Consider the following 85,141-nt stretch of genomic DNA (forward strand, 5'->3'; position numbering starts at 1 on the left):
CTAGGGTTAACTCCTATAGATTTAGCAATTATTTTTCCACTTTCTGTACCATCTAAATATCGTTTCACCGCTTGGATTTTTTCTTTTGAAGAAAATTTAGCTATAAAAAATGCACCTCCAATTGTTAGACTGTGTCTAACAATTGGGGTGCACTTCATTAAGGAAGGATGGCTTTTTTCTATACTATATAAATGAGTTGTCGGTAAGTCGATATAAATTGCATTTATTAATAACTACATCATGATCAAATAAGTACTACTGTGCCTGAACAGAACCAATCTCGTCTTGCTCTTCTGGTTTCACAAGTGCGTAACGTTCCCACGCCCTGCTTTTCCAGCGGAAGAACATAATAATGGCACGCGTCCATTCGTCGATGGCGATCGCTAGCCAAATACCAACGAGCCCCATATCTAAATGAAAGGCGAAAAAGTAACCTAGTGGTAAACTCATTAACACCATAGAGAATGCACCGATTAAAACAGGATATTTTGCATCACCAGCTGCACGAAGCGAATTAATGATGACGATATTCATCGTACGTCCCGTTTCAAGTAGTACACTTAGTAAAAGAACACTTGCGCCTAACCCGATAATGTGCGGATTATCTGTAAACAGTCCCATTAATTGTGTACGGAATGTAATAACGAGAGCGACCATACATAGAGTTACACCAATCGCCCATTTTACACTTTTCCACAAGCGTTCGTATGCTTCATCCTTTTCGCCACCACCAACAAGGCGGCCAATAATAATGGCTGTTCCCATACCAATCGCAATTGCAAATAAATAAGTGAACATGGAAATGTTAGTAGCGTATTGTCTAGCAGCTAATGATTCCGTTCCTAAGTACGTTGCGTAATAAAGGAAGACGATTTGACAAGCTTGATACATCACTTGTTCAAATGCAGATGGAATACCGATTTTTAAAATTTTCCCAATGTATTCTTTGGATAAAGTGAAGTAATATTGTAATTTCACGCGATATTCCATAACGCGGTATAGTAACCAGAAGAAAACAATAAGTGCGATCAATCGACTGATAGCGGAAGAAATTGCAGCCCCTTGTACACCGAGCTCAGGGAAACCAAATTTCCCGAAAATGAGTACGTAGTTTCCAGCGATATGAATAATATTCATTCCGAGTGAAATAAACATCGCTTGCTTTGTAAAACCGTGTACACGGATAATTGCGGCTAATGAGTTAATGATAGCTTGCAGGAAGATAGCTCCTCCGACGATAGATAAGTAGTTTTGCGCATACGTTAGTACATCGCCTTGTAAGTTCATTGCGAGCATCATATGTTTCGAAAATAAAAGAAAACCAGCGCTTATAACGAGCCCAACTATTAAATTTAATGTGACGGCTAATGCTGATATTTTAGATGCTTCCATAAAGCGTCTGGAACCGAGGTATTGAGATACAACGATAGCAGCGCCGTTCCCGATGACTTCTAATACCAAAATCGCAATATGGAGATATTGATTCGCTGCACCAACCCCAGATACAGCATCGTCTGATAATGCACTTAACATGAAAGTATCAGCGATCCCCATCAACATAAAAAGAAAAACTTCTAGAAAAATAGGCCATGTTAATAAGAATAAACTTAATTTCTCTGTCGGCCCATTTTTTGTCTGAATTGCTGTCATGTCCGTCCCCTCTTTACCGATATCTATTTTTAGCAAAATGTATCGTAACATACTTTCTTATCCTTTGCACTCATTTTAGCCTACATATTTTTAATATGAAGGGACTGCTATTTTATGTTAAAAAGGGTGGGATAATTATACATAAAGTATTATGGAATATAAAATTTATTTTTCTCTGATAATTTAGAAAAATATAAAAATAATTATTTTTTGCACTTTAGTAAAGAGAATCAGCAATATAAAACGTTTACAAAGATATATTTTTTAACAGAAAATTTTAATGAAATAGAAATATAAATATACAAAAAATATATTTGTGTGTATAATATGAATTATTAGAACATATATATATTTCTTTCTGTTTGAAAATGAAAGGGCTAACATTTTTTGGGAGGGTGGAAGTATGAAAAAAAAGATACCAGTTTTTGTAGCATCAACAGTAGCGATGAGCATGATGTTAGGGGCATGTAGCTATCAAAAAGATGAACCGCAAGCGAACGCAAAAGGGGATAGCGGGAAAAGCGGTGCGAAGCAAGTTATTAACTTAATTGAAACACAAGAAATTCCAACGATGGACACAGCATTATCAGCAGATGCAGTTTCCTCAAGAGTAATGAACAATACGATGGAAGGCTTATACAGTTTAGGAAAAGATGATAAGCTAGTTCCAGGTGTAGCGAAGGAATTTAAAAAGTCAGAAGACGGTAAAAAGTATACGTTTAAGTTACGTGAAGACGCGAAATGGTCAAACGGTGAGCCTGTGACAGCGAAAGATTTTGTATACGCATGGCAAAGAGCGATTAATCCAGATACAGCTGCGAAATCAGCTTATATTATGTACGATATAAAAAATGCAGAGAAAATTAATAAAAAAGAGATGAGTCCTGATCAACTAGGTGTAAAAGCAATTGATGATTACACATTAGAAGTTGAATTAGACAATTCCATTCCATATCTTGTGGATTTAATGGTATATCCAATCTTCTATCCTGTGAATGAGAAGTTTGTTAAAGAGCAAGGTGCAAAGTTTGGTTTAGAAGCAAATACTACACTTTATAACGGACCATTTACATTAAGCGATTGGCAGCATGAACGTAGCTTTAAAATGACAAAGAACCCATCATATTGGGACAATAAAGAAGTGAAGATTGAAGAAGTAAACTTTAATATTGTAAAAGATACATCTACGCCAATTAACTTATATGAAACAAATGCAATTGATCGAGCGTCGTTATTAGCGGAGTTTATCGATAAATATAAAGGAAAACCAGATTTCCAAACAGTAGAAGATACATCTGTATTCTTCCTACGTTTAAATCAAAAAGATCCAGCTTTAGCAAATAAAAATATTCGTAAAGCAATTTCACTTGCTTTTGACCGTAAGCCATTCGTGGATACATTATTAAACAACGGTTCTAAACCAGCGACAGGATTAATTCCTGATAACTTCATTAAAGGACCAGATAAAAAAGATTTCCGTGCTGTAAACGGGGATATTGTAAAACCAAACGTGAAAGAAGCGAAGAAATATTGGGAAGCTGGTAAAAAAGAACTTGGTAAAAATGAAATCGAATTAGAATTATTAAATGAAGATGTAGAGTTATCAAAGAAAACTGGTGAATATTTAAAAGGTGAATTAGAAAAGAATTTACCGGGTTTAACAGTAAAAATTAAACAACAACCATTCGCACAAAAACTAAAATTAGAAGATGCGGGCGATTTTGTCATGTCATTCTCTGGATGGAGTGCGGACTTCCCAGATCCAATTACATATCTTGATATGTTTGTAACAGATGGGTCACAAAATAAGATGAAGTACTCTAATCCGAAATACGATGAAATCATTATGAAGGCGAAAAAAGATGGAAGCGATGTAAATGCTCGTTGGAAGAACTTATTAGAAGCAGAAAAAATGTTACTTGATGACGCTGCAATCGTTCCAGTATATCAACGTGGTAGAGCATACTTACAAAGAGAAACAATTAAAGATATGTACAACCATAAATATGGCGGAGATTTAAGCTTTAAGTGGGCATCCGTAGGAAAATAAAAAAAAGCAGGCTAACCACCTGCTTTTTTTTAATACGTGCGTTTCTTATAAATGCCTTTTCCACCAACTTGATTCCAGCCGGATTGTACATCCAAACTTTTGTTAACAAACTTCATTTTTTCTTTTCCACCAAAGAGCTTTTCACCGATGCTATTTGTAATGACACCAATCAATGCTGTTATTCCGATGATGAGGGCAGCAACCGTAATAAAATCAATAAAAAAAGCAATCATTTGCAAACTCCCCCTTTGCCTGTCTGTATGTTTATTGTATGAGATAAAAAATAAAAAAGAAAGAAATGTCAGAAAAATATTTAATTTACTTTAGAAATCGTGTAGACAGGAGGGAGAATGTTTGTTAAAATAAGAACAAACGTTCCTTTCTGTTCTCATTTGTATAGTCTTACATTTCTTAATTGATTTATCAGGAAAAAGTAAGAAAACGTTCTCTTTTTCATAGGGAAGATTATAGATAAATAACTATATATTATATGAAAAATCTAGAGGAAGTGAGTATTAAAAGGGTTGAAAGTTATTGTTCAAGTACAGCTAAATTGAGCGTAATCATGTTACATAGCAGTGGAATACACGGAAGAGTTTTCTCAACTAGCAGGAAATTTACTGTATATTTCTTGCAAAATCTATTGTATAATGATTATAGAAGTTACTTATTAAAAGTAATTGTTGTTTATTATAAGTTGTTGCTTACATGAAATGCGATTTTTGTACTTTTCAATAAGACAAGTTATCGCGAAAAATTGCTGAAGTTAGAAATTAAAACTGTATTTAGTACAGAATTTGTACTCTTTAAGGAGAGTGAGCTTTGTATGGTAACATTATATAGTTCTCCAAGCTGTACGTCTTGTAGAAAGGCGAAATTATGGCTAGAGGAAAATCATATTCCCTATACAGAACGTAATATTTTCTCAGATCCATTAACGATTGAGGAAATTAAAGAGATTTTACGTATGACAGAAAGCGGAACGGATGAGATTATTTCTACTCGTTCGAAAGTTTTCCAAGAATTGAATGTAAACTTAGAATCCTTACCACTTCAAGATTTATATAAGATGATTCGTGACTATCCGGGGATTTTACGTCGTCCAATTATGATTGACGAGAAACGCCTTCAAGTTGGTTACAACGAAGACGAAATTCGCCGTTTCTTACCACGTACAGTAAGAACGTTCCAATTACGTGAAGCACAACGTCTTGTAAATTAATTATAATAATATGAAAACCTTCTACCTATTATATAGTAGAAGGTTTTTTTTAATGTTTCACATTGCGTAATCGAACTTGTTTTACGATAAAGCCGATGCATAAAATAGTGAAAATGAACAAATAAGGAATGCTTGCAGTGAAACTTGGGTTGTTATGAAAAAAGGTTGCAAGTCTGTCTTCATGTGTAACCATTTTCCCTGCAGTATAGGCAAGAATTGCTGCACCGCAATAAATGAGGAATGGAAATCGTTCCATAAGTATTAAAATAAGCTTACTGCCCCAAATAATAATAGGGATAGAAATGAGTAAGCCGATTATGACGAGTAAAAATCTCCCGTGAGCTGCACCTGCAATGGCAATAACATTATCAAACCCCATAACGAGATCCGCGAAAACAATTGTCCGCACAGCTTGAAATAAAGTTGTTTTTCCTTGAATGGCAGAAAGGTCGTTGCTATCATCAGTTAATAAATTGACTGCAATTAATGTAAGTAAAACCCCGCCAATCAATTGTAGAAATGGAATGTCGAGTAAATAGACAGCTAGTATAGTAAGGACAATTCTTAGTACGATTGCTAAAAGAGTACCGATCAAAATAGCTTTATTTCGTTTCGATTCAGGTAAATTTCGGCTAGCTAGTGCGATGACGATTGCATTGTCACCACCTAATACGACATCGATACCGACAATCATTAGTACGGATGTTAAAAACTCTAAGTCCATTCGTCTGCCTCCATTTATGATGTTTTAATAAGCGAACTGTATGTATGTGATGAAGAAAGTTGTTGTTAAATAATCTCTTCTAATAGAAGTTTCACCTTATTACAGTGTACGGGGGAATGTGGAAATGTATGTCCAAATTTTTTGTAAGTAAGAAATCGCTATAATAATATATTTATGTAGTTGATCGAGTAAAGATAGGCATATAACTATTTTTGTAAAATAAATCGATTTTATTTCCATTCTGGAGAATCTTATCATAAAATGAGAGTACAAGAATCTATTGATTTGTCATATGAGTGGGGAATCCCTTCATAACAATTCTAAGCAGGAAGGGAGAGTTGTATTTTGGATATTGAAAGAATTAATGATCATACGATGAAATTTTTTATTACGTACATTGATATAGAGGATAGAGGATTTAATCGTGAAGAAATTTGGTATGATCGCGAACGAAGTGAAGAGCTCTTTTGGGAGATGATGGACGAAGCTCGTGATCATGACGATTTCTTTATTGATGGGCCGTTATGGATCCAAGTGCAAGCAGTCGATAAAGGGATTGAAGTACTTGTCACGAAAGCAGAGCTTTCAAAGGATGGGCAAAAGCTGGAACTACCGATAGGGGTAGACAAAATTATAGATATTCCTCTAGATGAAGGCATTGAATCATTATTCCAACAAGAGTTAGTCGAAGAGGTAGAAGAACAAACAGGAACAAACTTTAATGAAGATGGTACGTTTGGCTTTTTAATTAAATTTAATGATTTTGAAGATGTCATTTCATTAAGTCATCGTCTTATCTTTGAAGATATAAAAGATGAGCTGTATTCATTTGAGGACCGCTATTATGTATATGTGGAATTCGATGAAGTGCTACATGATGAAGAAGAAATCGATCGTATTTTAAGTATTGTTTTAGAATATGGGGAAGAATCAACTTTAACAATTCATCGTGTAAGTGAGTATGGAAAACAAATTGTGAAAGAGCATGCGCTTGAAACGATTCGCAATAATTTTCCTGCTAAAACGTAGGCCGATTTCTGTAGTATGAAATCGGCTTTTTATATGAAGAATAGGAAAGCTTTCTTAGTTAGGAGGTAAGAGATGAAAAATACGTTAAAGCTGATTTTCTTTATCCTGCTATTGTTCGCATTATTTGTTTCGTTACGTATGTTTATTGATGTAGCATTTTATTCAGATGTGATTGGGATAAAAGATGTTTCGATTTTAGGTATTATTAGTATTTTATTTACAGTATCTGCGTTTTTAATTGGTTGCGTTATTTTCTTAGAAAATCGCCATCCATCTAAAACACTTACATGGTTAATTGTGTTAGGGATTTTTCCGGTATTTGGCTTCTTTGCTTATTTATTATTTGGACAAAATTTTCGGAGAAAAAGAATGTTTCAAAAGAAGGCGTTACTTGATGAACAGGCGTTTTTACAATATAAAGGGCATGAAGATTACGAAGAACGAATTTTACGCAATCATAAGCATCAAGAACTGTTATTTCGTTTAGCGGATCGATTAGGTGCTTTAAATATTTCATTTCAAACTGAAACGAGGACATTAACAAATGGAGATGAAACGTTTCAGGCCATTTTAAATGGGTTAAAACGAGCGAAACATCACATTCATATGGAATATTACATTGTGCGTGATGATAAATTAGGAACAGAAATTAAAGATATTTTAATACAAAAATCAAACGAGGGCGTTGTTGTTCGCTTTTTATATGATGCGGTTGGAAGTTTTAAGTTATCGAAATCGTATATTGAAGAATTAAACGATGCAGGTGTAGAAATGATTCCGTTCTTTCCTGTGCGCTTTCCGATTTTAAACGATAAGATTAATTATCGAAATCATAGGAAAATTGTTGTGATTGATGGGAACGAAGGGTTTGTAGGCGGATTAAATATCGGTGATGAGTATTTAGGAAAAAGTAAATATTTTGGCTTTTGGCGAGACACGCATTTGTATTTACGTGGTGAAGCGGTTCAAAGTTTACAGCTTATTTTCCTTCAAGATTGGTTTTATATGACTGGAGAGGCTGTGCTAGCTCCGGAATATTTACAAGCAAAAGCAGTTGAGGGTGATCATTGGGGAGGAGTACAGCTAGTTGCAGGTGGCCCCGATAATAAGTGGGAAACGATTAAGCATTTATATTTCGCAATGATCGCTTCTGCTCGGAAATCTATTTGGATTGCAACGCCGTATTTTATTCCGGATGATGATATTTTATCCGCATTAAAGGTTGCTGCACTTGCTGGTATTGATGTTCGTTTATTAATGCCGAGTAAACCTGATAAGCGTACTGTCTTTTACGCGTCGAGATCGTACTTCCCAGAGCTTTTAGACGCAGGAGTAAAGATATATGAATACGAAAAAGGTTTTCTTCATAGTAAAATTGTCATCGTTGATTCTGATTTAGCTTCAATTGGGACAGCTAATATGGATATGAGAAGTTTTCATTTGAATTTTGAAGTAAATGCCTTTTTATATGATACAGATAGCATTAAAAGACTTGTTCAAGACTTTAAAGACGATTTAGAAGAATCCAGTGAAATTCACGTCGATCGTTTTCATAAAAGGCGTCTGCATAGACGAATTGTTGAATCAACGTACCGGTTATTATCGCCATTATTATAAAAAGAGATGTCCGAAATTGGGACATCTCTTTTTTAAAAGGAATTTGTAATAAATTGTAGAATATAAGGAGCTGAAAGGGTGTGATTCCGATATTTATCGCTAAAAGAGAAAACGGAGAAAAAATTCATTTACTCTATAATTGTAATGAAGAGCTTTTGCGCCGTATGCGCCAACAGGAACAATTCTTTTGTGTAGCTTGTGGAAAGGAAGTGCAAATGAAATTAGGGAAACAAAAAAGTTGGCATTTTGCTCATAAAAAATTGGATTCATGTCTTGCCTTTTATGAAGCGGAATCAACGTATCATATGCACGGTAAAGAATTGTTATATAGATGGTTCAAACGTCAAAACTTTCAGGTGGATATAGAGTACTACCTTCCAGAAATTAAGCAACGACCAGATGTTTTTGTAGAGAGGGCGGGCAGAAAAATTGCAATTGAATACCAATGCGCAAACCTCGCTATAGAGCAGCTGTATAAAAGAACATATTCGTATTGGCAAGCTGGTATACAGGTCATTTGGATCGCTGGTGGAAATCAATTGAAAAAGCAATCTGCATATTGGATGAAATTCTCCTCACTTATGGCTTTCTCCTTACAATCTTATCCTCAACCATTTCTTATTTTCTTCTGTTCGAAAGAAAAATCATTTATGAAATGTGCATTTGTCACTCCATTTTCTACAAACATCTTTTTCGCGCATACTGTATATTTACCAACCGATAAAACTACTTTTGAAATGCTTTTTTCTCCGGTTCCTTTCGAGAAAGAGATACTAAGGGAAGAGTGGAAGAAGAGAAAGAAATACTTTCGCCAAAATGCCCTGCCGATTTGGAATTATAATTATAAGTCATTATTACGCCTCTTATATCAATTTAAATGTACCCCAGCGAGCTTTCCTTCTGAAATTGGTGTTCCACTTCCTTCTGGATTTGCTTTTCAAACAAACCCATTTATATGGCAAGCTTTTCTATATATGAAGTGTATAGGGGAGCTTGCAGTAGGAGAGTGTATTTCTCTTCAATACGTGTGTAGTTATGTAAAAAGGTATACGAAAAGGCGGATACTTCCGTACTTTTCACAGCAAACATGGAAAGTGGCAGTTAATGAATATATGACATTTTTATGCTATATAGGTGTATTGCATAAAGTGGGAACTTATACGTACCGAAAAATAAGGGGTGTAGTGATGTTAAAAACAGAGGAGGAAATTATGAAACATGATGAGATTTGCTTAATACATGCGCTATCTTTATTTGAGGCAAATTTTAACATGAGAGGAGGAAAAGGGGATATAATAAAGAATGATTGTGAAGGAATTACATAAGAAAAAACGAATTGTACTTAAGTAGAGATATTTAAAGGAGGGCTTAAAGAATGTCTGAACAAAACAAAGCGAAAGCATTACCAGATCGCAACGAGATTGAAGAAGCAAGTACGTGGCGATTAGAAGATATTTTCCAAACGGATGCAGAATGGGAAAAAGAATTCCAGGCTATTAAAGAGCTATTACCGAAGTTAACTGAATTTAAAGGGAAACTTGGTGACTCTGCGGACAATTTACTTGAGGCATTGCAATATGAAGATGAAATTTCAATGCGATTAGGTAAGCTATATACATATGCTCATATGCGTTACGATCAAGATACAACAAACTCTGTATATCAAGCATTAAATGATCGCGCAACAAATTTATATTCACAAGTATCTAGTAGCACAGCGTATATTGTGCCTGAAATTTTATCGATTTCAGCAGATACACTGCAAACATTCTTGAAGGAAAATAGAGATTTAAGTGTATATGAACATGCATTAGAAGAAATTACACGTCAACGCCCGCACGTATTATCAGAAGCTGAGGAAGCTTTATTAGCGGAAGCATCTGAAGTAATGAGTTCGTCAAGCAATACATTCGGTATGTTGAATAACGCGGATTTAAAATTCCCATCTATTAAAGGTGAAGACGGAGAAGAAATAGAAATTACACATGGTCGTTACATTCAGTTTTTAGAAAGTGATGATCCTCGTGTTCGCGAAGATGCATTTAAAGCTGTATATGAAACGTATGGAAAATTTAAAAATACATTCGCAAGTACGTTAAGTGGAGCAGTAAAACGTAATAATTTCAATGCGCGTGTTCGTAAATATGATTCTGCTCGCCAAGCTGCACTGAGCAATAATAATATTCCGGAAGCAGTATACGATCAACTCGTTGAAACGGTAAATGACAACTTACATTTATTACACCGTTACATCGATATTCGTAAGCGTGCATTAGGACTTGATGAGCTTCATATGTATGATTTATATACACCACTTGTACCAGAAGTGAAAATGAATGTGAAATACGAAGAAGCACAAGACCTTTTATTAAAATCTTTAAACGTACTTGGTGATGAATATGTTGATATTTTGAAAGAGGCATATGAAAATCGCTGGGTAGATGTGTATGAGAATAAAGGAAAACGAAGCGGGGCATACTCATCTGGTGCATATGGAACAAATCCGTATATTTTAATGAACTGGCATGATAATGTAAATAACTTATTTACACTTGCTCATGAGTTTGGTCATTCGGTGCATAGTTACTATACAAGAAAAACACAACCGCACGTATATGGTGATTATTCCATCTTTGTAGCAGAAGTGGCATCTACTTGTAATGAAGCGCTTCTAAATGATTATTTATTAAAAACGACAGAAGATAAGAAAGAGCGTCTATATTTATTAAATCATTATTTAGAAGGGTTCCGTGGTACTGTATTCCGTCAAACGATGTTTGCAGAGTTTGAACATATTATTCATAAGAAAGTACAAGAAGGACATGCTGTTACGCCAGATATGCTAACGGAAATCTACTATGATTTAAATAAGAAATATTTCGGTGACGCTTTAGTAATCGACGAAGAGATTGGTTTAGAATGGTCTCGTATTCCACACTTCTACTACAACTATTACGTATATCAATACGCAACAGGATTTAGTGCAGCGACAGCTCTATCTAAACAGATTTTAGAAGAAGGACAACCAGCAGTAGAACGTTATATTAACGAGTTCTTAAAAGCAGGAAGCTCTGATTATCCAATTGAAGTGCTGAAAAAAGCAGGAGTAGATATGGCATCTCCTGAACCAGTAAAAGAGGCACTACAAGTATTTGAAGAGAAATTAAATGAATTAGAAGCATTATTATTTGAAGAAAAGTAATGAAAAAAGACGAGGGATTGTATCCTCGTCTTTTTTTGAATAGATTAAATGTCGATATATGTCGAAAAAACAAGGTGAATTTCTTTGTTTTTTCTAACTGAAAGGATAGTTTTACGGCTGATTTTTGAAATTAAAACCCTTTGAATCGTTTTTTATGATTGAAATAAGAGAGAGTGATAACAATGATTCCGAATAAAAGAGGTAAGGCAATAATTTTAGGAAAAGCTTGTAGTAGAGAGAGGATGTACAAGAAAAAAGAAACGATGACAGCTAGAAAGAGAAGAGCAATATAAGATTTTTTCATAAATAAACCCCCTAAATGACCTTTTTTATAGCTTATTCAAAAATGAAAACGTTTAGAATGTGACAAAAGTGTGAAATTCGACAAAAGGGGTTGTCATCTGACGTCGAATCTTGTAATATAATAAGCGTGAACGAATTCACATACAAACATATACCCCTTTGTTTGAACGTGAAAATTTCTCCCATCCCCTTTAATATTTTTATAAGCCGTAAAGAAGAAGACCTGGTGTTTACACCAGGTCTTCTTCTTTTGCTATCCATTTCCAATAACGTTCGCATTTTACTTCTATCATTTGTACTTTTCGTTTCAGTTGTAATTTTTTAAGTTCGCGCTCAATTTCTTGTTGCGAGCAGTCATAAATAAATGCTACTTCTTTTGAAGATATAAATTGTGTTGCTTCTAGTAGCACTTCTAAAGGTGGTAATGGTTCTGGCTCAATTTCACATTTTACAAGTTCTTTCAATAATTGTACGTATACATCGTAGGAATAATTTCCAGCGATTTTAATACCTTCTTCATCTGAGTTCGCATGAAAAAAGACGAGGGAGGGTATTTCTGTAATATGCATTTCATTCGTGAATTTCAAGTCACATTGGAAAGCTTTTTTTGCACTAGCAGAATGTAGATCTTTTTTAAATTCTTCTACATCAATATTGCTATCTTTCGCACATGCAAGTAATAGTTCGCAGTCAGGGTTTGATACATTTTCAAGGAAAATGTATTCTTGGAGTTTTCGCAAAAACTTCGAACCTGCTTTTCGGCCTTGCAACTCCGCTGCCTTAATTGCCATCGAAACTAAATATGGTGTTGACGATGCTTCTTGCATATGTACCTTTCCATCACATGAAAAACCTTGTAAACTTGTTGTCTTTTCCCACACAAATCGAATATTAGCAGGTTTATTCCATTTGTGTGAGGAAGCGTTCGTTCCATCCACTTTTCCTGTTACGATATGACGAATAGAGAAGTATTTCCCGTATTCAAGCCATAGTTTAATAATAAAAGGCTCAATTTCCCAGCAATCTTTACAAAGTGGATCAATAAATAAATATGCTTCTACAGACTTATGCTCACATGCGGAAGGAGATGGCATATTTATATGCTTTGCTTCCTGCTTATCCATTACACTTCACCTGTTTCGTTTGGAGTATTAACCATATGCTGAGCGGTTAATGCTAAACGTTCAAAGACAAACTCTCTTATATGACCATGCACTCCAGTATCATCCATTGCTTGCTCCATGCATGATAGCCAAGCCTCTGCTCGTTTTGGAGTAATCTCAAACGGAAGATGGCGTGCTCTTAACATAGGATGACCATGTTCTTCAGTGTACAAATTAGGACCACCTAAATATTGTGTTAAAAATTGCTTCTGCTTCCTAGCGGTTTCTGTTAAATCTTCCGGGAAGATGGGAGATAAGTCAGGGTGTTTACTGACATAGGAATAAAATGTATCTACTAATATTGCAATGCATTGTTCACCGCCAATTGCTTCAAATGGTGTCATCGGTTGCTTGCTCATCCTTTATAAACTCCTTTTTCCATGAAATGTATATCTATTGTAGCAATGGAATGTTCGAGAGGGCAAATAAACAGCCTTCTCAAAGATTCTTTGCTTATTCTACGGGTGTAAACTTTTTTAGTGAGATGTATCCACTAGTGAAACATATTCACTAGTGGAATTTTCACTTTAGCGTGCTTTGTTTTGTTTGGCAAGGAAAAAGCGTTTTACTTTGTTATTTGTATGGCGAACAGGTATGTTATGTTGCGTTAATAAATGAATAAATGCAGCTTTTCCTGTTTCTTCATCTTGTACTTCAAATTCAATTTCATAATCATCGTGATTGTAATAGAAACTATGATCAAAGACAAGCGTTCCGCCTTTAAATAATGTTTCTGCTCTTTCTGTTGTTAAACTACCCATATATGTTAAAGCAGAAACAGGAATTTGTAATTTGTGTAATTGATCTACTACTGCTCCTTGAATGATTGTGTTTGTTTCCATCATCATTTTTGCTTCGTCTTCTGTTACGACTTGATGCGTTTCTAATAAACCGATTTCTGCAGGTTGTTTCAACGTTAACGTATAAGTTTCTCCTTTATGACGAATACGAAGTGCAGAGCCAGCTTCTTTTAACGAGAAGTCAGGTGTTTCAAAGTAGTGATTCACTTGTTTCGTAAATGCTTCAATAGAAAACGATTTACATAATGTATCGAATTCTTCTTTTGTAACGATATTTTTGAATTCAATTTCAATTTCTTGTGTCATTGTATAATCTCCTTTTGAAAAATAATTCTTTACACATTATCGCTTTTTCATAAATTTGGTTCAATGTTTTATTTGTTTGCGTCCATGTTATGATACAATAATACTGTTAAGTAAGACAGGAAGTTGAGATGGAGGAGTTAGAGCATGCAAAATAAAATCCAAGTTAAGAGCGTAGAAAAGAGAGAGAATGCTCTTATTTTTTGTGCGGAAAATAGTGAAATAGAGGTAAAGGAGTTAAGTGCACGTAATCACGTACTTGTAGACTCAGACAATTTATCATTTTTATATATCTTAGAAAATGAATCATCTTTCATTTATGTAAGTATTCCGCACACATGCTGGGAAGCAATGCATGAAGCGATGAATAACGATGTGGTTATGTTCGTTAGCGTGAATGACATTGAAATGGAATTAGAAGGATTAAAAGAAGAAGTAGAATATTTAGTTGAAAATATTGAAGGTAATGCAAATTACGGAGAAGAATTAGTAACTGCTGTAGAAAAAGTATTTCTATAAGCAAATGGATTGATTTTGGTGGTGGTTGAAATGAATCGAAATTGGGAAGAATTTTTAGCACCTTACCACCAAGCGGTGGCAGAGCTGAAAGTGAAACTAAAAGGAATGCGTACTCAATTTGCAATGTTAACAGAGCATTCTCCAATTGAGTTTGTAACAGGAAGGGTAAAGTCGGTTGCAAGTATTATTGATAAAGCGGAGAAGAGAAATGTACCGCTAGACCGATTGAGAGAAGATATGCAGGATATTGCTGGGCTTAGAATGATGTGTCAATTTGTTGATGAGATTAAGCCTGTTGTAGAATATCTTCGAAAACGAAATGACTTTGAAATCGTGGAAGAACGTGATTATGTCACGCAAAAGAAAGATAGCGGTTATCGTTCTTATCATGTTGTCATTAGTTATCCTGTTCAAACGATTCAGGGTGAACAAAAAGTATTGGTAGAAATCCAAATACGCACGCTAGCAATGAACTTTTGGGCAACAATTGAGCATTCTTTAAATTATAAATATAGTGGACGTTTTCCTGAAGATATTAAAATACGCTTGCAACGTGCAGCTGAAGCGGCGTTTTTATTAGATGAAGAAATGTCTTCTATTCGTCTTGAAATTCAAGAAGCGCAAAAAGCTTTTTCAAGAAAGCAAGAAACGAAAGATTCCGAATCATAAACTAAAGGGTGTTGGGCGATGAAATTTACAATTATGTCAAAGGGAGATCAATCATCAGATACACTGGCAAGCACGATGAAAGAGTACTTGCTAGATTTTGGATTTATAATGGATGAAAAGGAACCCGATATTGTAATTTCTGTTGGGGGAGATGGAACGCTTTTGTATGCGTTTCATCGTTATTATAATCGATTGGATGAAACAGCATTTGTTGGTGTACATACAGGACATTTAGGTTTCTATGCAGATTGGTTACCGACAGAAGTAGAGAAATTAGTAATTGCGATTGCAAAAACACCATTCCAAGTGGTGGAATATCCGCTTTTAGAAGTTATTATTCGCTATGTGAATGGAAGTAAAGAGTCACAGTATTTAGCGATGAATGAGGCGACTGTAAAAAGTGCAGAAGGTACATTAGTAACAGAAGTAGAAATACGCGGAGAATATTTTGAAACATTCCGCGGGGACGGCCTTTGTATTTCTACTCCTTCAGGAAGTACTGCGTATAATAAAGCGCTTGGCGGAGCAATTATTCACCCATCTATTGAAGCGATTCAAATTGCAGAAATGGCGTCCATTAACAATCGTGTGTTTCGTACTGTAGGATCGCCACTCGTATTGCCGAAGCATCATACATGTGTGTTAAAGCCGGCTGCAGGAATGAACTTACAAATTACAGTGGATCATTTAACAATGGTCCATCAAGATGTGAAATCAATCCAGTATCGTGTCGCAAACGAGAAAGTACGATTTGTTCGTTTCCGCCCGTTCCCGTTCTGGAAACGAGTTCGTGACTCGTTTGTTGCAGATAAATAGAAAGGGTTATATATTTGAACAGATTTACATTGAAATGGGATATAGGGCTGGCTGAAGAGGGAACTTTAGTTAGGGAATTTTTGAAAACGAAAGGTATTTCTAAAGCCGCTTTAACGGATATAAAGTTTCACGGCGGGGCAATTGAAGTAAATGGTCAACATGCGAGTGTTCGTCATCAGTTGCGCGCTGGTGAAGAATTACGTGTCTTTTTTCCAGTGGAGGAAAGAAGTGAAGGGATGATGGCAGAAGATATCTCTTTATGCATTGTATATGAAGATGATGCGGTTCTTATCATTGATAAAGAGGCGAACATGTCAACAATTCCGTCTAGAGAACATCCGACAGGGAGTGTTGCCAATGCGATTTTATCTCATTATGATAAGCAGCATCTTGCAAGTACAGTGCACATTGTAACACGGTTAGATCGTGATACTTCAGGGCTTATGCTTATTGCAAAAAATCGTTTTGTGCATCATCTTTTATCTAAGCAGCATCAACAAAAAGCTGTGAAACGAACGTATGAAGCAATTGTTCACGGTGAGATGGTAGAACGAGAAGGAATGATTGATGCACCAATTGGTCGGAAATCTGATAGCATTATTGAGCGAACGGTTTGTGAGGATGGACAAAGGGCAGTTACTCATTTTAAAGTAATTGATAGTACATATGATAAGACACATGTAGCGCTGGAGCTTGAGACAGGAAGAACGCATCAAATTCGTGTGCATATGGCTCATATAGGACATCCATTACTTGGTGATAACTTATATGGAGGAAGAAGGGATGAAATGAAACGGCAAGCACTTCATAGTAAATCTTTGATGTTTTATCATCCTATTTTAGAGAAAGAAATGTCTTTCACTATAAAGATCCCAAGCGATATGCAAGAGCTACTTAGGAATGCTTAAAAAGGGAACAAAATTCTTATATTATAAAGAATTTTGTTCCCTTTTTTCTTAGCGGAATAATATTAAAATTTGGTTTTCACCCGTACGCTTTATAACGAAAAATCCACTTTCGGCTTTTGTAGCAATGCCATTGTCATTTGGATGACAATATCCATGCGTTTCGCAAGTGCCGTCATCACGTACTAACATTTGTCCAATTAATCCGACAGGAAGCCACTCGGTGCGATCTTTTCTTGCTACATATTTGCAAGCTGGATCCCATTCTGTATTTAAAAGAGGTTGTATTTCTTCTGTTTCCGTCCATACATATTGGCGTTTTCCAAAGTTATCTGTTTTATAGCGTTTTTGCCAACTTAAAGCCCCGCTATTTCCTATAAGAGCAGGGGTTGCACTAGATATTCCTAAGATGAATGAATCGTGTGAAGTAGCTATCCGAATTTTTTCTTCGCTACTAAATGTAACGAAATAACCGACATCAATAAGGTTATGATCTTCTGTTTCAAACATTTGTGCAAAATCCGTTCCGCTTGCATTGTAAGACGCGCCCTCAATGTACATTTCTCCATTATGGGCAAGCCATTTAGCACCGATATTATGGTCGGTGTCGTTTACACCATTTGCAATAAACCAAGAATAAGCTTCTTCTGCAGTGCCGAAGCGCCCCATAATATGGCTACCTGCAAAATGAGCTGTTGATGTATGATGACCTTCCGCATGAGAAGAGGATCCGTTAGCGATAGTTGCGGTTCCTTCTGCGTGTGCTGCTTCGCCTAAAGCAATCGTCTGTTTACCCTCCGCATGAGAATAAGCACCGCTTGCTGTCGTTTCACTTCCCTCACTATGCGAACTATGTCCAGTTGCTTTTGAGTTTGATCCTTCGGCATGAGAGAAAGAACCTTTTGCATGTGTTAATAAGCCTTCCGCATGTGCTGCCATGCCCTCCGCATGAGAGTGAAGCCCCTCCGCATATGCATATCGGCCGCCCCTTTTCACTTTTGTATTTTCAAGTGTAGGTGTTTCAATTATGAGTGGTTTTTCAGTTTGTATATCATTTGATGAAGCTAATGCTTCTTTTATTTTTTTTACTTTGTTTATAATAGCAGCTGGAATTTCTGGTTCCACTTTTTTATTTATTGCTACAGAAATAGTTTCTTCCGCTTTTTCTTCTGTTTGGTTAGAATGTAGTACCTGTTCATCTTGATTTGAGAGCTGTTTATTTTTTTGTTGCATCTTTATTTTTTTACGATCGATTATGCGACTCATCACAGCATTTTCTAAAGAGACATATGTTGGTTTTACTTTGCTTTTTTTTGATGACTCTTGTTCTTCCAGTTCCTCTATCGCTGCAGCCCGAATACTACACCAGTTGTTAATTCCGTACATGGGCAGATATAAAGGGGGGAATTTTCTTTTTTGTTTAGAAGATTTTTTCTTCATTCTGTCACCTCCTGCGACATTATATGTAGGGTAATTAAAAAAAGATGCACTTTATTGCATCTTTTTTTAATTACTTTACCTAGTTTTATATGAGATCTGCCTAAATAATGCTAAGTAAGGTAGTTATGAAATTGGACGGAATTTCTCAGCGACAAAAGGTAACGAAGAAGGGACAGAGATAGTCTCCATTTCAGGATAACGTAATCCGGTTAATTTGCCACCAAATACAGCACCAGTATCAATATTGACTGTCTGATTGACGAATCGAGGTTCTGCTACTGGTGTATGTCCATATACAATCCAAGCTTGCCCCTTGTATTCTTGCGCCCAATCACGACGGACAGGTGAGCCATCGGCATGCTTTTCTCCTGTAATATCGCCATATAATACAAAGGTTTGTACTTTTTTATCTCGTCTTCCTATGTAATCTTGCCGAATCCCAGCGTGACATACGATTACTCTTTTTTCATCTAGTATGTGGTAGAGCGGTGATTGTTCATAAAGAGTGGTAAACTTTTCTTTTATAATGTTTTGCTTATGAGAAGGAAGTGCTTCATATTCAGCAACAGTTGTTTCAAGTCCGTGAGCGACTGTTACATTACGTCCAAGGAAAAATCGATATAGTTTATTACAGTGATTTCCAGGAGCGTAATAAGCTTCTTTTTTATGTATGACAAGTTCCCATACAATTTCGATCATACGTAATGAATGAGGACCACGGTCTGTAATATCGCCAACGAATGCAAGTTTACGTTGGTCAGGGTGAATCGGTAGACCGCTACTCCAGTTATATCCTAGCTTCTCTGTTAAATTTTGAAACTCTTGGAAGCATCCATGAATATCTCCTATAATGTCATATTTCATATCTAAACCTCCATCGTATTTTTCATTAGTATATCTAAAAAAGGATAGAGATAAAAATATAGCGTTTTTTTGTTGTTCATTTAAACATAAAGATTTTCGTTCTTGAGCGAACATTTAAAATGAATCCAATCGCAATCATGTATGTAAGTAGTGAACTTCCTCCGTAGCTCATAAGAGGTAATGTTATCCCTGTAATGGGAAGTAATCCGATTGTCATCCCGATATTTTGGAATACTTGGAAAGTAAACATTCCGATTGTACCAGCGCAAATGTAACTACCGAAAGGGTCATTACTTTCTAAAGCGATATGAATCATTCGAAAAATGAGTAAGAAAAAAAGTGAAATAATGACACTTGCGCCTAGAAATCCAAATTGTTCAGCGACATTAGTGAAAATAAAATCTGTATGTGGTTCTGGAAAATATACTTGTCCATTTTCCCACCCTTTTCCTTGCATTTCTCCGGATCCAGTCGCTAAGAATGCTTGTCTTAATTGATAGCCTTGTGCATCATATTTGTAAGGTGCTAACCATCCGTAGAAGCGATTTAGTTGATATTCTTTTAAAATGTGTGCTTTAAAGAAATCTGTGTGAGTAAAAAAAATATATATTAATGTAGATCCAGCAACGAAAGTACCTGAAACTAATCCGAAAATAAAACGCCATCGTATGCCAGAAACTAGTATCATTGCTGCAAGCATCGCTGAAATGACCATTGTGTTTCCTAAATCTGGTTCCTTTGCGATAAGTAGTAGTGGTGGCAAACTTGTTGCAAATATTTTTCCAAGTAATAAAAAATCGTCACGCATTGTTCGGGAAAAATATTTCTCATTATGATTTGCTATAATTCTTCCAATGACGATAATTAAAAACAATTTCATAATTTCAGAAGGCTGAAAATTTCCGATGCCTGGGAGCCTGTACCAAGCGGTAGCGCCTTTAATTGTAACGGCACCTGGTACTTGAAGTTCTAGTCCAATAAGTAGTACCATTGCAAAGCTATACAAATACCAAGCAATTTTTTGATAACGATCGAAATCGATAATCATAATAACACCAATGGCTATAAATCCAATGAAGTACCATTGGATTTGCTTTAGTACAAAGTTGACGTTTTGTAAAAATGGCGGTAAAGAGGCTTGCGCACTTGCAATAGCACAACAACTAACAATCCCAATGGCAAATAAAATAAATAGTAATACGTAGTCTATTTGATATTGAGAATTTGGATCTTTCAATGTAGGTATTCCTTTCTACTGCTCTTTATAGTAATGGATTTTATAGTATGAGAAAGAATGTATGAACTATACGAATGATTCACATATAGTCCATACACTTTTGATTTTGCAGAGTAGTTTAATTGTTTAACTCTTTAATAATTATATCCAAACAATGGGAAAGACGTACATGTGCGTCAGGAAAAATATCTAGTTGATGAAGATAGTATTTTAAGGAACTTTTACACCATTGGTAAGCACTAAGTAGAGCTGCTCTATAGTCCGTAGTATTTTGTAAAAAGCCATATTCTTTTGCTGTTATAACAAGGTGTGTGAAATCTTCACAACCTTGAAGGAGCTTATTGTGTATTTGTTGTCCTGCATGGTAGCGAAATTGACTTAAAGGCTCAGAAATGTATATTGCATTTCCTTTAGAAAGTAAAGAAATCCATGAGGCCATATCAACACTACAAGAATATTGTCGCTCTTTAAGGGTACCAAAAGGCTCAGTGAGCAATTCTTTTCGAAACAAAGTAGTTGTAGGCTCACCGATAATGTTGTGCCCGCCCTTTAACATCCAATTACCTAAAAATATCCCGTTTAATGGGGTGTCTTCACTATATAACCTTTGTGTTGGATGGGCATCACCGATTAGATTTCCATGATCATCAATACGTACTCGATAAGAAGTAACAAGAGCAAGATTTTTATTGGAATCTTGCTCAAAATAGGTCATCATTTTTTGTATTTTATGCTTATAAAACACGTCATCGTCCATTAAAAAATTTATATACTCACCATTTGATTTTTCTATGAGCATAAGGTCATTGTGAAATTGTCCTAGAGTAGGGATATTTCGAATATATGTGATGTTTTTATAATTTGGTAAGTATTGTTCATGTATTAGAGTTTCTGTTTCATCATTTGTACTATCATCTCCGATGATGATTTCAATATTTGAATAAGTTTGTGCCAATACACTTTCTAGAGCGATTTTGAAATAATGGGGCCGATTATAAGTAGGAATAAGGATGGAAACGAGAGGTAGATTTTTTTCACTCGTCATACATAACTTCCTTTCAGAAGCTTTTTTTTGTAAGAACAATATCTTGGTAACTTGTATATTCAGGTCTACCGCACCATAAACCATAATGTGGCTTATTGATTATTTCTAGGCCGTGCTTATTCAATAGATTGCAAATATCTGTCTCCGGATAAGCAACTGCGAAATTGGGAATATCTTTATTTACAACGTAGCAATTTTCAATTCGATGATAAAAACCTAATGTACTTTGTCCTGCATTTAAATAATAGGACGATTCAGGATTTATTAGAAAGAATGTAATGAAACATCTCCCGTCTTTTTTTAATACACGTACAATTTCAGATACGTAATGTTCTAATTCTTTTGGGAGAAGATGTGTAAATACAGAAGTTAAAAAGATAAAATCGAATGTCCCATCTTCATAGGGAAAACGATATTGAGAGGCATCTTCTGTTCCTTCTGGATTATAGAATTGATTGTATATGTCAACATGTTCAAAGTGAAAATTATTACGCATAGTTGAAATGTTATTTTGACACCAAATAATTCCATCTTTAAACAAATCAAATCCATAATACGCTCCATCATCATTTAAGTAATTCAATAATGGTACAGCCATTCGGCCGACGCCGCAGCCTACATCTAATACTTTTTCATTTGATTTTAAAGCGCCAATTTGAATAAAATGCTTTAGGAACTCTTTTCCAACTTTTTTGAAGTCGCCACCTACATATTGGACGAGTTCAGGAGGGGGGAGTAAAGTCATTTCTTTGTTAAGTTTGCTCATGAGTATACCCCTTTCTTGTATGAGAAGATGCAGTAAATCTATTAATAAAATTTTCAATTTGTAGTGAGAGAACACAGGAAAACAATTGTTATATGTAAGGAGATTCCGAAAAAGAATACTTAATTGGATTAGAAGTGAGAGAAGGATGAGTGAAAATAGAATCTCCTATAGATTAAATCTTTTTTTATTCTTTTCTCCAATAAACGCCAAATACATCAATTTTAGTAATAGGGGCTTTTAAATTTCGTTGGTTTCTAAAGTCTGTCACAGCCTCAGCGCATGGCGGTAGCCCGTAGTCATCGATAATTATATAGCCACCTTTAGAAATTTTATCATATAAGTTCACGAGACCATCCATTGTGGATTCGTACATATCACCATCAAGCCGTGCAATTGCTATTTTTTCAATTGGTGCTGTTGGTAAAGTATCTTTAAACCAGCCTTTTAAAAATTTCACTTGATCATTTAGTAAATCATATTTTTTGAAATTCTCTTGTACTTGTTCTAAAGAGACACGTAAGTAATCGAATGTGTGCAAATAATCACCGTAATCTTTTGGATAGTGTTCTAGATTCGGTGCTGGCAAACCTTCAAATGAATCTGCGACCCACACATTACGATTCGTAATGTTGTTTGCTTGTAAAAAACCATTCATAAAAATGCACGATCCTCCGCGCCATACACCTGTTTCAATAAAATCTCCCTCTATATTTTCACGAACAACGGTTTCCATTGCCTCTTGTAATTGGTTCATACGTTCTCGACCGATCATGCTATGTGCTGCTCTTGGCCAATCCATTCCATCATGACGTTCACTTTTTGAAACATTTGGTTTTACAATTTTTAAGTTATGGTTTTCAGCATATTGCTTAATGAATAAAGGGAGGGGGACTGTAACTGGTTCGAATTCTAGTTCTTTCGAAATATGTAGAGATGCGGGTAAGTATGCCTCATATTCCAACCATATTTCAAATAAAATTGTCTTCTTTAGCAATTCGAGATAAAGCTGAACAGCAGATTTACTTTCCATATTTGTGCCTCCTGCAAAATGTCATACAACAATATGATTATGTAGATAGCGAATGTTTCATGATTGAATTTGAAATTGAAAAAGCAGTAAAACTGATATCAGTTTTACTGCTAAGTAAAAAATTAAGCGATTTTTTCAATAATAATAGATGCATTTGTACCAAGAGCTAATGATAGCCCAAGCCCTGTAACGATTACTTCAATTAATGATGGAGTTGTCGTAATTTGCGTAATTGCTTGAACAACGATAGGTGCTCCAACTGAGATTAAAGTGGCCCCAGTACCTGGAACAGATACCCCATTTACTTGGATTGTAAGTCCTCCTAATAGACTTACTGCTGCAGTGTATACGATAACAGTGATTTTATAGAATCCAGTTTGACTAATTACGAAAGTATCAGGATCTAATTGAGAAATTGCTGTACCAAACTGAGATCCAACAGTATTAAATGGTATTGGAGCATTAAGTCCAATATCCAAAGAAATCCCAGCGGAGTTAAATGCATACAATCCTGCTGGAAGCCCTAGTCCAGATGGTCCAGTCGGTCCAGTCGGTCCCGTAGCCCCAGTGTTACCAGTAGGCCCAGTAGGTCCCGTAGCCCCAGTGTCACCAGTAGGCCCCGTAGGTCCCGTAGCTCCAGTGTCACCAGTAGGCCCAGTAGGTCCCGTAGCCCCAGTGTCACCAGTAGGCCCCGTAGGTCCCGTAGCTCCAGTGTCACCAGTAGGCCCCGTAGGTCCCGTAGTCCCAGTGCCACCAGTAGGCCCGGTAGGTCCAGTAGTCCCAGTCTCACCAGTCTCACCAGTAGGTCCAGTAGGTCCAGTAGGCCCGGTTGGCCCAGTCGGAAGGGTAAACGGTGGTATCGGTGGTAATGTAGGTCCTACAAGATTAGGGTCAAATGCACTAGCTGATAAAGATTCATCGGGATTTAATCCATTTGAATAATTATTATTTGACATAAATTCACCTCCATAAAGCGTTCATTATATAGTAGATGCAAAACCGAAAGAAAATGACACGGACATTTGAATTATTGAAAAGAAATCTTAAACTGCTTGAACAATTTAAAAAAATGGAAAGTTTAGTATATGTATAACATATGATTGATTTGGAAGAGGGTGATTATGTTGAACAAGCAAGGAATTACAATTAGTTTATGTATGATTGTTCGAGATGAGGAGGAGACAATAGCCCGTTGTTTAGACACAGTTGAGAAAATTGTGGATGAAATTATAGTAGTTGATACAGGTTCCGCCGATCGAACGAAAGAAATCGTAGAGAAATACACTTCTAACATATATGATTTCCAGTGGATTGATGATTTTGCGGCAGCAAGAAATTTTTCTTTTTCAAAAGCGACGCAAGAGTATATATTGTGGCTAGATGCAGATGACGTATTATTAGAAGATGCTCAAGAAGCATTGAAACTTTTAAAAAGAGAATTAGATCCTAAAATTGATGCTGTTTCAATGCCTTATCACCTTGCGATGGATTCTAACGGGAAACCTTTATATTGTACAAAAAGAAATCGACTTGTAAAGCGTGAAAAACAATTCCAATGGTTTGGAAAGGTTCATGAGTATTTAGCTATTTCTGGTGAGGTTTTTAGTAGTAATGTTGCTATTACACATAAAAAAGAAAAAAAAGTAACAAATCGTAATTTGAAAATTTTTCAAAATACTGTAGCGGCAGGAGAAGAATTGAGTCCGAGAGATTTATTTTATTACGCAAATGAATCTACGGATAACCAAAAATATGATGATGCAGTTCTTCTATATGAAACATTTCTTAATCAAGACGAAGGATGGTATGAAGAAAAAATTTATGCATGTGGTAAGTTAGGAGATTGCTATGCAAAGCTCGGAATGTGGGAGAAGGCAATCGAATCTTGTGTGAAGTCGTTTCGGTATGGCGTCCCTAGAGGAGAGAATTGTACAAGAATAGGATATATATATATGGAACAAGAAAAATATAATGAAGCGATATTTTGGTTTAAACTTGCAACGGAAGTACCAATGGCAACGGAGAGTCCTTTCCATAGTCCAGCTAGCTACACATGGCTACCCTATTTACAAATGTGTATTTGTTATAGCAGGTTAGGGGAGCAGGATAAAGCGTATTATTACAATGAATTAGCAGCTTCTTATGTTCCGAATAATGCTGCAATTGAATATAACCGTAAATATTTTCGGGGAGTTTTTGATAAACCATATAAAGTGTAATAGGTTTCGTTTTTTAGAAATGATTTATCGTTATTCTAACTCTAATAGATTGGTTATATATTAGAGTATCAGTAACGTAACCAATATAAATAAAAGGTTTTATACTACTATTTGTGGGCTAATAATCAGTGGGGGATGAACAAAATCTGCACTTTATAGAATTCATATGAGATTTATATTTCTAATTCAATTTGCATAAGGAGTGTGTGAAATGAGTCGCGAAAAAAGTTCTTTATATGAAGAAAAATCCGAGCATTACTATAATGCAGCGAATCCGAATTTATTAAAGCATATAAAAAAGGAATGGAAAGAAGTTCTTGATATTGGTTGCTCGAGCGGTGCATTGGGAGCAGCTATTAAAGAAAACGGTACACGTGTATCAGGAATTGAGGCATTTCCAGAGGCGGCAGAAAAAGCGAAGGAAAGACTAGATCATGTTATTTTAGGGGATATAGAAAAAATAGATCTTCCTTATGAGGAGGGGCAATTTGATTGCGTCATATTTGGGGATGTATTAGAGCATTTATTTAATCCATGGGCTGTAATAGAAAAAGTAAAGCCATATATAAAGCAAAATGGTGTGATTTTAGCAAGTATACCAAACGTTGCTCATATTTCAGTATTAGCTCCCTTGCTTGCTGGAAATTGGACGTATACAGAATATGGTTTATTAGATAAAACACATATTCGTTTCTTTACATTCAATGAAATGCTAAGAATGTTTTTAAAAGCAGGATATTCAATTAGTAAAGTAGATCGTGTATATGTTGATCATAAAATGTATGAGCCACTTATTGAGGAGTTATATGGAATTTGTAAAAAATATCGTCTTGGAAGTGGCTTCATGGCTGAGACAGTTGTATTTCAGTATATTATTGAAGCTGAAAAATCACAATTATGAGTGCTGCGGACAAAACAATATTATTTGTTACATGTATAAATGATCGGAAATTGTATGCAAACTGCGTGCGACATATATTGCAATTGTTAGTACCGCCAGGATATATTGTCCAATTTATGCCGATTCGAAATGCGAAAAGTATGACGAGTGGATACAATCAAGCCATTTCGCATCCAGCAAAGTATAAAGTGTATATACATCAAGATGTTTTTATTATAAATAGAGCCTTTTTATACGGATTACTTCAATTATTTGAGGAACATGAACATCTTGGTATGATTGGGATGGTTGGAGCGCAATATGTTCCTCCAACTGGTGTATGGAACGAAGGGCGTGGAATTGTAGGAAAGGTCATTGGTTATATGAATGATTTGTTTTATATGGCAAGTTTAGAACAACCGTATCATGAATCAAAAACATTTATTCCTGTAGAATGTATTGATGGTTTATTAATGGCGACACAATATGATGTTCCGTGGCGAGAAGACTTATTTGACGGATTTGATTTTTATGATGTATCTCAATCGTTTGAATTTAAAAAAGCAGGATATACAGTTGGTGTACCTGTACAGCGCGATGCTTGGTGTATCCATTATCATTTTGATGTGAATATGACGAACTATGAAAAGTATCGAAAAATATTTGTGGAACACTATATGTCAGATATAAATAAGGAAGAATAAAAGGGGGGACAAAAATGAAAGATCATACAATATTAGTCGTTGTTTGTGTAAATAATGAGGAGCTTTTCAAACAATGTGAGAGCCAAATAAGAAACATTTTTGTTCCCCCTGGTTATGTCGTACAAATTTTTCCGATACGAGATGCGCAAAGTATGGCGAGTGCATACAACCGAGCCCTTTCATATCCAGCGAAATACAAAGTGTATATACATCAAGATACATATCTTATTAATCGAGACATGTTTTCTACACTTATATCTCTTTTTAAAGAAAATGAAAAGCTTGGTTTAATAGGAGTCGCTGGAGCTCAGTTTTTACCGAATAACGGGATATGGTGGGAAGGAAAAAATTTAGTAGGGAAAGTGATTGAGTATAGAAGACAGAATTATCAATTATTAAATTTAGATCAGGTTTTTTATGGTAATCAACCATTTTTGTCAGTTCAGGCAATTGATGGTTTATTCATGGCAACGCAGTATGATATTCCGTGGCGAGAAGATTTGTTTCAAGGGTTTCACTTTTATGATGTGTCACAGTCTTTAGAGTTTCAAAGGGCTGGTTATTTAATCGGTATCCCAAATCAAGCAAATTTATGGTGTATTCATTACAACGGGGATGAGTTTGATGCAGATACATATGAGAAGTACCGGAAAGTGTTTGTAGAACATTACAAAGATATATTATCTCCATCATAAAGGAGAGATGCAAAGTGAAAGGAATTATTTTAGCAGGTGGTACTGGATCGAGATTATATCCAATAACGAAAGTAACGAATAAACATTTACTTCCTGTTGGTCGGTATCCGATGATTTATCATGCGGTATATAAGCTAAAACAATGCGATATTACAGATATTATGATTATTACAGGTAAAGAGCATATGGGGGATGTTGTTAGCTTTTTAGGGAGTGGTCATGAATTTGGCGTGTCCTTTACGTATCGTGTGCAAGATAAAGCGGGCGGGATCGCACAGGCGTTAGGGCTTTGTGAAGATTTCGTCGGGAATGATCGTATGGTAGTTATATTAGGGGATAATATTTTTTCAGATGATATTCTTCCGTATGTTGAAGAGTTTGCAAATCAAAAAGAAGGTGCGAAAGTGCTATTGCAATCTGTAGAAGATCCCGAAAGATTTGGCGTAGCACATATTCAAAATCGAAAAATAGTTGAAATTGAAGAAAAGCCGAAAGAGCCGAAAAGTTCTTATGCGGTTACGGGAATTTATTTGTATGATTCGAAAGTCTTTTCTTATATTAAAGAATTAAAACCTTCTGCACGGGGAGAACTTGAAATTACAGATATAAATAATTGGTATTTAAAACGAGGGGTACTTACTTATAATGAAATGAGCGGCTGGTGGACTGATGCGGGAACTCATGCTTCGCTTCAAAAGGCGAATACGTTAGCACGGGGTATTAATTTTGGGAAACAGTTTAACGGAGAATAGGTGAGAATATGAAAGTTGTAGAAACAAATTTTACCGATGCAAAATTGTTAGAACCGAGGTTGTTTGGAGACGAGCGTGGCTTTTTTTCAGAGAGCTATAATAAGCAGGTGCTAGAAACATTAGGGATAACGTATTCATTTGTACAGGATAACGTATCTTATTCGGCTAAGGCAGGAACGATTCGAGGACTACACTTTCAAAAAAAACCGAAAGCACAAACGAAACTCATTCAAGTTATGCAAGGGGCAATTTATGATGTTATCGTTGATTTACGAAAAAAATCACCAACATTTAAACAATGGAAAGGATATATTTTAAGTGCAGATAACCATCGGCAGTTACTAGTGCCAAAAGGATTTGCGCATGGATTTTGCACGCTTGTCCCGCATACTATCGTTATGTATAAAGTAGATGAATATTATAGCGCAGAGCATGACTCTGGATTACTTTGGGAAGATAAAGATTTAGCAATTCCTTGGCCAGTAACAGATCCTATATTGTCCGATAAGGATCAGATATTGCCATTACTAGAGGAATATGAAGATAGTTTTTAAGTAGGAGAGTTGTTTATGAATATATTAGTAACAGGTGGGGCTGGATTTATTGGAAGTAATTTCGTTCATTACATGCTACAAAGTTATGAATCATATAAAATTATTAATTACGATGCATTAACATATAGCGGGAATTTAAATAACGTAAAATCTCTTCAGAATCACCCGAATTACTCTTTTGTAAAAGGAGAAATTCAAAATGGAGAGCTATTAGAATACGTTATAAAAGAGCGAGACGTACAAGTGATTGTAAATTTTGCAGCTGAATCACATGTGGACCGTAGTATTGAAAATCCGATTCCTTTTTATGATACAAATGTAATTGGGACGGTCACTTTATTAGAACTAGTTAAAAAATATTCGCATATAAAACTTGTGCAAGTATCAACGGATGAAGTGTATGGCTCTTTAGGGAAAACAGGGAAGTTTACAGAGACAACGCCGTTAGCTCCAAATAGTCCATATTCTTCAAGTAAGGCGAGCGCGGACATGATAGCTTTATCTTACTATAAAACATATCAATTACCGGTTATAGTAACGCGTTGTTCTAACAATTATGGGCCGTACCAGTATCCCGAAAAATTAATTCCGTTAATGGTTACGAATGCACTGGAAGGAAAAAAACTACCGTTATATGGTGATGGTTTAAATGTAAGAGATTGGTTACATGTAGCGGATCATTGCAGTGCAATTGACGTTGTTTTGCATAAGGGACGTGTAGGAGAAGTATATAATATAGGTGGAAATAATGAAAAAACAAATGTAGAAGTTGTGGAACAAATTATTACTCTTTTAGGAAAAACAAAAAAAGACATTGAATATGTTACAGATCGTTTAGGACACGATCGTCGTTATGCGATTGATGCAGAGAAAATGAAGAATGAATTTGATTGGGAACCGAAATATACGTTTGAACAAGGATTACAAGAGACGGTGAAATGGTATGAAAAGAATAAGGAATGGTGGAAACCACTAAAAGACCAGTAAGGGGCATGTTACATGAAAGAGAGGGTTATCATAACAGGAGCAAACGGTCAATTAGGAAAGCAACTATTTGAAGAGTTAAACTCTGAAGAATATGATATATATCCATTTGATAAAAAGTTATTAGATGTGACAAATATATCCCGAATACAACAAGAAGTACAAGAAATAAAACCACATATAATTATTCATTGTGCTGCCTATACGAAAGTAGATCATGCGGAGAAAGAGCAGGATCTTGCATATAGAATAAATGCAATCGGAGCTCGAAATGTAGCGGTTGCTTCACAATTAGTAGGGGCGAAGCTAGTTTATATTAGTACTGATTATGTATTTCAAGGCGCCAGACCAGATGGATACGGCGAATTTCATAGTCCAGCGCCGATAAATATATATGGAGCCTCTAAGTATGCGGGGGAGCAGTTCGTCAAAGAGTTACATAATAAATATTTTATCGTTCGCACATCGTGGCTATATGGTAAATATGGAAACAATTTCGTGAAAACGATGATGCGATTAGGAAAAGAAAGAGATGAAATATCTGTTGTAGCGGATCAAGTTGGCTCTCCTACGTATGTGGCGGATTTAAATATGGTTATTAATAAGCTCATTCATACTTCTTTATACGGTACATACCACGTATCAAACAGAGGTTCATGCTCTTGGTTTGAATTTGCACAAAAGATATTTTCGTACGCCAATATGAAAGTGAATGTATTACCTGTTTCAACGGAAGAATTCGGGGCTGCAGCTGCGAGGCCCAAATATTCTATCTTTCAACATAACATGCTACGATTAAATGGTTTTTCACAAATGCCGTCTTGGGAAGAAGGATTAGAGCGGTTTTTTATAGAAACCAAAAGTCATTAACAAATTTCTGTTAATGACTTTTTTGTTTGCCTTTAAGCGGTTTTATGGTACTATAATTATAGTATCAGGTACTAATAACAAGTATAAGTATTTCTGGGAGGATATATCATGGAACTATTACAAGGGAAAACATTTGTCGTTATGGGCGTTGCGAACCAAAGAAGTATTGCATGGGGAATTGCTCGCTCTTTGCATAATGCAGGTGCAAAATTAATATTCACATATGCAGGAGAACGTTTAGAAAGAAATGTTCGTGAATTAGCGGACACATTAGAAGGACAAGAATCACTTGTATTACCTTGTGATGTAACGAATGATGAGGAACTTACAGCTTGCTTTGAAACAATTAAACAAGAAGTAGGTACTATTCACGGTGTAGCACATTGTATTGCTTTTGCAAATCGCGATGACTTAAAAGGTGAATTTGTAGATACTTCTCGCGATGGATTTTTACTTGCACAAAATATTAGTGCATTCTCTTTAACAGCTGTAGCAAGAGAAGCGAAGAAAGTAATGACAGAAGGCGGAAATATTTTAACGTTAACATACCTTGGCGGCGAGCGCGTTGTGAAAAATTATAACGTTATGGGTGTTGCGAAAGCTTCATTAGAAGCGAGCGTGAAATATTTAGCGAACGATTTAGGTCAACATGGTATTCGCGTCAACGCTATTTCTGCAGGACCAATTCGTACGTTATCTGCAAAAGGTGTAGGCGATTTCAACTCAATCTTAAGAGAAATTGAGGAGCGCGCACCACTTCGTCGTACAACAACTCCAGAAGAAGTTGGCGATACAGCAGTATTCCTATTCAGTGATTTAGCACGTGGTGTAACAGGAGAAAACATTCACGTTGATTCAGGGTATCATATCCTAGGATAAATATAATATTAATTTTTAAAGGACAATCTCTAAATGCTGAGATTGTCCTTTTTATTTGTTCTGAGAAAGAACGATTTTTAACGAAAGTTCTTACCACGTGATGAATATAACTATAATAGTACACGATTTATTCAGCTACGTATGGAAGTGGGAGGGACGAGTGTGAAGAATAAAAATAAAAGTTCAACAGTTGGAAAACCGTTGTTATATATCACGCAAGTAAGTTTAGAACTTGCTGCACCGAAAATAAAAAGGATTATCCTGACAAATTTTGAAAATGAAGATCAAAAAGAGAAAAGTAATAGACAAGAAAATATTGTAAGCAGTGCTGTGGAAGAGGTAATAGAACAAGAAGAGCAGCAAGTGGAAGAAAAAATAGAAGAAGAGGAAAAAGAAGAACATGCAGAGCAAGAAAAGCAAGAAGAGCAAGAAGAGCAAGAGCCAGTAAGAACTGTCCCGTATAATAAATCATTTAAGGATATGAATAATGATGAAAAAATTCATTTTTTACTAAATCGCCCTCATTACATTCCGAAAGTAAGGTGCAGAATAAAAACAGCTACAGTTTCTTATATTGGATCGATCATATCGTATCGTAATGGCATTGTATCTATTATGCCGCAAAATAGTATGAGAGATATTAGGTTGTCTATAGATGATATCCAATCGATTGGTATGGCCGGCTTTTAAATATGTAAAGGTGGTAGAAATCTTCTACCACCCTAATAGTTTTTTAGTTTACTTAACTATAGAAACGTCGCGTAAGCATTGAATCGCACAGAAACAGCTTAAATCAACAGTAATGCAAGTAGTTGTCGATATTAATCTTGCATTTGGTACAGCTAAAAACGTACAAATTGGATCGTCACCAGGTGGTACCGGAGTACCGTCACCTAATACTACAGTTAATACACGTAGCACAGCACAGCTATCATCATCTACGCTTTCCACACGGAAAATTGGAGATCGGCAGCTAGTAAGGCTTGCTGATGGTGCAAATGCTTCAAAAGGTTCTCCAGTTTTTGTGTATAAAATAAAAGGGCGTGTATTTGCTACTGATGCAGTATTATGTGCACCTAAGAATGGGATTTCACAACCAGATCCACATGTTGTTGTAGAACAATCTTGTAATTCATTGATGAATTTTACAACGTCAACTACACAATGAGAAGAGCCATGGTGTTTATTTTCGTTACAACTCATTAATGTCACTCCTTATCTTCTTGTTTGTATTTACATTAATAAGATATTGGAGTCGAGGAGATTTGGTCACAATCTCAAGACCTTTTTTTTTAAATAGGCGAAAGAGGATAAGGGAAGGTGGAATTATGCTGTTTACAAGCTGGCTTTTATTTTTTATTTTCGCGTTAGCTGCTTTTAGGCTCACTCGTTTAATTGTTTATGATAAAATTACAGCCTTTTTGCGAAGAACATTTATTGATGAATTAGAGATTACGGAGCCGGATGGAAGTGTATCAACATTTACAAAAGTAAAAGGTAAAGGATTAAGAAAATGGATAGGTGAATTATTAAGCTGTTATTGGTGTACAGGTGTATGGGTTAGTGCTTTTTTATTAGTTTTATATAATTGGATCCCTATCGTTGCGGAGCCGTTACTTGCATTATTAGCTATTGCAGGTGCAGCAGCAATCATTGAAACGATTACAGGATATTTTATGGGAGAATAATATATTTTCATAATACGAGAAAAAGCGGAGTTTAAAAGAATGAGGGAACGGAAATAAAAAGTTGTTCATATAGTAAATAGACAGAATTGACAGTAGAGGAGATGTTTGCTGTGAGCAATAATCCAAGGCAGTATTCATATGACCTGCAGCAGTGGTATCATATACAGCAACAACACCAAGCACAACAACAGGCATATCAAGAACAATTACAACAACAAGGATTTGTGAAGAAAAAGGGATGCAATTGTGGGAAAAAGAAGAACACAATAAAACAATATGAAGAATGAAACACTCATGCTACTGTGAGTGTTTTTTATTATATATAAAAAGCGGTATTTCTGTATTAGAAATACCGCTTTTTACTAGCTAATTTGTGCAACTGTTAATGCTGCAGCACGAATGTCTACAGTTCCAATTAACTGAACTGGCACAATTTGAATTAAGTCACCAGGATTTAAGTTAATAAGAATAACCCCACTGGATACGTCTACTTCACCAGTACCAATAACGTTAGAACGAACTGCTGTACCTGATCCAGGAATAATGTTAGCTGGTGTATTTAATGATAAGAAGAAACGACCAGCTTCTGGTGCAGTAGGTACGTTATCAAGACTAATTGTTAATGTATAACTGATTTGATAAATACCAGCTCGTAGAATTCGAATGCCATCTCCGACACTTACTGTATCGTTGATTACAGGAACAGTAATATTTGGGTTTGGACTTACGCTAGGTAATAATAGTGGTGTAAATAGTGAAGCAAACTGAGGTGCAGACGCGTTGAAAGCAAAACCAAAGGCAGGTAGTGTACTAGCTGGCTTCGCCTCGCAATCGATTTTAGTAAATTCGCAATCAGAAGAGAACATGTTTTTCACTCCTTTATCTGTTTCTACTTTCAGTTAATGAAAAGGACAGGTTCTATGTTCTAGACAAGTTCCCAATTTTAAGAAATTTACATAAGAATACTCTTTAAGCATGGATTGGGTGGCAGAATTATCTGCCACCCAATCCATGCTTAACTCATTATTTAGTTTTAAATAGAAACATCGCGTAAGCATTGAATAGCGCAGAAGCAACTTAAATCAACAGTAATGCAAGTGGAGGTTGATATTAGTCTTGCATTTGGTACAGCTAAAAACGTACAGATTGGGTCGTCACCAGGTGGTACAGCGGTACCATCACCTAAAACTACAGTTAATACACGCAATACAGCACAGTCATCATCATCTATACTTTCTACGCGGAAAATAGGAGATCGGCAACTAGTAAGGCTTGAAGATGGTGCAAATGCTTCAAAAGGTTCTCCAGTTTTTGTGTATAAAATAAAAGGACGTGTATTAGCTACTGATGCATTGTTATGTGCACCTAAAAATGGAACTTCGCAACCAGATCCACATGTTGTCGTTGCACATTCTTGTAGTTCATGTATAAAACGAACAACATTCGATACACAGTTGAAATCACACTCATGTTGATGATCTTCATTACAATTGCAGCTCATTATGTTCACTCCTTCTCGTGAGTTCTGACATACACTATTACAATATGAGTGGGATATGGTTGATATTACGTTAATTCTTATGATAAAAACAAGGAATTTATATAGGAGGGATGTACATAACGCATTATAAAAAAAGACATCCTTATTTAATGGATGTCTTTTCAGGTAAATCTTTTCGCACAGTATATAAAAAACGAGATATATCTAATTTCTTTCCTCTGAAAAATTGCGGAGAAGAAATGTAAAGTTCTTCTTTCGCACGTGTAATGGCGACATAAAGTAATCGGCGTTCTTCTTCTAATGCTTCAGAAGTTTCCGTAACACGATCATTTGCATCTTTTAAAGAAGAAGTATGCGGCAGGATCCCATCACTCGCTCCAAGTAAAAAGACACATGGAAATTCAAGGCCTTTTGCGTTATGAATTGACATAAGTGAAACTGCATCTTTTTGCGGCATTGTTTTTAATGCTTCCATTTCTTTTTGACCTTGAATCGCTTCGTCAATAAATTGTAAATAAGCTGGAATATCGGTGAAACGAGTTGCAGACTCCATTAATTCTTCCAACATTTCTTCTTGTATGTCTTTATGCATCGTAAAGGAAGAACGATCGTTACTTTGTAAGTACTCTAAATATTTTCCTTTACCATGAATGATTTCTTTTAATGCTTTTTTCGGTTCTAATTCTTTAATAAATTTAATAAAATCAATACGCTCATTTACCTTTTTCACTTGAAAAGGTTTTAAGCCCGGATTTAATAATAAGAAATGAAGAAGAGAAGGAAAACGGCCTTCACCATATTTCCATTGTTCACGCTCAATAAATGAAATACAATCATCACGTCCGATATACATCGTCGGCAATATGTTTGAAAGTGATTCTAGTCGAAACGGCTCAATCACGAGTCTTAAATGATCTAATACAGGCTTAATTAAAGAATGTTCATAAAATGATTGGCTCGCCCCGTGTTTAATAAACGGGATTTTATGAATGGTAAGCTGATCAAGTAACGAACGGCTTACAGAATGTGTGCGATACAGTAAACAAAAATCTTTATAGTTTCGTTCACCGCTATCCACTTTTTCTTGAATGAGCTGTAAAATTTGATTTGCTTCATCAAGAGTCGTAGCAGGTCTTGCATAAAAAGGTTGTACACCTTCCTCACGAACGGAGTATAGCTCTTTATCAAAACGTTCTTGATTTAATTTTATAACTTCATTTCCAAGCCCGACGATAAAGGGATTGGATCGATAATTCGTATTTAGTGCAATGATTGTTGTGTTATCAAATTCTTTTGGAAAAGATAAAATAATTTGGTGACTTGCCCCTCGCCAGCCATAGATAGCTTGATCATCATCACCTGCGATGAACAAATTATTTCTTGGTGTGGCTAACAATTTTACAATTTCATATTGTGCATACGATGTATCTTGAAACTCATCTACTTCAATGTAGTGAAAACGTTGTTGTAATTGAGTTAGTAAAGGAGCATTATTTTCTAACATATAATATGTTTCCAATAAGATGTCATCGAAATCAATATAATTGTATCGTTGTTTTACTTCTTCAAAACGTTCATATACTTCTTTAAATTCTTGTTCCACTGGTGTTTTCGCTTTTACATCTTTCGGACGATTTAATTTGTTTTTCTCAAGTGAAATCATCGCGAGCATCGTTTCCGCATCGTAATCGTCTTTTAAACGCAATTCTTTTAAGATTTTCTTTATCATAATTTGTTTATGTTTTTCATTTGCTAAAATTTGCTGATTATACCCTTGACTACGAAGCAATTTTAAGAAAACAGAGTGGAATGTACCAGCAACAACGTAGCTACTTGCTGCATGATTCATACCTGGTAACTTCGCAACACGACTTCGGATTTCTTCAGCTGCTTTTTGTGTAAATGTAAGTAATAAAATATTTCGTGGATGAACTTGTTTTACATTTACTAAATAACCAACGCGAGTTGTTAAAACAGATGTTTTCCCGCTTCCAGCACCAGCTAGTGTGAGAACAGGACCTTCTGTTGTGCGCACGGCTTCTAATTGTTTTTCGTTTAAAAAAACATTTTGTTGTTCGAGAGCGCGGAAATAAGCCGCATCTACATCTTCTTCCATAATTAAATGGGTAGATGTTTTCGGAATATGATATGTCGCACGCGGAATATCAGCGTGTGTTAACGATTTTTGTGAAAATTTTTCTTGTGTCATATGTTCACCTTCAAAACTATAGCATCAACATTTAACTTTAGCGGAAGAAAAAGAAAATAGCAATGTAAAAAAACAGGAGGGGTCACCTCCTGCTTTCAAATTACAATTCTTTTATCATTACGACGTGCGGAATATTTGCTTCCATAAATACATCAGAACTCGTTACATAGCCAAGTTTTTTATAGAAATCTTCAGCATGTGTTTGAGCATGAAGTTTCAATTTTGGTAGCGAATTTTCTTTTGCATACGCTTCAAGCGCATCCATAATAATTTTTCCGATACCTTTTTTACGATGGGAACCTAGCACGCAAATGCGTTCCATTTTCCCTATACCATCAAGGGTGCGAAAACGTCCAGCACCAACTGGAACATCATTGTCATATATAACAACGTGTGTTGAAGTTTCTTCAAACTCATCGTACTCTTCTTCAGCAGAGACACGTTGTTCATTTACAAACACTTGTTTACGTACAGAGAATGCATCTCTTAGTTGTTCGTCCGTTTGTACAATCTGTGCGTGCAAATTAGTTGTTCCCCTTTCCAAGGTGGAATGTTTCGTGTACAGTCCATGTTCCATTTTCTAATTGATATAGAAGATGGAAACGATCAATTGGTTGCTCATAATAGAAATCTTTCATACGTAATCGACCCAATACATCAGCATGCTCTGCATCTGATAAGCCTTGTCCGATTGTTAAGTGAGGTACGAAAGCATATTCGCGTTCTTGCGTGAATAACCCGCCATGCATTTCTTCATTTAAGAAAGTAAGTTCAGGTGTTTTTTCTACTTTAAAATAAAGGACGTTATTAACAGGTGCGAATGAACCAACTTTCCCAACATGAAGGGTGAAAGGGTTCGTTTTACCTGCGATTGTATGTAGCTCGTTTACAATCGATTCTAATTGTTCATCTTGCGTCTCAAAGGGTGTTTTCAATGTAATATGTGGCGGAACTAATGCGTAGTGCGGGTCATAACGCTTACGCAATCCGTTCGCTTTATCTTGAATCATTTTAGATGGAAAAATTACAATGCCTAATTTCATGTTCCAATTCCTCCCTTTGTAAGTCTAGTTAGATTTTGAGATAAATAAATCTCTTTATCTATTATATCAAATTATTCTGAATACTGCTCTCTATTATTTCATTGATAGAATATGAGAGAAGGCTTTCGGTAAATCAGTTTGCCAATATTTCCAAGTATGATTACCTTCAAACTCCTCGTAATGCGTAATGAAATTTCTATCTGTAAGAAGTGTATTTAACTCACGGTTTGGTTCTACGAAATCAGATACTTGTCCATCAGTACGCTTTACAGCCGTTTCTTCTGTACCAATGACGTGATACAGTTCTAATGCTTGTGGATCTTTGAAGTCTTTTGCTAAGTTCATCACTGTCTCATCCACAAATGGTGATTGCATAACGACTTTACCGAATGTATGCGGATACATAAGTGCAGTCATAAAGGAAACTGTTCCGCCAAGAGAATCACCAATTAAAACACGACCTTTTCCCATTTGGTACGTTGGATAATTTTCATCAATATATGGTGCAAGTTCATGAGCAAGGAAACGAATATATGCAGCATTTTTCACTTCACTTGGGAAATATTTTTCTTTACGATCCTGTACATTTTTATATGGAATACCGACAATAATTGTACGGTCAATTTCTTCAGTTTCACGAAGGCGCTCAATTACACGGTGCGCTTTACCAAGCTGAAAATAATCTCTACCATCTTGTGCAATTACAACTGTATGTTTGTGCAGTGGTGTGTAATTTACTGGCAAATAAACGAGAAGCGTAACGTCTTCTTGAAGTGATGCGCTATAAAATGAAATTTCTTCAATTCTCCCTATTGTTTGACTCATGTAGATCCCCCTAAATAAAAATTTACTGTAACGATTGTAAGAGCGACGCTTGTAGTGAAAAAGGAAATAAATATTCACTAATTGGTGCCTTAATTTCTATTTTACCATAATGGTACGAAGAATCTAAAAAATTAGTATTTAAGTTACGAAAGAAAACGGATATAATGAAGTGGGATTTTTGACAGGTGAGAGGAGAGACAGGATTTGAAACAAGAAAAATCAATCGCACTACCATTGGCTATTTCTATAATTGCTATTTCCTTTGCAGCAGTTTTTGTAAAGATGTCCTCAGCACCATCTTCAATATTAAGTATGTACCGCTTATGGATTATCGTACTTATTATGCTGCCTATCGTATGGAAAAAAAGAGAGGAATTTAATAGGATTCAAATGAAAGATTGGGGCTTTTTAATTGGATCTGGTTTCTTTTTAGCACTTCATTTTCTTTTATGGTTTGAATCTTTAAAGCATACAACAGTTGCTAGTTCAACAATTATTTTGGCACTTCAACCGATCGTATCTTTAGTTGGAGGTTTTTTTCTGTTCAAAGAAAGAACAACATATTCAGCCATTGCAACGATGGGAATCGCTATTTTAGGCGTAATGTGCATTGGTTGGGGAGATTTAGGTTTAAGTAAGCAAGCAATTTATGGAGACATATTATCCTTTCTAAGTGTAATAGCAGTTGTCGGTTATTTATTTATCGGGCAAACGACAGTAAAGAAAGTATCACACTGGATTTATAGCTTTACAGTCTTTGCATTCGCAGGTCTTTTTATGGGGATTTATAATGTCATATTGCAAGTACCCTTTACAGGTTATACGAAGTGGGATTGGACCGTTTTTCTTTTACTTGCGGTTGTGCCGACAGTGTCACATGTAATTAATAACTGGCTATTAAATTATGTAAATGCAACGACAATTTCAATGAGTATTTTAGGAGAACCTGTTGGAGCATCTATACTTGCGTTCTTCTTACTTGGAGAAAAATTAAATGCAATGCAAATTATCGGTAGCATGCTCGTATTGTTTGGTGTATCTGTTTTCTTATTACAGCAACAAAAGCGAACAGCAAAAAATGTCGTAAACGATCCGGTGTACACACAGGAATTATAGTGTTAGGGGAGAAAAGAGAAGTTGTGATACTTCTCTTTTTGTTTTATAGAAATATGGGTGTAGAAGGGGGAGGGAAATGGCAGAGATATTAAAGAAGTATATGAAGAGTCTTACAACATTAAGTGAAGAAGAGCAGCAAATAATCCTCAGTGAATTACAAATTGAAGAATATAAAAAAGGAACAGTACTCCTAAGACAAGGAAATGTTCCGTTAAAATGTTATTTTGTATTAAAAGGATGTGTTAGGCAACATAGTATAGATGAAGCAGGGAAAGAAGTTACATCAAATTTTTATACAGAAGAACAGGCAATTTCGAATTTCAATCATCATAAACAAGATAAATCTTCATCATATACGTTAACGTGTTTAGAAGATTGTACTGTAGTTGTTGGTGATCTACATAGTGAAAAGGACATGTATAATAAGTATTCACAATTAGAAGAAATGACGCGTAAAATGATCGAGTACAATTTCGGTGAAGTACAAGATGAACTTGCTGTATTTATCTCATCGACACCAGAAGAGCGATATAAAACATTGTTACGGAAACGCCCGTATTTAATTAATCGCGTTCCACAATATCAGCTAGCAAGCTATCTTGGCATGACACCAGAATCATTAAGTAGAATTAAGAAACGGCTTAATTAGAGTGTTTACCACCTTTCAATAGTAGCCATATCGCAAGTCCTAATTCACCTGCAATCATAGGTAATTGGAATAGTGATTGTATGATTGAAATCATTGTATCGTATTTTGTAAACATTGTATTCATAACGTGAATTAGCATATAACCGGTAGCAGCAATGAACAGCAGTATGCTAATAAACTTTGGTATCTGTTTAGAGAGAAAAGCTACATAGCCTAAAACGAAAAGATGCAATCCAAAAATGATCAATCCTACAGACCAAATGTATTCGAATGCACTGAGAAACAACATTGTATATGTTTCTGGATTCGCAATTGTATTTTTTGAAAGCAATAATGCCAATATTAGATTGAATATAGCAATCCCAAGTATAGCTGTATACATAAGACGAAGCAAAGCGGCTAGTAATGAGAGGCTAGTATGGATTGGTTTTAGAAAGAAATAAAGAGCCCACGCGGCGACAATATCAGTAATAAAAATGGTAATCCACCCGAAGATTTCTGCTTTGAAAAGTGAATTTGAAGTTTGGATATTATGGAATGTTGTACTCGCATCTCCTTGTACAACGAGATTTCCATGAACAAAACCGTAAGAAAAAAATGCAATGAATGCCATAACAAGAAGAGAGGTGCTAGCAAATAAGGCGTACTTTCGTTCAGTCATAATACGTCCTCCTTTTCTAATATTGTTTTCATTGTAATAGGGAAGAGGAGGAGATTCATTGACTTAAATCAAGAGGGGGAAAGTTTAGTGGAATTTCCATCAAAAAAAGATGTATGGTTATATCCGATTTTTTTGTTGTCATAGGAGCGTGTTTTGCTCCTATATTTGCAGAGAGAGAATATTTTCTTTTATTTTTTACGATTCCGTTAGCCATAGTATTTATTTTTGGGTGGTTTTCAACCAAATATATTGTGGAAGAGGAAATGATTATTATTAGGTCAGGTTTTATTAAAAAACGTATTTTTATACGAGATATAAAACAAATTTCAAATACGAAAAATCCAATAGCAGCCCATGCATTATCATTTGACCGACTTGAAATTGTTTACGATACACATAAAACAGAAATTATTTCTCCAAGAAATAAAGAACAATTCATTAATCTTGTAAAAAGTAAAAAATCAAATATTGAAATCAAGTAAAAGAGTGGCTACAAAGCCACTCTTTTACTTTGGATTTGTCATATAAGGTTGTACATGAATGACACATAGGTCACGGAATTTGCCTTCAGCAGTTGTGACAATTACGATTGCTCTACCTGCATTTTTTCCAGTAATTGTCACGGTGTCGCCTTTTGGATATATGGTGATGATATCAGAATTCATATTTGACCAAATAAGCTCTTTATGCGTTGCTTGCATTGGCAAAATGGAAGCTGATAACACAATGTTTTGTCCCGTTTTTATTTTTAATTTATGTTTTTCCATATGAACACCGATGACTGAAATAACAGAAGGAGCAATTGAAATTTTAGGCGGGTTAGGTTGCATGTTTAAACAAGACGCAGAAGTATTTGTGATAGGTGAAAATTTTCGTGTTTGTTGTTGCTGGAAAGCTGCTAACATGTTGGAGTCCCCTTTCTGTATAAGTGCTGATACTCATACTATAAAGGAGTAGTGTTATGTTAAATTTAACGAAACATAAAGAATTTGTTAAATTTGATAAGAAGATTGTCGAACTGTAAAAAATCTCTGCTGTTACGATAACAGCAGAGATTTTTTTATAAATTATGACGATGTTGTTTTTCGAAATCCTCAAATTGCTCTTCAACTTCTTTTGAAGGTTGTGTTAGTAAACTAACAATTACGATTACTAGTAAACTAATAGTGAAACCAGGAATCATTTCATATAAGAATTCTTTTAAGAATTTGAATTGAGTCCAAATAATTACTGTAGCGGCACCAGAAATCATACCAGCAAGTGCGCCCCACTTCGTCATACGTTTCCAATATAAGCTTAATAAAATAGCAGGTCCGAATGAAGAACCAAATCCAGCCCAAGCGTATCCAACAAGAGCTAAAATCGTATCATTTTGTTTAAACGCTAAAGCGCACCCAACTAATGCAATAACAAGTACAGCCATACGACCGACGAATACAAGTTCTTTATCAGAAGCAGAACGTTTAAAGAATGTACGATATAAATCTTCTGTTATAGCACTAGAAGTAACAAGTAATTGAGATGAAATTGTACTCATAATAGCTGCTAAAATAGCTGCTAATAAAAATCCAGTAATAAGTGGATGGAATAAAATCTTTCCAAGCTCAAGGAAAATTGTTTCTGGGTTAGATAATGTTAACTCTTGTTGTGAGTAGTAAGCAATACCGATAAGGCCAGTAAACATAGCTCCGACAACAGAGAAAATCATCCAGCTCATACCAATTCTTCGTGCGCTTTTAATCTCTTTTACAGAAGAAATTGCCATAAAGCGTACGATAATATGAGGTTGTCCAACATAACCAAGGCCCCATGCAAATAAAGAAATCATTCCTAAAGTAGAGGCTCCTTTAAAAATATCTAAACGTGTTGGATCTACAGATTGAATTGTATCAAATGCAGGTCCAAGTCCGTTCGAATTCATAATTGTTACGATAGGAACAAGAATAAGAGCAACTACCATAATGATTCCTTGCACGAAGTCTGTCCAACTTACTGCTAAGAAACCACCAAATAATGTGTAAGCGACAACAACGCCTGCAACAATGAATAATCCAACGTGGTAGTTCATACCAAATGAATTTTCAAATAATACAGCGCCTGAAACTAATCCTGAAGCTACATAAAAAGTAAAGAAAATCATAATAACAAGTCCGGATACTAAGCGTAGCATGTGAGATTTGTCTTGGAAGCGGTGTTCCAAAAATTCTGGGATAGTAATAGAGTTGTTTGCAATTTCAGAGTAGGTACGTAAGCGAGGAGCGACATAAAGCCAGTTTGCGTATGCGCCTAGTGTTAGGCCGATCGCAATCCAACTACTACTTAATCCAACGCTAAACATTGCACCGGGTAATCCCATTAAAAGCCAACCACTCATATCGGATGCTCCAGCACTTAATGCTGTTACTGCGGGGCCTAGTGTACGCCCGCCAAGCATATAATCTGTTAAGTTGGACGTTCGTTTATAGGCGAAATAGCCAATTACTAACATCCCGAGCATGTAAATAGAGATAGAAGTTAAAGTTAACATCTGCGTACTCATGAAGTTCCCCTTCCTTTTGTCATGTCTTTTGATGCGTTATGCATATTTATAATCTATCATGATTATTCTGAAAAATCCATACGGAAATACGAATTTTCAGAAATGTAAGCGTTTTTTGACATCAATTTACTTTTTTAATATATAATATTCATACAAAAAACCTTATTTTTAATAGAGTATTTATTATATTTACATAAAAAGAGGTTGTTTTGTCAATATAATATTGAAAGGAGAGAAAAATAAAATTCTTTTAAAAGTATTGACTTATGAAAAAAGTTAGGTCTATAATGAGTGCAACTTAAAAAAATGCAAGCGTTGATGAAGAAGAGTACACATGATGAACATGTCAGAGAGCTGATGGTTGGTGCGAATCAGTATGGGATTGATGTGGAATGGGCTTCGGAGCTTCCAAACCGAAACGAAAGAAGTAGGCTTTGGCGACATGATCTCATCGATACAAGAGACACGTATTGTTTTTGATACGGTAAAGTGCGTTACATTTGTAACGAATTAAGGTGGCACCACGGGAGTACCCGTCCTTTCTATAGGATGAGTACTCCCTTTTTGTGTACAAAAAATTAAATAAATGAAATCGTTGAAGTAAGAAGAGTACGTATATTGGAGACGTTACAGAGAGCCGGGGATAGGTGGGAGCCCGGTGCGGTGCCATATACGGAATGGGCTTACGAGAGGTATGCTGAACAATTATTTTCAGTAGGCAACCCGGGTTCCGCCGTTACAAGGATAAGGTATATATTTTGTACCTGAACAAAGCGGGATGATTTTGCATCCAACATGAGGTGGTACCACGGTAAATTTATCGTCCTCTACATATTTTCGATATGTAGAGGACTTTTTTATTTTTCAGGGTGAGGTGAAGGACATGATGACGAAAGAAGAATTTATGAAACGAAAAAGAGAAGAAAAAACATTTTTAGTAATTACCGAAGAAGAAGGAGATAGCATTACGCCAATTTCTTTATATAGACGTATGAAGGGAAAGAAAAAGTTTTTATTAGAAAGCTCCCAGCTTCATCAAGATAAAGGACGCTATTCTTACTTAGGTTGTAATCCATATGGCGAAGTGAAAAGTGTTGGTACGGAAGTAGAACGAACGATTTACGGCAGGGCAGAAAAGCTGCAAGGTAACGTACTACAAGTGTTAGAAGAAATAATCGCACCATCACAAGTAGACAGCCCATTTCCATTTTGCGGAGGAGCAGTTGGTTATATTGGATATGATGTCATTCGGCAGTATGAAAACATTGGAGCGGATTTACGCGACCCATTAAATATTCCGGAAGTACACCTCTTACTATATCGTGAGTTTATCGTTTACGATCATTTACGCCAAAGGTTGTCGTTTGTACATGTATGCAGGGAAGATGATTCAGCAGATTATGAGGAAGTATACGAAAGGCTACGAGTATACAAAGAGGAAGTGCTACAAGGAGAAGAAGCTGAAGTAAATGAAATACAATCCACATTATCATTCACTTCTTCTATAACGGAAAAAGATTTTTGTGAGATGGTAGAAATGGCGAAAGAACATATAAGAGCCGGAGACATATTCCAAGTCGTACTGTCACAGCGTTTACAAAGTGAATGTATTGGTGATCCTTTCGCCTTATACCGAAAACTTCGAATTGCAAATCCGTCACCATATATGTTCTATATCGATTTTCAAGATTATGTTGTACTCGGTTCTTCACCGGAAAGTTTGCTATCAGTAAGGGAGGATAAAGTAATGACGAATCCAATTGCTGGTACAAGACTGAGAGGGAAAACGAAGAGGGAAGATGAGGAAATCGCAAAAGAACTGTTAGACAATGAGAAAGAGCGAGCAGAGCATATGATGCTTGTAGATCTTGGGCGAAACGATATTGGTAGAGTGAGCGAAATCGGCTCGGTTACGATAGATAAATATATGAAAGTAGAAAAATACTCTCACGTTATGCACATTGTATCTGAAGTTTACGGAACATTGCGAAAACAAATGAGTGGATTTGATGCATTAGCGTATTGTCTACCAGCAGGAACAGTGTCGGGAGCTCCGAAAATTAGAGCGATGGAAATTATAAATGAGCTAGAGAATGAAAAAAGAAATGTATACGCGGGTGCAGTTGGATACGTTAGTTTTTCAGGAAATCTTGATATGGCGCTCGCTATTCGAACGATGGTCGTAAAGGATGAAAAAGCATACGTTCAGGCAGGAGCGGGAATTGTTTATGATTCAGACCCAGTAGCTGAATATGAAGAAACGTTAAATAAAGCGAGAGCACTATTGGAGGTAATGAAATGATTGTACTAATTGATAATTATGATTCATTTACTTATAACTTGTATCAACTGTTAGGTGAATACGAAGAAGATATTGTAATCGTAAGAAATGATCAAATAACGATAGAACAGCTAGAAGAGATGAATCCAACAGGAATTGTGCTTTCACCAGGACCAGGAAAACCAGAGGATGCTGGTATTTGTATCGAAGTGATTCGTCATTTTTATAAGAACGTTCCCATATTAGGTATTTGCCTTGGTCATCAGGCGATTATATCAGCATTTGGAGGAGGAATTGTTCGAGCGGAGCGTATTAAACATGGGAAAACATCACGCGTGAAACATAATGGAACGTCAATTTTTTCATACGTTACACAGCCGTTAACAGCGATGCGCTACCATTCACTTGTTGCAGCGCAAACGAGTTTGCCACAGTGTTTTGACATACTAGCGACAGCGATGGACGATGGAGAAATTATGGCAGTTCGTCACAATTATTATCCGCTATTCGGATTACAGTTTCATCCGGAATCAATCGCAACAGAAGAAGGCGGAAAGTTAATACGTGCCTTTTTAACAGAAGTGAAAGAGGAGGAAAGAGTATGAATAACTATCTTCGTAAATTAGTGGAGGGACAACATTTAACAGAAGAGGAAATGTATAGAGCAGGGCTTCTTTTATTAAATGAAAACATATTGGAAAGTGAAATTGCAGCGTTCTTAGTCTTACTGAAAGCGAAAGGCGAAACAGCAGAAGAAATATACGGTCTCGTTCGAGCTCTTCGTGAAAAGGCATTACCGTTTTTGAACCATATACAAGGAGCGATGGACAATTGCGGGACAGGTGGTGACGGTGCCCAAACGTTTAATATTAGTACAACATCGGCATTCGTACTGGCAGGAGCAGGTGTAAAGGTTGCAAAACATGGTAATCGTGCTGTTTCTAGTAAAACAGGAAGTGCGGACTTATTAGAAGAATTAGGTGTAAATATTAGCAGTACGCCAAGCGAAATTGATTATTTACTAGAGCATGTGGGCATTGCATTTTTATTTGCACCAGCGATGCATCCAGCACTAAGGCGCATTATGAAAATAAGAAAAGAGTTAAACGTGCCGACGATCTTTAATTTAATTGGCCCTTTAACAAATCCAGTGAATTTAGAAACACAATTTGTCGGTATTTATAAACGAGATATGTTATTACCAGTTGCGCAAGTATTACAAAAGTTAGGCCGGAAACAAGCACTTGTCGTAAATGGAAGTGGTTTTTTAGATGAAGCATCATTACAAGGGGAAAATCACGTAGTCCTTTTAAAAGATAATGAAATAGTGGAAATGAGTATTGATCCAGAAAAGTATGGTTTTTCAAGAGTGAAAAATGAAGAAATTAGAGGGGGGAATTCAAAAGAAAATGCAAAGATTACAGTCGGCGTATTGAGCGGAGAAAAGAGTGTTTATCGCGATACAGTTTTATTAAATGCAGGTCTAGCTCTTTTCGCAAATGGAAAAACGGAAACGATTGAAGAAGGAATTAAACTCGCGGCACATAGCATTGACTCTGGAAAAGCATTAGCCAAATTAAACTTATTAATTGTAGCAAGCAACGAAAAATTAGAAAGGGTGAACTAAAGTGGGGACGATTTTAGATAAAATTGTAGAACAGAAGAAAAAGGAAGTTGCGGAGTTATATGAAATATATACACCAGTAAAAACAAAAAGAAAGACACATTCACTTGTAGAAGCGTTACAGCAGTTTACTGTCATTGCAGAAGTAAAGCGAGCATCACCATCAAAAGGAGATATCAATTTACACGTTGACGTACGAAAACAAGTGGGAACATATGAGAAATGTGGTGCAGGAGCAGTATCTGTTTTAACAGATGGTCAATTTTTTAAAGGATCGTTTCACGATTTACAAACAGCAAGAGAAGAAAGTAACATTCCGCTTTTATGTAAAGATTTCATAATCGATAAGATTCAAATCGATAGAGCGTATGAAGCGGGAGCAGATATTATTTTACTAATTGTAGCAGCGTTAACGAATGAGAAGTTAAAAGAGTTGTATAGCTACGTGTTAGAAAAAGGATTAGAAGCGATTGTTGAAGTTCATGATGAACAGGAATTAGAAACTGCGATTGTATTAAATCCGCACGTTATTGGCATTAATAATCGTAATTTAAAAACGTTCGAAGTAGATTTAAGCCAAACTGAAAAGCTTGGAAAAAGATTGAATGAGGAGAAACTACTTTGGATTAGTGAAAGTGGCATTCATTCAAAAGAAGATATTATTCGTGTTAAAAGAGCTGGAGCCAAAGGTGTATTAGTTGGAGAGGCGCTTATGACATCATCTTCTATTAGTAGTTTTTTTGAAGATTGTAAGGTGAATATATGAAAGTGAAAATTTGCGGCATCACTGATGTGGAAACAGCGAAAAGTGCGTGCGAATATGGCGCAGATGCACTCGGATTTGTTTTTGCAGAAAGTAAACGGAAAATCACTCCAAAGAGAGCGAAAGAAATCATTCAGGAGCTTCCAGCCAACGTGTTAAAAATCGGTGTTTTCGTAAATGAATCAGTAGAAGTGATCCAGAAAATTGCAGATGAGTGTGGGTTAACACATGTACAACTACATGGGGATGAAGACAATCATCAGATTAGAAGATTGAATATTCTGTGTATAAAGTCGCTAGGAGTAACTTCAGAGAGGGATATGAAAAACGCTCAAAGGTATGAAACGGATTATATATTATTTGATAGCCCGAAAGAAAAGTTTCATGGAGGAAATGGAAAGACATTTTCATGGGAACTACTTGGGCATATGCCAAAAGAATTGCGAAAGAAAACGATATTAGCTGGTGGATTAAATGCTCTTAATATAGAAGAAGCAATTCGAACTGTTCGGCCTTATATGGTTGATGTGAGCAGCGGAGTAGAGATAGAAGGAAAAAAAGATGTGGAGAAAATAAAACAATTTATTATAAAAGCGAAGGAGTGTTCCAAATGAACTACGCATATCCAGATGAAAAAGGACATTACGGTATATACGGAGGAAGATACGTTCCAGAAACGTTAATGCAATCTGTACTAGAACTAGAAGAAGCATATAAAGAAGCGATGCAAGATGAGGCATTTCAAAAGGAATTAAATCATTATTTAAAAACGTACGTCGGAAGAGAAACACCGCTTTATTTCGCTGAAAATATGACGAAGTATTGCGGAGGTGCAAAGATTTATTTAAAACGTGAAGATTTGAATCATACAGGAGCTCATAAAATTAACAATACAATCGGTCAGGCACTTCTTGCGGTGCGAATGGGTAAGAAAAAAGTTGTCGCTGAAACAGGAGCTGGACAACACGGAGTTGCAACAGCTACTGTATGTGCTCTTCTCGGGTTAGAATGCGTCATTTTTATGGGAGAAGAAGATGTAAGACGTCAAAAATTAAATGTGTTCCGAATGGAATTACTCGGAGCGAAAGTAGAAAGTGTAGCAGCAGGTAGCGGTACATTAAAAGATGCGGTAAACGAGGCGCTTCGTTACTGGGTTTCACATGTGCATGATACGCACTACATTATGGGATCTGTTCTCGGACCACATCCATTCCCGCAAATTGTCCGTGATTTCCAAAGTGTAATTGGGAATGAGACGAAGAAACAATATGAAGAATTAGAGGGGAAATTACCAGAAGCAGTTGTTGCTTGCATTGGTGGTGGGAGTAACGCGATGGGAATGTTTTATCCATTTGTACATGATGAAGAAGTTGCTCTTTACGGCGTAGAAGCAGCTGGAAAAGGCGTTCATACAGAAAAGCATGCAGCAACTTTAACGAAAGGAAGCGTCGGTGTTTTACACGGATCAATGATGTATCTTCTCCAAAATGAAGAAGGGCAAATTCAAGAAGCACACTCTATTTCAGCAGGACTTGATTATCCAGGTGTTGGTCCAGAACATAGTTTGCTAAAAGATATTGGCCGCGTTTCTTATCAGTCGATAACAGACGAAGAAGCATTAGAAGCATTTCAATTATTAACGAAAAAAGAAGGCATTATCCCGGCGTTAGAAAGTTCACATGCTGTCGCATACGCATTAAAATTAGCGCCGCAAATGAAGACAGACGAAGGGCTTGTCATTTGTTTATCTGGCCGCGGGGATAAAGATGTAGAGAGTATAAAACGTTATATGGAAGAGGTGTAAAAAATGGGAGTAGAAAAAATTAAAGCAGCGTTTGAAAATGGTAAGAAAGCATTTATTCCGTATGTAATGGGTGGAGATGGTGGCTTTGAAAAATTAAAAGAAAGAATTCGTTTTTTAGATGAAGCAGGAGCGAGCATCGTTGAAATTGGCATTCCGTTTTCGGATCCAGTTGCAGATGGCCCAACGATTCAAAGAGCAGGAAAGCGAGCGCTGGATAGCGGCGTAACATTAAAAGGCATTTTTCAAGCGTTAGCAGAGGTAAGGAAAGAAGTACAAATGCCATTTGTTCTTATGACATATTTAAATCCGGTACTTGCATTCGGAAAAGAGAGATTCATCGAGAGCTGTATAGAAGCAGGTGTAGACGGCATCATCGTTCCAGACTTACCGTATGAAGAACAAAATATTATTGCGCCGTTACTTCGAGAGGCAAACATTGCGCTCATTCCACTCGTTACCGTAACGAGCCCTATTGAAAGAATTGAAAAAATTACGAGCGAATCAGAAGGGTTCGTTTATGCTGTTACAGTAGCGGGCGTAACGGGAGTACGTCAAAACTTTAAAGAGGAGATTCATAGTTACTTAGAAAAAGTAAAATCACACGTCAACTTACCAGTAGTCGCTGGATTCGGCATTTCAACAAAAGAACATGTAGAAGAAATGGTTACAATATGTGACGGTGTTGTCGTTGGAAGTAAAGTGATTGAGCTGTTAGAAAATGAAAAACGAGAAGAAATATGTGAATTAATACAGGCAACAAAACAAAAAGAAGAGGCGTAGTCTCTTCTTTTTGTTTTGCGTAATAAATGTTAAAATATACAGAAAATACATATAATTTAGAGGGTGAGAAGACATGCTAAGACGTAAACTACTATATCTATTTTTAACTGTACCGCTATACGCTTGGCTCATTAGCATGACGAAAATAGAGTTAATGGCTCTATTTTTAGGATATGTATTTATCTTTTCCAACTTAAATCGCATTCAAGAACAGTCTATTTTAGAAATATGTCTATTTTCGATTAGTATAGAATTATTTAGTATCGTTTCGATTGTATTATTAAACGAATTATTTCTACGGATTCATTCATTTACATTAATGAAATTTTGGAATATTGCATTGCAAGCAATATGTACTTACATTGTGTTTGTTGTGTTGAAAAAAATAATCGGACAGCAGACAGTTTTTCAGGATAATAGAAAATGGGAGTGAATGAAAAGGGGCCGTTTGGCTCCTTTTTTAAATCTGTTTTAAAAACAATTGAAAATCACAACATCTGTTATATAATAGTTAAAAATTGTATTTTAAACGAAATGAGATGATAACATGGCCATATTGTTGGCACTTATCCCAATTATGATGATTTTCATTTGTTTATTTTTATTTAAACAAACGTCATTAAGGTCTTCGTTAATTTCTTATGCTGTGTCTGTTGGAATCGTTTTACTCTCGCCAACGTTTCAATTAGGGATAAGTGAAACTGTACACGCAACGATTAAAGGATGGTTAATTTGTTTTATTGTCGGGTACGTTTTATTTTTCGGTATTTTTTTATTTCACCTCATGAACAAAATGGGGTACATCGATCAAGTAGCACGTTTTCTAGAAGAAGTTACTCAGGATCGCTTATTACAAATGCTGCTTATGTGTTTTGGCATTTGCCCGCTTATTGAATCAGTAAGTGGATTCGGTATCGGCTTCATGGTTGCAGCACCTATTTTTCTTTCACTAGGATATAAACCATTTCAAGCTGTACTTCTCTCATTCATCGGCTTACTAGCTAGTTCATGGGGCGCAATGGCAACTGGTACGATTATCGGTTCGCAGCTAATAAATATGCCTCTTACAACACTTGGTACAAATACAGCGCTATTAAGTATTCCGATGTTTGCTTACTTTGTTATTCTTTCTTTACACGTTGTTGGCGGCTGGCAAGCGGTTATAGAAAAGTGGAAAGAAGGAGTAGGATTCTTTCTATTATTTTCTCTCGGAATCTATCTTTCTAATGCGTACGTAAGTGTTGAACTAGCCGGGATATTAAGTTCTATCGTTACGATTACATTTGGCTTTCTTATCATTAAATTAAAAGGAAAAAGTGGGCAAAATCTTATAACAGAACATGCGGCTGCAACGGAGAGAGAAGTATCCATTATAAAAATTATTAGCCCTTATATATTTCTAACAGTTTGTATTTTACTTTCTCGCCTCGTTCCAGCATTACATGATTTGTTCAGATCATATGCGGTTCTTGATTTGAAATCATACTCTTACAAACTAGAGTTACTATATTCACCAGGATTTTGGCTTGGTATGACTTGCTTATTTACTATTATTTTCTTCCGCATCCCGTCTAATATTATTAAACAATCACTCTCGCAAACGACCAAACAATGGATTCCTTTTGCGATTACGACGACAATGTTTATCGCCATTTCAGAACTAATGGGTGCATCAGGCATGCATTTATTACTTGCAAAGACAGCTGGTGAAACATTTGGAACCTTTTTCGTTTTCGTTGCTCCGTTTATTGGCGCTATTGGTGGATTTTTAACAGGTAGTAACGCAGGATCAAATGCAATGTTTATAAAACTACAAATGCAAACCGCACAAAACGTAGCACTCCCGTGGCAATACGTCACAACACTGCAAAACACTGCATCATCAGTAGCGACAATCGCTTGTCCATCACGGATTACACTAGGTGCTTACTTATGTAATATCCCTTACCGTGAAAATGAACTGTTAAAGAAGACGACGATAATGATCTTTGGTGCGGTTTTGCTTGTAATGGTAGAAGTTATTGTTTGGTATATGTTGAGAAATTAAAAATCCTCCTAACATAGGAGGATTTTTTTTATGAGTGGATAATGATTTAAATATGAATAGCTTCTACTAAATGAATAGGAGATGAAATGTATGCCCCTAAAAAACTACGGTGTGTTAAAAGGTACAGTTATACAATCAAAGATTGGAAAAGGGAAAACACCTCATTATCAAGTTCATTTACAGGGTGAGACTGGAGTAGATTATCGTATTGCTATTAACGTAAAGTCGCAAAGTTATCCGTCAGAAGTTTTATATTTTGCGAGTAACAATATTAGGTCAGAGGCGATTCATATTTTACCGACATTACCATTTGGTTTTACGGAAGTAAAAAATAATGAACCGAAAGTAGCTTTAGATTATGTAAGAGGAAATCTATTTGACTCAAAACAAATGATTCCTTTGCCTCCCGAAAAAGCAGGAGCAGATAATGATTTAAACGAAAAAATAGAACGTTATATAAAGCGAGCGATGGAAGAAAAAGCAATTATTTACGCGTTTGGCGAAAGATGGGGACCTGAAGAAAATACACCAGATTCCTATTTTCATTTCAAACCAGGAAACGGTATACATGATATTCACATGAATCAAGGGAATGTAGAGAAATGGAAAGGAGATAATGGTATATGGCAAGACGGAGGAATACTCATTCACTTTGAAAAGGAAGAAGAATGGATTGGTATCTTTCTTGCCTTCCAATCACAGTCATGGTGTACCGATGAAGAGGGGCATGCTCGTGTTCCGGTTGAGCATTGTGATTATAAGGGGAATAATTAATAAGAAGAGGGCGTTCAAAAAGAACGCCCTCTTCTTATTTTATAAAACGAAAAACTAACGAATGTAGAAAGACAAGAGAACAGCAATGCCACACTAGAAAACGCAATGAGATACATATTATATTTCATAACCTGTCCAATTAGCTGATTACTGTCGTATTGAAACAGTCCTGCTATTATGTTGAATAAAAATAACACGATAAACATGACGACAACACCGTCTATTGATCCTTTAATGTCTGGTTTACTTAAAGCGATATGTGCGGAAATGCAAATGGCGATAAATAAAAATAACCAAAAGGAAGGATTCAATAAATTGCCGATTGTAAATAAGCTTTTCAATAATACAAACGTCGACAAGAGCATGTTTTGAATCATTTCTACATTAATAGAAGTAGAAGCAATCGTTTTTTCGAGAGTCGTATTAAATAAAAAATATGATTCTGGTACGAAATAACGCATTAAAAGGATTAATGCAGTAATACCAGAAATAATAGGCCCAATGCCGATAAAGAAATTCCCAATTCGTTGATACACACTTTTTTGATTGTATTGATGTTGTATATAACCTAAAGCCCCTTGACTTGTATCTGTTGGGAAGAACTGAGTCGCCACAATTTTATGACGGAACAGTACGCACATAATGGCATGTCCAAGTTCGTGAATCGGAACACCGATCCAAGCCGTTAATAGGAATCCTTTTCTTCCAAAAGCTCTCGACCAATACATGCGTGTGAGAGATTCTAAATAGCCTAATAGAAATCCAATTACAATGATAACGCCAATTAAAGATAATAATTGGATTACGCTTGTAAGGAGTATTTGAAAAATTGAGTTTACCAATTCCATTTTCTTTCATCCAATCTGTTAAAAATATTATTTATTCTGTTTCATAATAGCATTTTTTTTCAAGATTGCTAGCACATATATTTTCTTTCGGAAGAAGGATTTCATAATCTTTTTCTTGTAGTCATGTTTTATGTACAAATTCATATATTGAACTTGTAACACCCTATAAGGTATATGCTTAAGGAGGGATAAGAGAATGAAATGTCCGTCATGTCATACAGAAAATGCAGTAGAGGCAAAGTTTTGCGGGAATTGTGGACATTCGTTAACGGAAGAAGTAGTGGCAAGTAGTGGCCAAGAAGAAGGGCCGGAACAAGCACGTGCGGCACAAGCAAAGGAAGCTCGGCCAAATGAAACGGTAGAGCAAGCGAAGCGGTTTGCGAGCGGCTATTTTCAATTTTTTAAACATGCATTACAAGCACCGACAGCGATTATGAAAAGCGGCGCTATTGAAGTGCGAAATGGAATTGTAAGTCTTGTTCTTATTTGTTTTTTAGGAGCATGTATTTTTTATAGAATGATGAGTGCAGCATCAGCAGTTACGAGAACATTTGCACCAGATATATCTACTCCCACGTTTTTTGGAGAATCTATAACGGTCTTTTTCTTTTTATTAATTTTAACTTTATTTGTCGGATTTATTATTTTTGTAAGTGGTAAGATGATGAAATCATCTTTTTCGTTTCTTGAAGTATTTGGTATATGGGGAACGATAGCGACGCCGGCTATTATCATATTAGTTCTTTCTTTTCTTTTTAGTTTTTTATTAATCTTTTTCTTACCGATATTATTATCGGTAGTTGCAACTTATATAGGGATTAGTATAACTGTAGCCGTATTAAAACTAGACAATGGCGGATTAGATCTCGTTTACACACTTATTATTGCCAATGTTTTAATTGGAATTGCAACGTTCATTGTACTTTGGTCTTACATTAGCACGATAATTCAAGCCTTAACACAGGGAATAACTGGCTTCTAATGAAAAGGTGGTTGACTGAATGAATGTATGTACAAAGTGCGGAGTTCAGTTTGAAGATGGTGTACAATTTTGTCGAAACTGTGGGACGAAGAGGGGAAGTCCTGTAGTAAAGAAGAACATGAGCGGTGGTACAAAAGTTGGCATTACACTGTTAGCACTATTTGTTATAGCGATTATTGGATTGTATTTGTACGGATCATCGTATTATACGCAGGTGGCACAAGTAGACCGGATGATTACGATTTTACAAGAGCGGGACGGAGAGAAATTAGCTGAGATCGTTACGGCAGATGATCCATCCGTTATGATAACGAGAGAGAGTTTAACGCCTCTATTTTCATATATAAAAGAAAATCCATCTTACGTAAATGAATTAAAAGGATATTTGAGACAAGGTGAAAAACAACGGGACGGAATAGAAAGAGCTGATTTTTCATTAACGAAAGACGGAAAGTATTTCTTTATATTTGATCGGTATAAATTGAAAGCGAAGACGTACTATACAACTTTGCTTACAAATGAAAAAGGCGTATCGTTAAAAATGAACGGAAAAGAAATTGATAAGACAGATGACAAAAAGTTTGAGAAGCAATATGGGCCATTTCTTCCGGGAAATCAAGTGTTTCAATCAGAATATAAAAATGACTATGTAAAACTATCACGTGAGGAAAAGGTTGTACTTATGAAACAAAGCCAAAATAACGTAACGATAGATTTAACGTTGCAAGGTCAATATATTACAGTTCAAACGAACGCGCCTGGTGCAACATTGTACGTAAATCAAAAACCAGTTACAGCGCTCGCAGGAGAAGAAATTACATGGGGGCCTGTAGCGACTGATGGAAGCGCGAAAATTTATTTAGAACGAAATGGAGAAAATGGACGGGAAACGACAAAAGTAGAGACGGTAACGGCACTTTCGTCTTATAATCTTCCATTCCAAACGAAAAGTGCAGAAAAAACAGTTGTTTATAATGTTACCCCGCCACCTACGACTGGGTATGTATATAATGGTTTCATCTTTCCTGATAGTGATATTCGAAAATTAACGAGCACAGATTTAACATATTTATCGAAAGAACAGTTGAAAATTGCTAGAAATGAAATATATGCAAGGCATGGACATATTTTTCAAACGAAAGATATGCAAGCGTATTTTGCAAAACAGTCTTGGTATAGAGAAAATCCTTATTTTACAGGAAAGTTAACAGATATCGAAACTTATAATATTGAACTAATTAAATCAAGAGAATAGAGCGCGGGAAAAAGGTACAGTGTATATTACTGTACCTTTTTATGATTATTTAGCTGGACCAGGATCCCTAGAGAAAAAGATATGAAAGAGAAATGTGACTTTACTTGCTCCCCCTGATGTACTGGCTTGCACATGAGATAAAGAACTAGACGTTAAAGCAGCTTCGGAATGAGGAGGGACGATTATTTTAAGCGTATCATCTGATTCTGATGATGCAGTAACTGTTATTGTATCGTCAGAAAAATTTATAATTTTAACAGTACCGACTGGAAAGATGGCCTTGCGAGTGTGTGATGCAGAAGCGAAGCGGGTAGCTTTCCAAATAGTTTGTGAGAAAGTGTCATTGTCAGATAACCAAGCACGAGCACTGTATAAAGTTACACTAACGGTAAACTCCTGTTCAAGCGGGAGGGCGGGTTTCGGTTCTATCGGTTCCTCTGGAAGCTGGACGAGAAGGCCGGCGCACATGTATGTTTCACCTACTTTCAATAGCTACTGTTATAGCATATTAAACATGTTGTATATAAGACACGACGGTTACCTATTCAAGCATAGGTTTGTGCACCAAATTTGAAGATGAAATTCTCTTTCTTTACAATGGAAGTAGGTGTTATTTCTATAAAATATGGAAAACGTAAAGAGTATGTAAAAAAGAAGGAGTGGTAAAGTGAACTATGTCATTATTGGCGGAGATGCATCTGGTATGAGTGCAGCTATGCAAATTGTTAGAAACGATGAAAATGCAAAGGTTGTAACTTTAGAAAAAGGTGAAATTTATTCATACGCTCAGTGTGGATTACCGTATGTCATTAGTGGTGCTATCGCTTCAACTGAAAAGTTAATCGCGCGTAATGTAAAGACGTTTCGTGAGAAATATGGAATTGATGCGAAAGTGCGTCATGAAGTAACGAAAGTAGATACGGAAAAGAAAATGGTGTACGCAGAGCATACGAAGACGAAGGATGTCTTTGAATTTCCATATGATCGATTATTAATTGCGACTGGAGTACGTCCTGTTATGCCAGAATGGGAAGGAAGGGAATTACAAGGCGTTCATCTTTTAAAAACAATTCCGGATGCTGAGCGCATATTAAAAACGTTAGAAACGAATAAAGTTGAAGATGTAACCATTATTGGCGGCGGTGCGATTGGACTGGAGATGGCAGAAACATTCGTCGAACTTGGTAAGAAAGTAAGAATGATTGAGCGAAATGATCATATCGGTACGATTTATGATGCAGATATGGCAGAGTACATACATAAAGAAGCAGATAAGCATCATATTGAAATTTTAACGAATGAAAATGTAAAAGCATTTAAAGGAAATGAACGAGTAGAAGCAATCGAAACGGATAAAGGTACGTATAAAGCAGATCTTGTTTTAGTGTCGGTTGGAGTGAAGCCAAATACTGATTTTCTTGAAGGGACAAATATACGTAAGAATCATAAAGGAGCAATCGAAGTAAATGCATATATGCAAACGAATGTACAAGACGTATATGCAGCCGGTGATTGCGCAACACATTACCACGTTATAAAGGAAATTCATGATCATATCCCGCTCGGAACGACTGCCAATAAACAAGGGCGACTTGCTGGACTAAATATGCTTGATAAACGAAGAGCATTTAAAGGTACGTTAGGTACAGGCATTATTAAATTTATGGATTTGACACTCGCAAGAACAGGATTAAATGAAAAAGAAGCAAAAGGGCTACATATCCCGTATAAAACGGTCAAAGTAGATTCTACAAATATGGCGGGCTATTATCCAAATGCAAAACGACTTTACTTGAAATTACTATATCGCTCCGATACGAAACAATTGTTGGGCGGACAAGTAATTGGAGAAGAAGGCGTAGATAAACGTATTGATGTGATTGCAATGGCGCTTTTCAATAAAATGAGCATTCATGATTTAGAAGACGTCGACTTAAGTTACGCACCACCATATAACAGTGTTTGGGATCCAATTCAGCAAGCGGCAAGGAGAGCGGAATAGCACTTTTTAAAGTGCTATTTTTTTGTTAAAGGGGAATTATCATTTTTTTCGAATGAAGAGGGTTGGGAAATAGTTACATATGAGGAAGGAGAGTTTTTTATGATTGTAGCACTTCAAAAAGTTCAAGAATCAGAAAAAGAAATATTACGTAATTTGTACGCTTTATATCTTCATGACCTTTCTAAGTTCACTATGAATATAACTATCGGAGCGAACGGATTTTTTGAATACGAAGATTTGCATATGTTTTGGAAAAATGACGGAATCACGCCGTATTTTATAAAAGTTGATCATAGTATTGTAGGATTCTTATTACTACTGGAACGTCCGTTTTTGAAGAAGGAAAATGATTTTGGTATTAATGATATTTTCATATTGAATCAATATAAAGGAAAAGGAATAGGTAAACAAGCTGTTGAGAATTTACTAGAAGAGAAAAGAGGACAATATTTCGTTATCGAACTTCTAAAAAATGTACCAGCAGTGTCGTTTTGGAAGAAAGTATATAAAAAACTGAACATTGAATTTGATGAGAGAGAGCAGTTAATTGATGATGAAGAATGTCTCGTTCAAACGTTTAAAATTTAATGAAATTGGTTTTCCTTTTATATTACTTTGAAATTTAACTTTATCCCGCAAAAGCCCGATTGGTTCAACTAATAACCAGTGGGGATGAAGACTTCTATTGATTAAAGTTTCACTTTATTTTGAATATACCGTTCCCCCTTGAAAACATATTACTAATCGCTTATATTTTCATATAGTATTTATTTTTTTAACGAAGCAATGAACGAACCAGGGGGCGCAGTATGGCAATTAATATGAAAACAATCGAAGAATGGATTGTTGAATCAAATGCAAGACATGAAGAAGACTTTGGACACGTTGTGGAAGAAATGAAAGAAGTATGTGTCGGACTTGATAACGCGACATTAATTTATACGAAAAATGTATTTTGTTTCGGTAAAAAAGTAGAAGTATTTTTCTTCTTCCAAGACCATGTCGTGATCGGACAAGAAAAAGACGAATATATTGAGATTGAAAAATTAAAGTATGATGATATTACAAATAGTAATTTAAAAACAAATGACAAAAATACAACGTTAGAATTAAAGTTTGCTAACGGACAATCTATTAATTTAGATAGTTTAAATGATAACTACGGTACGAAAAATTGGTTATTTGCTAGACAAATTAAGAGTATTTTTAAGTTAATCTAGTAAAAAAGCAGGCCAATAAAGGTCTGCTTTTTTACTTATTTTCTATTACACAAAGGCATCCTCTTTCTTCGTAGCATTTCACACTTTTAAATCCTGTCTTATAAAATAGGTTTATTAATTCTTCAGTCGTTTTACATTTCTCCATATGATATTGAATTTTGAAAGTTTCAGCCACTAATAAAAAGGAGCCGTCTGGTTTTAAGACGCGAAATACTTCTTTTATATCTTGTTCAATATCAGGCCAAAAATAATGAGTTTGAAAGGCGGTAATGAGATCGAAGAAGTTAGTATGATGTGGAATAGAAGAAACGCTTGCTTGTTGAACAATTACTTTTTGTTTTTGAACATCTTTTGTATTCGTCTGTATAGAATTTTTCACAGCTTGATCGGAGTAATCAATCCCATATATTTCTCCAAGTGGAGTTCGTTTTGAAAGAGTGTGTATGGTTTTGCCTCCACCACAGCCGATGTCTAATACGACTGCATCTGTCTTGATATGTACTTTCTGTAATGCCCAATTTATTAATCTCGTATGTGCAGCGTTCATAATACAAAGCATGGAGGAACCAATTGTTCCGCTAGGATTTTTTGCTTGCTGAATTAACCGTTGTAAAATGCTCAAGTTACATTCTCCTTTTATGTAAGAATATATACTCATTTCGCTTTTTATAAATTAAATCCTTTAAAAAAAGCACGCCGATAGACGGCGTACTTTTTATAAATTAAATCCTTTAAAAAAAGCACGCCGATAGACGGCGTACTTCTAACAATGCAAAGCCCCTTTTAACCAATTCCGCGCCCGATATGCCCCGACTGGAACTTGAATAAGAGATGTTTCATTCCCAGCATCAATACCGTACAATTGATCACATGAATTTGTATCAAAACTTAGTAAAGGATGCCCGCCCATCCCCATAGCAGTTGCAGCAAAAACGAGTTTATGAACGAGGATACCAGCTTCCATTTGGTGAATACGGTATCCTCTATAGCCTAATGCATGTGTATAGTAACCTTTCTTTCCGACTACATGTAAGCAAAGCGGTACTTGAAAAAGGTTTACGTTATCCATCGTCATACTAGACTGAAGTGGGTAGCGAAGGTCTCCATATCGAATTGGTTGTATGGAATGTGTTTTACTGTTATAAGCGTAAGCCCCGTTTTTAATATTTTTCACGTTATAAAAACATCCATATAAGGAGACGCGCGCATTTTCATTTACATACTTACCATCAAGGTCGTTGTAATAGGGGAAGGAGAGGCTCGCTTCTTGTAGTAAAGTAGCGAGCTCAGCTGCATCCCATTTCGTTAAAATAAAATCCGCATCAGGAGAATATCGTTTTTTACAAAGTTGTAGGAAATCATACGATAACCGTTCTACTTTTGGTAGCTGTACAGCGTACGTATTATGTTGATAGTGCTCTTCATGATGTAGTGTTTGGAAGTGTGCTGTTGATTCGATCATAGAAGCTTCATTTATTTTTGTTATCATCGGATGTTCATTTACATGTTTTGAGCGAACGAAATGTTCATGTGCTAACGGCGGAATTTGTTGCAACAACTCATGAGAAGTAACTGTTTTATTTTCACGGTAATCATTGTGAAACCAATTAGTTTCTGGCTCTGTACTTAAAGGAATAATGGCATACACACTTTCTTCACCTTCTGACAATCCGAGTAAATGGTTCAGTGCACGGTCTAGAAATTGAAAGTATACGCCGTTCGTATAACCGAACTGTTTTGCACATTCTAGTAATTGTCCAATGAGAACCCCGCTATCTAATCCTTGAAGGCGATATGAAAAGTTATTGTATTTAAAGAAGTTTTTCCAAAACATAGTGGATACGAATGCGGCACCGAAACAATCATGTATATTACAGCGATTACCGAGTGCGTCTGCTAAATAAGAATCGAAATTTCCTTCGCGAAGTAAAGTAAGTCGGTGATGCGCGGCGTCATAATGGTAAATGCCGTCTGGATAATCGTCAATCTTTAAATAGATATACAATTCATTCGGATATAAAGCACCGCCTGAAGGAATGGATCTGCGTAATACATTTCTCTCGCTATTTAGCTGACATAATTGTGTTACACCAAATGAATACCAAAGGTAGTGACCAATCTCATTTAGAGTAGGTGTAGTAGAAGAGTTCGATAAAGATAACGGGATTTCTAAGGAGAGCGGGATGGTAGGTACATTTCGATATAATTTATAAGGAAGCGGTGCGTCTTTCCAGTCCACCTCATGATTCGGCATAATTTCATCAATAGAGAAATGGAGATGATGTAAAAAAGTATCTAGCTGCATGAAATCCCTCCTTTACTATGGAAACGGGTGCGGATGTGGATTTAATTGTTCATTTGTTAACGGTTCAGTGCTATATCCAAGTGTCATCGGTACGGTATAGACTCTATCTAATCCTGTAACACGAGTAAGGTGATGGCCGAATGTCATCGGTAACATGCCTGGAATAATGACTTTTACACAATGTAATCCATTCTTTTCTATGAGAGGAACGGTTTGATCTACAACGATTATTTCAAGATTAGATTGATGCAAACGATTTAAAAGTTGGTGGAGATCGGATGTTAAATCCATATCAAATGATTGTGATACATTCATTTCTTGGAACGTTTGCACCGGTGCATCTTCCCGTAAAAGGAAGTGAAGACGTTCTTCTGTTTCTTTCAATCCATACAGCATACTATGGTCTTCCATTTTATTAACGAAATAAGGATCTTGTAAGCATTTTTCGTAGTATTCTCTTTTGTGCTCGAGCTCATCGTCTGTTATAAGTAACATGCCTGCTATTTCTTGAATGGCGCTTTTTAAGGCTCGAATAGGATCTAAATGAGCGCCTCCTGCACAAACAACGTTCATTCCATTTTCACGCGTATTTTTTGCAATTACCCATAAGCTAGGAATGCCGTGTTCCATCGTCGCGTTAAAAGCGTGTAATTCATATCCGGTAATCGTACGTAACCGCTGAATCATTAATTGTAATTCTGTATCATTTGCTGAACTAAGATCAAGGCGGGGAAGAGGTAATTCGGCATACCAAGTGAGTAAGAAGGCATCACGCTCTACAATTTCTAAAATGCCGTGAAAAATCGCTTCTTCTAAACTACCGCCAATTGCACATCCATTTGATGTTTCATACACGAAAGCATCTCGATGACCAAGGCTATAATAAGCAATTGATTCAGGAACTAAAAGCGGTCTGTTTTGTGATAAAGAATATCCCCATACCCAGTTTTGCTCATAATCAGGATCAAACGGCTTGAATGGAAAGTTATCACGATTGTAATGTTCATTTGTATGGACACCGAGTGTGAGGGGATTTAGTGCATGTTCCTCTAAATCATGAAAACTACCATGCACATTTGTCTTTTTCCCACGAGGCGACATACCGCAATATCGTTCTAAACCTTCTAAAATAGCAGTTGCTTCACTCACTGCAAATGAATGAGTTCGTCCCGCAACACCTTCATTTCCGAACATTAATGGCATGTTTATAATGACATCGGCAAATGGTAATAAAGAATGCTGCATTTTTCCGTTCAACATACCGACCCGATAATCTAAATAGTCTCTCGTTAAAAATGTGTTTAGCTCATGAATGGAACGGCAGCGATACGTTTCGGTGCTTACTTTTAAACTCGGTTGTAAAGAAACTTCCGCCGCATCCGCAGTATCATCAGGTAAATTACTACATACAGGACAGAGAGGATCTGGAAGAAAAGAATGCCGCGTACATTGTAATGTTTGTAAGTTTAGTAAAATAAGTTCATTTTCTAAAGAAGAATGGTTATGAGTTAATATTTTTTCTGTTTCTGCGCAAATAAGATGGCACATTTGCAACATTCCATTTTGGGTGGCACGTACGTCACGTCTCGTTACATTATCTGCTTTAAAGGCATATTTCCGCTGTAGTTCCCACATTTCTTTTTGATCAAAGCCAGCTATAAAACGGCGTCCATCAGAACAATGGGAACATCCGGGCGTAAGAGGATGAATGTAAGGACCGATAATACCTTCGCCAAATGAAGTAAAACCACGAAGCCATGGAATATGATTTGAGCGAAAAATAAGTTCGGCATCATGATGAATAGTAGAAGGAGATCCGTCATGTAATACGAGAGCGAGATGAATATTTTCAGGGAGTTCTTCTGTAAGGGTATGTTGACGAATAATGGAATATTGTTCGCATAATTGATCATGTACATAGTCTGCAAGTAGGCCATCTCCTATAAGCAATATATTTTGAATCATAAACCGTCCTCCTTTGCAATTAATACCCCATACACACCGTCTAAGTTTTCTTTCAAAAATGGTTCAATCGCTAAATCAAATACGAAGGGGTAAAAATTGTGTTCTTCTAAATGTTGTAAGGCGAGTTGTAAAGATTGTACGCTTGGAATTTCTTCTTCCGCTTGTATTTCCACTCTAAAAGAATCCGTGTCATATAAAATAATAGATGATTCAGGCAAGATATTAGCTCTGTAAGGAATTTCTTCATTTTGAACGTGAAAGAGTGATAGTTGTAGTGCGTTTCGTAACGCTAACGTCATATTAATATTAGATGCACCGTACCATCTATCATTTATACCAACCCAAACGACTGGAAAACTGAGAATCTCTTCACTCATTGCGATTTTAGGTGTTTCATGGATTGTAGAGAGAGCATCGTAATAAAATCTACAATGTTTATCTTGAATATCAGTTAAATCAACAGTTGTAAGTTCCTCTAGCATATGTGACTGCCGCTCATACAGTTTATTGTTTAAATGTTGTTGTAGTGCCCGGTAAAATCCTTCTGTCATCGTTTCTCCAGCACCGATACCGATATCGTTATGTTCAGGAATAAGGCGGTGAATGATTTCTGCTACATATGTTTCAATTCCTGTTAAACCGGCTTCTCGGCGTGCTTCATTATGAGTCAATCCACTGCAAGTCATAAGAGGCAGAAGGTGAGCTGGGCCATCTGATAGTGGAGTGGCTACTTGAATATAGCACTGTGATAACGGTAATTGATATGAATCTTGTTCATCCCATACATGGAATATACCGGCTTCTTTAGAAGTTAATGAGTCAAAAAATCGGAATACATCAGTTGAAGTATGTTGGTTCGACCGATGCTCAAGTTTTTCAGAAAGATTTTCTATCGTATCAATTGTAAAACTTTCATCAGTTGCAAGAGGGTGTTTTATAAAAGGATGCCACGTTCCTTCAAGTGTTTCATAGTTTAATAAAAAGAATTGTGATTCTTTTTCACGATGTGAATCATCCGCGACATGTTTAAACAATTCAAAAACGATTACATTTGCTAACATGGCAGATGTAATTGGTGAGAAGGAATCCGATGAATTTTCATTTTGCAAAGTCGTTTCATGTAGCCGATGCCATGCGGATTTCCAGCATTCATCACGATTTTCTGTTACGACAGGTCCAGCTATACCGAGTGTTGATAAACAAATAGCTGGTATGAAATTCTTTTTCGTTTCTCTACAAATAGTGTGAACTGTTTTTAAACCGTCAATGTCTCCGTTTTGAGAAACATATAAAATCCAATCAAAAGGTTCGAATACTTCATGCAAGGGACGGTCAATTGTAGTATCGATTTCTTGAAGGAGTACACTGTTATCAACTTCATATGCACGTTCTATTAGCTCATGTATTCTGTCATAGTTTGTTTCATCCCGATCTGTAACGAGGTAATGAAATGTAGGTAAACCAGATTCTAATAAAGAAGAAACTAAGGAAGTGAGCATATCCCCAGAACCAAGTACAAGGACATTTGCTCCGCGGTACGTTTCGAATTTTAAAGCACCTGAATGAGAATCGGCTTCTAAAAATTCAATTTGCGAAGCATATCTGTCGAGTAATGTACTGTTTAATTCATGAGGTGCATCTTGATTTGCATCACGAACGAAACCATTTTCATATAAAATCTCTCCAATTTCAAATACACGGTTTTGATAGGGGAGAGGGAGGCCATCGGTTATTTCGGCTAAAGAATAATTACCGTTAAACATTGGCATTAATTTTTCAATCCAGTCATAAATTCCATCACCGTCCATACGAAATGAACTGGCGTTATTTCGAAAATAGACACCCCCGTTTGAATCGGGGAGGAAGAAAGTATCCTTATTTACTTTAAGTTTTGCATGAATTGGAAGGTTATTCATTTTAATCCTCCTTACGTTTAGGCATACATTAATACTTTATGTCATGAAATTTGTCCCGTATGAACACAATAAAAAAAGGCTGTAGAATGATTCATTCTACAGCCTTTAATAGATTTTAATCTATCAACCTTCTAATAATAATGACTTTGGATCTTCAAGCATATCTTTAACAGCAACAAGGAAGCTAACTGCTTCTTTACCATCAACAATACGGTGATCGTAAGATAAAGCAATGTACATCATTGGGCGGTTTTCCATACGTTCGTTATCAATTGCAACTGGGCGTACTTGGATTTTATGCATTCCTAAAATACCAACTTGTGGGCTATTTAGGATCGGTGTTGACATTAGAGAACCGAACACACCACCGTTTGTAATTGTAAATGTACCACCTTGTAGTTCTTTTAATGAAAGTTTGTTATCGCGTGCCTTCATACCTAAATTACGAATTTCACTTTCGATTTCAGCGAAGTTTAATTGGTTAGCATCGCGTACAACTGGAACAACCAATCCATCTGGAGCTGCTACTGCAATACCGATATCATAGAATTTTTTGATGATAAGCTCGTCACCTTGGATTTCAGCATTTAATAATGGGAATTGTTTTAATGCTGCAACAACTGCTTTTGTGAAGAATGACATGAAGCCAAGACGTACATCATGTTTTTTCTCGAAAGCATCTTTGCGTTCTTTACGTAATTCCATGATCGCACTCATATCAACTTCGTTAAATGTTGTTAACATTGCAGATGTTTGTTGAACTTCTACAAGACGTTTTGCAATTGTTTGACGACGGCGGGACATTTTCACGCGCTCAACTGGTTTTTCGAATTCCGTTTTTGCAACTGGAGCAGGAGCTGGACTCTTTGGAGCAGCTGGTGCTTCTTTTGGTGCTGCAGCATGAGCTTGTACATCATGTGGTCTCACGCGTCCAAGTGGATCTGTGCTACGTACGTCGTTTAAGTCGATTCCTAATTCACGAGCCATTTTTCTAGCAGCTGGTGATGCAATAGGACGGTTCGTATTTGGTAAGCCTTGTAGACCCGTAGTTTGTTCAGCATTTGGAGCTGCAGCTTTCGGTGCTTCAGCTGTTTCTTGTTTTGGCTGCTCAGTAGCTGGAGCAGGTGTACTTACTGCAACTGGTGCTCCGTTTGCATCTAAAATTGCGATAGTTGCGCCAACTTCAACTGTATCCCCAGGTTCGCCTAGTAACTTCGATACAATACCTGAATCTTCTGCAATGATTTCTACATTGACTTTATCAGTTTCAAGCTCAACAACGCTGCCACCTTTCTCAACTTTGTCGCCTACGTTGATAAGCCATTGTGAGATAGTTCCTTCAGTAATAGATTCTGCAAGCTCAGGTACTTTAATTTCGATCATTTTAAATGTCCTCCCCTTATTTGCCTAACGGTGTGTTTTTTCTTCTTTTGTCTTCGGTAATCTCCATTTGTTAGCCCGCCCCCGGGCAGAATATCTGCCCGGGGAGCAAGCTAGAAACTTTCATTGTTACTTTTTAGTTGCTGAAAACTTCAATTTCTTGTTTATCTTGACGGAAGTTATACTTCACATCTAAAGCGTGTGCAACAATTAGTTCTTGCTCAGCTTTGTGAGCGAATGGATCGCCGCCAGATGGGCTAGAGCGATCTGGGCGTCCAATGTAACCTGTTTTCACTTTATCTCCAGCAAGTTCGAACAGAATTGGAGCCATGTAATGCCATGCGCCCATATTACGAGGCTCTTCTTGAACCCAAATAATTTCTTCTAAGTTTTTAAAGCGTTTAATAATAGATTGAACTTTCTCAGCAGGGAATGGGTACAGCTGTTCAATACGAACGACATGAACTTCATCTAAGTTGTATTCATGTTTACCAGACTCAATTTCTGCAGCTAAGTCAATCGCCATTTTACCTGTGCTTAAAACAAGACGTTTTACTTTATTTGGTTTCGTGCCAAGGTTTTCTTGTTCTAGAGCAGGTTGGAAACGTCCTTCGCTTAACTGACTAGCAGTTGAAAGTGTAAGTGGGTGACGTAATAAACTCTTCGGCGTCATCAATACTAATGGTCGAACAGCTTCTGTTCCTAAGATAGATGCTTGACGACGTAAAATATGGAAGTATTGTGCCGCGCTCGTTAAGTTTGCAACTGTCCAGTTATTCTCAGCAGCTAACTGTAAGAATCGCTCTGGACGTGCACTAGAGTGCTCTGGTCCTTGACCTTCATAACCGTGTGGTAATAGAAGAACTAAACCAGATTTTTGACCCCATTTTGCTCTTCCAGCTGAAACATATTGATCAAATAATGCTTGCGCAGTATTTGAGAAGTCACCATATTGCGCTTCCCACATAACAAGAGTTTCTGGAGCGAATACGTTATAACCATACTCGTAACCAACAACAGCAGCTTCTGATAACGGACTGTTATGAACAGAGAAGGATGCATTAATGTTTGGTAAGCGATGCAATGGTGAATATGTTTCATTTGTATCCGTATCGTGTAATACGATATGACGGTGCGCGAATGTACCACGCTGTGAATCTTGACCAGTTAAACGAATTGGCGTACCTTCTTGTAAAATAGAAGCGAATGCTAATGACTCAGCAAGTGCCCATTCAATTTTACCGTTCTCTTCAAGAGCATCTTTACGGCGTTCAAGAATTTTCTTCACTTTTGGATATACGTTAAAGCCTTCTGGCCAAGATAGTAGACCTTCATTAATTGCACGAAGTGAGTCAATCTCAACACCAGTATCAATTGGCTGAATGCCTTTTGCAACAACATCTGGCACTTTAACATGAATTGTTGCATCGCTCGTATCAGCTGGTGGTACTTGTGCATAGTCAGATTTTAATTGCTCTTGTATAAACTGTGTAATTGTTTCAACCTCATCTGCATTTAGAACACCAGCAGTTTGTAATTGGTCTGCATAAATCGCTCTTACAGTTGGGTGGTTTTTAATTTTTTTGTACACTTGTGGTTGCGTAACTGCTGGGTCATCCATTTCGTTATGACCGTAGCGGCGGTAACCAATTAAATCGATTAAGAAGTCTTTTTTGAACAACATGCGATATTGAATCGCAAGGTTAGCAGCTGCAAGACAAGCTTCCGGATCATCAGCGTTCACGTGAACAATCGGAATATCGAAACCTTTTGCAAGGTCACTAGAATATTTCGTAGAACGAGAATCATAGCTATCAGTCGTAAAACCAACTGCATTGTTTGCGATAACATGAATCGTTCCGCCTGTTTGATACGCGTTCAATCTGCTTAAGTTCAACGTTTCAGATACAATACCTTGACCAGGGAATGCAGCATCACCATGAACTAAAATTACGAATGATTTTGAAGTATCTTGATCTGGAAGACCAGATTTTTTACGATTCTCTTGAGCAGCACGTGCGAAACCTTCTACTACAGGATTCACGAACTCAAGATGACTCGGGTTATTTGCTAATGTCACGCGAGTGCTAACTTCTTCGTTACTAACGACTTGTTCTCTACCTAGGTGGTATTTCACATCGCCAGTCCAGCCAGAATTAGCCACTGCGCCTTCTATTTTTGCATGTTTGAACTCAGCAAACATGTGGCTATATGGTTTTTCTAATACGTGAGCAAGTACGCTTAGACGACCGCGGTGAGCCATACCAATCATGACATCCTCTACGCCGTTCTTAGCACCTTCTAGAACAATTTCATCTAGAACAGGTACAAGCATATCAACGCCCTCGATAGAGAAACGTTTTTGCCCAACGAATGTTTTATGCAAGAATTGCTCGAAACCTTCAACAGCTGTTAAACGTTTTAAAAGAGCAGTTCGTTTTTTATTTGATAGTGGTTGACGCAATGAATTTGATTCCACCATTTGATGCAACCACGCGCGTTCTTCACTATCTTGTATATGAGAAAATTCATAAGCTAAAGATTTTGTATAAACGTCTTTTAATCTATGAATTACATCAAGTGCAGTGTGAATACCTTCTGGTGCATCTTGCCATACCGTTTTCGCTGGAATCGCTTTCAAGTCAGCATCGCTCAGTTCGTTCATTGCTTTCTCAAGAAGAGATTGTCCATTTGCAGCATCTTCCATCGGGTTGATGTGAGCCAACGTGTGCCCGAAAGAACGAATCTGCTCAACAAGTTGAACGACTTTAAGAATTTTTTCAATGTTACCTGTGTTTTGAGGAGAAAAATGTGTTGCTGTGTTGTCCCCTGTTACGACATCATCTTGAAACGAAGGAGCTCCAAAAATTTCAAAAAGCTCTTGTAATTCCGGATCAACAGAACCTGCTCCAGTTACGTAAAGATCATACTGCTCAATAACATAACCAAGGTTCGGACCGTGGAACTTGGCCCAAGGGTTTGTCGTTGTATTCTTCCTCGTCATTTGTTTAAACCTCCCAATGCATATAATCCTTTTCCATACAAAGGTGCATTTTGCTCTTTTTCAATAAGTAATGAATCAATAATCAATGTAAATGTTTTTCTTTACTCTTATGTTATTACAATAATTTACATAATACCAAACACTATTACTTATCTGTTTTGTAAAAAAACATTCACAATAACTTATCACCCAAGTTAATCTTTCATGTTATAAAGTAATTTTACAGAAAAATGGGGTGGATATATTTGGTATGCCTATACTAATAGCTATAATTGTTGCATTTAAATATAGGTATAATAGTTAGAATGTTTCGATAAAAACAGTTTGAATTATGTATATTGAAATAATAAGCGCTTTCATAGATATTATACAACAATATAACGGAATATAGTATAAAAAATAAAAAATTATGAATTTATCGTAAACTTTATTTAGATAGTGTTAAATATTGAAAGGAAAGTGAAGGATTTCTACAAAAAAAGTTGCTAAACATAAAAAATGCTCCATAAACAGTTAGTTTCTATAAATATGACGAAAAACACCGTAAAACAAATAACGCATTTCGTGAAATAAAGAAATAAATGAAATATTTTAAAAGGATAAAACAAATATGGAGATATTAAATTTTAAAAAAAGAAGTGAGGAGATATAGTAACAGTTATTTACAGTGTTCCGTGTTTCGCTTCAAAATAGACGTGCTGAAATTTAAAAAAGTTTCTTCTATATAAATAGCGTGAATAATAATCAAAATATATGTAAAGGGAACTTGACGTAAAGTTTCCTTTACATATATACTCGGTATATGGAAGGAGGGAGAAATTTCCTTGGAAAATAAAATGGTCGAATACCGAAAAAAATTTGGACTATCTCAAGAAAAGTTGGCTGAGAAACTTGGAGTTTCCAGACAAACCATTATCTCAATTGAAAAAGGGAAATACGATCCATCACTTCCGCTAGCATTTGAAATAGCGAAAACATTTCAGACAACGATAGAACATGTATTTATTTATGAAGGAAAAGAAGAGGGGGAATAGGGATGAATTATTCACAAAAGTACTTTGTAATTATGGGGATTATTTTTCTATTTATGAGTGGATTTATGATATTAACAGGTATAATGACGCATTCTGCACCGCCAGCCATAACGTATCCATTGCTGGGGATGATGATTATGTGTTTCTGTCTAAGCTACTTGCATCCGCAATTTAAAGAAAAAGACGAGCGAATGAAACTGATTCGTTATAAAGGAATGTTTGTAACCTTTTTTGCATTAACGGCATATTATCTTCTTTTCTCTATCGGCTTAAACTTAAAAATACTTACACTATCAGCTACTGAATTATTGAATATACTTATGGCACTTACAATGAGTACCGTCTTTATCTCATTTGTTGTTTTAGCAAAAAGATATTAAGATGGAGGAGAGAAAGGAAGATTAACATATGCAAATGATGTATGCTTTTGGCATTGGGCTTGTATTATTTTTAGCCGTATTCTTATTTATTCGTAAAGACGTTCAAGGTGGGACGTTAACGAAGCGAGGATTTTATAAATTAATCGGCTGTTTAGTTGTTATGCTTATAGCAATTATTGTAATGATCGTATTAATTAATCAGTCACTATAGAATGTAAAAACGAAACCTTACTTCGGTAAGGTTTTTCTTTATTATTAAACCTAAAAATTACCACTAAATCCATTTACTATAAATAACTTGTATTATATAATCCAATGAAATGATAGATAAGGAGTGTAGTATATGAATAAAAAAACTATCTTCTATTTATTAACTTGTATACTACTTGTAGCTAGTACTACTTATATAATATGTAACAAAAGAGAACAAGTGCCACCTATATTAGTATGGAACGAACAAGAATACTATGTTACGAATGAACCTGCCAAAGTAGAAGAAGTTGGGCAAAAACTTGGCGAAGTAACAAAGAAAATTAAAACAAGTAAAAAACCTACTAAAAATAGAGAATCTAATACATTACAAGAGAAAACAGAAGTATTCACAATGATTGAGGAAGAAAAAAAGTGATTACCCGCCTTTAATCATAAAGGAAGCTTATAGTGATGAATATAGGGTAGTGAGGCCGATGTTGAAGCAAGTATTATGATGAAACGGAGATTCATATGCAGACAGTAACTTCGTATCCGTGGTCGTTAAGAAAAATATTTGTCTTTTTCCTCCTATCGGTGCCGCTTACATTTTGATGAATAGAGGAGCAATACAAAAGAGAGATTACATTTTATATTTATTATTTGCTGCTATTAATATATCGCTTTGGTTATCGCTTATGATCTTTGATCGGAGTATGTGGATGGTAGCAGGGCATTATGTGTTTGGAGCAGTTGTTGTTGTTGTTGTTGTTGTTTCGAATATGAATAAGAGATAAGCCAGCAACCTCAAAGTTGCTGGTTTTTATTTTGCTATTTATAATAAAGAAACAAATTTTTAATAGAGAGTAGTGGGCGTTATGAGATGGAAAGAGGGAACGTTTGAAAAAATAGACACGAATGACTCACCTGTTGAGCAACTTATAAACACGTTTAAGGAACAAAACTTAATTGGTGGAGCAATAATAAGCTGTTTTAAAGTGCATAACGAAAATTTTTTTAAAGAAATACCACATTCGAAAGATGGACATGAGCACTTCTTTAGAAGAATCTTCAACTCTTTAGACATAATCAATAACTTAGAAGAGTTAAAAATACATACATCAGACAAATATAAGTTTTGTTTTAAAGAGCAGCTCGCAGTCATGCTTGATGGTAGCATTGCTGCGCAAATTTTGTGGGGCGGAGCATATGAAGGGTTTAAGGAACGACCAGTTATCGCAAAACAATTAGCAGTCAATGTATGTCAATATATGTTCCAAGATCGATACGAAGATATTAAAGTGTTCGAAAGCTATCGCCCTTGGACAGATTGGTTTTACGATGTTGCGTGGGATGTTACTTGGATGGTGTTAGATAGTAGGGAACAGAAAATGTGGTTCATTTGTGCTACGGATACGGATTGATAGATAAAGAGCCTTGTAGGAATGCTGCAAGGCCCTTTATCTTTTGGGAATTAATAGAAAACGAATCATATAAATGATATACTAAAAAATGTTTGTAATGTCAGTTTCATACTATTATATAATGCTGACTTACTAGAAAAGATAAGAGGAGAATGAGCGTGCAAAAGATAAAGAGATTATTGCTATTAATGATGGTAGTAGGATTAACAGCAGTTGTTTTAGCAGGGTGTGCAAATCCGAAAGATACTACAGAAGAATTTTTAACAGCGATACAAAAAGGTGATGTAGAAAAGGCTCGTACATTTGTTGAGAGTGACAAGGAATTTAATAAACTAAATGAAAAAACAGATGATGCTGAGGCAAAAGCAATGCTAAGTGCAATTACAAAAACCTTTAAATTTGAAAAGCTAGAAGAAGTATCGAAAAAGGATGACAAAGCAGAAGTGAAAGTGAAAATTACATCTGCTGATCTATCCGTTGCTGTAACAAAAGCAGTGGGAGAAGTTATGCCAATGGCCTTCGCTAGCGCATTTAGCGAAGACAAAGAACAATCTGAAAAAGCGATTGAAAAAACAATGACCTCAACTATCATCAAAAACTTAACGGATAAAGATGCAGCAATGGCAACTCGCGAAGTTACATTGAACTTAAAGAAAGACAAAGATGGCGACTATAAAATCGTTGCTGACGATAACTTGAAAGAAGTATTGTTTGCCAATGCGAAGTCTTTGGAGAAGATGTTTGGTGGGAAGTAATTGAATTAGATAAAAAAGAGACACCATATCACGTAAAAGGTTGATATGGTGTCTCTTTTTTATGAACCTGGAGAGGTTTGAACTCACGGTATTAATTATATAAATTATATATTATGATTTTTGAAATTAGTACATAAAGCTAGTTGTAACAGAGGAGGTACTGTATTCTATGTTTTCTTATGCGGATCCTATAGCGTAGAAAGGTAAAATTTCTGGATCAGATTTTAATTAGTTTTCCTTCAGTTTTAATGAGGAGGTGTACGAAGATGTTGTGACTATGTCTGCTGAATACTATTAATTGTGAAGTTAAATAAGACAACAATTTATTAGAGGAAGATTAGTTAGTTTAAGTATCAGGTTTAGGTGTTTAACAGGGGTATTAATTAATTTCAGTTCTTCCATGAAAAATTAAAGAAAAAGTATGGATAAACAAATTCTTGTTTTAAGTGAATTTTGTGAATGTGGGAGGCCGCTTTAAATAAAGATGGTCAACGCTATGTAAATAATTGAGAGTGTTAAAATATGCAAAATTGCATATTAAATATTTTAAATCTTATGCTAACCTTATAATGCGAAATATAACATTTGTTGGTAATAATTAATTTTTGAAAGATAAAAAATTAATCATTACAGTGGTATACAATTCACTGTCCTACAGCATAAACAATAATAACGAAAGCTATTTGAAGTCCTTTGAAGGAAATAAGTTATTGGAAAAAATTCCATATAGGGAATTTGTTGAAATTTCAGATGTAACAAATGTCATTTTATTTTTAATGTCTGATAAAAGCGATGCCATTAGAGGGCAAAATATTGTGGTTGACTATGGATATACAATTGTATAAATAAATCATCTTGGGAATTAAGGGTGTGGATAATGAGTTTACTAATTAAAGATTTAACAAAGAAATTTGACGAGCATGTTGCAGTGAATAATTTGAATATCGAGATACCAAAAGGTGAAATATTTGGATTCTTGGGCGGGAATGGAGCAGGTAAAACGACTACATTTCGAATGATACTTGGACTTTTATCGAAATCAAGTGGGACCATTTCATGGAATGGTAAACCTATAAATTATGGTGTTACAGATAAAATTGGGTATTTACCAGAAGAACGTGGTCTTTATGCGAAAATGACTGTCAAAGAACAAGTTAACTTTTTTGCAAAACTAAAGAACATGAAAAGTAAAGATGCAGAAAAAGAACTTCACTATTGGCTGGAGCGTTTTAATATTACTGAGCATCTGAACAAAAAGGTAGGAGAACTTTCTAAAGGGAATCAGCAAAAAATCCAGCTGATAACAGCGATTATACATAAGCCTGAACTCTTAATTTTAGATGAACCATTTAGTGGTTTAGACCCAGTAAATGTTGAAATGTTAAAAGACGCTGTTCTTGATATGCAAAAACAAGGGTCGTCAATTCTTTTTAGTTCACATCGTATGGAACATGTGGAAGAGTTATGCCAACACATTTGTATTATGCACAAAGGTGTACCTGTTGTTCAGGGTGACATTGCCAAAATTAAAAGTGATTTTGGTAAAAAGAACGTTGTAATCGTTGGCGATCATGACTTTGACCATTTGAAAGAAATAAAAGGTGTAGAAAGTATGAAGAAACGTAAAAATGCAGTTACTCTTAAAATTTCATATGAAGAAGTGTCACATGTTTTATTTAAAGAGATAACAAAATTAGGGTATGTTAAAAAGTTTGCAGTAGAAGAGCCTACATTAAATGATATCTTTATTGCGAAAGTAGGTGCACAAAATGAGTAGTTTCTGGACAATTTTTTTACAAAACTATAAATCTAAAGTGAAATCAAAATCATATTTTGCTATTACAATAATAGTTTCTATGTTAATTATAGGATTGATGAATTTTGACAAGATTTATAACTTGTTTGCAGGTAACGAGGACGATCAAGTTGTTGTTGTTACAGAAAAAGAAGAATTATATTCAACCATTCATCAAGTGTTTAAAAATGTCGATAGTAAGATACAAGTTAAACGTAGCACGGATAAACAAAAAGCAGAATCAGGTGTTAAAAATGGTGATTATACATATGCAATCGTTGTAGAGGAATTGAATAATAAACAATTAAAGGCTACGTATATAACTGAGACGGATGTAAATCAGCAAGATGTTAGCAAGGTTCAAACGATTTTATCTCAAATACAATCTTCTAACTTCGCCCAGCAATTGAATCTATCGCAAGATGAATTAAAGGTGTTAACAACGCCAGTAGAAATTCATACCAAAACGGTTTCAGATAAGGTTAAAGATGGAGAACATACTGAGGGTGTAGGGATTTTAATTAATGTCTTTATCATGCTAAATTATCTAATGATATTAATGTATGCTGCACAATTAGCAACAGATGTTGCAACAGAGAAATCTTCTCGTGTTATGGAGTTAGTTGTTTCAAGTATTTCGCCTACCAAACATTTATATGCGAAGCTATTCTCAACATTATTGGCTGGTATTACGCAAATCATAATTTGGGGCTTGGTCGCAACTGTTGGATATAAAACAGCAATTAATGATTCGAAAAATGATATTTTAAATAGTATTGATTTAAATTCTGTTGCTCCAACTCTAGTGTTTTATGGGATTCTATTCTTCACATTAGGATTCTTATTATATGGCTCATTATCTTGTCTATTTGGCTCTATCATTACGCGTATAGAGGAATCTTCTCAAGCTGTTATGCCGCTGATGTTTATGTTACTTGCTGCTTTGTATATAGCAATTTATGGAATGTCAAACCCAAGTAGCATGGTTGTTACCATTACTAGTTATGTACCTTTCTTCACTCCTATTGTTATGCTTGTACGAATTGGATTCCTTAATATCCCAGTATGGGAGATTGCGCTTGCATTAGCAATTCTAATTGCAACAATATGTATGATGATTGGTTTAACGAGTCGTGTTTACCGCGGTGGCGTATTAATATATGGTAAAGGTGCATTTAGTAATATCAAAAAGGCAATCAAGTTAGGGCAAAAATAGGATTCGTCTATTCATTTTTAAACTTAAATTTACAAAGATCTGCATAGTTAAACTGTGTAGATCTTTTTTGTTGAGAAATTTATATAAATAAATATAAAAATTGCCGTATTAGGCTATTTTTCAAAGAGAATTTTAAAAAGCTCCCAAAAGAGAGTAAAGAATCGAGTTCTAGCGAACAACGTAGAGCGATGATTAATATAATGTATGTCTTTCTCCAAAATGGAGAAAAGAAGTAGGGGAAAATTTAGTTTTAATAATAATCATTTATTTGCTACATAAAGAAAACCCCTTGACTATCAAGGGGTTTTTCATATGACCCCGGAGAGGCTCGAACTCACGACCTCCACCCTGTCAAGGTGGCGCTCTCCCTGCTGAGCTACGGGATCCCAACTATAAATGTTACCATCAGCAATGTATTTTCATTTCATTCGTGTAATCGAAGGATTTGTACAATTTGTTGAGTATTGTAACATTTGATGTATTCCTATAATAGCAACAAACTTTAATGGTGTAAAGATGTAATTTTCTGAATATTTATATTCTAATTTTTGTATAAAAAAATAAGCCCCGAAGAGCTTATTTTAATAATAATATCAACGCAATTATCAATGATATTTTCAAAAATACAATCATAAATAATGGAGCTTGTTCATAAGCTATCGTCCTGTAACTGTCATTCCTGCTGTGTAAATTGTATCAATAGAACCGTCAGCGCCTTTTATTTCGACTTTATAACGATATGTTCCATCCTCATAAATATCATCGCCATATCCTGTGAAAGTTGCAATTTCATCATTGCTTCCAGCTGGGACCCATTGATTTTGCCAACGGAAGTTGGTTTCAAATTCTCCCCATCTATCGCCATATTTCTTTTCAAGGCTGACATTGTAATGAATTTCTTCAGCTCGGTCATTTGTAATTCTTGCAATTACGCTGTTCCCAAAAGTAACTTGTGTAGAGTGTACCTGAACTGTAACACCGTTCACCGTTTCACCAGGACCACAAATGTAATGACAACCATCCCATTCGTCAGCATGTGCTTTTGGTGTTTCAATGTTCATAACCGTTAAACCGCCTAAAGCTAATGCGCCAGTTAATAATACTTTACCAAATGTTTTCACTTGAAATTCCCCCTAAGTATATTCTCAATTCGTTCGATAGATATCACATTAATCTAATGGAACGTTTTTTCCTTAAGTGCATTCGCTATGAATCTTTCATCTTGTAGTAATCTAATCTCTACACAAAATTTCATAGTTTTGATTCCATATATGTATCATGATTTACATAGAACAAATCTGTTAATACGTTTTGAGTATTTGCTTATCCCACTACTCTTTATTACCTTTTATTGGTAAAACGTTGATTTTATTATATACCATTATTATCTATTTACAAGAGAAAACAATACTGTATGCAAAAATGCATAATAAAAACACTACTTGTATTCTGAATTACAGAATACAAGTAGTGTTGGGTTTCAATTAATATTTAATTGGAACCCAATGCTAATTTTTTATGTTTAACAGTATACATATATCACTGTTTTTTAGTCACAATTGATAAAATTTGTTCAGGGGACGCTCTTCCTGTTGAGCTATGGGATCTTTAAAAGGGAAAGTATAAGCGATTATGAGAGTAATGTATGAAGGGATATGATGAGAAGCGAATTTAGTAGAAAGTAGTCTTTGGATGTAGAGGTTATATTATTTCCGATACCAATCCCAAGGACCTTCATCACTCAAATCAACAAGAAAAGGGAACAAGAAGTGTAAAGGTAAGCTTATAAGTTCTGGCATAGCGTTCACTGTTTTCTTTGATAGATATTTCCTCCCAAAACAATACGGACAATCTTTTTCAAATGCCAAGAGTATCGACCATACGTCTTTTACTTTCCATTTCGTTTTACAATACGTACAACGCGCCATTGAGTTCCTCCTCAGTTTAAGGTGTTTTCTAATATATTCTACTTTATTGTACGAAAGTCATTTGAATTTGATGTGGTAAAATGCAAAACAAGCCTAACCCCATTCTACATTCAGGAAGGGGCTAGGCTTGTTTTAATTTCGATCAAAGTCTCTTTGTATCAGGCTGTTTATACATTGCCTAGATAACTTCGCGTTAAATTCGGGAGAATAATTTTTCCATTTTTACTGTGTTTTTCGAATAGCTCTGATAGGAGAAAAATAAAATTTTTATACTGTTCGTCATTTTCTTTCGGAGCATAAGATGCTGATAAATTCCTTCCCAAAAACCCTTCATAATCAAAAAGTAAATCATTTTGATATTCTTTAAACTCATACTTTCCATCCTTAAAAAAGCTATTAAATATTTCTGGAGTTTCATCTATTCCACCGCTAAATCCTTTAAAGTTTGGACAGGTTTTCTGGCAAATTTCTGCGTTCTCTTTAATAAGTGGACTAGTTAAATCTCTACTATTCCAAACAAGAGCAACGTTTGCTTTTTGTTTTAAAATTCGTTGGCATTCGATTTTGAAAGCCTCTTTATCAAACCAATGAAATGCTTGAGCAACAGTTACTAAATCCACACTATTTTCTTTTAAAGTAGTATTTTCAGCAGTTACTTTTATGGATTGAAAACGAGAATATAGTTTTAACGATTGCTCAGCGATCTTCCTCATATCATCATTTGGTTCAACTCCAATAACATGTAAACCACTTTCAAGCAGCTGGCGGCTAAATATCCCCGTACCTGAACCAATATCAGCCACAATCCGATTCCCTTTCAGTTGGTTAGCTGAAAGCAAGTAATCAATATATTCATTAGGATAACTAGGGCGATATTTTGCATATATATCGGCCCTGTCAGTAAAATTTTCTGTTGTTTTCACAGTAATACCTTCTTTCTTACGATATTATGTACAGAAATAGAAATTAAATTTGAATTCCAGCATCAGTCTCTAAGTCTATAGCTTAAAAGTCCAGCTAAATAGAATGTCTTAGTTCTCTTATTCAAATATCCTTTATCCGTTTAGTATACTATTTTAGATAATATCTTCCAAAAGACTAGAATGGCTTACTCAACTAAATCCACATAACTGACGTTGTTTAAACAACGTCAATTATATTTTAAACTGTATATTTTTATGGATTTATTTAATAATTTATGAGCGATTGTATGTCGTATTACGTTTACGTAGGTAAGAGATTTTCATTTTTGCTATTTAAATTGGCCAATATATCCTTTTTACAATTTACTGAAAATCATGTATAACAGAGATACATGATTATTTTATCTCGCTATTTGCGGGGCAGTAAGATCCCTTACCTCGAAATTCAGCAAAAGCAAAGAAGTTAGGTTGGAGTCGGGCTGCCCGTAAAAGTCCGATTGGTGAGGGTTGATGAAAGTTTCACTTTATAAATATTCAGAAGTAGAGGGAGAAAAGTTGTAATGGTAAGAAAAACGTTCAAGATGCGCGTGTCTAAAAATAGAACGATTTCGATTAATGGCTCAATTCTTGATGTGGATGTTACACATGATGAATTTTTACAAGAGTTTGTTGAGTGGGTCGATTCTAAAGGTTGGTCGTTTATGGGGATAACCGATGAGATTACGCCCGAGGAAGCTAGTCAAAAGTTAATAGATTCGTTGATAGATGAGAAGGATAAGAAAGAGTAATTCCTTCTTATTTTTATTGTATATTTATGTTCTTTATCGTAAAAATATGATATAGTAAAAAATAGTGAAAATTCTTCCAGTTTAATACAAATTACATATGATTGGTAGATTTCTTATTTTGTTAGAGGAGTAAATGGAAAAGGGAGAGTCATATGGTAAATTTTAAGAAAATTTTGGTTTTTATTACAGTTATTTGTTTGTCTTTGTTGACACCTATGACATTGCGTGCTGAGACGAATATTGGAGTAAACCCAGAACAAGTTGCACCACCACCTGCGGAAGGACCGAATGTTTTTAGTCAGTTTGCAACGACAATTGATGCGAAAACAGGAGATGTTTTGTATGATAAAAACGCATATCACCGCGCATATCCTGCTAGTACGACGAAAGTGTTAACAGCGATTTTACTCATGGAGCATACAAAGCCCGAGGATCAATTTACATTTTCACAATTAGCATTAGATCAAGAGAAGAGTAATTATCAAATTGAGTTTCAACCTGGAGAGACAATTAATAGAAATACTGCGCTTATGATTTTAATGGTGCTGAGTGCGAATGATGTGTCGTATGCGATTGCGGAGCGGATTGGCGGGAGTGTTGAGAATTTCGCTAATATGATGAATGAGAAAGCGAAGCAATTAGGGGCGAAAGATAGCTACTTTGTAACACCGAATGGATTGCATGATCCGAACCATTATACGACGCCATATGATATGGCTATGATTACGAAAGGTGTGCAAAAGTATCCTGAAATTTTACAAGCGATGAATACGAAAAGAACGACAGTTACGACGTCTAGGCAGACGGTGTCTATTTTTAATAAATCTAATTTTTTTGAAAATCCATATAGCATTGGCGGTAAGACAGGGTTTACGAATGAAGCGCGTAATACACTTGTTTTATTAAATGAGAAAGATGGAAATCGTATTATAAGTGTAGTAATGGCTTCTCAAAGACCTGAAATTTATGAAGATTTGAAGCAGATGGCGGACTATTCTTTCGGTCAATTTACGAAGCAAATGGTGCTTGATAAACATAATTGGCATCAAAAAACAACATATTTAAATAAAGATGTTAATTCTGAGTTGGAACAAAGTGCAGAGCTTATGCTTAAGAAAGATGAAGGGAAAAATGTGAAAACTATTTTCCGGGCAGCTTCATTAGATAAAGAATCTTTGTATCATAAAGGAATACATCGTGGTGAGGTAGTTGGTGCAGTTGATATTACGAAAAATAATCAAACAATTGCGACGGTAAATGTTCTTTCAACAGAAGATGTCACTTTTGCGATGCCTAAAAAAGATACAACTATGTCTGAAGTAAAAGACTCAAATATGAAAGTAATAAGTGTTGGGATAGGTGCGATTGTATTATTTGGAGCAATTTTATATGTAGTGTTGCGCCGAAATACAAAAGGAATGAAATCAGAAGGTAAATAAATTACTAATAAAAAGACTGTGTAAAATTTTGGCACAGTCTTTTTTATATACCTTAAATAACTAATAATTGTAAATTTTCTTATTGCAATAACTTAAAGTTCGTTATATCATTTACTTGTGTTCTTGTTAAAGAACGAAATGGACATTGCATACTTCAAATAATATAAAACAACGGAGAGGGAGAGAGACGATGAAATTAATTTGGAAGGTAATTAGCAACGCGATCTCATTTGTTTTATTTGCATTGATGGTTTTTTTAGCTTTTGTAGTTATTTCTTCAAAAGCGAGCGGTGGTGATCCGACAGTGATGGGATATCAATTTAAGAGCGTTCTTTCAGGATCAATGGAGCCGACGTTTTTAACAGGATCAATCATTGCAATAGAACCAAACAAAGATGGTTCTAAATATCAAAAAGGTGATGTTATTACCTTTAAAGAGAAAGATCAAAAAATTATCACTCACCGTATTATCGGTGTGAAAGATACAAATGGAAAAGTAATGTATGAAACAAAAGGGGATAACAACAACGGACCAGATTTAGAGCCAGTACTTGCAGAAAATGTAGTTGGAAAGTATGCAGATATTACAGTTCCGTACGTTGGTTATTTACTGAATTATGCGAATTCAAAAGCGGGAGCAGCATTACTTCTTATTATTCCAGGAGTCTTTTTACTTGGTTATTCCGCGATTTCTATTTTTGGGGCTATTCGTAGCATTGACGGAGAAAAGAAAGATAAAAAAGTAGAACAATCCGTCTAGTTCGCTTGGTTATACTTTCCGTTTAGGAAGTTAACAAATATATATATTAAGGGGATATGGACATGACTTTAAAGAAAAAATTAGGAATGGGTATTACATCAGCAGTACTAGGAGCAGCGTTAGTTGGTGGAGGAACATTTGCATTTTTCAGTGATAAAGAAGTGTCAAACAATACATTTGCGGCTGGGACACTGGATTTAGCATTAAATCCATCAACAGTTGTTAACGTATCGAATTTAAAACCTGGGGATACAATTGAAAAAGAATTTAAACTAGAAAATAAAGGCTCTTTAGATATTAAAAAGGTTCTACTGAAAACAGATTATAATGTAGAAGATGTAAAGAAAGATAATAAAGATGATTTTGGTAAACATATTAAAGTAACATTCTTAAAAAATGTAGATAAGCATGAGACAATTGTGAAACAAACTACTTTAGATAAATTAAAAGGTGACACACTTACAGCTGTAGATAATGATTTATCGGCTTGGTTCTGGGATGAAAAAGGTATTTCAGCAGGTAAATCTGATAAATTCAAAGTGAAATTTGAGTTTGTTGATAATGGAAAAGATCAAAATCAATTCCAAGGCGATAAGTTACAATTAAATTGGACGTTTGATGCACAACAAACAGCAGGTGAAGAAAGATAATAATAAAAAGGGCTATCACATGGATAGCCCTTTTTCTATTTTTCTAGTATTTGTCTATCAATTTTAATAGTTCTTTACTATAATATAGATAATGTTCTGTATAAAGAACGTAATGTTCGATGGGAGAGATTAAGATGCTGAAAAGACCGCGTAATTTTAAAAAGATGCTTATATTGCCGTGTATGTGTTCTATTACGTTTTATTTAGGATCTCAAATTATGACGCATACAGAAGCGGCGTTCATTCATGAAACGAAAGTAGAAGCGACGCTTTCTACAGCAATTATATTTCCGAAAACAGTTAATACGTTAAAAGAGCAATCTGAGAAACATAAACAGTTTATTGAGCGTGAGTATGGAACGATGAAGGGAAAATCGAAAGCAACTTCTATTGAAGAAATAAAACAGGCGATTTCTGTATGGCAACAAGGGCGTGAGAAAATTGTTGCTGAGAAGGAAGCCCTGCAAAATGTATATACTGAAATAGAGGCTCCTTACAATCAAATACAAGAAGAATTAAAGGTAAATAAAGATGAGTCGATGCAGCGAGTGTTCGTATATGTAAATGAAGGCTTTCGCAGTATCAAAGAGAAGCGTGACTATATTGAGAAAGAAATTAGCTTGAAAGCTATTGATGAGCAAATTCAGGCTCTACAGCAACAATTAAACGTTGCAATTGAAGCGGAAGGACAAAAGAAAGCAGAAGAACAAAAGAAAGCAGAAGAACAGAAGAAAGTAGAAGAACAGAAGAAAGTAGAAGAACAGAAGAAAGTAGAAGAACAGAAGAAA

Annotated in this window: 88 protein-coding genes, 1 tRNA gene, 3 pseudogenes and 2 other annotated features; of the genes and pseudogenes, 56 read left to right on the forward strand and 36 right to left on the reverse strand. The window is 35.7% G+C overall.

The window, feature by feature from the left end; all coding sequences use genetic code 11:
- A partial coding sequence (locus ACTJJY_RS00005) for a hypothetical protein (protein ID WP_440604993.1) occupies positions 1-195 on the forward strand: 195 nt, incomplete at its 5' end.
- A 60-nt stretch (positions 196-255) separates the two neighbouring features.
- Here the strand turns inward: ACTJJY_RS00005 and ACTJJY_RS00010 are convergent.
- Positions 256-1,701 carry an MATE family efflux transporter gene (locus ACTJJY_RS00010; protein ID WP_440604723.1) on the reverse strand — a complete coding sequence of 482 codons (1,446 nt, stop codon included), beginning with the start codon at positions 1,699-1,701 and terminating at the stop codon, positions 256-258.
- A 352-nt stretch (positions 1,702-2,053) separates the two neighbouring features.
- Here ACTJJY_RS00010 and ACTJJY_RS00015 point away from each other — a divergent pair, with 352 nt between their 5' ends.
- Positions 2,054-3,700, forward strand: coding sequence for a peptide ABC transporter substrate-binding protein (locus ACTJJY_RS00015; RefSeq protein ID WP_377821785.1), 1,647 nt, complete (start codon positions 2,054-2,056; stop codon positions 3,698-3,700).
- A gap of 29 nt (positions 3,701-3,729) precedes the next feature.
- On the opposite strand, the gene ACTJJY_RS00020 is transcribed toward ACTJJY_RS00015, so the two are convergent.
- The gene (locus ACTJJY_RS00020; RefSeq protein ID WP_000559971.1) at positions 3,730-3,933 is read right to left on the reverse strand and encodes a hypothetical protein; all 204 of its coding nucleotides are present in this window, start codon (positions 3,931-3,933) and stop codon (positions 3,730-3,732) included.
- A 593-nt stretch (positions 3,934-4,526) separates the two neighbouring features.
- Here ACTJJY_RS00020 and spx point away from each other — a divergent pair.
- The gene (spx, locus tag ACTJJY_RS00025; protein WP_000258267.1) at positions 4,527-4,922 is read left to right on the forward strand and encodes a transcriptional regulator Spx; all 396 of its coding nucleotides are present in this window, start codon (positions 4,527-4,529) and stop codon (positions 4,920-4,922) included.
- A 49-nt stretch (positions 4,923-4,971) separates the two neighbouring features.
- On the opposite strand, the gene ACTJJY_RS00030 is transcribed toward spx, so the two are convergent.
- Positions 4,972-5,646, reverse strand: a complete 675-nt coding sequence (locus tag ACTJJY_RS00030; protein ID WP_000362612.1) for a TerC family protein — start codon at positions 5,644-5,646, stop codon at positions 4,972-4,974.
- Positions 5,647-5,991: 345 nt separating this feature from the next.
- Here ACTJJY_RS00030 and mecA point away from each other — a divergent pair, with 345 nt between their 5' ends.
- The 4 genes from mecA to pepF all read left to right on the forward strand — a co-directional run bounded on the left by mecA (position 5,992) and on the right by pepF (position 11,494).
- Positions 5,992-6,675 (forward strand): adaptor protein MecA, encoded by a 684-nt coding sequence (mecA, locus tag ACTJJY_RS00035; RefSeq protein WP_000350715.1) that lies wholly within the window; start codon positions 5,992-5,994, stop codon positions 6,673-6,675.
- Positions 6,676-6,747: 72 nt separating this feature from the next.
- Positions 6,748-8,292 (forward strand): cardiolipin synthase, encoded by a 1,545-nt coding sequence (locus tag ACTJJY_RS00040; RefSeq protein ID WP_440604724.1) that lies wholly within the window; start codon positions 6,748-6,750, stop codon positions 8,290-8,292.
- An 80-nt stretch (positions 8,293-8,372) separates the two neighbouring features.
- Complete coding sequence (locus tag ACTJJY_RS00045; protein ID WP_440604725.1) at positions 8,373-9,617, forward strand: competence protein CoiA; 1,245 nt, start codon at positions 8,373-8,375, stop codon at positions 9,615-9,617.
- A 50-nt stretch (positions 9,618-9,667) separates the two neighbouring features.
- Positions 9,668-11,494 (forward strand): oligoendopeptidase F, encoded by a 1,827-nt coding sequence (gene pepF, locus ACTJJY_RS00050; protein WP_053565016.1) that lies wholly within the window; start codon positions 9,668-9,670, stop codon positions 11,492-11,494.
- A 130-nt stretch (positions 11,495-11,624) separates the two neighbouring features.
- On the opposite strand, the gene ACTJJY_RS00055 is transcribed toward pepF, so the two are convergent.
- The 4 genes from ACTJJY_RS00055 to ACTJJY_RS00070 form a co-directional block, all read right to left on the reverse strand.
- Positions 11,625-11,798, reverse strand: coding sequence for a hypothetical protein (locus ACTJJY_RS00055; protein WP_000750354.1), 174 nt, complete (start codon positions 11,796-11,798; stop codon positions 11,625-11,627).
- Positions 11,799-12,027: 229 nt separating this feature from the next.
- The gene (locus tag ACTJJY_RS00060) at positions 12,028-12,921 is read right to left on the reverse strand and encodes a ClpXP adapter SpxH family protein (RefSeq protein WP_440604726.1); all 894 of its coding nucleotides are present in this window, start codon (positions 12,919-12,921) and stop codon (positions 12,028-12,030) included.
- Positions 12,921-13,319 carry a globin domain-containing protein gene (locus ACTJJY_RS00065; protein ID WP_000043386.1) on the reverse strand — a complete coding sequence of 133 codons (399 nt, stop codon included), beginning with the start codon at positions 13,317-13,319 and terminating at the stop codon, positions 12,921-12,923. Before ACTJJY_RS00065 ends, ACTJJY_RS00060 begins: the two co-directional genes overlap by 1 nt.
- Positions 13,320-13,487: 168 nt before the next feature.
- A complete protein-coding gene (locus ACTJJY_RS00070; protein WP_000191122.1) occupies positions 13,488-14,066 on the reverse strand; it encodes a CYTH domain-containing protein in 579 nt (192 codons plus the stop codon).
- A 144-nt stretch (positions 14,067-14,210) separates the two neighbouring features.
- Between ACTJJY_RS00070 and ACTJJY_RS00075 the strand changes: the two genes are divergently transcribed.
- The 4 genes from ACTJJY_RS00075 to ACTJJY_RS00090 are packed head-to-tail and all read left to right on the forward strand — an operon-like array spanning position 14,211 to position 16,975.
- Positions 14,211-14,582: a hypothetical protein gene (locus ACTJJY_RS00075; RefSeq protein WP_001180005.1), complete on the forward strand. Its 372-nt coding sequence runs from the start codon at positions 14,211-14,213 to the stop codon at positions 14,580-14,582.
- A 30-nt stretch (positions 14,583-14,612) separates the two neighbouring features.
- Positions 14,613-15,251: a GTP pyrophosphokinase gene (locus ACTJJY_RS00080; RefSeq protein ID WP_001081482.1), complete on the forward strand. Its 639-nt coding sequence runs from the start codon at positions 14,613-14,615 to the stop codon at positions 15,249-15,251.
- A gap of 18 nt (positions 15,252-15,269) precedes the next feature.
- Complete coding sequence (locus ACTJJY_RS00085; RefSeq protein ID WP_000673190.1) at positions 15,270-16,067, forward strand: NAD kinase; 798 nt, start codon at positions 15,270-15,272, stop codon at positions 16,065-16,067.
- A 14-nt stretch (positions 16,068-16,081) separates the two neighbouring features.
- Entirely contained in the window at positions 16,082-16,975 is an 894-nt protein-coding gene (locus ACTJJY_RS00090; RefSeq protein ID WP_440604727.1) for an RluA family pseudouridine synthase, read from the forward strand.
- Positions 16,976-17,023: 48 nt separating this feature from the next.
- On the opposite strand, the gene ACTJJY_RS00095 is transcribed toward ACTJJY_RS00090, so the two are convergent.
- The 7 genes from ACTJJY_RS00095 to ACTJJY_RS00125 all read right to left on the reverse strand — a co-directional run bounded on the left by ACTJJY_RS00095 (position 17,024) and on the right by ACTJJY_RS00125 (position 24,310).
- The gene (locus ACTJJY_RS00095; protein ID WP_440604728.1) at positions 17,024-18,412 is read right to left on the reverse strand and encodes a peptidase G2 autoproteolytic cleavage domain-containing protein; all 1,389 of its coding nucleotides are present in this window, start codon (positions 18,410-18,412) and stop codon (positions 17,024-17,026) included.
- Between the two features lie 123 nt (positions 18,413-18,535).
- The gene (gene prpE / locus ACTJJY_RS00100; RefSeq protein ID WP_440604729.1) at positions 18,536-19,276 is read right to left on the reverse strand and encodes a bis(5'-nucleosyl)-tetraphosphatase PrpE; all 741 of its coding nucleotides are present in this window, start codon (positions 19,274-19,276) and stop codon (positions 18,536-18,538) included.
- A gap of 76 nt (positions 19,277-19,352) precedes the next feature.
- Positions 19,353-20,513 (reverse strand): FtsW/RodA/SpoVE family cell cycle protein, encoded by a 1,161-nt coding sequence (locus tag ACTJJY_RS00105; RefSeq protein WP_000654703.1) that lies wholly within the window; start codon positions 20,511-20,513, stop codon positions 19,353-19,355.
- 118 nt (positions 20,514-20,631) lie between these two features.
- The gene (locus ACTJJY_RS00110) at positions 20,632-21,558 is read right to left on the reverse strand and encodes a glycosyltransferase family 2 protein (protein WP_440604730.1); all 927 of its coding nucleotides are present in this window, start codon (positions 21,556-21,558) and stop codon (positions 20,632-20,634) included.
- A gap of 13 nt (positions 21,559-21,571) precedes the next feature.
- Positions 21,572-22,324, reverse strand: coding sequence for a class I SAM-dependent methyltransferase (locus ACTJJY_RS00115; protein WP_440604731.1), 753 nt, complete (start codon positions 22,322-22,324; stop codon positions 21,572-21,574).
- A gap of 184 nt (positions 22,325-22,508) precedes the next feature.
- Positions 22,509-23,354, reverse strand: coding sequence for a TylF/MycF family methyltransferase (locus ACTJJY_RS00120; protein WP_440604732.1), 846 nt, complete (start codon positions 23,352-23,354; stop codon positions 22,509-22,511).
- Positions 23,355-23,476: 122 nt separating this feature from the next.
- A complete protein-coding gene (locus ACTJJY_RS00125; protein ID WP_440604733.1) occupies positions 23,477-24,310 on the reverse strand; it encodes a BclA C-terminal domain-containing protein in 834 nt (277 codons plus the stop codon).
- A gap of 165 nt (positions 24,311-24,475) precedes the next feature.
- Here ACTJJY_RS00125 and ACTJJY_RS00130 point away from each other — a divergent pair, with 165 nt between their 5' ends.
- The 10 genes from ACTJJY_RS00130 to ACTJJY_RS00175 all read left to right on the forward strand — a co-directional run bounded on the left by ACTJJY_RS00130 (position 24,476) and on the right by ACTJJY_RS00175 (position 32,581).
- On the forward strand, positions 24,476-25,573 hold the full coding sequence (locus ACTJJY_RS00130; protein WP_440604734.1) for a glycosyltransferase: 1,098 nt from the start codon (positions 24,476-24,478) through the stop codon (positions 25,571-25,573).
- Between the two features lie 211 nt (positions 25,574-25,784).
- Entirely contained in the window at positions 25,785-26,474 is a 690-nt protein-coding gene (locus tag ACTJJY_RS00135; protein ID WP_000085805.1) for a class I SAM-dependent methyltransferase, read from the forward strand.
- Positions 26,471-27,157: a glycosyltransferase family protein gene (locus tag ACTJJY_RS00140; protein ID WP_001271180.1), complete on the forward strand. Its 687-nt coding sequence runs from the start codon at positions 26,471-26,473 to the stop codon at positions 27,155-27,157. Before ACTJJY_RS00135 ends, ACTJJY_RS00140 begins: the two co-directional genes overlap by 4 nt.
- A 14-nt stretch (positions 27,158-27,171) precedes the next feature.
- Complete coding sequence (locus tag ACTJJY_RS00145) at positions 27,172-27,852, forward strand: glycosyltransferase family protein (protein ID WP_000651524.1); 681 nt, start codon at positions 27,172-27,174, stop codon at positions 27,850-27,852.
- Between the two features lie 14 nt (positions 27,853-27,866).
- Positions 27,867-28,604 carry a sugar phosphate nucleotidyltransferase gene (locus ACTJJY_RS00150; RefSeq protein WP_053565006.1) on the forward strand — a complete coding sequence of 246 codons (738 nt, stop codon included), beginning with the start codon at positions 27,867-27,869 and terminating at the stop codon, positions 28,602-28,604.
- Between the two features lie 8 nt (positions 28,605-28,612).
- Positions 28,613-29,158, forward strand: a complete 546-nt coding sequence (rfbC, locus tag ACTJJY_RS00155; protein ID WP_000869415.1) for a dTDP-4-dehydrorhamnose 3,5-epimerase — start codon at positions 28,613-28,615, stop codon at positions 29,156-29,158.
- 15 nt (positions 29,159-29,173) lie between these two features.
- Complete coding sequence (gene rfbB, locus ACTJJY_RS00160; RefSeq protein WP_440604735.1) at positions 29,174-30,145, forward strand: dTDP-glucose 4,6-dehydratase; 972 nt, start codon at positions 29,174-29,176, stop codon at positions 30,143-30,145.
- A gap of 12 nt (positions 30,146-30,157) precedes the next feature.
- Entirely contained in the window at positions 30,158-31,012 is an 855-nt protein-coding gene (gene rfbD, locus ACTJJY_RS00165) for a dTDP-4-dehydrorhamnose reductase (protein WP_440604736.1), read from the forward strand.
- 108 nt (positions 31,013-31,120) lie between these two features.
- Entirely contained in the window at positions 31,121-31,891 is a 771-nt protein-coding gene (fabI, locus tag ACTJJY_RS00170) for an enoyl-ACP reductase FabI (RefSeq protein WP_000421885.1), read from the forward strand.
- Positions 31,892-32,032: 141 nt separating this feature from the next.
- Positions 32,033-32,581 (forward strand): spore coat CotO family protein, encoded by a 549-nt coding sequence (locus ACTJJY_RS00175; RefSeq protein ID WP_440604737.1) that lies wholly within the window; start codon positions 32,033-32,035, stop codon positions 32,579-32,581.
- 48 nt (positions 32,582-32,629) lie between these two features.
- Here the strand turns inward: ACTJJY_RS00175 and exsY are convergent, their stop codons facing one another.
- Positions 32,630-33,094 (reverse strand): exosporium assembly protein ExsY, encoded by a 465-nt coding sequence (gene exsY, locus ACTJJY_RS00180; protein ID WP_075718995.1) that lies wholly within the window; start codon positions 33,092-33,094, stop codon positions 32,630-32,632.
- Positions 33,095-33,219: 125 nt separating this feature from the next.
- Between exsY and ACTJJY_RS00185 the strand changes: the two genes are divergently transcribed.
- Together ACTJJY_RS00185 and ACTJJY_RS00190 are read left to right on the forward strand one after the other, a co-directional pair.
- The gene (locus ACTJJY_RS00185; RefSeq protein WP_440604738.1) at positions 33,220-33,579 is read left to right on the forward strand and encodes a DUF1360 domain-containing protein; all 360 of its coding nucleotides are present in this window, start codon (positions 33,220-33,222) and stop codon (positions 33,577-33,579) included.
- 101 nt (positions 33,580-33,680) lie between these two features.
- Positions 33,681-33,866 (forward strand): cytochrome C oxidase subunit III, encoded by a 186-nt coding sequence (locus ACTJJY_RS00190; RefSeq protein ID WP_440604991.1) that lies wholly within the window; start codon positions 33,681-33,683, stop codon positions 33,864-33,866.
- Positions 33,867-33,941: 75 nt separating this feature from the next.
- Here ACTJJY_RS00190 and exsF read toward each other — a convergent pair whose 3' ends face one another.
- The 6 genes from exsF to ACTJJY_RS00220 form a co-directional block, all read right to left on the reverse strand.
- Positions 33,942-34,445: an exosporium protein ExsF gene (exsF, locus tag ACTJJY_RS00195; protein ID WP_000492943.1), complete on the reverse strand. Its 504-nt coding sequence runs from the start codon at positions 34,443-34,445 to the stop codon at positions 33,942-33,944.
- 167 nt (positions 34,446-34,612) lie between these two features.
- Positions 34,613-35,080, reverse strand: a complete 468-nt coding sequence (cotY, locus tag ACTJJY_RS00200; protein WP_001277719.1) for a spore coat protein CotY — start codon at positions 35,078-35,080, stop codon at positions 34,613-34,615.
- Positions 35,081-35,222: 142 nt separating this feature from the next.
- Positions 35,223-37,289, reverse strand: a complete 2,067-nt coding sequence (locus ACTJJY_RS00205; protein ID WP_440604739.1) for an ATP-dependent helicase — start codon at positions 37,287-37,289, stop codon at positions 35,223-35,225.
- A gap of 100 nt (positions 37,290-37,389) precedes the next feature.
- The gene (locus ACTJJY_RS00210) at positions 37,390-37,812 is read right to left on the reverse strand and encodes a GNAT family N-acetyltransferase (RefSeq protein WP_213743831.1); all 423 of its coding nucleotides are present in this window, start codon (positions 37,810-37,812) and stop codon (positions 37,390-37,392) included.
- A gap of 1 nt (position 37,813) precedes the next feature.
- A complete protein-coding gene (locus ACTJJY_RS00215) occupies positions 37,814-38,332 on the reverse strand; it encodes a YjcG family protein (protein WP_000765871.1) in 519 nt (172 codons plus the stop codon).
- A 93-nt stretch (positions 38,333-38,425) separates the two neighbouring features.
- Positions 38,426-39,157, reverse strand: a complete 732-nt coding sequence (locus ACTJJY_RS00220; protein ID WP_000084015.1) for an alpha/beta hydrolase — start codon at positions 39,155-39,157, stop codon at positions 38,426-38,428.
- A 204-nt stretch (positions 39,158-39,361) separates the two neighbouring features.
- Between ACTJJY_RS00220 and ACTJJY_RS00225 the strand changes: the two genes are divergently transcribed.
- Positions 39,362-40,273: a DMT family transporter gene (locus ACTJJY_RS00225; protein ID WP_097997084.1), complete on the forward strand. Its 912-nt coding sequence runs from the start codon at positions 39,362-39,364 to the stop codon at positions 40,271-40,273.
- A gap of 76 nt (positions 40,274-40,349) precedes the next feature.
- Positions 40,350-40,922 (forward strand): Crp/Fnr family transcriptional regulator, encoded by a 573-nt coding sequence (locus tag ACTJJY_RS00230; protein ID WP_440604740.1) that lies wholly within the window; start codon positions 40,350-40,352, stop codon positions 40,920-40,922.
- Here the strand turns inward: ACTJJY_RS00230 and ACTJJY_RS00235 are convergent.
- Positions 40,915-41,583: a DUF4386 domain-containing protein gene (locus tag ACTJJY_RS00235; RefSeq protein ID WP_440604741.1), complete on the reverse strand. Its 669-nt coding sequence runs from the start codon at positions 41,581-41,583 to the stop codon at positions 40,915-40,917. The genes ACTJJY_RS00230 and ACTJJY_RS00235 overlap by 8 nt on opposite strands.
- Before the next feature lie 87 nt (positions 41,584-41,670).
- Here ACTJJY_RS00235 and ACTJJY_RS00240 point away from each other — a divergent pair.
- Positions 41,671-42,065, forward strand: a pseudogene (locus ACTJJY_RS00240) (PH domain-containing protein).
- Positions 42,066-42,089: 24 nt separating this feature from the next.
- On the opposite strand, the gene ACTJJY_RS00245 reads toward ACTJJY_RS00240, so the two are convergent.
- Both ACTJJY_RS00245 and putP read right to left on the reverse strand, forming a co-directional pair.
- Positions 42,090-42,488, reverse strand: a complete 399-nt coding sequence (locus ACTJJY_RS00245) for an Ig-like domain-containing protein (protein ID WP_440604742.1) — start codon at positions 42,486-42,488, stop codon at positions 42,090-42,092.
- A 155-nt stretch (positions 42,489-42,643) separates the two neighbouring features.
- On the reverse strand, positions 42,644-44,122 hold the full coding sequence (putP, locus tag ACTJJY_RS00250) for a sodium/proline symporter PutP (RefSeq protein WP_440604743.1): 1,479 nt from the start codon (positions 44,120-44,122) through the stop codon (positions 42,644-42,646).
- 306 nt (positions 44,123-44,428) lie between these two features.
- Positions 44,429-44,666, forward strand: a binding site (T-box leader).
- A 42-nt stretch (positions 44,667-44,708) separates the two neighbouring features.
- Positions 44,709-44,953 (forward strand) — a binding site (T-box leader).
- Between the two features lie 52 nt (positions 44,954-45,005).
- Here putP and trpE point away from each other — a divergent pair.
- The 10 genes from trpE to ACTJJY_RS00300 all read left to right on the forward strand — a co-directional run bounded on the left by trpE (position 45,006) and on the right by ACTJJY_RS00300 (position 54,195).
- Positions 45,006-46,424, forward strand: a complete 1,419-nt coding sequence (gene trpE, locus ACTJJY_RS00255) for an anthranilate synthase component I (RefSeq protein ID WP_440604744.1) — start codon at positions 45,006-45,008, stop codon at positions 46,422-46,424.
- Positions 46,421-47,008, forward strand: coding sequence for an aminodeoxychorismate/anthranilate synthase component II (locus ACTJJY_RS00260; RefSeq protein ID WP_440604745.1), 588 nt, complete (start codon positions 46,421-46,423; stop codon positions 47,006-47,008). Before trpE ends, ACTJJY_RS00260 begins: the two co-directional genes overlap by 4 nt.
- Positions 47,005-48,030 (forward strand): anthranilate phosphoribosyltransferase, encoded by a 1,026-nt coding sequence (trpD, locus tag ACTJJY_RS00265; protein WP_440604746.1) that lies wholly within the window; start codon positions 47,005-47,007, stop codon positions 48,028-48,030. The genes ACTJJY_RS00260 and trpD overlap by 4 nt, the downstream gene beginning before the upstream one ends.
- Position 48,031: 1 nt before the next feature.
- Positions 48,032-48,793 carry an indole-3-glycerol phosphate synthase TrpC gene (trpC, locus tag ACTJJY_RS00270; protein WP_440604747.1) on the forward strand — a complete coding sequence of 254 codons (762 nt, stop codon included), beginning with the start codon at positions 48,032-48,034 and terminating at the stop codon, positions 48,791-48,793.
- Positions 48,790-49,404: a phosphoribosylanthranilate isomerase gene (locus tag ACTJJY_RS00275; RefSeq protein WP_440604748.1), complete on the forward strand. Its 615-nt coding sequence runs from the start codon at positions 48,790-48,792 to the stop codon at positions 49,402-49,404. The genes trpC and ACTJJY_RS00275 overlap by 4 nt, the downstream gene beginning before the upstream one ends.
- The gene (gene trpB / locus ACTJJY_RS00280) at positions 49,401-50,594 is read left to right on the forward strand and encodes a tryptophan synthase subunit beta (protein ID WP_327977785.1); all 1,194 of its coding nucleotides are present in this window, start codon (positions 49,401-49,403) and stop codon (positions 50,592-50,594) included. Before ACTJJY_RS00275 ends, trpB begins: the two co-directional genes overlap by 4 nt.
- 3 nt (positions 50,595-50,597) lie before the next feature.
- Complete coding sequence (trpA, locus tag ACTJJY_RS00285) at positions 50,598-51,374, forward strand: tryptophan synthase subunit alpha (RefSeq protein WP_440604749.1); 777 nt, start codon at positions 50,598-50,600, stop codon at positions 51,372-51,374.
- A 73-nt stretch (positions 51,375-51,447) separates the two neighbouring features.
- Positions 51,448-51,807, forward strand: coding sequence for a DUF4029 domain-containing protein (locus ACTJJY_RS00290; RefSeq protein WP_053564990.1), 360 nt, complete (start codon positions 51,448-51,450; stop codon positions 51,805-51,807).
- 114 nt (positions 51,808-51,921) lie between these two features.
- Positions 51,922-53,421 (forward strand): L-lactate permease, encoded by a 1,500-nt coding sequence (locus ACTJJY_RS00295; RefSeq protein WP_440604750.1) that lies wholly within the window; start codon positions 51,922-51,924, stop codon positions 53,419-53,421.
- 90 nt (positions 53,422-53,511) lie between these two features.
- Positions 53,512-54,195: a DUF2278 family protein gene (locus tag ACTJJY_RS00300; protein WP_063535900.1), complete on the forward strand. Its 684-nt coding sequence runs from the start codon at positions 53,512-53,514 to the stop codon at positions 54,193-54,195.
- 14 nt (positions 54,196-54,209) lie between these two features.
- Here ACTJJY_RS00300 and ACTJJY_RS00305 read toward each other — a convergent pair whose 3' ends face one another.
- Positions 54,210-55,043 carry a hypothetical protein gene (locus ACTJJY_RS00305; protein ID WP_440604751.1) on the reverse strand — a complete coding sequence of 278 codons (834 nt, stop codon included), beginning with the start codon at positions 55,041-55,043 and terminating at the stop codon, positions 54,210-54,212.
- A 196-nt stretch (positions 55,044-55,239) separates the two neighbouring features.
- On the opposite strand from ACTJJY_RS00305, the gene ACTJJY_RS00310 reads away from it, so the two are divergent.
- Positions 55,240-56,025: a zinc ribbon domain-containing protein gene (locus ACTJJY_RS00310; protein WP_440604752.1), complete on the forward strand. Its 786-nt coding sequence runs from the start codon at positions 55,240-55,242 to the stop codon at positions 56,023-56,025.
- Between the two features lie 19 nt (positions 56,026-56,044).
- On the forward strand, positions 56,045-57,280 hold the full coding sequence (locus ACTJJY_RS00315; protein ID WP_440604753.1) for a TcaA 3rd/4th domain-containing protein: 1,236 nt from the start codon (positions 56,045-56,047) through the stop codon (positions 57,278-57,280).
- A 45-nt stretch (positions 57,281-57,325) separates the two neighbouring features.
- Here the strand turns inward: ACTJJY_RS00315 and ACTJJY_RS00320 are convergent, their stop codons facing one another.
- The gene (locus ACTJJY_RS00320; RefSeq protein ID WP_098592494.1) at positions 57,326-57,748 is read right to left on the reverse strand and encodes a hypothetical protein; all 423 of its coding nucleotides are present in this window, start codon (positions 57,746-57,748) and stop codon (positions 57,326-57,328) included.
- 199 nt (positions 57,749-57,947) lie between these two features.
- Between ACTJJY_RS00320 and ACTJJY_RS00325 the strand changes: the two genes are divergently transcribed.
- From ACTJJY_RS00325 to ACTJJY_RS00335, 3 genes are all read left to right on the forward strand, one after another.
- Entirely contained in the window at positions 57,948-59,282 is a 1,335-nt protein-coding gene (locus tag ACTJJY_RS00325) for an FAD-dependent oxidoreductase (RefSeq protein ID WP_440604754.1), read from the forward strand.
- 99 nt (positions 59,283-59,381) lie between these two features.
- A complete protein-coding gene (locus tag ACTJJY_RS00330) occupies positions 59,382-59,870 on the forward strand; it encodes a GNAT family N-acetyltransferase (RefSeq protein ID WP_000634324.1) in 489 nt (162 codons plus the stop codon).
- A gap of 221 nt (positions 59,871-60,091) precedes the next feature.
- The gene (locus ACTJJY_RS00335; RefSeq protein WP_168411196.1) at positions 60,092-60,502 is read left to right on the forward strand and encodes a DUF3908 family protein; all 411 of its coding nucleotides are present in this window, start codon (positions 60,092-60,094) and stop codon (positions 60,500-60,502) included.
- Positions 60,503-60,533: 31 nt separating this feature from the next.
- Here ACTJJY_RS00335 and ACTJJY_RS00340 read toward each other — a convergent pair whose 3' ends face one another.
- The 6 genes from ACTJJY_RS00340 to odhA all read right to left on the reverse strand — a co-directional run bounded on the left by ACTJJY_RS00340 (position 60,534) and on the right by odhA (position 71,072).
- Positions 60,534-61,124: a class I SAM-dependent methyltransferase gene (locus ACTJJY_RS00340; protein WP_440604755.1), complete on the reverse strand. Its 591-nt coding sequence runs from the start codon at positions 61,122-61,124 to the stop codon at positions 60,534-60,536.
- Positions 61,125-61,265: 141 nt separating this feature from the next.
- The gene (locus tag ACTJJY_RS00345; protein ID WP_440604756.1) at positions 61,266-62,807 is read right to left on the reverse strand and encodes a SagB family peptide dehydrogenase; all 1,542 of its coding nucleotides are present in this window, start codon (positions 62,805-62,807) and stop codon (positions 61,266-61,268) included.
- A 15-nt stretch (positions 62,808-62,822) separates the two neighbouring features.
- A complete protein-coding gene (locus ACTJJY_RS00350) occupies positions 62,823-64,772 on the reverse strand; it encodes a TOMM precursor leader peptide-binding protein (RefSeq protein ID WP_440604757.1) in 1,950 nt (649 codons plus the stop codon).
- Positions 64,769-66,688, reverse strand: coding sequence for a putative thiazole-containing bacteriocin maturation protein (locus tag ACTJJY_RS00355; RefSeq protein WP_440604758.1), 1,920 nt, complete (start codon positions 66,686-66,688; stop codon positions 64,769-64,771). The genes ACTJJY_RS00350 and ACTJJY_RS00355 overlap by 4 nt, the downstream gene beginning before the upstream one ends.
- 123 nt (positions 66,689-66,811) lie before the next feature.
- On the reverse strand, positions 66,812-68,071 hold the full coding sequence (odhB, locus tag ACTJJY_RS00360; RefSeq protein ID WP_098533787.1) for a 2-oxoglutarate dehydrogenase complex dihydrolipoyllysine-residue succinyltransferase: 1,260 nt from the start codon (positions 68,069-68,071) through the stop codon (positions 66,812-66,814).
- A gap of 133 nt (positions 68,072-68,204) precedes the next feature.
- A complete protein-coding gene (gene odhA / locus ACTJJY_RS00365) occupies positions 68,205-71,072 on the reverse strand; it encodes a 2-oxoglutarate dehydrogenase E1 component (protein ID WP_440604759.1) in 2,868 nt (955 codons plus the stop codon).
- An 824-nt stretch (positions 71,073-71,896) separates the two neighbouring features.
- On the opposite strand from odhA, the gene ACTJJY_RS00370 reads away from it, so the two are divergent.
- From ACTJJY_RS00370 to ACTJJY_RS00415, 10 genes and pseudogenes are all read left to right on the forward strand, one after another.
- The gene (locus tag ACTJJY_RS00370; protein WP_000428506.1) at positions 71,897-72,106 is read left to right on the forward strand and encodes a helix-turn-helix transcriptional regulator; all 210 of its coding nucleotides are present in this window, start codon (positions 71,897-71,899) and stop codon (positions 72,104-72,106) included.
- A 2-nt stretch (positions 72,107-72,108) separates the two neighbouring features.
- Positions 72,109-72,486 (forward strand): hypothetical protein, encoded by a 378-nt coding sequence (locus ACTJJY_RS00375; RefSeq protein WP_001109895.1) that lies wholly within the window; start codon positions 72,109-72,111, stop codon positions 72,484-72,486.
- A 28-nt stretch (positions 72,487-72,514) separates the two neighbouring features.
- Positions 72,515-72,697 (forward strand): DUF3976 domain-containing protein, encoded by a 183-nt coding sequence (locus ACTJJY_RS00380; protein WP_001178294.1) that lies wholly within the window; start codon positions 72,515-72,517, stop codon positions 72,695-72,697.
- Positions 72,698-72,829: 132 nt separating this feature from the next.
- Positions 72,830-73,193: pseudogene (locus ACTJJY_RS00385) on the forward strand (hypothetical protein).
- A gap of 16 nt (positions 73,194-73,209) precedes the next feature.
- A pseudogene (locus ACTJJY_RS00390) lies at positions 73,210-73,472 on the forward strand (hypothetical protein).
- An 81-nt stretch (positions 73,473-73,553) separates the two neighbouring features.
- Positions 73,554-74,099, forward strand: coding sequence for a hypothetical protein (locus ACTJJY_RS00395; RefSeq protein ID WP_001267329.1), 546 nt, complete (start codon positions 73,554-73,556; stop codon positions 74,097-74,099).
- A gap of 158 nt (positions 74,100-74,257) precedes the next feature.
- Positions 74,258-74,854 (forward strand): DUF4878 domain-containing protein, encoded by a 597-nt coding sequence (locus tag ACTJJY_RS00400; protein WP_135238324.1) that lies wholly within the window; start codon positions 74,258-74,260, stop codon positions 74,852-74,854.
- 605 nt (positions 74,855-75,459) lie between these two features.
- A complete protein-coding gene (locus tag ACTJJY_RS00405; protein ID WP_440604760.1) occupies positions 75,460-75,699 on the forward strand; it encodes an SDR family oxidoreductase in 240 nt (79 codons plus the stop codon).
- Between the two features lie 32 nt (positions 75,700-75,731).
- Complete coding sequence (locus ACTJJY_RS00410; RefSeq protein WP_000054722.1) at positions 75,732-76,631, forward strand: ABC transporter ATP-binding protein; 900 nt, start codon at positions 75,732-75,734, stop codon at positions 76,629-76,631.
- Positions 76,624-77,865: an ABC transporter permease gene (locus ACTJJY_RS00415; protein ID WP_069605293.1), complete on the forward strand. Its 1,242-nt coding sequence runs from the start codon at positions 76,624-76,626 to the stop codon at positions 77,863-77,865. The genes ACTJJY_RS00410 and ACTJJY_RS00415 overlap by 8 nt, the downstream gene beginning before the upstream one ends.
- 313 nt (positions 77,866-78,178) lie before the next feature.
- Here the strand turns inward: ACTJJY_RS00415 and ACTJJY_RS00420 are convergent.
- The 4 genes from ACTJJY_RS00420 to ACTJJY_RS00435 form a co-directional block, all read right to left on the reverse strand.
- Positions 78,179-78,251: transfer RNA gene (locus ACTJJY_RS00420), tRNA-Val, on the reverse strand.
- Positions 78,252-78,521: 270 nt separating this feature from the next.
- Positions 78,522-78,986, reverse strand: coding sequence for a hypothetical protein (locus ACTJJY_RS00425; RefSeq protein WP_000846655.1), 465 nt, complete (start codon positions 78,984-78,986; stop codon positions 78,522-78,524).
- A gap of 585 nt (positions 78,987-79,571) precedes the next feature.
- Positions 79,572-79,793: a hypothetical protein gene (locus ACTJJY_RS00430; RefSeq protein WP_440604761.1), complete on the reverse strand. Its 222-nt coding sequence runs from the start codon at positions 79,791-79,793 to the stop codon at positions 79,572-79,574.
- A 167-nt stretch (positions 79,794-79,960) separates the two neighbouring features.
- A complete protein-coding gene (locus tag ACTJJY_RS00435) occupies positions 79,961-80,716 on the reverse strand; it encodes a class I SAM-dependent methyltransferase (RefSeq protein ID WP_440604762.1) in 756 nt (251 codons plus the stop codon).
- Between the two features lie 560 nt (positions 80,717-81,276).
- On the opposite strand from ACTJJY_RS00435, the gene ACTJJY_RS00440 reads away from it, so the two are divergent.
- The 5 genes from ACTJJY_RS00440 to ACTJJY_RS00460 all read left to right on the forward strand — a co-directional run.
- Positions 81,277-81,504, forward strand: a complete 228-nt coding sequence (locus tag ACTJJY_RS00440) for a hypothetical protein (RefSeq protein WP_000251856.1) — start codon at positions 81,277-81,279, stop codon at positions 81,502-81,504.
- 152 nt (positions 81,505-81,656) lie between these two features.
- Positions 81,657-82,943, forward strand: coding sequence for a D-alanyl-D-alanine carboxypeptidase family protein (locus tag ACTJJY_RS00445; protein WP_440604763.1), 1,287 nt, complete (start codon positions 81,657-81,659; stop codon positions 82,941-82,943).
- A 190-nt stretch (positions 82,944-83,133) separates the two neighbouring features.
- Positions 83,134-83,703: a signal peptidase I SipW gene (sipW, locus tag ACTJJY_RS00450; RefSeq protein ID WP_000767802.1), complete on the forward strand. Its 570-nt coding sequence runs from the start codon at positions 83,134-83,136 to the stop codon at positions 83,701-83,703.
- Positions 83,704-83,765: 62 nt separating this feature from the next.
- Positions 83,766-84,353: a CalY family protein gene (locus tag ACTJJY_RS00455; RefSeq protein WP_000172852.1), complete on the forward strand. Its 588-nt coding sequence runs from the start codon at positions 83,766-83,768 to the stop codon at positions 84,351-84,353.
- Between the two features lie 119 nt (positions 84,354-84,472).
- Positions 84,473-85,141: DUF4047 domain-containing protein (locus tag ACTJJY_RS00460; protein WP_440604764.1), on the forward strand; the 669-nt coding region annotated here is incomplete at its 3' end.

Source organism: Bacillus sp. 22475 (assembly GCF_052044835.1).
Classification (GTDB): domain Bacteria; phylum Bacillota; class Bacilli; order Bacillales; family Bacillaceae_G; genus Bacillus_A; species Bacillus_A cereus.

Excerpts from the sequence above, each read along its gene's own strand:
- ACTJJY_RS00010 (WP_440604723.1), bottom strand. The coding sequence starts at position 1,701 with ATGTTACGATACATTTTGCTAAAAATAGATATCGGTAAAGAGGGGACG.
- ACTJJY_RS00015 (WP_377821785.1), top strand. The coding sequence starts at position 2,054 with ATGAAAAAAAAGATACCAGTTTTTGTAGCATCAACAGTAGCGATGAGC.
- ACTJJY_RS00020 (WP_000559971.1), bottom strand. The coding sequence starts at position 3,933 with ATGATTGCTTTTTTTATTGATTTTATTACGGTTGCTGCCCTCATCATC.
- spx (WP_000258267.1), top strand. The coding sequence starts at position 4,527 with ATGGTAACATTATATAGTTCTCCAAGCTGTACGTCTTGTAGAAAGGCG.
- ACTJJY_RS00030 (WP_000362612.1), bottom strand. The coding sequence starts at position 5,646 with ATGGACTTAGAGTTTTTAACATCCGTACTAATGATTGTCGGTATCGAT.
- ACTJJY_RS00040 (WP_440604724.1), top strand. The coding sequence starts at position 6,748 with ATGAAAAATACGTTAAAGCTGATTTTCTTTATCCTGCTATTGTTCGCA.
- pepF (WP_053565016.1), top strand. The coding sequence starts at position 9,668 with ATGTCTGAACAAAACAAAGCGAAAGCATTACCAGATCGCAACGAGATT.
- ACTJJY_RS00055 (WP_000750354.1), bottom strand. The coding sequence starts at position 11,798 with ATGAAAAAATCTTATATTGCTCTTCTCTTTCTAGCTGTCATCGTTTCT.
- ACTJJY_RS00060 (WP_440604726.1), bottom strand. The coding sequence starts at position 12,921 with ATGGATAAGCAGGAAGCAAAGCATATAAATATGCCATCTCCTTCCGCA.
- ACTJJY_RS00065 (WP_000043386.1), bottom strand. The coding sequence starts at position 13,319 with ATGAGCAAGCAACCGATGACACCATTTGAAGCAATTGGCGGTGAACAA.
- ACTJJY_RS00070 (WP_000191122.1), bottom strand. The coding sequence starts at position 14,066 with ATGACACAAGAAATTGAAATTGAATTCAAAAATATCGTTACAAAAGAA.
- ACTJJY_RS00075 (WP_001180005.1), top strand. The coding sequence starts at position 14,211 with ATGCAAAATAAAATCCAAGTTAAGAGCGTAGAAAAGAGAGAGAATGCT.
- ACTJJY_RS00080 (WP_001081482.1), top strand. The coding sequence starts at position 14,613 with ATGAATCGAAATTGGGAAGAATTTTTAGCACCTTACCACCAAGCGGTG.
- ACTJJY_RS00085 (WP_000673190.1), top strand. The coding sequence starts at position 15,270 with ATGAAATTTACAATTATGTCAAAGGGAGATCAATCATCAGATACACTG.
- ACTJJY_RS00095 (WP_440604728.1), bottom strand. The coding sequence starts at position 18,412 with ATGAAGAAAAAATCTTCTAAACAAAAAAGAAAATTCCCCCCTTTATAT.
- prpE (WP_440604729.1), bottom strand. The coding sequence starts at position 19,276 with ATGAAATATGACATTATAGGAGATATTCATGGATGCTTCCAAGAGTTT.
- ACTJJY_RS00110 (WP_440604730.1), bottom strand. The coding sequence starts at position 21,558 with ATGACGAGTGAAAAAAATCTACCTCTCGTTTCCATCCTTATTCCTACT.
- ACTJJY_RS00115 (WP_440604731.1), bottom strand. The coding sequence starts at position 22,324 with ATGAGCAAACTTAACAAAGAAATGACTTTACTCCCCCCTCCTGAACTC.
- ACTJJY_RS00120 (WP_440604732.1), bottom strand. The coding sequence starts at position 23,354 with ATGGAAAGTAAATCTGCTGTTCAGCTTTATCTCGAATTGCTAAAGAAG.
- ACTJJY_RS00125 (WP_440604733.1), bottom strand. The coding sequence starts at position 24,310 with ATGTCAAATAATAATTATTCAAATGGATTAAATCCCGATGAATCTTTA.
- ACTJJY_RS00130 (WP_440604734.1), top strand. The coding sequence starts at position 24,476 with ATGTTGAACAAGCAAGGAATTACAATTAGTTTATGTATGATTGTTCGA.
- ACTJJY_RS00135 (WP_000085805.1), top strand. The coding sequence starts at position 25,785 with ATGAGTCGCGAAAAAAGTTCTTTATATGAAGAAAAATCCGAGCATTAC.
- ACTJJY_RS00140 (WP_001271180.1), top strand. The coding sequence starts at position 26,471 with ATGAGTGCTGCGGACAAAACAATATTATTTGTTACATGTATAAATGAT.
- ACTJJY_RS00145 (WP_000651524.1), top strand. The coding sequence starts at position 27,172 with ATGAAAGATCATACAATATTAGTCGTTGTTTGTGTAAATAATGAGGAG.
- rfbC (WP_000869415.1), top strand. The coding sequence starts at position 28,613 with ATGAAAGTTGTAGAAACAAATTTTACCGATGCAAAATTGTTAGAACCG.
- rfbB (WP_440604735.1), top strand. The coding sequence starts at position 29,174 with ATGAATATATTAGTAACAGGTGGGGCTGGATTTATTGGAAGTAATTTC.
- rfbD (WP_440604736.1), top strand. The coding sequence starts at position 30,158 with ATGAAAGAGAGGGTTATCATAACAGGAGCAAACGGTCAATTAGGAAAG.
- fabI (WP_000421885.1), top strand. The coding sequence starts at position 31,121 with ATGGAACTATTACAAGGGAAAACATTTGTCGTTATGGGCGTTGCGAAC.
- ACTJJY_RS00175 (WP_440604737.1), top strand. The coding sequence starts at position 32,033 with ATGGAAGTGGGAGGGACGAGTGTGAAGAATAAAAATAAAAGTTCAACA.
- exsY (WP_075718995.1), bottom strand. The coding sequence starts at position 33,094 with ATGAGTTGTAACGAAAATAAACACCATGGCTCTTCTCATTGTGTAGTT.
- ACTJJY_RS00185 (WP_440604738.1), top strand. The coding sequence starts at position 33,220 with ATGCTGTTTACAAGCTGGCTTTTATTTTTTATTTTCGCGTTAGCTGCT.
- ACTJJY_RS00190 (WP_440604991.1), top strand. The coding sequence starts at position 33,681 with ATGTTTGCTGTGAGCAATAATCCAAGGCAGTATTCATATGACCTGCAG.
- exsF (WP_000492943.1), bottom strand. The coding sequence starts at position 34,445 with ATGTTCTCTTCTGATTGCGAATTTACTAAAATCGATTGCGAGGCGAAG.
- cotY (WP_001277719.1), bottom strand. The coding sequence starts at position 35,080 with ATGAGCTGCAATTGTAATGAAGATCATCAACATGAGTGTGATTTCAAC.
- ACTJJY_RS00205 (WP_440604739.1), bottom strand. The coding sequence starts at position 37,289 with ATGACACAAGAAAAATTTTCACAAAAATCGTTAACACACGCTGATATT.
- ACTJJY_RS00215 (WP_000765871.1), bottom strand. The coding sequence starts at position 38,332 with ATGAAATTAGGCATTGTAATTTTTCCATCTAAAATGATTCAAGATAAA.
- ACTJJY_RS00220 (WP_000084015.1), bottom strand. The coding sequence starts at position 39,157 with ATGAGTCAAACAATAGGGAGAATTGAAGAAATTTCATTTTATAGCGCA.
- ACTJJY_RS00230 (WP_440604740.1), top strand. The coding sequence starts at position 40,350 with ATGGCAGAGATATTAAAGAAGTATATGAAGAGTCTTACAACATTAAGT.
- ACTJJY_RS00235 (WP_440604741.1), bottom strand. The coding sequence starts at position 41,583 with ATGACTGAACGAAAGTACGCCTTATTTGCTAGCACCTCTCTTCTTGTT.
- ACTJJY_RS00245 (WP_440604742.1), bottom strand. The coding sequence starts at position 42,488 with ATGTTAGCAGCTTTCCAGCAACAACAAACACGAAAATTTTCACCTATC.
- putP (WP_440604743.1), bottom strand. The coding sequence starts at position 44,122 with ATGAGTACGCAGATGTTAACTTTAACTTCTATCTCTATTTACATGCTC.
- trpE (WP_440604744.1), top strand. The coding sequence starts at position 45,006 with ATGATGACGAAAGAAGAATTTATGAAACGAAAAAGAGAAGAAAAAACA.
- ACTJJY_RS00260 (WP_440604745.1), top strand. The coding sequence starts at position 46,421 with ATGATTGTACTAATTGATAATTATGATTCATTTACTTATAACTTGTAT.
- trpD (WP_440604746.1), top strand. The coding sequence starts at position 47,005 with ATGAATAACTATCTTCGTAAATTAGTGGAGGGACAACATTTAACAGAA.
- ACTJJY_RS00275 (WP_440604748.1), top strand. The coding sequence starts at position 48,790 with ATGAAAGTGAAAATTTGCGGCATCACTGATGTGGAAACAGCGAAAAGT.
- trpB (WP_327977785.1), top strand. The coding sequence starts at position 49,401 with ATGAACTACGCATATCCAGATGAAAAAGGACATTACGGTATATACGGA.
- trpA (WP_440604749.1), top strand. The coding sequence starts at position 50,598 with ATGGGAGTAGAAAAAATTAAAGCAGCGTTTGAAAATGGTAAGAAAGCA.
- ACTJJY_RS00290 (WP_053564990.1), top strand. The coding sequence starts at position 51,448 with ATGCTAAGACGTAAACTACTATATCTATTTTTAACTGTACCGCTATAC.
- ACTJJY_RS00295 (WP_440604750.1), top strand. The coding sequence starts at position 51,922 with ATGGCCATATTGTTGGCACTTATCCCAATTATGATGATTTTCATTTGT.
- ACTJJY_RS00300 (WP_063535900.1), top strand. The coding sequence starts at position 53,512 with ATGCCCCTAAAAAACTACGGTGTGTTAAAAGGTACAGTTATACAATCA.
- ACTJJY_RS00305 (WP_440604751.1), bottom strand. The coding sequence starts at position 55,043 with ATGGAATTGGTAAACTCAATTTTTCAAATACTCCTTACAAGCGTAATC.
- ACTJJY_RS00310 (WP_440604752.1), top strand. The coding sequence starts at position 55,240 with ATGAAATGTCCGTCATGTCATACAGAAAATGCAGTAGAGGCAAAGTTT.
- ACTJJY_RS00315 (WP_440604753.1), top strand. The coding sequence starts at position 56,045 with ATGAATGTATGTACAAAGTGCGGAGTTCAGTTTGAAGATGGTGTACAA.
- ACTJJY_RS00320 (WP_098592494.1), bottom strand. The coding sequence starts at position 57,748 with ATGTGCGCCGGCCTTCTCGTCCAGCTTCCAGAGGAACCGATAGAACCG.
- ACTJJY_RS00330 (WP_000634324.1), top strand. The coding sequence starts at position 59,382 with ATGATTGTAGCACTTCAAAAAGTTCAAGAATCAGAAAAAGAAATATTA.
- ACTJJY_RS00335 (WP_168411196.1), top strand. The coding sequence starts at position 60,092 with ATGGCAATTAATATGAAAACAATCGAAGAATGGATTGTTGAATCAAAT.
- ACTJJY_RS00345 (WP_440604756.1), bottom strand. The coding sequence starts at position 62,807 with ATGCAGCTAGATACTTTTTTACATCATCTCCATTTCTCTATTGATGAA.
- ACTJJY_RS00350 (WP_440604757.1), bottom strand. The coding sequence starts at position 64,772 with ATGATTCAAAATATATTGCTTATAGGAGATGGCCTACTTGCAGACTAT.
- ACTJJY_RS00355 (WP_440604758.1), bottom strand. The coding sequence starts at position 66,688 with ATGAATAACCTTCCAATTCATGCAAAACTTAAAGTAAATAAGGATACT.
- odhB (WP_098533787.1), bottom strand. The coding sequence starts at position 68,071 with ATGATCGAAATTAAAGTACCTGAGCTTGCAGAATCTATTACTGAAGGA.
- odhA (WP_440604759.1), bottom strand. The coding sequence starts at position 71,072 with ATGACGAGGAAGAATACAACGACAAACCCTTGGGCCAAGTTCCACGGT.
- ACTJJY_RS00375 (WP_001109895.1), top strand. The coding sequence starts at position 72,109 with ATGAATTATTCACAAAAGTACTTTGTAATTATGGGGATTATTTTTCTA.
- ACTJJY_RS00380 (WP_001178294.1), top strand. The coding sequence starts at position 72,515 with ATGCAAATGATGTATGCTTTTGGCATTGGGCTTGTATTATTTTTAGCC.
- ACTJJY_RS00395 (WP_001267329.1), top strand. The coding sequence starts at position 73,554 with ATGAGATGGAAAGAGGGAACGTTTGAAAAAATAGACACGAATGACTCA.
- ACTJJY_RS00410 (WP_000054722.1), top strand. The coding sequence starts at position 75,732 with ATGAGTTTACTAATTAAAGATTTAACAAAGAAATTTGACGAGCATGTT.
- ACTJJY_RS00415 (WP_069605293.1), top strand. The coding sequence starts at position 76,624 with ATGAGTAGTTTCTGGACAATTTTTTTACAAAACTATAAATCTAAAGTG.
- ACTJJY_RS00430 (WP_440604761.1), bottom strand. The coding sequence starts at position 79,793 with ATGGCGCGTTGTACGTATTGTAAAACGAAATGGAAAGTAAAAGACGTA.
- ACTJJY_RS00440 (WP_000251856.1), top strand. The coding sequence starts at position 81,277 with ATGGTAAGAAAAACGTTCAAGATGCGCGTGTCTAAAAATAGAACGATT.
- ACTJJY_RS00445 (WP_440604763.1), top strand. The coding sequence starts at position 81,657 with ATGGTAAATTTTAAGAAAATTTTGGTTTTTATTACAGTTATTTGTTTG.
- sipW (WP_000767802.1), top strand. The coding sequence starts at position 83,134 with ATGAAATTAATTTGGAAGGTAATTAGCAACGCGATCTCATTTGTTTTA.
- ACTJJY_RS00455 (WP_000172852.1), top strand. The coding sequence starts at position 83,766 with ATGACTTTAAAGAAAAAATTAGGAATGGGTATTACATCAGCAGTACTA.